At 35.2% G+C, this 98,544-nt stretch carries 77 protein-coding genes, 1 pseudogene and 1 riboswitch; of the genes and pseudogenes, 17 read left to right on the forward strand and 61 right to left on the reverse strand.

The window, feature by feature from the left end; translation table 11 throughout:
• Window positions 1-138 precede the first annotated feature (138 nt).
• The 8 genes from argF to xylB all read right to left on the reverse strand — a co-directional run bounded on the left by argF (window position 139) and on the right by xylB (window position 8,810).
• Window positions 139-1,140 carry an ornithine carbamoyltransferase gene (gene argF / locus JVU85_RS05835; RefSeq protein WP_204171526.1) on the reverse strand — a complete coding sequence of 334 codons (1,002 nt, stop codon included), beginning with the start codon at window positions 1,138-1,140 and terminating at the stop codon, window positions 139-141.
• Window positions 1,141-1,531: 391 nt separating this feature from the next.
• Entirely contained in the window at window positions 1,532-2,791 is a 1,260-nt protein-coding gene (locus JVU85_RS05840) for an MFS transporter (protein WP_037579531.1), read from the reverse strand.
• A gap of 577 nt (window positions 2,792-3,368) precedes the next feature.
• The gene (locus JVU85_RS05845) at window positions 3,369-4,367 is read right to left on the reverse strand and encodes a ThiF family adenylyltransferase (protein WP_031266776.1); all 999 of its coding nucleotides are present in this window, start codon (window positions 4,365-4,367) and stop codon (window positions 3,369-3,371) included.
• Window positions 4,367-5,134 (reverse strand): thiazole synthase, encoded by a 768-nt coding sequence (locus JVU85_RS05850; RefSeq protein ID WP_002508861.1) that lies wholly within the window; start codon window positions 5,132-5,134, stop codon window positions 4,367-4,369. The genes JVU85_RS05845 and JVU85_RS05850 overlap by 1 nt, the downstream gene beginning before the upstream one ends.
• Window positions 5,135-5,136: 2 nt before the next feature.
• Window positions 5,137-5,337: a sulfur carrier protein ThiS gene (thiS, locus tag JVU85_RS05855; RefSeq protein ID WP_002508862.1), complete on the reverse strand. Its 201-nt coding sequence runs from the start codon at window positions 5,335-5,337 to the stop codon at window positions 5,137-5,139.
• Window positions 5,321-6,436 (reverse strand): glycine oxidase ThiO, encoded by a 1,116-nt coding sequence (gene thiO / locus JVU85_RS05860; RefSeq protein ID WP_002508863.1) that lies wholly within the window; start codon window positions 6,434-6,436, stop codon window positions 5,321-5,323. The genes thiS and thiO overlap by 17 nt, the downstream gene beginning before the upstream one ends.
• Entirely contained in the window at window positions 6,429-7,013 is a 585-nt protein-coding gene (locus JVU85_RS05865; protein WP_204171527.1) for a thiamine phosphate synthase, read from the reverse strand. Before JVU85_RS05865 ends, thiO begins: the two co-directional genes overlap by 8 nt.
• Before the next feature lie 72 nt (window positions 7,014-7,085).
• Window positions 7,086-7,195, reverse strand: a riboswitch (TPP riboswitch).
• A 103-nt stretch (window positions 7,196-7,298) separates the two neighbouring features.
• Window positions 7,299-8,810, reverse strand: coding sequence for a xylulokinase (xylB, locus tag JVU85_RS05870; RefSeq protein ID WP_103388213.1), 1,512 nt, complete (start codon window positions 8,808-8,810; stop codon window positions 7,299-7,301).
• A 375-nt stretch (window positions 8,811-9,185) separates the two neighbouring features.
• Here xylB and JVU85_RS05875 point away from each other — a divergent pair, with 375 nt between their 5' ends.
• On the forward strand, window positions 9,186-10,415 hold the full coding sequence (locus tag JVU85_RS05875) for an ArgE/DapE family deacylase (RefSeq protein WP_103388214.1): 1,230 nt from the start codon (window positions 9,186-9,188) through the stop codon (window positions 10,413-10,415).
• 236 nt (window positions 10,416-10,651) lie between these two features.
• On the opposite strand, the gene argB is transcribed toward JVU85_RS05875, so the two are convergent.
• The 6 genes and pseudogenes from argB to JVU85_RS05905 form a co-directional block, all read right to left on the reverse strand.
• The gene (argB, locus tag JVU85_RS05880) at window positions 10,652-11,410 is read right to left on the reverse strand and encodes an acetylglutamate kinase (RefSeq protein ID WP_031266779.1); all 759 of its coding nucleotides are present in this window, start codon (window positions 11,408-11,410) and stop codon (window positions 10,652-10,654) included.
• A 10-nt stretch (window positions 11,411-11,420) separates the two neighbouring features.
• Window positions 11,421-12,659, reverse strand: a complete 1,239-nt coding sequence (gene argJ, locus JVU85_RS05885) for a bifunctional glutamate N-acetyltransferase/amino-acid acetyltransferase ArgJ (protein WP_151508337.1) — start codon at window positions 12,657-12,659, stop codon at window positions 11,421-11,423.
• Between the two features lie 14 nt (window positions 12,660-12,673).
• Window positions 12,674-13,705 (reverse strand): N-acetyl-gamma-glutamyl-phosphate reductase, encoded by a 1,032-nt coding sequence (gene argC / locus JVU85_RS05890; protein WP_021459657.1) that lies wholly within the window; start codon window positions 13,703-13,705, stop codon window positions 12,674-12,676.
• Between the two features lie 41 nt (window positions 13,706-13,746).
• On the reverse strand, window positions 13,747-14,943 hold the full coding sequence (gene rocD, locus JVU85_RS05895; RefSeq protein ID WP_204171528.1) for an ornithine--oxo-acid transaminase: 1,197 nt from the start codon (window positions 14,941-14,943) through the stop codon (window positions 13,747-13,749).
• 466 nt (window positions 14,944-15,409) lie between these two features.
• Window positions 15,410-17,053, reverse strand: a pseudogene (locus JVU85_RS05900) (APC family permease).
• 579 nt (window positions 17,054-17,632) lie between these two features.
• Window positions 17,633-19,030 (reverse strand): MFS transporter, encoded by a 1,398-nt coding sequence (locus JVU85_RS05905; RefSeq protein ID WP_204171529.1) that lies wholly within the window; start codon window positions 19,028-19,030, stop codon window positions 17,633-17,635.
• Window positions 19,031-19,284: 254 nt separating this feature from the next.
• On the opposite strand from JVU85_RS05905, the gene JVU85_RS05910 reads away from it, so the two are divergent.
• Window positions 19,285-20,226 (forward strand): nucleoside hydrolase, encoded by a 942-nt coding sequence (locus tag JVU85_RS05910; RefSeq protein WP_021459661.1) that lies wholly within the window; start codon window positions 19,285-19,287, stop codon window positions 20,224-20,226.
• Window positions 20,227-20,691: 465 nt separating this feature from the next.
• Here the strand turns inward: JVU85_RS05910 and JVU85_RS05915 are convergent, their stop codons facing one another.
• The 4 genes from JVU85_RS05915 to panB all read right to left on the reverse strand — a co-directional run bounded on the left by JVU85_RS05915 (window position 20,692) and on the right by panB (window position 23,981).
• Window positions 20,692-21,831, reverse strand: coding sequence for a CapA family protein (locus tag JVU85_RS05915; RefSeq protein ID WP_103388218.1), 1,140 nt, complete (start codon window positions 21,829-21,831; stop codon window positions 20,692-20,694).
• Between the two features lie 95 nt (window positions 21,832-21,926).
• On the reverse strand, window positions 21,927-22,313 hold the full coding sequence (panD, locus tag JVU85_RS05920) for an aspartate 1-decarboxylase (protein ID WP_204171530.1): 387 nt from the start codon (window positions 22,311-22,313) through the stop codon (window positions 21,927-21,929).
• Window positions 22,313-23,167: a pantoate--beta-alanine ligase gene (gene panC / locus JVU85_RS05925; protein WP_204172139.1), complete on the reverse strand. Its 855-nt coding sequence runs from the start codon at window positions 23,165-23,167 to the stop codon at window positions 22,313-22,315. The genes panD and panC overlap by 1 nt, the downstream gene beginning before the upstream one ends.
• 4 nt (window positions 23,168-23,171) lie before the next feature.
• A complete protein-coding gene (gene panB, locus JVU85_RS05930) occupies window positions 23,172-23,981 on the reverse strand; it encodes a 3-methyl-2-oxobutanoate hydroxymethyltransferase (protein WP_002508877.1) in 810 nt (269 codons plus the stop codon).
• A 71-nt stretch (window positions 23,982-24,052) separates the two neighbouring features.
• Between panB and JVU85_RS05935 the strand changes: the two genes are divergently transcribed.
• Window positions 24,053-24,919, forward strand: coding sequence for an oxidoreductase (locus JVU85_RS05935; RefSeq protein WP_002508878.1), 867 nt, complete (start codon window positions 24,053-24,055; stop codon window positions 24,917-24,919).
• Window positions 24,920-25,043: 124 nt separating this feature from the next.
• On the opposite strand, the gene betA is transcribed toward JVU85_RS05935, so the two are convergent.
• Together betA and betB are read right to left on the reverse strand one after the other, a co-directional pair.
• Window positions 25,044-26,729, reverse strand: a complete 1,686-nt coding sequence (gene betA, locus JVU85_RS05940; protein ID WP_021459665.1) for a choline dehydrogenase — start codon at window positions 26,727-26,729, stop codon at window positions 25,044-25,046.
• Window positions 26,730-26,767: 38 nt separating this feature from the next.
• Complete coding sequence (gene betB, locus JVU85_RS05945; RefSeq protein WP_193325426.1) at window positions 26,768-28,258, reverse strand: betaine-aldehyde dehydrogenase; 1,491 nt, start codon at window positions 28,256-28,258, stop codon at window positions 26,768-26,770.
• Between the two features lie 205 nt (window positions 28,259-28,463).
• Between betB and cudC the strand changes: the two genes are divergently transcribed.
• On the forward strand, window positions 28,464-29,021 hold the full coding sequence (gene cudC / locus JVU85_RS05950; RefSeq protein ID WP_002508881.1) for a choline uptake/conversion transcriptional regulator CudC: 558 nt from the start codon (window positions 28,464-28,466) through the stop codon (window positions 29,019-29,021).
• A 264-nt stretch (window positions 29,022-29,285) separates the two neighbouring features.
• On the opposite strand, the gene JVU85_RS05955 is transcribed toward cudC, so the two are convergent.
• Window positions 29,286-30,890, reverse strand: a complete 1,605-nt coding sequence (locus tag JVU85_RS05955; protein WP_037579873.1) for a BCCT family transporter — start codon at window positions 30,888-30,890, stop codon at window positions 29,286-29,288.
• A 636-nt stretch (window positions 30,891-31,526) separates the two neighbouring features.
• Between JVU85_RS05955 and JVU85_RS05960 the strand changes: the two genes are divergently transcribed.
• On the forward strand, window positions 31,527-31,988 hold the full coding sequence (locus JVU85_RS05960; protein ID WP_002509875.1) for a DUF805 domain-containing protein: 462 nt from the start codon (window positions 31,527-31,529) through the stop codon (window positions 31,986-31,988).
• A 115-nt stretch (window positions 31,989-32,103) separates the two neighbouring features.
• Here the strand turns inward: JVU85_RS05960 and JVU85_RS05965 are convergent, their stop codons facing one another.
• Window positions 32,104-33,087, reverse strand: coding sequence for a Gfo/Idh/MocA family protein (locus JVU85_RS05965; protein WP_002509874.1), 984 nt, complete (start codon window positions 33,085-33,087; stop codon window positions 32,104-32,106).
• Between the two features lie 210 nt (window positions 33,088-33,297).
• Between JVU85_RS05965 and JVU85_RS05970 the strand changes: the two genes are divergently transcribed.
• Complete coding sequence (locus JVU85_RS05970; protein ID WP_151508332.1) at window positions 33,298-34,023, forward strand: class I SAM-dependent methyltransferase; 726 nt, start codon at window positions 33,298-33,300, stop codon at window positions 34,021-34,023.
• Between the two features lie 150 nt (window positions 34,024-34,173).
• Window positions 34,174-35,067: a fructose bisphosphate aldolase gene (locus JVU85_RS05975; protein ID WP_193325424.1), complete on the forward strand. Its 894-nt coding sequence runs from the start codon at window positions 34,174-34,176 to the stop codon at window positions 35,065-35,067.
• Window positions 35,068-35,956: 889 nt separating this feature from the next.
• Here JVU85_RS05975 and JVU85_RS05980 read toward each other — a convergent pair.
• From JVU85_RS05980 to coaA, 13 genes are all read right to left on the reverse strand, one after another.
• Window positions 35,957-37,336 (reverse strand): APC family permease, encoded by a 1,380-nt coding sequence (locus JVU85_RS05980; RefSeq protein WP_204172140.1) that lies wholly within the window; start codon window positions 37,334-37,336, stop codon window positions 35,957-35,959.
• A 91-nt stretch (window positions 37,337-37,427) separates the two neighbouring features.
• The gene (locus JVU85_RS05985) at window positions 37,428-38,807 is read right to left on the reverse strand and encodes an NAD-dependent succinate-semialdehyde dehydrogenase (protein ID WP_204172141.1); all 1,380 of its coding nucleotides are present in this window, start codon (window positions 38,805-38,807) and stop codon (window positions 37,428-37,430) included.
• 93 nt (window positions 38,808-38,900) lie between these two features.
• The gene (gabT, locus tag JVU85_RS05990) at window positions 38,901-40,214 is read right to left on the reverse strand and encodes a 4-aminobutyrate--2-oxoglutarate transaminase (protein ID WP_204172142.1); all 1,314 of its coding nucleotides are present in this window, start codon (window positions 40,212-40,214) and stop codon (window positions 38,901-38,903) included.
• 203 nt (window positions 40,215-40,417) lie between these two features.
• On the reverse strand, window positions 40,418-41,803 hold the full coding sequence (gabR, locus tag JVU85_RS05995; RefSeq protein WP_204172143.1) for a MocR-like transcriptional regulator GabR: 1,386 nt from the start codon (window positions 41,801-41,803) through the stop codon (window positions 40,418-40,420).
• A gap of 192 nt (window positions 41,804-41,995) precedes the next feature.
• Window positions 41,996-43,483 carry a cardiolipin synthase gene (gene cls / locus JVU85_RS06000; protein WP_204172144.1) on the reverse strand — a complete coding sequence of 496 codons (1,488 nt, stop codon included), beginning with the start codon at window positions 43,481-43,483 and terminating at the stop codon, window positions 41,996-41,998.
• A 128-nt stretch (window positions 43,484-43,611) separates the two neighbouring features.
• The gene (locus tag JVU85_RS06005) at window positions 43,612-44,430 is read right to left on the reverse strand and encodes a pyruvate, water dikinase regulatory protein (protein ID WP_002509866.1); all 819 of its coding nucleotides are present in this window, start codon (window positions 44,428-44,430) and stop codon (window positions 43,612-43,614) included.
• Window positions 44,420-47,056 (reverse strand): pyruvate, phosphate dikinase, encoded by a 2,637-nt coding sequence (gene ppdK / locus JVU85_RS06010; protein ID WP_204172145.1) that lies wholly within the window; start codon window positions 47,054-47,056, stop codon window positions 44,420-44,422. Before ppdK ends, JVU85_RS06005 begins: the two co-directional genes overlap by 11 nt.
• A 328-nt stretch (window positions 47,057-47,384) precedes the next feature.
• A complete protein-coding gene (locus tag JVU85_RS06015; protein ID WP_002509024.1) occupies window positions 47,385-48,788 on the reverse strand; it encodes a sugar porter family MFS transporter in 1,404 nt (467 codons plus the stop codon).
• 51 nt (window positions 48,789-48,839) lie between these two features.
• Window positions 48,840-50,261 carry an L-arabinose isomerase gene (araA, locus tag JVU85_RS06020; RefSeq protein WP_204172146.1) on the reverse strand — a complete coding sequence of 474 codons (1,422 nt, stop codon included), beginning with the start codon at window positions 50,259-50,261 and terminating at the stop codon, window positions 48,840-48,842.
• A 12-nt stretch (window positions 50,262-50,273) separates the two neighbouring features.
• On the reverse strand, window positions 50,274-50,969 hold the full coding sequence (locus tag JVU85_RS06025) for an L-ribulose-5-phosphate 4-epimerase (protein ID WP_204172147.1): 696 nt from the start codon (window positions 50,967-50,969) through the stop codon (window positions 50,274-50,276).
• Window positions 50,947-52,569, reverse strand: coding sequence for a xylulokinase (locus JVU85_RS06030; RefSeq protein ID WP_021459682.1), 1,623 nt, complete (start codon window positions 52,567-52,569; stop codon window positions 50,947-50,949). Before JVU85_RS06030 ends, JVU85_RS06025 begins: the two co-directional genes overlap by 23 nt.
• A 138-nt stretch (window positions 52,570-52,707) precedes the next feature.
• Window positions 52,708-53,790 (reverse strand): GntR family transcriptional regulator, encoded by a 1,083-nt coding sequence (locus tag JVU85_RS06035; RefSeq protein WP_204172148.1) that lies wholly within the window; start codon window positions 53,788-53,790, stop codon window positions 52,708-52,710.
• Between the two features lie 268 nt (window positions 53,791-54,058).
• Window positions 54,059-54,958: a type I pantothenate kinase gene (gene coaA, locus JVU85_RS06040; RefSeq protein ID WP_204172149.1), complete on the reverse strand. Its 900-nt coding sequence runs from the start codon at window positions 54,956-54,958 to the stop codon at window positions 54,059-54,061.
• Between the two features lie 413 nt (window positions 54,959-55,371).
• On the opposite strand from coaA, the gene larA reads away from it, so the two are divergent.
• The 5 genes from larA (at window position 55,372) to JVU85_RS06065 (ending at window position 60,888) form a co-directional block, all read left to right on the forward strand.
• Entirely contained in the window at window positions 55,372-56,634 is a 1,263-nt protein-coding gene (larA, locus tag JVU85_RS06045; protein ID WP_107373747.1) for a nickel-dependent lactate racemase, read from the forward strand.
• A gap of 16 nt (window positions 56,635-56,650) precedes the next feature.
• The gene (gene larE / locus JVU85_RS06050) at window positions 56,651-57,472 is read left to right on the forward strand and encodes an ATP-dependent sacrificial sulfur transferase LarE (protein WP_204172150.1); all 822 of its coding nucleotides are present in this window, start codon (window positions 56,651-56,653) and stop codon (window positions 57,470-57,472) included.
• A gap of 23 nt (window positions 57,473-57,495) precedes the next feature.
• Complete coding sequence (larB, locus tag JVU85_RS06055; protein ID WP_107373746.1) at window positions 57,496-58,254, forward strand: nickel pincer cofactor biosynthesis protein LarB; 759 nt, start codon at window positions 57,496-57,498, stop codon at window positions 58,252-58,254.
• 15 nt (window positions 58,255-58,269) lie between these two features.
• Window positions 58,270-59,448 (forward strand): nickel pincer cofactor biosynthesis protein LarC, encoded by a 1,179-nt coding sequence (gene larC / locus JVU85_RS06060; RefSeq protein WP_204172151.1) that lies wholly within the window; start codon window positions 58,270-58,272, stop codon window positions 59,446-59,448.
• Between the two features lie 246 nt (window positions 59,449-59,694).
• Window positions 59,695-60,888 carry a M20 metallopeptidase family protein gene (locus JVU85_RS06065; RefSeq protein ID WP_204172152.1) on the forward strand — a complete coding sequence of 398 codons (1,194 nt, stop codon included), beginning with the start codon at window positions 59,695-59,697 and terminating at the stop codon, window positions 60,886-60,888.
• 205 nt (window positions 60,889-61,093) lie between these two features.
• Here the strand turns inward: JVU85_RS06065 and JVU85_RS06070 are convergent, their stop codons facing one another.
• The 6 genes from JVU85_RS06070 to JVU85_RS06095 all read right to left on the reverse strand — a co-directional run bounded on the left by JVU85_RS06070 (window position 61,094) and on the right by JVU85_RS06095 (window position 66,378).
• Window positions 61,094-61,942, reverse strand: coding sequence for a YitT family protein (locus JVU85_RS06070; protein WP_225975826.1), 849 nt, complete (start codon window positions 61,940-61,942; stop codon window positions 61,094-61,096).
• A 171-nt stretch (window positions 61,943-62,113) separates the two neighbouring features.
• Window positions 62,114-62,734: a nitroreductase family protein gene (locus JVU85_RS06075; protein WP_107373772.1), complete on the reverse strand. Its 621-nt coding sequence runs from the start codon at window positions 62,732-62,734 to the stop codon at window positions 62,114-62,116.
• A gap of 169 nt (window positions 62,735-62,903) precedes the next feature.
• On the reverse strand, window positions 62,904-63,689 hold the full coding sequence (locus JVU85_RS06080; protein ID WP_002509036.1) for a sulfite exporter TauE/SafE family protein: 786 nt from the start codon (window positions 63,687-63,689) through the stop codon (window positions 62,904-62,906).
• 32 nt (window positions 63,690-63,721) lie between these two features.
• Entirely contained in the window at window positions 63,722-64,633 is a 912-nt protein-coding gene (locus JVU85_RS06085) for an LCP family protein (RefSeq protein ID WP_002509037.1), read from the reverse strand.
• Window positions 64,611-65,120 (reverse strand): phosphatase PAP2 family protein, encoded by a 510-nt coding sequence (locus tag JVU85_RS06090; protein WP_204172153.1) that lies wholly within the window; start codon window positions 65,118-65,120, stop codon window positions 64,611-64,613. The genes JVU85_RS06085 and JVU85_RS06090 overlap by 23 nt, the downstream gene beginning before the upstream one ends.
• An 82-nt stretch (window positions 65,121-65,202) precedes the next feature.
• Complete coding sequence (locus JVU85_RS06095) at window positions 65,203-66,378, reverse strand: FtsW/RodA/SpoVE family cell cycle protein (RefSeq protein ID WP_002509039.1); 1,176 nt, start codon at window positions 66,376-66,378, stop codon at window positions 65,203-65,205.
• 344 nt (window positions 66,379-66,722) lie between these two features.
• Between JVU85_RS06095 and JVU85_RS06100 the strand changes: the two genes are divergently transcribed.
• Together JVU85_RS06100 and mmuM are read left to right on the forward strand one after the other, a co-directional pair.
• A complete protein-coding gene (locus JVU85_RS06100) occupies window positions 66,723-68,069 on the forward strand; it encodes an amino acid permease (protein WP_204172154.1) in 1,347 nt (448 codons plus the stop codon).
• On the forward strand, window positions 68,066-68,971 hold the full coding sequence (gene mmuM, locus JVU85_RS06105; protein ID WP_204172155.1) for a homocysteine S-methyltransferase: 906 nt from the start codon (window positions 68,066-68,068) through the stop codon (window positions 68,969-68,971). Before JVU85_RS06100 ends, mmuM begins: the two co-directional genes overlap by 4 nt.
• A 55-nt stretch (window positions 68,972-69,026) precedes the next feature.
• Here mmuM and rbsK read toward each other — a convergent pair whose 3' ends face one another.
• From rbsK to rbsR, 4 genes are all read right to left on the reverse strand, one after another.
• The gene (rbsK, locus tag JVU85_RS06110; protein WP_204172156.1) at window positions 69,027-69,941 is read right to left on the reverse strand and encodes a ribokinase; all 915 of its coding nucleotides are present in this window, start codon (window positions 69,939-69,941) and stop codon (window positions 69,027-69,029) included.
• 36 nt (window positions 69,942-69,977) lie between these two features.
• Window positions 69,978-70,382 (reverse strand): D-ribose pyranase, encoded by a 405-nt coding sequence (rbsD, locus tag JVU85_RS06115; RefSeq protein ID WP_204172157.1) that lies wholly within the window; start codon window positions 70,380-70,382, stop codon window positions 69,978-69,980.
• 23 nt (window positions 70,383-70,405) lie between these two features.
• Window positions 70,406-71,287 (reverse strand): ribose/proton symporter RbsU, encoded by an 882-nt coding sequence (rbsU, locus tag JVU85_RS06120; RefSeq protein WP_204172158.1) that lies wholly within the window; start codon window positions 71,285-71,287, stop codon window positions 70,406-70,408.
• A gap of 370 nt (window positions 71,288-71,657) precedes the next feature.
• Window positions 71,658-72,668 (reverse strand): ribose utilization transcriptional repressor RbsR, encoded by a 1,011-nt coding sequence (gene rbsR / locus JVU85_RS06125; RefSeq protein ID WP_002509047.1) that lies wholly within the window; start codon window positions 72,666-72,668, stop codon window positions 71,658-71,660.
• An 88-nt stretch (window positions 72,669-72,756) separates the two neighbouring features.
• Here rbsR and JVU85_RS06130 point away from each other — a divergent pair, with 88 nt between their 5' ends.
• The gene (locus JVU85_RS06130) at window positions 72,757-72,939 is read left to right on the forward strand and encodes a hypothetical protein (RefSeq protein WP_002509048.1); all 183 of its coding nucleotides are present in this window, start codon (window positions 72,757-72,759) and stop codon (window positions 72,937-72,939) included.
• Between the two features lie 125 nt (window positions 72,940-73,064).
• Here JVU85_RS06130 and JVU85_RS06135 read toward each other — a convergent pair whose 3' ends face one another.
• The 11 genes from JVU85_RS06135 to JVU85_RS06185 all read right to left on the reverse strand — a co-directional run bounded on the left by JVU85_RS06135 (window position 73,065) and on the right by JVU85_RS06185 (window position 86,157).
• The gene (locus tag JVU85_RS06135; RefSeq protein WP_002509049.1) at window positions 73,065-74,888 is read right to left on the reverse strand and encodes an assimilatory sulfite reductase (NADPH) flavoprotein subunit; all 1,824 of its coding nucleotides are present in this window, start codon (window positions 74,886-74,888) and stop codon (window positions 73,065-73,067) included.
• A 481-nt stretch (window positions 74,889-75,369) separates the two neighbouring features.
• Entirely contained in the window at window positions 75,370-75,969 is a 600-nt protein-coding gene (cysC, locus tag JVU85_RS06140; RefSeq protein ID WP_002509050.1) for an adenylyl-sulfate kinase, read from the reverse strand.
• A 15-nt stretch (window positions 75,970-75,984) separates the two neighbouring features.
• Complete coding sequence (sat, locus tag JVU85_RS06145; RefSeq protein ID WP_204172159.1) at window positions 75,985-77,169, reverse strand: sulfate adenylyltransferase; 1,185 nt, start codon at window positions 77,167-77,169, stop codon at window positions 75,985-75,987.
• Window positions 77,170-77,202: 33 nt separating this feature from the next.
• A complete protein-coding gene (locus tag JVU85_RS06150; RefSeq protein ID WP_204172160.1) occupies window positions 77,203-78,096 on the reverse strand; it encodes a sulfite exporter TauE/SafE family protein in 894 nt (297 codons plus the stop codon).
• 21 nt (window positions 78,097-78,117) lie between these two features.
• The gene (locus JVU85_RS06155; RefSeq protein WP_204172161.1) at window positions 78,118-78,729 is read right to left on the reverse strand and encodes an NAD(P)-binding protein; all 612 of its coding nucleotides are present in this window, start codon (window positions 78,727-78,729) and stop codon (window positions 78,118-78,120) included.
• A gap of 15 nt (window positions 78,730-78,744) precedes the next feature.
• Entirely contained in the window at window positions 78,745-79,479 is a 735-nt protein-coding gene (locus tag JVU85_RS06160) for a sirohydrochlorin chelatase (protein ID WP_107373736.1), read from the reverse strand.
• 19 nt (window positions 79,480-79,498) lie between these two features.
• Window positions 79,499-80,272 (reverse strand): uroporphyrinogen-III C-methyltransferase, encoded by a 774-nt coding sequence (gene cobA, locus JVU85_RS06165; RefSeq protein ID WP_002509055.1) that lies wholly within the window; start codon window positions 80,270-80,272, stop codon window positions 79,499-79,501.
• A gap of 25 nt (window positions 80,273-80,297) precedes the next feature.
• Complete coding sequence (locus tag JVU85_RS06170) at window positions 80,298-82,007, reverse strand: NADPH-dependent assimilatory sulfite reductase hemoprotein subunit (RefSeq protein ID WP_002509056.1); 1,710 nt, start codon at window positions 82,005-82,007, stop codon at window positions 80,298-80,300.
• A gap of 19 nt (window positions 82,008-82,026) precedes the next feature.
• A complete protein-coding gene (locus tag JVU85_RS06175; protein WP_204172162.1) occupies window positions 82,027-83,874 on the reverse strand; it encodes an assimilatory sulfite reductase (NADPH) flavoprotein subunit in 1,848 nt (615 codons plus the stop codon).
• A 208-nt stretch (window positions 83,875-84,082) separates the two neighbouring features.
• Entirely contained in the window at window positions 84,083-84,814 is a 732-nt protein-coding gene (locus JVU85_RS06180; RefSeq protein WP_002509058.1) for a phosphoadenylyl-sulfate reductase, read from the reverse strand.
• A 452-nt stretch (window positions 84,815-85,266) separates the two neighbouring features.
• Window positions 85,267-86,157 carry a LysR family transcriptional regulator gene (locus JVU85_RS06185; protein WP_021459441.1) on the reverse strand — a complete coding sequence of 297 codons (891 nt, stop codon included), beginning with the start codon at window positions 86,155-86,157 and terminating at the stop codon, window positions 85,267-85,269.
• Window positions 86,158-86,270: 113 nt separating this feature from the next.
• Here JVU85_RS06185 and JVU85_RS06190 point away from each other — a divergent pair, with 113 nt between their 5' ends.
• Complete coding sequence (locus JVU85_RS06190; protein ID WP_002509060.1) at window positions 86,271-87,461, forward strand: MFS transporter; 1,191 nt, start codon at window positions 86,271-86,273, stop codon at window positions 87,459-87,461.
• A 105-nt stretch (window positions 87,462-87,566) separates the two neighbouring features.
• Here JVU85_RS06190 and JVU85_RS06195 read toward each other — a convergent pair whose 3' ends face one another.
• Complete coding sequence (locus JVU85_RS06195; protein WP_204172163.1) at window positions 87,567-90,155, reverse strand: lectin-like domain-containing protein; 2,589 nt, start codon at window positions 90,153-90,155, stop codon at window positions 87,567-87,569.
• Window positions 90,156-90,482: 327 nt separating this feature from the next.
• Complete coding sequence (locus tag JVU85_RS06200) at window positions 90,483-91,649, reverse strand: YbfB/YjiJ family MFS transporter (protein ID WP_204172164.1); 1,167 nt, start codon at window positions 91,647-91,649, stop codon at window positions 90,483-90,485.
• Window positions 91,650-91,918: 269 nt separating this feature from the next.
• On the opposite strand from JVU85_RS06200, the gene JVU85_RS06205 reads away from it, so the two are divergent.
• The gene (locus JVU85_RS06205) at window positions 91,919-93,346 is read left to right on the forward strand and encodes an aldehyde dehydrogenase family protein (protein WP_204172165.1); all 1,428 of its coding nucleotides are present in this window, start codon (window positions 91,919-91,921) and stop codon (window positions 93,344-93,346) included.
• A 138-nt stretch (window positions 93,347-93,484) separates the two neighbouring features.
• On the opposite strand, the gene JVU85_RS06210 is transcribed toward JVU85_RS06205, so the two are convergent.
• The 3 genes from JVU85_RS06210 to JVU85_RS06220 all read right to left on the reverse strand — a co-directional run bounded on the left by JVU85_RS06210 (window position 93,485) and on the right by JVU85_RS06220 (window position 98,099).
• Complete coding sequence (locus JVU85_RS06210) at window positions 93,485-93,856, reverse strand: Na-translocating system protein MpsC family protein (RefSeq protein WP_021459445.1); 372 nt, start codon at window positions 93,854-93,856, stop codon at window positions 93,485-93,487.
• Between the two features lie 108 nt (window positions 93,857-93,964).
• Window positions 93,965-96,568: a DUF2309 domain-containing protein gene (locus JVU85_RS06215; RefSeq protein ID WP_204172166.1), complete on the reverse strand. Its 2,604-nt coding sequence runs from the start codon at window positions 96,566-96,568 to the stop codon at window positions 93,965-93,967.
• A 13-nt stretch (window positions 96,569-96,581) separates the two neighbouring features.
• Window positions 96,582-98,099, reverse strand: a complete 1,518-nt coding sequence (locus JVU85_RS06220) for an NADH dehydrogenase subunit 5 (RefSeq protein ID WP_204172167.1) — start codon at window positions 98,097-98,099, stop codon at window positions 96,582-96,584.
• Window positions 98,100-98,544 lie beyond the last annotated feature (445 nt).

Consider the following 98,544-nt stretch of genomic DNA (forward strand, 5'->3'; position numbering starts at 1 on the left):
AAAAAAGCTCGGTTTGAAGCGAATTTTCAATGCAGTCAGCTACTGCCAATATGAAAAGAGACTAGGACGAATCAATGTTGTCCCAGCCTCTTTCGCTATATTTTATACATTTAACTGAATATTAGATTGAGTTACTACTTAAAAAATGTCACCTAAAGTCACAGACAAAATTGACTTAATAGAATGCAACCTGTTTTCGGCTTGGTCAAAAACAACTGAATGATCGCCTCTAAATACTTGGTCAGTAATTTCCATTTCGGAAATGCCAAATTGCTCATATATTTTTTGACCTACTTCTGTTTTTAGATCGTGAAAGGCAGGTAAACAATGCAATACGATAACATCTGGATTCATTGTAGTTGTTAGCATTTTTTCGTTTACTTGATATGGCAATAATTGTTCTATACGTGACTGATATACAGATTGGTCATCGCCCATAGAAAACCACACATCTGTATAAATCGCATCCGTTTGAAAAACAGCTTGTTGCACATCCTCAGTAATTAATATTTTGCTACCTGACTTATTAGCATGGTACTGCGCTAATTCTTGTATTTTAATATCTGGTTGCAACGTTTTAGGTGCTGCAATGTGAACATTTATTCCTAAAATTGCACCTGTCACTAATAAATCTTGAGCTACATTATTCTGTGCATCGCCAATGTAAGTTAAAGTTTTGTCTTCGAATGTGCCCCACGTTTCTTTTAATGTAAAGAAATCCGCTATCATTTGCGTTGGATGCCATTCGTTTGTAAGACCGTTCCACACTGGTACTCCTGCATGGTTAGCCAATGTTTCAACATCTTGTTGATAATAACCTCTAAATTCAATGCCATCATACATTCTACCTAATACTTTAGCAGTGTCTTCAGTAGATTCTTTAACACCTAAATGAATATCACCTTGACCAAAATATTCAGCAGTTGCTCCTAAATCACATGCAGCAACACTAAAAGCAGCACGTGTTCGCGTCGAAGGTTTTTCAAATAATAACGCCAAATTTTTTCCTTTTAAATAAGGGTGTGGGATACCTCTGTTTTTCTTTTCTTTCAATTCACCTGTAAAGTCAATCAAAGTTAACAATTCATCCGCAGTAAAATCTGACGTTTTTAAAAAACTTTGTCCTTTAAAACTTTGCAATTTGTTTAATTCTGTTGTGTACGCCCCAACTAGATCACTCTCCAATATCCTAAGATTATATTTAATACTAAACGGGATAGCGTGAAAAATCAAGTATAAATATACTGAAATTTGCATATATTTAATATAACAATTAATCCATTACTAGTTTAAAATATTGTAAATAACATCAAAATACTGTAATAAAAGCTTTTATAAATAACGACATCAACCATAATAGAGTTAATTTACACGTTTTTATATACATCTTTAATCAGACTTTTTCTAATTCATTACATTTCAATTATCTTGCTAAAAAATAGTACACATAAAAAAGTGACGTGATTCCTAAATAGTTATTGTGGAATCACGTCACTGTTATTGTTTTATTTACTATGTCTCAAACTTGTCATTAAGATATTTCTTCTTTTAGTTGTTTGCCTCCGGATCTTTCTTCTGGTGTTTTGAGGAAGCGAGTCATAATAGCACTTGCAGCATATAATCCAAATAATAAATACATCATACCTTGTACACCTATAGCATCGTAAAATAATGCTACTAAACCAGGTCCAACAAATACACATAGTCCTGCGCCTAAGTTTAAAATAGCCATCGCAGGTCCTTTATCACCATCTCCAACTAAAGATGGTACAAGTGCTGAAATAGGTACAAAGCCGGCTAAACACATTCCCCATAAAAATCCAACTAGTCCAACTATAAAGACATTACCTGTGAACATTTCCGGTATAAAATATAAACCTAATGTGAAAATGGCACAACCAATTCCTCCGATATAGGAAATGGTATTTTTCCAACCAATCTTATCACTTAATGCCCCAAAAATAAGATTAAAAATAATATTTGCGACAAATATAGTTCCCCAAATATTTAACCATGTCGTCGTTTCAATACCTTTAGTCGATAAATATATAGGTAAAAATAGTGGAAATGCATACTGTGCAGCTTGATTAATAATACGCACGATACATGCTACTGCAACTCGCGGTTCTCTTATTAGAATAGTAATTCCTGCAAGCATTTCTGATATATGTGCTTTTGCTCCGCCTTCTCTTTCTTCTAAATTAAATTCATCTTTATTCACGAAAACAGCTAAGAATGTACCAATTAAAACCCAAATAATCGCTGTCCATAATGTAGCAAAGTGACCAAATACGTTAATTGCAAATGATGAATAGTATGCACCTAGTACACTTAACCCACCTGTAAATACAAACCAAAACCAACCTACAGCAGCACCTAAGCGTTTTTGTGGTGAACGATATGCTACCCAAACTAAAAATGAATATGCAAATAATGGATAACCAAACCCTCTAATTGCATAAGATGGTATCATAAGTTCATAATTTAATGCAGGTATTGCAAACCCTACAAATATCGCATGACCAATAATATAAAGTCCTGTTCCTAACAGCATTACTTTCCGTGGACCAAAACTTTCTACTAACACTCCAGATAGCCAAGAACCAATAGCAATTGTAACACCATATGATGTCGTTAATATCGCGGTTTGATGAACTGATAATCCTTGATCTACTAAATATGGACTAATCCATGCAAGCTCTAATCCATCACCCATCATAAAAATTAATACACCGATATACCCCCATAATAGTGTCGGTGGCATTCCCACCTTCGCCAATTTGTTATTCATACTAACACATCCCTTTATTGTATATTATTCATTTACGTAGTGTTGGAACGCACTATGCAATTCCACACCAGTAACGTCATTCGTTACTCTCACTATAAATTAAACAACCTAAAAGAAAACGTTTTCATTTGTTAGTGTAATTCTATTGCATTTTTTCTTATAATGCAAATTTATTTTCATTTATTTTCGTTTATTTTCACTTTCTCTTTGTTTTACTATTCACTTAGCATAAAACTATACCATTTAGACATTATAAAGAGAGTGGGACAGAAATCTGATTTTGAAAAAATGATTTTGTCGTCCCACCCCGGCAAGGATGACTAGCGTTAAAAAAAAGCTCGGTTTGAAGCGCATTTTCAATGCAGTCAGCTACTGCCCATATGAAAAAGAGACTAAGACAATCAATATCCTCCCAGTATCATCACAACATAAAAACCATTGTTGTTAATTTATATAGTCGGTCTTTGTGCCCGACTCTGGAAGAAAGTACGCACAAAAATACTGCCAACAAAGTTAAAAACTTTGTCGGCAGTCTGAGAACACTATATTTATACAGATAGTACTTCCATCAAATTAATTACTTTATTGATTTTTCAAATTGACTGTACAATTGTTGTGCCTCATTATCATCAGACAACCCATAGACATTCATTCTACCATCTTGAAATAAAGTACATTGCACGTGGTCATAAGAGAAAATTTTGGCAAATGGATTTGCTTTAATAAACTGACCTGGTAAATACTGAGCATTTTTAAAAGCAGATGCTTCAAACCTAAACAAGTAAGTATTACCACACAACGCTTCAATACGCTGTTGCATTGGTTTATTCAATAGTTCATATTGTTGGTTTTTACAAACAGGACAATTGTGGTCTCTCAATGTTGTAACATTAATACCTTGATGATTAAGTTTAAATGTATCTACCGTCAGTAATTTACCAGAAAACCCAACACCAGCAGCATAGCGCACTAATTCACTCACTTCCAAACTCGCCACCTGTGTCACTACAGTTGGTAAAACACCATTAACGGCACAACTTTCTGCTGTGTCAGGGATAGTATTTAATAAACATTTTAAGCACGGGCCTTGAAAATCAATACCATAAACCGTCCCTTTACTTCCTACGGCGGCACCATAAATCCATGGTATTTGATGCTTATGACATGCCTCATTAATCAGATACCTAATACGAAAGTGGTCCATACCATCAATTACAACATGTGGATTAGTATCTTGTAATATCCCTTCTATATTCGTAGTAGTCAGTTCACAGTCATAGGACTCAACAGTAACTGAGCTATTGATACGCTGTAAGTGGCGTTCAAGTGCCACAACCTTTGGCAACACTTGTTCAGCATCTTGTTCATTATACAAAGTTTGACGGTGTAAATTAGACAACTCTACAATATCCATATCAATAATAGTTAACTTGCCAATCCCCATACGTGCCAACATTTCCGCAACATGACTACCTAAGGCACCCACACCAACTATCATCACATGCAGCGCCATTAATTGTCGTTGCCCTGTTTCACCAAATTGTGGAAAGCGCAGTTGTCTTTCATAACGTTGAATCATAAAAAGCCAATACCTTCTGTAGGACTAGAAGCTTGCGCTGTATAACGTATTGGAATACGTCCCGCTTCATAACTTAAACGACCAGCTGCTATCCCATAACGCATCGCTTCAGCCATTTTCACCGGATCTGTAGCACTTGAAATAGCTGTATTAAGCAAAATAGCATCTGCACCAAGTTCCATAGCATGGCATGCATCTTTTGCCGAACCAATACCAGCATCAACAATTACTGGCACTGTTACTTTTTCAATAATATAACGTAAATTTAAAGGATTATTAATACCTCTCCCCGTACCAATAGGTGAAGCAAGAGGCATAACTGCATGAACCCCTAACTCAACTAATCGTTTGGCTAACACTACATCATTAGAGATATAAGGACATACAATATAACCTTTATCCAATAAAATTTTACAAGCTTCATATGTTTCAAGTGGATCCGGTAATAATGTGTCATCATCCCCTATCACTTCTACTTTAATCATATCACAAACACCTGCATGCTGGGCAATTTCAGCAATACGTACTGCTTCGGCTGCAGTATGTGCACCAGCAGTGTTAGGAAATGTAATATATTTTGATAAATTTACGTTAGCTAATGGATTAGGTAATTCCTTATCATATAAATTCATTCTTCTTACTGCAAACGTTAATACTTCAGTTTCAGAAGCTGTAATCGCTGCTGACTGTATTTGTTCATTATCAAATTTCCCAGTACCTAATAATAAGCGTGACTTCAATTTAAATGGACCTATTTCTAACATATTTAACCGCCTCCTACGAATTCTAATAGTTCTAATCGGTCTGATGATTTCACCATCTGATTGTGAAACTGTGCTTGTTGTATTAATTGTTGATTGTGTTCAACGACAACTCTATTCTCATCTATTTCTAATTCCTTGAGTATTGCAACAATGGATAATTCTTGTTCAAAATGAAATGTATCGCCATTAATAATAACTTCCACTCGTACAACCTCCTAATTTAAAATCATTTAAAATTTCAGGTTTCACACCACTTTTCAACCACAACGCAATGAGTTCACCTACTACCGGAGACAACAAAATACCATTGCGATAATGTCCAGTAATGACAAATAAGCCCTGTTGTATCTCATCCATGACCGGCTTTTCTTGATTGGTATACGGTCTGACACCAGACCAATGCTTTATAATAGTAGCATTCCCCAATGCTGGCACGTATGTTAGTGCTTGGTGTAACAAGCACTGCATTCCTCCGGCAGTAACATTTACGGAATAATCATTAAAATAACTAGTCGCACCAATTAAATAACGCTGTTTCATTTTAGGTACTATATAACAGCCATCAGTAAAAAATAATGTAGTAGCTAATTGTATATCCCGTGATTCGAATAACATCACTTCACCTTTGACACCAGTAGGTTCATGGGCTTTCAGCTGACCATTCAACAAATAATGACTCCATGCTCCACCAGCTACGATTACTTTTTGAGCTGCAAATTTACCTTTATTAGTACAAACACTATAACCTTCATGGCCTGCTTGGATGTCGGTGACTTCTGTAGAAAATATACGTTCTATATGACGTTTGTGTAATGAAGCTAATAATGCTTTTGTATAACGATTAGCATTGATTTGATGATCATCTGGAATATGAAATGCTGTATTTGTTGGAAAAGAAATATCATAGTTTCTATATTGTTGTATGTCTTTATTTGTCAGTAATCGCACTTGCGGATTATGTTGCTGTAAAAATTCATATTGCTCTAGCACTTGATGACTATGTTGTGCTTCAGCCGCTATTTTCAACAATCCACTTTGTCTATATTCAATATCGATACCAACCTCTTCAGCTATACTATGTGCTAATGGTTCAAAATATTGCTGAGACTTTAACGCTAAACGATATAAAGCACTATCACTATTAAATTCATTTTGTGCACCGAGCATACCACCTGCTTTATAAGAGGCATGTTTTCCCGGTATATCACGATCTATAACTGCTATACGATAAGCTTCGCTATTCAAAGCACGTGCAATGGACATCCCCATTACACCTGAGCCAATAATTAGTACATCATACATGATTACGCCACACCTCACTCAAAGTTTTTAATGTTAACTGTGAAGCTTCGAGAAATAAGTTAATACCACTTATACCATAGAACTCAGTTGATAATTGTTGAGCCGTATTTTCATTAATACCTCCGAGCGCTACTACTGGTATCGGTAATGCTAAAACTGCTTGAATCTCTTTGTTCTTTCTAGGGATTTGACCTGGTTTAGAGCTTGTAGGAAATATATGGCCAAACAATATATAATCAACATGATGTTGCAAGGCAAATTGTGCACTATCGACATTGTGTGTCGACATACTTACCACTACATTAGGAAACTTTTTCTTAATCGTCTGTATTTCTCTTGCTCGTTCTGAGAAATGAATCGCGCTTAATCCACATTGTTCTAATACATAAATATCGCTATGTATAGCTATTTTAGAGCGAGAAATTCCATACGTTATAGCTAATTGTATCCATGCAATTAACTTAGTAGATGTCATAGGCGTACGCACTATCAAATAGTCTATATATGGCATCACTCGTTGATAATGTACGATATCAGCATGTGTTAAATGTTTATACTGTGTAATAGCAACTAACAAAAAAAGACACCTCAATAAAAAAACGTTATTTTTCTGGGTAGAAAAATAACGTCTATATCACAAAAGTTAGTCATGTTATCAACGCCACTTTCCTACGCCAGTATCAACTGGATCAGGTTCCAGGAATCCCAAAGTTCACTACTTTAGTCTCAGCCTTTTCAAAGGCACTTCCAGTGGTCTCTAATCTATATAATTTTAATCTTACTATTTCAACAATGCATTGTTATTGTTAATTTAACCTAATCATTAATAAAATGCAAATCCATTTATCGTTGCTTATTGCTCCTAATGCGTTATTTCATTGTCTCGTGCTTCACTTATCATTAGTAATTGTTCCGTTAGTGGTTGGCTTTGTGTATAAACTTGACGATAAATATCAAAATATCGCTTATACTGCTGATGATTGACACTATCAGGATGAAATTCTTTGTCATAAGTTACAAAAACACGACTACATGCTTCCATACTATCAAACCAGTTAACACCTGTTGCTGCAATAATAGCTGCTCCCATACTCGGACCTTCTTCATGACTTAATTTGCGCATAGACGCATTAAAAATATCTGCTTGTAACTGCAACCAAAAATCACTTTTAGCTCCACCTCCAGTAGCAGTAATATGTGTTAAAGACTTGCCATTTTCTCGTAAATATAATATTGACTCATACAAGGAATAGCTAATCCCCTCAATCACTGCACGTGCCATGTCACTACGTGTATGCAAACTACTAAGTCCAATCCAACTCCCCCTAATATACGCATCACCATGAGGTGTACGTTCGCCTGAAAGATATGGTGTAAATAATAAACCGTTAGCACCTATAGATGATTGTTGAGCTAGTAACAAAATATCATCAAAGCTAAGCTCTGGTGCTAGTGTTTTTTGGAACCATGCCAAACTATCTCCTGCAGCTAAAGTTACCCCCATAATGTAGGATACATGCGGTAAAGCATGTTGAAATAAGTGCATATTTTGACCATAGCTTGCAGCATTCGCTTCACAAGTCAAAATTACACCAGAGGTTCCAATACTACATAACGTATCATGAGGCTTAACTACACCTGAACCTAATGCAGCACAGGCGTTATCACCACCCCCTGCAAATACTTGAATATTAGTATTCAAACCGAGAGACTTTGCTACATCCGGCTTTACATTACCTACATATGATTCTGCTGAAGTTAGATCCGGAAAGATCTGAGCATCTATGCCAAACAAGGCTCCAGTATCATATGACCATTGTTGCGTTTTCGGGTCTAATAATAAAGTGCTTGAAGCATCAGACACTTCCATAGACAATACTCCAGTTAATTTAAAACGAACATAGTCTTTAGGTAATAAAAACTTATAAGTTCGTTCCCAATTGCTAGGTTCATATTGTTTTACCCACATCATTTTAGTTAAAGTAAAGCCTTCTAGCACAGGATTACCTAGCACATATTGTCCTAAGCGTTTTTTGATAATTTCACACTGCTCAGTCGTTCGTGTATCATTCCATAAAATGGCTGGTCTAATTGCTTCACCATATTGATCGACAAGGACTAAACCATGCATTTGTCCTGAAAACGACATTCCTTCTACTTGTACTACTCTCATACTTTCCATCTCACTAATGGTCTGCAATGTATCTTTAGTGGCTTGCACCCATTCATCTGGGTGTTGTTCACTAAATCCTGCTTGTGGGTGTAGCGTTGTAATTGGCTTATTGGCACTGGCTAACACTTGTCCTTGTTGGTTAACCACAATTGTTTTAACTGCACTCGTACCGATATCTACACCGAGTACTACTTTTTCCATGTAACCTCTAACCTTTCTTTTGTAAATTGACATTGTCGTCACCTAAATTAATACAGTAATCTCCACTATTTGGCAACTGCTTAAATTTCACTACTTGTTACTTCTTTTTTACTATTATAGTTGCGCTAAAAATGAATTTAAGACCTCCCGGAGTCTAATTCAATTTAGACTATCAGTGCTAACAAGGACTTCACCCTTACAACTAAAATTTTCAAATCATCATTTATCGAGGTTCATAATAAACTGTTGTAAAAACTTTTAATCCGTTTTCATTTTGTATAATTATATTAATAAATCTTTCATTAAGTCTTTTTGCTTATCAAACAATTGTTATAGCTGTATAATTTATATAGTTTGTCAAAGGAGTGATATATCATGAGTACATTTTCAACTGATGAAAAAGTACAAATATTATCTGATATTGTAGCTATGAATACAGTTAATGATAATGAAATTGAAGTATGTGAATACTTCCAAAAATTATTTCAACAACACGGCATTACATCAACGATTGAAAAAGTGGATGAACGTCGTGCCAATTTAATTGCTGAAATCGGTGAAACAGGACCTGTTATTGGTATTTCAGGTCATATGGATGTAGTTTCCGAAGGTGATCGTAGTCAATGGAGCTATGAACCATTCCAATTGACGGAAAATGATGGTTTCCTTTATGGTCGTGGTGCTGCAGATATGAAATCAGGTTTAGCTGCACTTGCCATTGCCCTAATAGAAATCAACAATAGCAATACTTTAAACTACGGGAAAATTAGATTTCTAGCGACTTCGGGTGAAGAAATGGAACAACTCGGTTCTCAAAGTTTATATGAACAAGGTTATATGGATGATGTAGAAGCTTTAATCATCGCTGAACCATGTCAAAACATGTTAGTTTATGCACATAAAGGCTCTATGGATTATCGTATTACATCACATGGTGTGTCTGCACATAGTTCCTTACCTATCTTAGGTAAAAATGCTATTAAACCATTAATTGAATTTATTCAAGATATCGATACTACATCAACACAAATAGCTAAAGAAGTTAAAGGCACAGCATTTGATTTTTCTAATATGATTTCTAAATTTAGTCAACAGTTACCACAAGCCATACAAGCAGCTCAAGTAGAAGAAGTATTAAGTGGACTTGTTGTAAGTAATACATTGATTAAAGGTGGCGTACAAGTAAACTCTATCCCAGAATCTGCTGAAGCTGAGTTTAACATTCGAACTATACCAGAATATGACAATAATCAAGTTAAACAATTATTCAACAATACTTTAGCAAAACATAATGAATCAGGCGCTAACTTGGTCAGTGATTTATACCTCGATTTAGACCCAGTATTAACTACTGGTAAAAATAGTTTGATTGATACAGCTAAAAATATCGGAGATCGTATATTTGCTACAGATTTACAAGCTGAACCAACTGTAGCTGTTACAGATGCTTCTAATTTATTAAGAAGTAAAGATGAATCATTCCCATTGTTAGTTTTCGGTCCTGGTGAAAATCCACATCAATTAGATGAATGTGTAAGTAAAGAAAAATATTTAACATTTATTGATTTTTATATCGAATTATTAACAACTTATAATCAACAATAAATAATATCAAAACAAACTCTCACTAAATCGTAGTGATTGTTTCAGACTGTCGACAAAGTTTTCAGGTTTGTTGGCAGTTTTTTTGTGCGCGCTTTCCACGGGCACTGCCTTATTCTGTAGTCTTCGGCGAGTGCTTTCCCACTGGAGTCGCCCATAATAACTCTAAAACTTCATAATATAAAAAAGGTTGGGACAATATTGATTTGTCCCAACCTCTTTTATCTATTAATAATACATCAATGTATAGTGGTTCCAACGGTATCACCTTTGTGCACTTTTTCCACAATGTGTGTTTCCGAACCTGCTGCAATAACTACTTTTTGACAGCCGTGTTGAATTGCTAATACAGCATCTTGAACCTTTGGAATCATCCCACCATAGATTTCTTTTTGTTCAATATATTTTTGAATATCTTTAGCATTGAGTGACGCCTGTACTTTTTCGTCAATAAGCACCCCTGGAATGTCGCTTAAAATATAAATTGGCGCTTCTAAAACTTCGGCTATTTTATATGCTAAAGTATCTGCATTAATGTTGTACTGTTGTTTTGTACCTTGTTTCAATCCTATTGAAGCAATAACTGGAATAAATTCTGATGCTAGCACATTCAATGCAGCAGTATTAATATTGATCGGTTCACCAACAAAGCCATATTGTTGATGTAAAGGTTCAATATCAAACAATTGGGCATCTATACCATTAAGTCCAAGTGCACCTTGTCCTTGTACATTAAATTTACTTACTAATTCAGGATTCACTTTCCCAATTAGTGTCTGACTCGTTATGCTTAATACTTGTTCAGAAGTTACGCGTAACCCATCTTTAAATTCAGGTGCTACATCATTATGAGCTAAAGCTGTATTAATAAAAGGTCCTCCACCGTGTACTATTATTGGCTGATAACCTTGTTGTTTTAACCTATAAATATCTTGGATAATTGAATCATCTAAATTCGTTAATGTACTACCGCCTATTTTAATTACAATATAACTCATTTCATCATCCTCACGTTCTATATGACGCATTTATGCGCACATAATCATAAGTCAAATCACAACCGTAAGCAACAGCGTTACCATGACCATCTCCTACTTTAGCTTCAATGACAATATCATCTTGCTCAAGCTTTGCTTTCATCGTAACTTCATCAAAGGCTACTGACATTCCTTGATGAACAACGTCTGTATCACACAATGAAACATAAGTGTCATCTGGTTCAAATTGATCAGAAGCATAACCCATAGCTGCAACAATACGTCCAAAGTTGGCATCTTCACCATGTATTGCTGTTTTTACTAAATTAGATGACACGATACTTTTAGCTATTTTACGTGCATCGATATCGTCAACGGCTCCAGTTACTTTGGCTGTAACTAACTTCGTTGCACCTTCACCATCTTTAGCAATTTCTTTTGCAAGATATTGGCAAACATAATGCATTGCTTCTTGGAATTCTTGCCAATCTGGGTGTTCAGTAGTTAATGGAGCGTGATTCGCTTGGCCATTAGCCATACAAAGCACCATATCATTTGTACTTGTATCGCCATCAACGGTAATCATATTAAAAGAATCATCAATCGTCATTTTTAAACTTTGGCTTAATGTTTCACCATCAATATTAGCATCAGTAGTTACAAAACCTAACATAGTGGCCATGTTAGGATGAATCATACCTGAGCCTTTGGCTGTTCCGCCAATAGTAACGGTTGTGCCATCAATTTCTACTTGAACAGCTAAATTTTTAGTACATTTATCTGTAGTTAAAATAGCTTCATTAAAATACTCACTATTATTATATTGTTCTTTTAATACATTCTGTGTTCCATGATAAATTTTATCCATAGGTAAAAATTCACCTATCACGCCTGTGGAAGCAACTCCAACATTGGTCGGTAAAATTTTCAATTGTTCTGCCACCCATTGTTGCGTATCTTTAGCATCTTTCAGCCCTTGTTCACCTGTACAGGCATTGGCATTAGCAGAATTAACTACGATGGCTTGTAATGTTTGATTTTGAGCTATGCTTTCTTGTGTCACGATTAAAGGGGCAGCTTTAAATCGATTTAAAGTATAAACACCAGCAGCTTGTGCTTCTGTAGTAGAAAAAATCCATCCAAAATCATTGTTATGTTTTCTTAATCCTGTGTGCATGCCACCAGCAATAAATCCTAGAGGTGAGCTGACATCACCTTCAAAATCTACATTTAATTTACTTTTTACTTGTACATTACTATAGTCTTCCATCCCATCTCTCCCATCTATGGATATACTGGCAATTGATTCAATCCTGTAGCTGAATCAAGGCCAAAAAGTTTGTTTAAATTTTGAATTGCTTGACCACTAGCACCTTTTACTAAATTATCAATGACTGACACAATAATAGCTTGGTTATTCTCTTCATTTACGTACACACCAATATCACAAAAATTACTACCTGCTACCTCTTTCGTTTTCGGAAATTCTCCTATGTCTCTAATTCGTACAAAGGGCGCATCTGCGTAATAACGCTGAAATTGTGCATGCAAGGATTCAGTGGTTGTATGTTCTTTTAATTGAACATAAATCGTTGATAAAATACCGCGTGTCATCGGTACTAAATGTGGGGTAAACGTTACCGCTATTTTTTCATCGGCAAGCTGTGTTAAATATTGTTCAATTTCTGGCTTATGTTTATGTTTACCTATAGCATAAGCACTGAAATTTTCATTCATCTCTGAATAGTGCACATGTTGGGCAAGTGACCTTCCAGCACCGGAAACACCTGTTTTAGCATCTATAATAATAGAATTATTATGAATTATTTGGCTATCTACTAATGGGTGTAATGCTAATAAAGTAGCTGTAGGGAAACAACCAGGATTGGCAATCAATTGTGTATTAGAAGCGTCAATAGTCGACCATTCTGCAATACTGTATTGAGCTGAATCCAAAGCTGATTGCGGTGCTGCTGTTTCTCCATAAAATTGTTCATACACCGCTCTATCTTTTAATCTAAAATCACCTGATAAATCAATGACTTTAATGTTTTGTGCTAAAAATTTCGGTGCTAAATGTTTACTTATATTTGATGGCGTAGCAAAAAACACAACATCACATGTAATATTATTATTTTCTAAAGACTCAAAACGATAGGGTAAATGGTTTAAGTGAGGAAAAGTTCCAGATACGAGTTCTCCTGCTTTAGAATGTGAAAAAATATATTTAATTTTTACACTAGGATGATGTGCGAGCAATCTAATAAGTTCTACCGCACCGTATCCACTTCCGCCTACTATACCAACTTCAATCATTTAGTTCAGTCCTTTCAGAATATTCCGTCTTTTAAGTTAATTTATTTTTGTAATACTTCAGTAATTACATCGATAACTTTAGTGATTTCTGTCTCATCAATAACTAATGGGGGCGAAATTCGAATAATATTACCTTGTGTTTCTTTGCATAACACACCTTTTTTAATCATCTCTAAACAATAAGGTTGTGCATTTTCTGTCAATTCGATCCCGATAAACAATCCTCTACCTCTCACATCGACGATTACATCACTATCAATCAACTGTAAATTGTTCAGTAACTGTTGACCTAATGTCGCTGAATTTTCGATAAGTTTTTCTTCTATTAATACATCTAAAGCTGCAGTAGACACTGCACATGCCAGTGGATTACCACCAAAAGTCGAACCGTGTGTACCTGGTGTAAGTACATTCATGACTGACTCGTCTGCTAATACTGCCGAGATGGGGTATAATCCTCCACCCAATGACTTACCGAGCAAGTATATATCAGCTGTTACACCTTCCCACTCCGTTGCAAACATTTTACCTGTACGACCTAGACCAACTTGAATTTCATCTGCAATAAATAAAATATTATGTTCATCACAAAGTTCACGTACTTGAGCAATAAAGTTATCAGATGGAATATTCACACCACCTTCTCCTTGAATAGGCTCTAAAATAATTGCAGATGTATGTTCATTAATTTCTGATTTTAGCTGTGTTACATCACCGAAATCAATGTAATGCATGTTATCTAATAAAGGTCCAAAACCTTGCTTATAACTTTCTTGCGATGATAAAGACAATGCCCCTAATGTTCTGCCATGGAAATTACCGTTCATTGCAATAATCTCACTGCGTCCTTCTGGCACACCTTTAACATCTTCGCCCCACTTACGTGCAATTTTTATCGCAGTTTCTACTGCTTCAGCACCTGTATTCATGGGTAATACTTTATCTTTATTAGCTAATGTACAAATTTTTTCTTCCCAAACACCTAAATTGTCGCTATATAAAGCACGAGAGACCATCGTTATCTGTTCGCTTTGTTCTTGAAATGCTTTTATGATTTTGGGATGGCAGTGCCCATGGTTAACAACTGAAAATCCTGAAATACAATCAATGTACTCATTGTTTTCAATATCCCAAACTTTCGCACCTTTACCTTTGGATAGAACTAGATTCATTGGACTATAATTGATCGAACTATACTTATCTGTATGTGTAATTACATCGTTCTTTAAATCGTTCATCAAAACCCTCTCTCTTTATATTTATTCTTAAAAATGAATTAATATTCGTTATCATACACCTCGACTGTTAATAAGTCAAATTAAATTTCAGCTTATTTCCTGTTATAAAACACGCTTTGAATTATTAATAAACGTTGCATCTATTATTAAATTCTAGTTACGTGTTAACTATTGCTCATGCTTTATTCATTCATTAAAAACAAAGTCATAGCAATTCTTTTAAATTAATATTTCAAAATCCAAATGTATAATAAGTTGTGCCACACACGAAATTCTAAAAATTGTTAATATTCTGAAAAAATAAGTATAACATACTCTCAAACTATTACAACTGTTGTTAACGTAAAATTACATTCAAATTTACATACACAATTTATGCAAGTTTCAAGATAATAATAAATCCGACAAATGAACATATGCTATTTGCCGGATTTATGCATGAGTTATTTCATACTTCTATTAATATTTACTTTGAGGTTGTTGAGTCTAGTTGTTGTTCTGCTTTTAATTGTGCAGTCATATTTTTATTAATTTTTTTTGCACGTTTAAAATAGATGCTTTCAAAGTAACTCGTCGTACCTAATTTATAGAAGATTAAAGCTACGATGATAATAACTACAAAATCATATGGATAATGTATTAAGTTTAATCCTTTAAATTCCTTACTACCTATAAACGATAAGAAGGCTAAAGTAATTAAATACACAATAATCCATAAACTACCACCGATTTGTTTTTTCGTGTTTTTCCAATTCATTTTGTATTCATAAAAGAAATAAATTGGCAAGCCTAATATAATAATGAAAATCACTTGAGCTGTAGTTGGCCACATCGCCCAATAAATTGCTAAAGAAGCTAAAACGAACGAAAATGGTGCCATAAATTTCAACATACTTGCTCTAAATGGTCTATGCATTTGCGGCGCCATTTTACGTAATGAAATAACCGTCGTAGGTCCAGTTAAATACGCAACTAGTGTAGCCGTTGAAATAACACTCGCTAACACTGCCCAATCACGGAATAAAGAAACCATTATCATACTTATGATAGCATTGAAAATAATTGCTACTCGTGGAATTTTGTACCTTTCATTCATCTGTCCTAAGAATTTCGGTATATGTCCATTTTTTTCCATTGCACGTAACACACGACCTGTAACGGCCACAAATGATACACCAGTACCAAATGGTGAAACCACTGCTTCAATATAAAGTAAAATAGCTAGCCAATTCAATCCAAGTAAAATAGCCATATCAGCAAATGGTGAGTTGAAATTAATACCTGCCCAACCATTGCCGTGGAGCATATCGCTTGGCATTGATGTAATAAAGGTACTTTGCAACACTATGTAAAGCACTGCACTTAATGTTAATGAAATGGCAATTCCTCTAGCAATATTCTTTTCTGGTTTCTCTATCTCAGAACCCATATTAATGATAGTTTGAAATGCATTAAATGAGAAAATAATTCCAGAAGCTGTTGTAGCTGCAAATATTGGCGCACTGCCATAAGGCATAAATGTACCAACTGAGTGCCCATAATTGCCAGTATCGAAGCCAGAAATCATTAACATGATAATTGTTAATAATGGAACACCTAATTTAAACACCGAAATCAGACTAGTGAATGAGGTTAATAATTTAACAGACCAATAATTTAATAATGAAAATATGATGATAATAACGAAGACAGCCAATAAGCCAATATTACTTATTGAGCCTCCTTCCATTAAATTGCCCATAAACTTAGCCCAATCCCAAGGCCATGAACTCATATACTGTACTGCAGAGACTGCTTCAATCGGGATAATTGTTACAAGGGATACCCAATTGGCCCAAGCTGCAATAAAACCAAGCAAAGAACCATGTGTATATTATGCATAGTTACTCATACCACCGGATTGAGGGAACATTGTTCCAATTTCAATATAGTTATACGCGATTGATCCAATAACCGCAAAACCGATAATCCATGAAATAATTGCTGCTGGTCCAGCAATAGAAGATGCTTCCCACGCACCAAATAACCAACCAGAACCAATAAGTGATCCTAAGCCTAGTAGTACGAGTTGCGCTAAATTAATCTTATTACTCTTATTCTGTTTTTCCATACAAACTCCTATAACATTTTTTGTCTTTTATACTCATCTTTATTCTTGTTATACACAATATACATTTTATTGTATAGTCGATTATTATACACTTATTTAAAAACCAGTCAAACAGCTAACAATATATAACATTAATTGTATAAAAATACGTTATATAGCTAATTGATGCATAATCGTTTTTTTGAATTAACTTCGTTTATGCTATACGTACAGTCAATAAATCGGCACTTGCTTATGTAACTTATTTATTCATAAATTTTATAATTTCTATGCTTTCCACTGAACAATACTTTGACTCATACAGCCCTTTATAAAAACATTTAACCGTTTACATAATCATATAAATTATAAATTTGGTACATTTTTCTCTATAATAATATTTTTTACACTTTGCGAGTGATATATGCATTTTTTCTCATGAAATTAGCCTTTATTTTGTACGATTTAATGTAACACAAATACGCTGCCGTAAAATTCTACACGCTACGAATAAGCATAAAAAAGAAGAGCAGAGCAATCTTATTTTCAAAAGATTACTCTGCTACCCCATATTTATCTACTTTTTAATATGCTAAGCCATTACTGAGGCTTATCTTCTTCTGTCCACCACAATGCATCTTTAGGATTTTTAATCACTTCTTCATACTCTGACTGACTTTCTACATTCGGATATGCACCACGTAATGATTTATTTGACGTTGACTTGAACATAAAGCCAAAGATTAATAAACCAATAACATTAATAGCTACTAAGTAATAAGATGGTGCAATTTGTTGGCCAGTTGTTTCCACTAAAGTTGATAAAATGAATGGCGTTAGGCCACCAAAAATAGCAGCACCAATATTATATACCAATGATAATGTTCGCAATCTTACTTTAGTATGGAACATACTTGGTAACAGTGAAGGCATAACACCTTCAAACGTTGACATAAACAGTGCAATAATAAAGAGACCTATAATTACAACTGGAATGGATGGTATAGTCATTAGCCAAAATGCCAAAATTGAAAATAAGCTAAATCCTGCAAGTCCAAACATCGTTGTACGTTTATTGCCCACTTTATCACTATACCAACCAAAGAAAAAGACTGCCGGTATCATAAGTGCCATGGTTATCGTACTTAATATAGATCCCATCGTACCACCTAGATTAATTGTGGTATTTAAAAATGATGGCATGTATGACAGCACCATGTAGTTAGCAACATTTAAAAATGCTACACCAGTAAAGCACACAATAACGTCTTTCCAATAATATTTGAAGATATCTAAATAAGAATATTCTAATTCTTCTTGTTCTTCTAACGTAGATTCATATGCCGGACTCTCATCCAAACTACTACGCAGAATAATACCGACAATACCTAGTGGAGCTGCAATAATAAACGGTATTCTCCAACCCCAATCAGCCATTTGTTGGTCTGATAATAAAGCATACATTGTACCAGCCAATATTGCTGCCAAAATATTACCTGCCAATGTACCGATTTCTAAGCCACTTCCTAATTTACCGCGAGTACTATCAGGTGAAGACTCAGCAATAAAAGTCATGGCGCCTGCATACTCTCCTCCTGTTGAAAAGGATTGTATCATTCTAACTACAAGTAACATAATAGGTGCCCAAATGCCTATTTGATCTTGTGTTGGTAACAGACCTAACATCAACGTAGATGCGGCCATTAATAAAATTGTAGTAGATAATACAATTTTTCTACCATATTTATCTCCAAGGTGGCTGAAGAAAATACCACCTATTGGTCTTACTATAAAAGCAAATGCAAATACTGCAAAAGTTGAAATGATTTGCATTTCTTGAGGTAAATTACCAAAAAAGTTTGCACTAAGTATGACTGCCAACTGGGCATACAAACCAAAGTCAAACCACTCTATTGCATTACCAATCCCCGTGGCAACGACTGTTTTTTTGGCTTTACTTGAATCAACGTGATTCACGTTTTCCTTTTTGAATTTCACACAAAAACACCCCTTATTTGTATCTACCTTTACAAATAACCTATTCAGATAAATATAAACACCAAATTAGAAATTTTAATTTTACACACTTTTGCTAAATTAAAATATCTTTCGTTATTTATGCACTTAAAGTTAATACTAAGTTGCTAAAACACTAATCATAAATAAGTTCATTAAAGGGTTAAGCAACTTAATTCACTTTTTTTTAGCGTGGTATAATAAAGTAGTTATATTTAACTTGGAGGTGCAAACATATGAAACAACTTTATTTTAATCATGACGGTGGCGTGGATGATTTAATTTCATTATTCTTATTATTACAAATGGAAAACATTAATCTTATTGGTGTAAGTGCAATTGGCGCAGATAGTTATGTAGAACCTGCAACGAGTGCATCCCAAAAAATTATCAATCGCTTTTCAACTACACAGATAGATGTTGCCGCTTCTAAAGAACGTGGCAAAAACCCATTCCCTAAAGATTGGCGTATGCATGCCTTTTTTATGGATGCTTTACCTATTTTAAATGAACCTACCGCTTCACAGTCTACAATACTTGATACCGACGCCTATCAAGATATTATTGACAAAGTAAGTCAATCTTCTGAGCCTGTAACCTTATTATTTACTGGACCATTAACTGATTTAGCTAAAGCTTTAGCAGTAAATCCAACTATAGAACACAATATTGCACGTTTAGTATGGATGGGAGGCACATTCTTATCAAAAGGTAATGTTGAAGAGCCGGAACATGATGGCAGTGCCGAATGGAATGCTTTTTGGGACCCTGAGGCTGTAGCTGCAGTATTTAATACTACTATTTCAATTGATATGGTTGCGCTTGAAAGTACCAATCAAGTACCGTTAACACCTGCTATTCGACAACAATGGGCCGACGAACGTCATCATATCGGGGTTGATTTCTTAGGAGTTAGTTACGCAGCAGTTCCACCACTAACACATTTCCAAACAAACTCTACTTACTTTTTATGGGATGTATTAACAACTGCTTATATTGGTAAACCTGAATTAGTACATCAATACACTGTGAAAGCCGCTGTTATCACTGATGGTCCTAGCCAAGGTAAAATTTACCAAGATGAAACTAACGGTCGAGAAGTAGACGTTGTTACTCATGTTGATCATGATGACTTTTTCTTATATATTACTGATTTAGCTAAAAAAGTTACACACTAACTTACAACACACATAGGAAGCGCTACAAAGACCTAGTGTTATTAAAAATTTTGTCGTCTCAATCTCTTGCTTTAAACATAAACGAACCTTAGGCTACTTTCACCTAAGGTTCGTTTAATATTGAAAGTTTTTTGGCCAATTACAGAAGAAAGCCCACTAGCCAAAGACACTAGCCTAAGGCAACGCCTACGGAAGTCTGTACAAAAAATCTGCCAATAAAACCGAAAACTTTGTCTGTATCCTCTTGTTTTATTGTCAGTAAACAGACCTTAAACATTAGTACTCCAAAAGATTTTTCTATATATTAGCAGTAATTTGAGCCGACTCCTGCGGGAATAGCACTAGCTGAAGACTACAGGTTGAAGCAGTGCCCGCGGAAAGCGTGCACAAAAACTGCTAACAAAATCGGTTTTCACTACATCCACTGAAATGATTCCTAGACACCTCTCGCTCACCTTTATACTGTCAATAACTTGTTGGAGTTAAAAACTGTTCATCTATAATCGAACGTGTATGTTGTTGTAAATGCGCTACAGACATATCACTATCTTCTTTAAACTGTACAGAATGTTTATCTGCTAACTTAGTTGGATATCGATGTAACGGATATACAGCAAAATTATATCTGCTATCGCTATTGCCAGGGTCTACAATTTCATTATGAATGACTAATGATTTCCACCGTACATCCTCAATCGACACCCCGTTAGGACTTTTGTTAATATCAAAATTCACACTTCCACCAAGGATATTTTTCTCGTCACCTGTTTCTTGGCCATTAAGAAAATTTCCCAGTGAATAGGCTACCAAAGTACGCTGACCATGCTTTCCTTCAACCCATTCCATTGGTTGTATAACGTGAGGATGCATACCTAAAACAACATCAACACCTTCATCTGCAAACAATTGTGCATAATACCGTTGCTTGTTACTAGGCTTACTTTTGCCTTCTTTGCCCCAATGCGCGGATACAATAATTACATCACTTAATTTACGCGCTTTAGCAATATCACGTTTAATCACCGCTTCATCGAAATAATTAATATGATAAGGCGCTTTACGCTTTAGACCATTCGTACCATATGTATAACTCAGCATAGCAACTTTAATACCTTTAACTTTTTTAATTGGAATATTATTACGATCTTCGGACGACTTAAATGTACCAGTGTACATTGTACGATGACGCTTCCATAAATCAATTTGATGTTCCAATCCAGCTACTCCTTGATCTAAAGCATGATTATTAGCCCCATTAATAAGATTAAAACCACTTGCTACTACATTTTGTGCTAACTGGCTTGGTGTATTAAAACGTTTAAAACCTGAAAATGCTTTATCATCTCCACCCATAGGAGATTCTTGATTAATATACGCTATATCTGCTGATTGAATATACTGTTCTACTGGTTTATACATTTCACTAAAATCAAACGTACCATCTTGTTGACTCGCATCATTATAAACTACAGGATGGATTAAGTTGTCACCTACTGCCACAACAGAGGTATGTTTGTCCAAATATTTCAGTTCATTTAACGTTGTATAACCAACACACAAAAATAAAATAATCACTAAACTGAACGTTAGTCTATATTTCTTCATTTTATTATCCCCTTATATATGTGTGATTATAATAATGAATTAAAAAAAGTAATCATAAAAACATAAGTTTGTTTAATATGATTACTTTTATTATATTATTCTAGAATCGTTTGACTCTCTTTTTCATGCAACATTTGAGTTATTTGATTATATTCATTCATCACAGCTACTTTAGGAACATGTGACTGGAGTTCTTCTTCATTCAGAGCAACATAGGTCATAATAATTACAATATCATCCACTTCAACCAAACGTGACGCAGCACCATTCAAACAAATCTTGCCACTACCTCGTTCACCTTCAATAACATACGTTTCAAAACGCGCACCGTTATTATTATTTACAATCGCTACTTTTTCATTAGGTAAAATATCCACAGTTTCTAGTATATCTTTATCAATCGTAATGCTGCCTACATAATTCAAATTAGATTCTGTCACTCTGGCTCTGTGAATTTTAGCATTCATCATTGTTCTAATCATTAAGATACCTCTCCTATTATAATATTATCGATCAAGCGTGCTGTAGAAAATTTCACTGCTAAAGAAATAAAAATACGTCCTGATATGTACTTTTGTTCCTTTAATTCTGGATAACTGTATACAGCAACTTCTTCTACATTACCACTCGTATGAGAGGTCAAACATTGTGTCACACCTTTTATGAGCACGTCACTGCGACGTTCACCTTCATCATATAATTGCTTAGCATAGCACAAACTTTTGTATAAATGTACTGCTTCTTCACGTTCTTGAGTAGTAAGATAAATATTGCGTGAACTTTTAGCTAAACCATCTGCTTCCCTAATAATACCAACACCTACAATACGAATATTATGATTAAAGTCTGCTACCATTTTTTCAACAATAGCTAATTGTTGGGCATCTTTTTTGCCGAAGTAAGCAACATCTGGTTGAATAATATTAAATAATTTATTTACCACTGTAACGACACCATCAAAATGACCTGGTCGTTGTGCACCTTCTAACACTGTAGCAAGTCTACCTACTTTTAACGCTACACCTAATTCAGCTGGATACATATCATCAACTGATGGATAAAACACATAATCCACACCTACAGTCTCTACTAAACTGACATCTTGTTCAATTTGCCTTGGATATGCATCAAAATCTTCATCAGGCCCAAACTGTAAAGGATTTACAAATACACTCGCAACAGTGATATCTTGCTCTCTCACAGATTGTTGCATCATGGTTAAATGACCATCATGTAGTGCACCCATTGTAGGTACAAAACCTATAGATTTATTTGATTTTCTTAATTGTAGCATTAACGATTGCATCTCTTGAATATTTGAAATAACTTGTGTCATTGTTCTACTCCTCGTCCCAAACTTTCTTTTTGTACGTATGTTCAACTGATGGAAATTCATGCTTTTTCACTTCTGTATGGTATTGTTGCAATGCTTCAACACCTATAGCAAAATCACCATATTGTTTGACGAATTTAGCATGTCGGTCTACACCATAATTTAAAACATCGTGATAGACCAATACTTGCCCATCTGTACCAACACCTGCACCAATACCGATCACCGGAATAGTCAAAGTCTTACTAATTTTACGTGCTAAGTCACTAGGCACAGCTTCTAACACAAGCATAATTGCGCCAGCTTGTTCCATGCGTTGTGCATCAGCTACTAACTGTTGTGCTGCTTCAGTCGAAGCACCTTGCATTTTATAACCCATAATACCGACACTTTGTGGTGTTAACCCAAGATGGGGTACGACTGGGATGCCTAATGCTTTACAACGTATAATAAATGATTCAATATGTGCACCTTCAGCTTTAATCGCATGTGCCCCACTTTGTTGATATAAACGAACTGCATTAGCTATATCTTGGTCTGGATTACTGCCCACCGTCCCAAAAGGCATATCAACAACGATAAACGTATTCGGTGCGCCTCGCTTCACAGCTTTACTATGATGTATCATATCGTCTAAAGTAACTTGAACTGTACTGTCATAACCAAGCACTGTCATACCTAAAGAATCACCGACTAATATCGTATCAATATGCGCTGCTTCTACTTGTTTGGCACTTGGATAGTCATAGGCAGTGAGCATAGATATCTTTTCCTTATTTTGTTTCATTGTTAATAAATCACTTATAGTTTTAACCATCATTTAACCCCATTTGTTATAATATTAGCAATAGTATATAAAAATCATACCCAAAAAGGAAGTAGTAAGATATGACAAAATTTGCTGTAATTGGACCAGGTGCTGTAGGTTGTACTATCGCTTATGAACTCAAAAAATCTTTTTCTACTGTAAGTTTATTAGGACGTCAACATAAGACGATCAATTATTACCCGGGAGATAATAATGTAGCACAACCGCTAAATGTCACACCATTAACCGAAGCTAAAGGTAAGGTTGATGTTGTATTTGTTGCTGTCAAAACGTATCAATTAGATTCTGTAATGCCTCATATACAACGGATTTGCTCCTCTAATACACTTGTAATTTTAGCGCAAAATGGTTACGTCAATACAGATAGTTTACAGCTACCGCATATCTATCAAGCAGTAGTCTATATTAGTGGCCAAAAGCAGCACGATAACGTGTTGCACTATCGAGATGAAATACTTCATATTCAAAAAGATTCACATACACAAGCACTTGCACGACAACTTCAACATACACAACTCACTTTAGTTTTAGAAGACGATATCACTACTAAAATTTGGTATAAATTGCTTGTTAATTTGGGTATTAATACAGTTACTGCGTTAACACAAACACCTGCCAAAGTATTACAAACTGAAGAGGCTAAACAATTATGTCGTGACTTATTACTTGAAGGTGTACAAGTTGCTAAAGCTGAAGGCATTCAGTTACCTCAAACTATTGTTGATGACATCTTTTCTATTTATAATGGTTATCCTGATGAAATGGGTACAAGTATGTATTATGACTATTTACACTCACGTCCTATAGAAGTAGAAGCCATACAAGGTTTTATCTTTCATAAGGGAATTAAACACAATTTAGCAATACCTACAATTCGTACAACTTATAAATTACTTCATGCCTATCAACAACATGTAAAGTTATAAAGCATAAAACTATTTAAATTAACATTTTACATCGTCACTTACTATAGATATACAAAAAGAACTTGGAACATTAAACACGTTCCAAGTTCTTTTACTCTACAATTATTTTACAGCTTTGACGCTATTATTTAATTGTTCCAGCATCTTTGTCACTAACACCGTGTTGATAGTAGTCAACATACTCAGGTGCTAATAATTCTTTACCACGAATTATGTCTGCTGCTTTTTCTGCCATCATTAATACTGGTGCATGGATATTACCATTTGTTGTACGTGGCATTGCTGAAGCATCCACAACACGTAAGTTTTCCATACCATGTACTTTCATTGTCTCTGGATCAACTACTGACATTGGATCTGATGCCGGACCCATCTTCGCACTACATGAAGGGTGTAATGCTGTTTCGCCATCACGTTTAACCCAGTCAATAATTTCTTCAGGTGTTTGCACTTCTGGTCCTGGTGAAATTTCACCACCATTATATTTATCCATAGCTGACTGTTTTAAAATATTACGCGCAACTTGAATAGCTTCTACCCATTCACGTTTATCTTCTTCTGTAGATAAATAGTTAAAGACAAAGTTTGGTTTTTCAAATGGGTCTTTTGATTTAATTTTTAAATGACCACGTGAGTTAGAGTACATTGGTCCTACGTGTACTTGATAGCCATGTGCAACTGGTGCTTTTTGACCATCGTATCTTACAGCTATTGGTAAGAAGTGGAACATTAAGTTTGGATAATCTACTTCGTCATTCGAACGTACAAAGCCGCCACCTTCAAAGTGGTTAGATGCTGCTGCACCTTTACGTGCAAATAACCATTGCATACCAATCCAAGGCATTTTTAGTTTATTTAAACTTGGTTGTAATGAAATTGGTTCCTTACTCTTATGTTGTACGTAAACTTCTAAATGGTCTTCAAAGTTTTCGCCTACACCTGGTAAATCAATACGAGGTTCAATATCCATAGATTTTAAGAACTCTGCATCACCAATTCCAGATAATTGTAATAATTGTGGGGTATTGATGGCACCACCTGATAAAATAACTTCTTTTGCATTTATCGTTTGTTCTTTGCCATTACGTTTAAAGGTAACGCCAGAAACTTTATTATTACTTTCAAAGTTAATTTTCGTAACAAATGCACGTGTTAACACATCTAAGTTTTTACGACGCATTGCAGGGTGTAAGTATGCTCTTGAAGCTGACACACGACGGCCATTACTTACGTTACTATCGAAAGGTCCAAAACCTTCTTGACGGTAACCATTCACATCTGGTGTCTTATTATAGCCCGCTTCTACACCAGCTTCGAAAAATGATTGGAATAATGGGTTATCTGCTGGTCCACGTCTTAATTTTATCGGACCATGATGACCACGATATTGATCGTCTTTTGTTGCACCAAATGTATTTTCTAATCGTTTGAAATATGGTAAGACGTGTGCAAAGTCCCAGCCTTCCATACCTTCTGGTTCTGCCCACTTTTCATAATCAAGTGGATTACCGCGTTGATAAATCATACCGTTAATAGAACTTGAACCGCCTAACACTTTACCTCGGGCATGTCCTACTTTACGACCATCCATAAATGGTTCTGCATTTGTTTCATAAATCCAGTCATATAGTTTATTACCTGCTGGATACATTAACGCTGCTGGCATTTGAATTAATAAATCCCAAAAATAGTCACTACGTCCTGCTTCTAACACTAATACATTTTTCGATTTATCTTCACTTAAACGTGCGCCTAGTACTGATCCAGCACTACCGCCACCAATAATTATATAATCATAAGATTGTTTCATGTGTGTAAAAACCTCCTAAGTTTGTCTTAATTGTGTTCTTATTTACCAAACCAATTCACTGGTTCTGGATTTGTATTACGTAATATATGTTTTTCTTCTTGATATTCTGCTAGTCCTGCTTTACCTAACTCTCTACCAATACCTGATTGTTTGTAGCCACCCCAAGGTGCTTGTGCAAAATATGGATGGAAATCATTAATCCATACCGTACCCATTTTCAACTTACTCGCAACGCGTTCTGCTTTACCTACATCATTCGTAAAGACGCCACCAGCTAAGCCATAAATAGAATCGTTAGCTAATTGAATCGCTTCTGATTCTGTATCAAAGCCTTCAATTGTTACTACTGGACCAAAGACTTCTTCCTGCACGATGCGCATTGAAGTATCACAATTTGTAATTACAGTTGGTTCAAAGAAGAAACCGTCTTGTAAATCTTCACGCTCTGGACGTTTACCACCAATCGCAATCGTTGCGTTCTCGTCTTTTGCAATTTCCATGTAGTTTTCAATTTTCGTTCTATGTTCTGCAGAAATGACTGGTCCCATTTCTGTTGTTTCATCAAAGCCATTACCTAATTTGATATTTTTTACACGTTCGATTAGTGCTGCTTCAAATTTATCTTTGATATCGTTATGCACAATAATTCTAGAACCTGCGGAACATACTTGTCCTGCGTGGAAATAACCACCATTTAAAGCTTGATCCACTGCTAAATCAAAATCAGCATCGTCAAAGATGACGTTAGGGTTTTTACCACCTAATTCTAGGGCGATATTTGTCACATGGTCCGCTGCTTGCTTCATAATGTGTTTACCAGTTTGAATTCCACCTGTGAAAGAAACTAAGTCTACTTCTGGATGAGAAGATAACGGTTCTCCTACTTCAGATCCTTTACCTAAGACTAAGTTGATAACCCCTTTAGGGAAACCTATTTCTTCCATTAATTCGAATACTCGAATCGTTGTTAAAGGCGTAATTTCACTTGGCTTCATAACTAAGGAACAACCAGCTACTAATGCTGGTGCAATTTTCCATGAAGCTTGTAATAAAGGATAATTCCATGGTGTAATTTGTGTCACCACTCCTACAGGCTCTTTTACAACTTTACTTGTTGAGTTTGGAATTGGTGAATCGATTAATTCACCTCCGTCTTTATCGCCTAAACCTGCAAAATACATAAAGACATTATGGATATCGTCCATATCAGCATATGATTCTTCCAAAGTCTTACCAGTATCTAATGTTTCTAGTCTTGCTAATTCTTCTTTATTCGCTTTGATTGCATCTGCAATTGCTCTTACTTTCTGTGCTCTGACTTCACTTGTTTCTTGAGTCCATTCACCTAATTCAACCGATTCTCTCGCTGCCAAAATTGCGCGTTCAGCATCTTCGGCTGTGCCTTCTGCAACTTCTATAATTGTTTCTTGATTATATGGATTGATAATTTTACGTGTTTCATTATTTGCACTATCTACCCACTCACCATCAATATATTGACGACGAGATAAATTGTTTACAAGTTCCATCAAAATACCTCCGTTAACTTTGTTAAATTTTTATTTAACGAATTTTACAAACTTATGTTAGCATAGTAATTGAAAGTGTGTCAAACGCATTTAATTATTAAAATCGACGCTATACATCAAAATATCATGTAGTATTATGGTAATATTGGTATCAACGCGTCTTATTTTATTAATAATATTATGAATGGATTTGGAGGTGCACCTTATGGTGAATAAAGAACAACCTGAAGTGTTAGTAGACCAAGCTAAAGATATTGTTATCAATGCAATCGGTGCAACTATGGACTTGTATGGTATTAATCGGAGCGTCGGAAATTTGTATGGCACGATGTTATTTGAAGAAAGCATGACTTTAGACGAAATGCGTCAACAACTTCAAATGAGTAAACCTAGTATGAGTGCCGGTGTCAAACGTTTACAAGAATACGATATCGTGAAACAAAAATTCACGCGTGGTAGTAGAAAGCAACACTTTATTGCAGAAAAAAACTTTTTCAATTTCTTCAGTAACTTCTTCCCTCATAAATGGAATCGAGAGATTGAAATTAATAGAGACGGTGTTTATGAGGCGGTTGAACTTTTAGATAAGCTCATCAATGATGAACAGGTTGACGCTGATACTAAAACAGAAGCTGAAACAATTAAACAGCAACTTATCGACACGTTACCTTACTATGAATGGCTGGCAAATTTAAGTGACGCTATTGAATCAGGTGAAATTTTTGAATATTTCCCAATTCCAGAACAAAAAGAAATTAAATAACGTAGACAAGAGACTAGGACAATATTGATTGTCCTAGTCTTTTGTTATATTGGCAGTAGCTGACTGCATTGCAAATGCGCTTCAAACCAAGCTTTTTTCAATACTAGTCATCATTGCCGGGGGCCGACTTCTGTGGGAACAGCACACGCCGAAGACTACAGGCTGAGGCAGTGACCGCAGAAAGTGCACAAAAAAACTGCCGACAAGGTCAGTGACATTGTCGACAGCTTAGCGCTATAACTAATACTTTTGCGCTTCTGTTATTTATAAGTTATCATCTTGCTTTTTCTCACCAATTTGTGTAATGCGCAATGAACGACGTTCTATCTCTTTATATTTATCAGCACGACGTTGTAATTTCAATCGATCTTTATTTAACGTTTGAATAAACGAGTACATCATCATCACAAATATGACTAGCAGTGGCACACTGGAAACTACGGTGGCCGTTTTAAGTACGGTCATCGCTTCCTCACCACCTACTAACATTAATGAAAATGGTAGTAAACATAATGCAAAAGCCCAAAATAGACGATTGGCTTTGATTGGCTCTCCAATAACCATATTTTGTGATGCAGCAGCTAAGATATATGCGCCTGAATCAAATGTCGTTGCTAAGAATAAAATAGCTGAGATACAGAATAATACAATGACAACCTTACCTAACGGCAAATGATCTAAAATTGAAATTATGGTTGCTTCTGGTCCCATCGAATTGATATGACTTACAACATCAAAAGTACCTGAAACTTGTAAATATACTGCATAGTTTCCAAAGATACCAAAGAACAACATACAACCGAATGTGCCATATATTATCGTTCCTAAAACAACTTCTTTCAGTGTACGGCCACGTGAGATACGAGCAATAAATAAGCCGATAAATGGCGCATAAACGAACCACCAACCCCAATAGAATACTGTCCATGACTCAGGGAATTTCGTATCTTTATGACCAGGTATACTCGCTTCTGGTTCTAACCAAGTCGCCATTTGGAAAAAGTTTTTAAACATATTACCGGCACTTGTCACTGTATTTTCTAAAATATACAATGTTGGCCCGACAATGAGTACAAATGCTAGTAAAACAAATGCTAATATCACATTGGCATCGCTGAGAACTTTAATACCTTTTTTCAAACCCGAGTATGAACTATAAGCAAAAATAGCAGTAACACCTAATAAAACTATACTTTTGGTAATCATACTATTACCGTCAACGCCAAAAAGATTTTCCAAACCGGCTGAAACCATTGGCACACCTAATGCTAATGACGTCGCCGTTCCACCAACTAAACCAAGTATAAATAATACGTCAATAATTTTAGCAATAAATCCATCCGTGTGACCTTTTAAAATTGGTCTCATCGTTTGACTAATTTTATAAACTGGCTTGTTTTTCACAAAAATCAAATAACCAATAGCTAATGCTGGCAATACAAATGATGCCCATGCAATTGGTCCCCAATGGAACATGCCATACATTGTGGCATATTCTAAAGCTTCCGCTGACTTACCTTTTGCCCCATGCGGTGGAACTTGGAAATAATAAACCCATTCTATTAATCCCCAATATAAAATATCAGAAGCGATTCCAGCACAAAACAACATTGCTGCCCAACTAAATGTATTAAACTCAGGTCGGTCATTCGCACGACCCAAAGTGACATTTCCATACTTACCAAATGCAATGTACAGTACAAAAATTAATACTGCCAAACCGATAACTATGTATGCGACACCTAAATTGGTAGTCACTATATCATTTAATTGAGTAATAAAAACTTCGCTTGCTTTTGGAAAAACCATCATAGGAATAACACAAATTAATAAAATAGCAAAAGCACCTATGAAGGTTGTCCAATCCATAACCTTACTTCTACGTTCTTTTTCTTTATCCAAAAATGGGTCCCCCAATCAAATTGATTTTCATATTCCAAACATTTCATTACGCTAGCGCGAAAACAAATGCATAAGATTTAATTCACAAACATGAGGTTAACTAAAAATATATAATAATGCAAATTGCATACAGTTTTCAGAATCTTTCACGATGAATAAATATATATATTACATATTTTTCTTTCTCATAAAAATCGCCACAATCATAGTGTTAAATTTGAATTTAACGAAATGAACAAATCTTACGATAGTATAATTGTGAATTTTTATTCGTTTTTATAGTATAAATATCCATTTTAAAAAATTAAAATACACGCTATTTTTTGCATGCACTGCATAAACTCAATTTGACATATCAACCTCATTTTCTAGCTGATTTTATTTCTTCTGCAAAATATCATATGTCCTTATTTATCGCTGTATTTTATTATTTTTGAAAAGTAAATATTGCGTATTTTGCTTGGTAACATTATTTATTACTCGTAAAAATTGCTAAATTCAATAATTTTTATTTCAATAAGTGAATAGTTATTGTCAAGGGCACACGTTTTAAGTAGTATTGATATTATAAAAATTGTTTTATCTATGAAACGAGGGAATGTTATGTGGACTTATTATGCTGAATATTGGCGCAATGCTTTAAACTTTAAGGGGCGTTCTAGACGTAAAGCACTGTGGTATCCAATATTATTAAATCATGTTATTTTTACAGCTGTGATTAATATTTTTTGTGCTACTGTTTTAAGCTTTTCTGAACAAAGTATTTCAATAGTAAACACACTACTCGCTTTAATCTTTTTTGTTCCAGATTATGCTGTGTCAACACGTAGGTTACATGATTCTGGAAGAACAATGTTATTACCAACATTGTTTGGTATTACATTACTGTATACGCAGTTACTGAGCTATATTGCACCAACAGGGACGTTTGCAATCATCATCACTTTCCCTATTAGTATTTTCTCCTTAGTCGTATCCATTTTGATATTGATTTTTTCTTTACTACCGGGAGATAAGCAGGTAAATGATTACGGTTCAAACCCACGCGTAAATCATATTTTTTAAGTATTTTTAAACTCTAACTTTATTATGTCACATTGTTGACCATTCAGTTTATGATTACCGACAATACAAAAAAGCTGGAACAAGGCCTATGTTCCAGCTTTTTTGTACTAATATACTATTGTTGGTCAGACGCAAAAGCAATACCAGCAGTCTGTCTCGCTTGCTCAAATGTTCTCATCACTGCTAGTGAATGTGTTAACAAGTCATAGCACTGTTTATAATCGCCTTGATCATAAATCTCTTTAAAATTTACAGTCTCATAATATAGCAAATTGTCTGTGAGTTGATTATTTAACTCATACTGACCATCTTTAAGATGCAATGTCACTTTATCAAAAGCGTTTGCACCATTCTCTATATGCATAAATCCTTCTTCACCTTGAATCTGTATGAAATCTATACCATTCGTATCTTTAGAACCAACACACGTGGCAAGAAAATCATCATATTGCAGGGTTAATATACCAGAAGTATCAATACCATTGGCATGTTTATTTGCCATATATTGCACGTCTCGAGGTTCTCCGAAGAGGCTGAGCACAAAGTGTAAGTTATAAATATTAATATCCGCTAGCGCCCCTCCAGAAAATTTAGGATTAAAAACATTCGGTGACTCTCCACGTAACAAGGCATCATATCTACTTGAATATTTTCCGTAATTACATTGAATCATTTTAATATGTCCTAATTTATGTAACTGCGCTTTTGCTAGTTGATAGTTGGGTAAATGTATCGTCGTTATGGCTTCAAACAGCATTAGTTTTTGGTCACGTGCTAATTGGATAAGTGCTTCTGCTTCTTTTACTGTTGATGTTAATGGTTTTTCACAAATAACATGTTTACCATGTTTGAGTGCTTCACTTGCATACTTATAATGCAAACTATTAGGTGAAGCAATATATATTACATCTATAGTATTATCATTAAAAAAAGCATCTATATTTGTATGTATCGTATCAATACCGTAAGTGTCCGCTAACACCTTAGCATTATCGTAATTACGTGTGTACATAGCAACGCAACTAACGTCTTCAATTTCACCAATCGCTGACAAAAAGCGATCGACTATAAAACCAGTACCAATTGTCCCTATTTTCATGACAGCATCTCCTACCCTTGTTTTATTTTATCGTTACAGTAATACAATTTGTAACGCGCTTACTTTCTATAGTTCATGATTCATTACTAAAATGCAACTAAATATGCTTATGCATGTTAGCAATCAACATTGGAACACTTCAATTTGTTATAATAGAATCGTCTTTTACACATTACATAGCTTAAAATTTTATATTAATGAGGTTGTTATATGACACAAACGAACAAAACACAAATTATTGATTATTGGAATAAACGTGCCACCACTTTTAGTGAAGATAAACAAGCTGAATTGGAAAGTGACCATGCAACATCATGGTTAACTGAAATTTCACGTTATATTACGATTCATCCAAATATGCGTATTTTAGATATTGGTACAGGCGCTGGCTTTTTAGCTATTTTATGCGCACAACAAGGTGCAACTGTTAACGGTATTGACTTATCTCCTGAGATGGTTCACTCTGCGCAACAGAACGCAGCTCGTTTTCAACAAACTATAGATTTTCAAATTATGGATGCAGAATCTTTAAACTTTGATAATCAAACATTTGATGTAGTCATTGCACGCAATGTGACGTGGTTACTACCACATCCAAAAGCAGCATATCAAGAATGGCTGCGTGTCTTAAAACAGGATGGTATTTTAATCAATATCGATGCTAATTATGGCCAAGATAGCTTCACATCTTATCAAGATTTCACGAATGACCATGCCCATGCAAAACTCGGAGATGATATGTTAACAGAAAGTGAGACCATCAAACAAAATTTAACAATTAATAAACAACCTAGACCTACTTATGACTTTCAATTATTACTTGAGTTAGGTTACGAAGACATTACTGCAGATACTTCCGTACATGGACGTGTTTATCAGCATCAAGATGCCTTTTACAATCCAGCACCTGTCTTTATGCTAAGCGTGCGTAAATAAATAGCGAAACTATGCTTGTCGAACACTACATCGTAAATAACTATAATTTTTTAAACGTGGGCTTTCTTTTACAACTGTATAGTATAACAATTGCGTTATTCGAAATTTTTTATCATACTAGAAGAGAATAAAATATAAGGAGTGAAAGTAATGAATACAGAACAACTTGAAAAAATCAAAACTGGAAAAGGTTTTATTGCGGCGTTAGACCAAAGTGGCGGTAGTACACCAAAAGCACTTAAAGACTATGGCGTAACTGAAGATCAATACAATAGTGAAGATGAAATGTTCAATTTAGTTCATGATATGCGTACGCGCATTGTAGCTTCACCTGCATTTACTTCAGACAAAATTGTCGGAGCAATTTTATTCGAACAAACAATGGATCGTACCGTTGATGGCAAATATACAGGTAATTACCTAGCTGATAAAGGCATTGTACCATTCTTAAAAGTCGATAAAGGGTTAGACGAACAAAAAGATGGTGTTCAATTAATGAAACCAATGCCAGAACTAGATAGCTTATTAAGTCGCGCAAACGAACGCAACATTTTTGGAACTAAGATGCGTTCTAACATTCTCGAATTAAATAAAGACGGCATTGATTTAGTCGTTAAACAACAATTTGACGTCGCTAAACAAATTATCGCTGCTGGTTTAGTACCAATTATCGAACCAGAAGTAAACATAAACGCAGAAAATAAAGCTGATATCGAAGCATATTTAGCTGACTCTATTTTAACTGAATTAAACAAGTTAAATGATGACCAGTTAGTCATGCTGAAATTAACGATTCCTACTAATCCAAATCAATATCAAACATTAATTAATCATCAAAATGTAGTACGTGTCGTTGCATTATCTGGTGGTTATAGTAGAGATGAAGCTAACAATTTACTTAAAGCCAATGACGGATTAATTGCCAGCTTCTCACGTGCTTTAATTAGTGACTTAAATGTAAATCAAAGTGACGAAGAATTCGACCGTATTTTAGGCGAAACGATTGAATCGATTTACGATGCTTCAGTAAATAAAAATGCCTAAATCCGTCGCTATATTTCCTAGGTAATATTATTATCAGGTCATTTCTATAAAGACTCAAAAAAGACTAATCTTGAAAAAGGATTAGTCTTTTTTTAGATTAATAGTAGCACAAATCAGCTGGTATATTTGAAAACATTTTTAATCCCTCTGCATCTTAAAAAGCACGTATAGTTTTTACTTAAAATTCTAAAATGAAGTACTTTATCTAAAAGCTATAGCCAAGTACAAACGATAACTACATTTATTTCTATTTCTTGAATTCTTTGGCTCGTTAATTTGATGCTACATAGCCTTTGTATAAGTAATATTTTTATTATCATATTAGCAGTGCTTTGGGCCGACTCCTTCGGGAATAGCACTCGCCAAAGACTACAGGCTGAGGCAGTGCCTGCGGAAAGCGTGCACAAAAAAACTGCCAACAAAGCCAGAAATTTGGTCTGTACCCTTTTGTTTTATTGACGGTAAACAGACTTTAAATATTAGTTCTCCTAAAGACTTTTCTATATTATTGACAGTGCTTTGGGCCGACTCCTGCGGGAATAGCACTCTCCAAAGACTACAGGCTGAGGCAGTGCCTGCGGAAAGCGTGCACAAAAAAACTGCCAACAAAGCCAGAAATTTGACCTGTACCCTTTTGTTTTATTGACGGTAAACAGACTTTAAATATTAGTTCTCCTAAAGACTTTTCTATAGTATTGGCAGTGCTTTGGGCCGACTCCTGCGGGAATAGCACTCGCCGAAGACTACAGGCTAAGGCAGTGCCCGCGGAAAGCGCGCACAAAAAAACTGCCAACAAAGCCAGTAACTTTGTTGACAGTACGAGACTAACCTTGAAAAAGGATTAGTCTTTTTTATTAGCGAGTTTCACTTTAACTCGTATGTTGATATATTAATTTGTTTTTTCAGCTTGATAAGTAATAACTGAATTTTTTCTTTTCTGCGTGAAATATAACACCGCAGCAATGACATACCACGCTAACACAATCAACCATTCTGATGGCCATGATAACGAGGATGGCATACCTGGCATATATATTAAGATAAAACCAATACTTAATACAATCGCAGTCACACCTATCGCTATACCATTTTTAATACGATACGGTCTTACTAAATCTGGTTGAGACTTTCTTAGTTTCACAAAAGAAATTGCTACAAGTAAGTAACCTAACACGACCCCAATTCCACCAGCATTGACGATCCATTGTAATGCTGGACGACCTAATAAGGGAGCTACAAATGCTAAGACACCTAGAAATAGGATGCCGTGCGTAGGTGTTTTATATTTAGGGTGAATATAAGCAAACCACTCAGAAATCATACCATTTTTAGCCATAGCATATAAAATACGGCTACCACCAATAATAAATGCGTTCCAACTCGTGATGATACCAGCAACACCACCTAATACAAGTAACACACCAAATCCACCGCTTCCAAATAGATTTACCATAGCATCTGCAGTAGCTAAACTACTCGTTGCCAATTCTTTCGGTGTTAATCCTGTCGCTACACCAAAAACAATTAACAAATAAAAAATAACTGAAGCAATGATTGAAACTACTAAAATGCTTCCTATCTTTTTGGCTGGTGCTTTTACTTCTTCAGCAATTTGCGGAATAACATCAAAACCTACGAATAAAAATGGAATCATCATTAATACTGACAACGTACCACCAGCACCATTTTCAAATGGTTTTAATTGACTAAAATCGCCATTAAAGCCTGCACCACCTACTAATAACAAGCCTACCGCTACAATAAATATAGTAAAAACAGTCTGCAATACCGCTGCAGGTTTCACTCCAAAATAATTAAGTGAAGTTAAAATAATACTACCGAGCGAACCGATGAGTACCCATGTTAAGTACACATCCCAGCCTGCAACATTCCACAGTAATCCTTGATGTTGAAATGGAATAACATAGTCTATAACTGTAGGTAAAGCGACCGCTTCAAACGTAATAACTGATACATAGCCAAATAGCACAGACCACCCTGAAATAAAAGCAATACCAGGAGCAAAAGCCTTTTTAACAAAGACAAATCCTCCACCTGTTTCAGGTATCGCTGAGGCTAATTCAGCATATGTCAAACCTATTACAATAACCAGAATGCCACCGATGACAAATGCTATAATACTACCGACAAAACCAGCCGTAGAAACCCATTCGCCTGACAGTACAACCCATCCCCAACCAAGCATTGCACCTATAGCTAGAAACAGTACATCTACGACATTCATTGTTTTATTAAACTGAGATTTCATATATCGTACCCCTTATTTTAAATTCTGTATCATCATATATTACAACAAGCGTGTCGACGTGATAGTTTGACACGCTTGTTAATGTGCAAAACTATTGTTTGATAGATAAATATTTAGTTTCTAAATATGGTTCTATACCTTCAGATGCGCCTTCTCGACCATAACCACTTTCTTTGACACCACCAAATGGTGCATGGGCTGCAGATGGCGCGCCGTCATTCCAACCAATAACGCCATATTCTAATTCATTATAGAATTTTAATCCTGTGCGATAATCATTCGTAAAGAAGTATGCAGCTAGGCCAAATGGCGTATCATTTGCGATGCGAATGACTTCATCAATATCATCGTAAGCCATAACTGGTGCTAATGGGCCAAATGTTTCCTCGTTCATTACTTTCATTTCTTGAGTCGCATGAGCTATCACAACTGGTCGTAAGAAATTACCACCTAAAGCTGTCATGTCATCAAGAGAACGTGAAATCGATGCACCTTTTGTTGAGGCGTCTGTCACTTGATCTAAAACTTTAGCAACTGCATCGTTATTAATTAACGGTCCAACTTGCACACCTTCATCCATGCCATTACCTACTTTAAGTTCATGCACTTTAGCAGTTAATTTTTCAGTAAATTCATCTACAATTGATTGATGAACGTAAATACGGTTAGCACAAATACAAGTTTGTCCTGCATTTCTAAATTTAGAAGCAATCGTACCTTCAACTGCTGCATCTACATCTGCATCACTATGAATAATAAATGGTGCCAGACCACCTAATTCCATAGTTGCATTTTTCACCGATTCTGACGCTTGTTGAATTAATTTTTTGCCGACTGGTGTAGAGCCGGTAAATGTTATTTTACGAATGGCTTCATGACTCGTGAATAACTCACCTGCATCTCTACCTGATGCAATGACATAAGAAATGACATCTTCTGGAAAACCAGCTTCATGTGCTAATTCAATTAACTTAATTGTCGTTAGGGGTGTTTGAACAGCTGGTTTACATACAATTGTACAACCCGCCGCTACTGCAGGCGCAATTTTACGTGTAATCATAGCAGCAGGGAAATTCCATGGTGTAATAGCTCCTACTACACCAATAGGAAATTTATCTACGAGTATCTTTTTATCTGGCGTATTGGCAGGTATTGTGCGGCCATATACACGCTTTGCTTCTTCGGCATACCATTTCACATACGAATTGGCGTAAGTTACTTCACCTTTAGCTTCTGCATACGGCTTGCCACCTTCTAATGTGATAAGCTCTGCTAATTCATCAATGTTATTATCAATGAGTTCCGCCCATTTATATAATGTTGCTGCACGTTCATGTGCATCTATGACTTTCCACGATTGAAATGCCTCTTGAGCACGATCTATTTGAGCATTGATTTCAACTTCAGGCGTATAATCTAAAGTAGATATTACTTCTTCTGTTGCTGGATTAATTACTTCTAATTTTGTCATCACAATGACCCCCTTTATTATTTCAACAGTAAAGCTCGATATTGAAACAGATAATTGTCAATACGTTTAAGCCACAATACTGTCTTACTTATATTATACTTGTTGTGTTGAAGTTACTTCGTTTAATGCTGCCGTTAAAATATCAAAGCCTCGTGTAAGTTCTTCATCTGTAATCACTAACGGCGTTAGGAAGCGTATGACGTTACCTTTAATACCAGCAGACAACAATAACAAGCCTTGTTCATTAGCAACTTTTACAATGTTAGCAGTCAATGCTTTATCTGGTTTACCAGTTTGAGGATCGATAACTTCGAAAGCAACCATTGCTCCTAACCTACGTGTATGTTGTATAAAATTATGTGTCGCACTTAAAGCGTTCAATTTATCTTCGATAGCTTGTCCTATTGTTTCTGCTTTTTCGTTTAACTGTTCTTGTTCAATGATTTCAATAACTTTTAACGCCGCTTCACATGCCAATGGATTCCCTGCATAGGTACCACCAATTTCTCCAGGGTTTGCACTATCGACAATTTCAGCCTTACCAACGACACCGCTTAAAGGAAAACCTGCTGCTAAAGATTTAGATACAGTCATTAAGTCTGGCTCAACATCAAAATGTTCAATGGCAAATAATTTACCCGTACGTGCAAAACCAGTTTGGATTTCATCAGCTACAAAAATAATACCATGCGCTTCACAAATTTTTTTCACTGCTTGTACAAATGATTTTGGCGGAATAATAAAACCACCTTCACCTTGTACTGGTTCCATAACGACGCAAGCTACTTCTTCAGGATCTACAGTTTCAATAAAGAAGTCTTCTAATCGTGCAATAGCTTGTGCTTCAAAATCTTCTTGCGATACATTATCAGCTTTTTCTGCTACGTTAGGATAAGGTGCTTGGTAAACTTCAGGTGCAAAAGGTCCGAAGCCAAGTTTATATGGACGTACCTTACTAGTCATTGACATTGTTAAGTTTGTACGACCGTGAAATCCTCTTACAAATGAAACCACTGCTTGTCTACCTGTATATTTTCTAGCAATTTTCACAGCATTTTCTACCGCTTCCGCACCAGAGTTCAATAGTACTGATTTTTTAGCAAAATTACCCGGTGTAATGTGTGGCAGTTTTTCCGCCAATTTTAAATAACTTTCATACATAATGACATTAAAACCTGGATGAATAAATTTATCTAATTGATTTTTTAAATGTGCTGTAATTTCTGGATGTGAATGTCCTACATTTAATGTACCGATAGCACCCGCAAAATCAATAAACTCATTACCTTCAATATCAGTAATAGTTGCACCTTTAGCATAATCTGCTACGTGTAGGTTACCATTGCCTACTCCTCTTGCCACATATGTTTCTCTTAGCGCTTGATAATCTGTTAAATTTTTAGTCATACATAGACCCCCGTTTTCAGTTTGTAATATGAACCATAAAAAAGCGGTTACATTTTTGCTGAAGTATCTTTTCGATACTTATCGTTAAAGCTATACTGCTCAAACAGATGGATATCCCCTTTGGAAATTTATCTATTTTCTAAAAATTTAAAATATTCTTGGTATGATGTAAAGGACCAGATAACTAAATTGAATGGTACCAGTTAAGCAATAAGAATGTCTTTTAATGTTGATACCGCCTTACTCAATGTAGCTAATTCTATATTGGCAAAACCGATAATCAGCGTTTTGCTTGCTGTTGTTTCTGTCACAGGTTCCACCGCAAACCTATTAATTGTATATAATTCAACTTGATATGCTCGTGCACGGCTTTCTATTTCCGTGTAACTATAATTCGTCTTCACTTCAACAATGAAATGTAAGCCTGCTTTCGTATCCTTAATAGTAATTTTATCTTTAAATTCTTTTTTTAATGCCTTAATTAACTTTATTCTTTTTTCTTCATAAATATGGTGCATTTTTTTAATATAGCGTTCATAATGTCCATCTTTAATCAACATGTATAATGTTAATGCGTTCAGCATTGAAAAATCTGGAATTACATTATGATTCGTAGTTTCAAAGCGTTTGACTAACGATGTTGGTAAAATCATATAACTTAAGCGTAAGCCGGGCATCAACGTTTTTGAAAATGTCCCTAAATAGATAACCCGTCCACTTTTATCAAAACTATACAAAGAAGGGATATTGTCAGTATTATACTTAAATTCACTATCATAATCATCTTCTACTATATAACCATTCGTTTGTGTCATCCAGTTCAATAAATCGATACGTCTTGAAATCGGCATAATTGTCCCCATGGGAAATTGGTGTGACGGCGTGACAATGACTAAATTGGGATTTAATGCTTTTAAAGCTTTTATTGAGATACCTTTATTATCTAACGATACAGGAATGGTTACTTTTTGTGATTGATTGAGTAAATCTCTAAATCTGGAATAACCAGGATTTTCTACAGCAATTTTACTATCTTCTTCCATTACATCTAACAACTGTTTGAGTAGTACATTCGTCCCAGACCCAATAATAATTTGTTCTGGATGACAATGAATGCCACGTTTATAAGATACCAATTTAGCAATAGTTTGTCTTAGTTCCATAGGCCCTTTAAACTCAGGTATCGAAGACAGTCGTGACGTAAATTGTCTAAACACTTGTTTTTGTAACTTTAACCATGTCTCCATCGGAAAGTTTTCGATATTAGTACTCATATGTGAAAAAGAATATTGATATTGTGGTGCTGCTTCTCTATAGTAATCTTCCAATTGAATTTGAGTTTGTGGTTTCACAATTAATTGTTCTAAAGGTTCGATGTAATAACCTTTGCGCTCTTGGGTATAAATATAGCCTTCTTCCAATAATTGCTCATATGCTGCTTTCACACTATTTACACTAATATTAGCGTGTTGTGCCATTGCTCTTTTAGATGGTAATTTTTCATGGCTTTCATATTTATATGCCAAAATATCATCCTTCAAGTCATTATACAGTTGGCGATAAATGTAATTCACTGAACTTTCTTGCATATGTATCCTCCTTATCCGACTTACTTATCATTGTAGCGATTTTTACGCTTACGACAATTGTTATCGTACAATAAAAAGACCCACGAGACAGTAACCAATTGACTAAACGTTGATTCTATCATCTGGATCTCTTCTGTACTATTAACTTTAACTATTATTAATTGCAGCTTTCAGGTTTAATACTTAGCATTTTTATAATATTGGCGAAGCTAATTTAGCAATTGATTGTTTGAACTTAACCCAACCTGAACGTTGTTCATAGCGTTCTTGCGTTAATTTTTGTGATACTTTTAAATCTTCGTTAAAAGCTGCTCTTAATTGTTGTGTAATGGTTTCATCATATATAAATGCATTCACTTCGAAATTTAATTCGAAACTACGTACATCCATATTTGCAGAACCTACACTCGCTACTTCTTCATCTATCAAGAGCATTTTCGAATGAATAAAACCATTCTCATACGTATAGACATTGACACCATCTTCTATTAATAATGCAACACTTGCTAAAGTTGCCCAATGAACTAATGGTTGATCCGGTTTATTCGGTATAATCATATGGACTTCTACACCTGATTTAGCAGCTATCCGTAAAGCGTTAATGTAACCTCGATCTGGAACAAAATACGGGGTGTGGATATAAATTGATTTTTTCGCACTCATAATCATTCTTAAATAACCAAACTCTATTTGATGCCAATTATCATTCGGACCACTTAGCGCGAGTTGCATCACCACATTGCCTTCAGTCTGTGCATTGTCAGGAAAATATTTATCACTATAATCCAATTGCTCATGTCGTGATTGTGAATTCCAATCTTCTATAAAACTTAGTTGCAACGCATCAACACCATCACCTTGGATTCTTATATGCGTATCTCTCCAATAACCAATTTTTTCGTCTTTGCCTAAGTACTCATCGCCGATATTAAAACCACCAACATAACCTTTGTGACCATCTATGACTAATATTTTCCGGTGATTTCGATTATTTATTCTAAAGTTCACAGGTATAATTACCGCTTTAAAGAAAGCCTCTACTTGTCCACCGTTTTGCTGAAATTGCTTAAATCGCGATTTATGTAATGACTTTGAACCAACTGCATCGTACAATAATTTAACTTCTAATCCTTCACTCGCTTTTTGTTCCAATATTTCAAGGATTTCATTACCAATACCATCTAACTTTAAAATATAATATTCCATATGAATGTATGTTTGTGCATTTCTTAAATCTTCTTTCATTTGTTCAAATAACTTACGTCCATCAGTAAATATATCAACTTTATTATTATTACTAAGAAATGATTGTTCTCGTGTTAATAATGTATGCACAATATCAGAATGTTTTTTAGTAATTTGATGCTCCGTATCAACCACATAATCTGTTGCATCTTCAAGTTGTTGATTCACTCGTTGTTTATCATCTTCAATTAATTTACCTTCACTAATACTTAGTGCTCGTTTTTGCTTCACCATTCTGCCTAAGAATATATACATTATAAAACCAAAAATTGGCATTACAAATAATAATAACAGCCATGCCCACGTAGCAGTAGCGTCACGCCGGTCACGATCTAAAAATATAATAATAAAAGCTAATCCTAAATTAATCACAAAGAAAAATAGTAATATTCCTTTATAAATAGGACTAATACCTGGATCTAATATGATTTGCATTGCTAACACCTCGCCATCTCTAAGCTATATCATTGTTATTACCCTTTATTATCTAAACACAACATTATAGATCACGCAAAAAAAAAACAGTTGTAGCAATTTTTGTGACTACAACTGTTTTTCGCCTTTTATGTTAAATATTGCTCAATATGAAATGCTGATTCTTCAATTGAACGATATTCCGTATTAATGACTTCAGCATTTAACTTATGAAATATTTCTTCAGCATATGCCAATTCTTCTTTAATGCGTTCAACGCTATTATAATTCGTAGGACCACTCAAACCAAGCACTCTTACTCGTTCATTACGAATATTCATAATATAATTGGGACTAGCAGTTAAGCCAAATACTTTTAATTTTTTATTTTTAAATACTTCATCTGGAATAGCGACCTCTGGCACTAGCGGAATGTTAGCTATTTTATATCCTTTATTCGCTAAATACATACTAAGTGGTGTTTTAGACGTCCGTGACACACCTAAAATCAATGCATCCGCTTCACCTATATCTGTAAAGTGTTTTCCATCATCATATTTCACTGAATATTCAATAGCTTCAATTCGTTTAAAATATTGTTCATCCAGTTTGCGAAGTGCGCCACTTTCCAAAATCGGTTGACTCTCAGTCCGTTGTTGAATCATATCAATTAAGTCTGTCATGTAATCAATATATTGTAATTGATGTGCTTGTGTATATTGTTTACCGAGTGCATTAAATTCAGGATTGACCAGCGTCGTAATGACGATTGCATGTTCTGCAACTGCCAACTCTAAAATATTCATAAGCTCTTCTTTACTTTGAATAAATGGAAACTTTTTAATCGCGACTTGGTTCAATTCAGGAAATTGTGATAATGTAGCATGAACCATACGTTGCGCTGTCTCACCAATAGAATCAGAAATGACAAAAATACTTAGTTGTGCTGTTTGAACATTATTTGACACTCAATCGCCCGCTTTCTACTTCGCTTTGTGCTGTTGCTAAAATAGCTCCCGGTACTCTATATGGTGAACAAGAAACATAATCAATTTCTAAATCATTGAAATAGTGAATAGATTTCTCATCTCCCCCAAGTTCTCCGCACACACCAATTTTTATATTAGGATTCGCTTGTTTTGCTTGCACTGAAGCCAATTTAATTAATTCTCCTACACCAGATTTATCTATAGTTTGGAAAGGATCTTGTTCTAATATACCTTGATTGCTATAAGCATTTATAAACTTACCTGAATCGTCACGTGAAAAACCAAAAGTCAATTGTGTTAAATCATTCGTCCCAAAACTAAAGAAGTCAGATACTGTTGCCAACTCAGCTGCAATTAGACATGCTCTTGGTGTTTCTATCATTGTGCCAATCAAGTAATGTAAATCCTGTCCTGTTTCTTGTGCTAATGCTTCAATACGTTCTGTAATCAATGTTTTCAATGTAGTAAATTCTTCAACAGTTGACACTAACGGAATCATAATTTCTGGATTTGTATCGATACCTTCCTCTTTTAGGCGTATTACACTTTTCATTATTGCCTCAGCTTGCATCACATATAATTCTGGGTAAGTGATAGCTAAACGACTCCCTCTATGTCCTAACATCGGGTTTACTTCATTTAAGCTTTCAATATGTTTATCAAGTGTTGTCACAGTGACACCAAGCTGTTCAGCCACTTGCGCTTTTTCCGACTCAGAACGTGGTAAAAATTCATGTAATGGTGGGTCTAGTAGTCGAATAATCGTAGGTTTTTCACCAGATTGTCTTAATATTTGTTCAAAATCTTCCGTTTGATAACCACCAATTGTATTTAAAGCTGTAATACGTTGTTCTTGTGTATGCGCTAAAATAAAACGACGCATTTCAATTAATCGTTCTGGTGCAAAGAACATATGCTCCGTCCGCACTAAACCAATACCTGTAGCGCCAAATTGATAGCCCGCAATAATATCAGGTACCGTTTCCGCATTCATACGTACTGATAAACGTGCAATATCTTGTGCCCAAGTCATGTATTGTTCAAATGCTTCACTGTGTTCAGCAGTAATCGTTGCTATTTTTCCTACATAAATATCACCTTTGGCACCATCAACTGAAATAATATCCCCTTCAGCTAGTGTACCACCAGGGTATGTAACAACTTTTTCCGTTGTATTAATTTCTAAATCTGCACAGCCTGTAACACAACATTTGCCCATACCTCTAGCAACTACTGCTGCGTGTGAAGTCATACCGCCATGCGTTGTCACAATTGCTTCACTGGCAACCATACCTTCAATATCTTCTGGTGATGTTTCTGGTCGCATTAAAATAACCTTTTCACCTTGTTCATGTTGTTCTTTTGCTTCTTCAGCCGAGAAGACAACCTTCCCACTCGCAGCCCCAGGACTGGCTGGCAATCCTACTGTTGAAATAACAGTTGCCTTTGTTAAAGCTTCATCATCAAAATTTGGATGAAGTAGTTGCTCAATTGATTTCACTTCAACTTTAGTCAGCGCTTCTTGTTTTGTTATCACTTGTTCATTGACCAAGTCGACGGCAATATTTACCGCAGCATTTGCCGTTCGTTTACCATTGCGTGTTTGTAAAATATAAAGTTGCTCATTTTCGATTGTAAATTCTATATCTTGCATATCTCGATAATGTTGTTCTAACTGTTGTGACACGCTGACAAATTGTTGGTGTACATGAGGCATTTGTTCTTCTAATGAAGCAATATCTTTAGGAGTACGTATGCCTGCCACCACATCTTCGCCTTGTGCATTTAATAAATACTCTCCAAACAATTTCGCTTCACCCGTTACTGGATTACGTGTGAATGCCACCCCAGTACCACTACGTTCCCCACTATTACCAAAGACCATTTCTTGAATATTGACTGCTGTCCCTATTTCGTACGGTATGTCATTTAACTGTCTGTAAACACGTGCACGATCATTGTCCCACGATTTAAAAACAGCTTCGATAGCCTCTGTTAATTGCACTGTTGGTTCTTGAGGAAATGGTTTATAAACTTTTTCAACATATAATGATTTGTAGTGTTCGCAAATTTCTTTCAAACCTTCAGCTGGTATATCTGCATCATTGTCATAGCCATGGTCCGTTTTATATTTATCAAAGTATGCATCAAATGCTGTCATTGGCACATTATAGACCACTTCACCGAACATTTGTAACAGTCGACGGTAACAATCATAAGCAAAACGTTCATCATTGGTTTTGCGCGCTAATTTTTTTACATTGTCATCATTTAATCCTAAGTTCAAAATAGTATCCATCATACCAGGCATTGATATTTTGGCGCCACTTCTCACAGATACAAGTAACAATTGTTCATCTGATGAAAATGATTTACTCGTACGTTGTGAAAATAAGTCAAGTTGTGTTTGTAGTTGTGCTACCACTTCCTCAGATAACTTACTTCCGTGCTCAAGATATTCAATGCAAGCTTGAGTCGTAATCGTAAATCCATCAGGTACAGGTAAACCTAAGCGTTTCATCTCTGCTAAATTGGCCCCTTTACCACCTAACAAATCTTTCATTGATTTTTGTCCTTCATCAAAAGCATATACTAATTTTGTCATACTATATCACCTCTAATTGTTTAATATGTCATACTAATGAATAAGAGTATGTCATATTAATGGTAAAAAGACAACTAAAATGTATAATATTTACAGAAAATTCTATTTTTTGATAATAGATTTAACCAGTAATAAGTTATAACAAAGCGCTCGAGTTATTAATATATCTTATTTATCACTTAGTAAAATTATTAACCTTACTGCACAAAAATATTGCTTTCTGTAATGCTACAAAATTTTATAAATACACAAAAAACGTCAATTTCTATATCATCTCAATAGAAATTGACGCTACTTCTTTAGTTAAATTATTCCAATATAATGTTAATTATATTTTTTCTACATGTGCAGTTGTTTGTTTTACACTTTGTTGTTCTCCAATTGCTTCAATTTCTTCTAAAGTACGACCACGTGACTCAGGCACACATTTTTTCACAAATAGTACACCTAAGATACAAATTACTCCGAAAATAGCAAAGACAATTTGTTGTGAGAAATAAGCTGTCATTATTGGGAATAACAAACCTACTAAGAATGATCCGATCCAGTTTAATGATGAAGCTGCACCAGATGCAAATCCTCTAATAGTTAGTGGGAAAATTTCACCGACAATAACCCAAGTTAATGGAGCCCATGTAAATGAATAAAATGCTACATAAATACTTAAAAAGACCACAATTAAAATTGGATTAGTATTAGGTGCAATCATATGAATCACAGCTGGTAAAATAAATGATAACCCCATAACTGTACCGCCCAACATGAGTAAAGTACGACGGTTAAATTTATCCGCAATTGCGATAAATAATAATGAGCCTAAAACTAAAATGACACCTTGAATGATTGGCCACATTAAAGCATTACTCGCTGAATTACCAGTTGCCTGTTCCACAATCAACGGAATGTAATAAAATATAGCATTGGCACCTTGGAATTGTTGGAAGGCAGCGACACCTAACCCTGCTACTACTAAATATTTATATTTCCCAGTAAATAAAGTTGCTAATGTATTATTAACTTGTGTTTTTTGCTCTTTAGCAATTGTATCTTGAATTTCTCGTAGTTCTACATCGATATTTTGATTATGACGTAAATTACTCAATACAGTTTTAGCTTCTTCAAATTTATTATTTTTAATTAAAAAGCGTGGAGATTCTGGTAATCGTAACACACCTATAAATAATATAACAGCTGGTAATGCCGCAATACCTAACATTAGTCTCCATCCTAATTCAATTGGTAATCCACGTAAAAAATAATCAACAATATAAGATAATAACATACCTGAAACGATCATCGTTTGGTTCATACCGGACAAGCGACCACGATATTTGGCAGGTGCCATTTCAGACATATAAGCTGGCACCAATGCAGATGCTGCCCCTACAGCTAAACCTAATATGACACGTGAAATCGTCAAGAAATAGTTGCCATTATGAGGTGCAATACCTGATAAAATTGACCCTATAATAAACACGATTGCTGACAGTAAAATCATTTTCCGTCTGCCTAATTTATCTGATAAACGTCCTGCTAAAATACCACCAAATATTGCTCCTAACATGACTGAAGATGTTATAAGGCCAATAATAAACCCACTATTAATGCCCCAATCTTCACGTAAAAATGGCAATGCTCCGGTCATAACACCAATATCATAACCAAACAGAATACCCCCAAATGCACCGAAAAAATAAATAAATTGATTTGATACTTTACTTTGTACTTTCATCCCATTCACCTTCTTTTTTAATAAGCCAAGTGCTATGCGTAATAAGTGAAATTAATCTATTATCGTATATTCAGCATTAAACATTTTTAATAGCATTAAAATTTGTGTTTTAGTTAACGCTAAAGATAAAACCGTATGATGCCCGCCACCTTCTTCAAGCCATCTTTTCACACCAGTTGTTAACGACGGTTTCACTTCCCACAACACTCGTGCAACTGGTAAATGTGGGGCAGGTTCATCTAACTGTTTGGCGGTAATATCATTCACAATAAACTTATAATGTGTTCCTAAATCAACCATCGTGACTACTACACCATCACCTGCTTTACCATCAAAAACTAATCGCGCTGGATCGTTTTTGTCACCAATTCCTAAAGGGTTAACTACAATTTTAGGTTTAGTAGCTGCCAGTGTAGGATCTACTTCTAACATATGTGACCCTAAAATATGTGCTTGATCTTTTCTTAAATCATATGTGTAGTCTTCCATAAACCCTGTCGCTTCATTTTGTGCAGCGATTTTCAATAATCTATCTAGTGCAGCCGTTTTCCAATCACCTTCACCTGCAAATCCATAACCTTGTTCGTTCAAACGCTGTACCGCTAAGCCAGGCAACTGTTTCATGCCATGTAAATCTTCAAAATTTGACGTAAACGCGCTATAACCGCCATCATCTAAAAATCGTTTTATCGCAATCTCATATTTGATTTGTTCAATAACAGATGCATTAAAATCGTCTTCACTATAATTACGATAGTCAAAATCATATTGTTGTTGATATACTTCAAATAATTGAGTTATTTCTTCTTCTTTAACTTCGTTAACATAGCTAACTAAATCACCAATTCCATAATAATCTACAGTCCAGCCATATTGAATTTGTGCTTCTATCTTATCGCCTTCTGTAACAGCAACATTACGCATATTATCACCAAATCGTGCTACTTTCAGACCAAAGCTTTCATTATAAGCATATGCCACATGCATCCATGCCTTTAATTGGCTTTGAATTTCGGTGTTCTGCCAATCACCAAAAATAATTTCATTTTGCTTATTTAAACGACGATTGATAAAGCCATATTCTCTATCGCCATGTGCTGATTGATGTAAATTCATATAATCCATATCGATATGTTGCCAATCTATATCATTACGATATTGCGTCGCTAAATGCAGTAAAGGTTTTTGTAATAATTGTGTACCTCTAATCCACATTTTTGCTGGTGAAAATGTGTGCATCCATGTAATAACACCTAAAATATCATTTCGGTAATTAGCTTCTTTCATAATTTGAGTAATTACATCTGCAGAAGTTGCTAACTGTGGTTGTAATTCAATTTCAAACGGCAAGTCTGCTTTATTATTCAATTCATTTGCTATATCTTGTGCGTTGCTCTTAACTTGGTCTAATGCCTCTTCACCGTATAAAGCTTGTGATCCTACCACAAACCAAAATTTTTTATTCTCTGCCATTATTATTCCTCCTTAATTTTGCCCATAATAAGCATTCGCCCCATGTTTGCGCTCAAAATGTTTGTCTAATATTTCTTGAGGAAGCGCTTCCGCAAATGGGTTTAATTGTCGTGTAAAGATATTCATTTTACATACTTCTTCTAACACAACTGCATTCATTACTGCATGCTCACAATCTTCTCCCCAGACAAATGGTGCATGTCCATGTAATAATACTGCAGGTACATCATGTGGATTAATACCTTGATTCTTAAACGTTTCAACGATGACATTTCCAGTTTCCAATTCATAATCATTGTTGATTTCATCGGAGTTTAAAAATCGTGCACATGGGATGGAACCATAAAATGTATCAGCGTGCGTCGTTCCCATAGCAGGTACATCTAATCCAGATTGTGACCATGTAGTAGCCCACGGTGAATGTGTGTGTACCACACTGCCGATATCTCCAAATTGTTGATATAACACTGCATGTGTAGGCATATCTGATGAAGGTCTCAAGCTGCCTTCTACAACTTCACCCTGTAAATTACAAACCACCATATCAGCTGGTTGCATCGTTGCGTAATCTACACCACTTGGTTTAATAACAAATAATTGTGTTTCAGCATCGAATGCACTGACGTTTCCCCATGTATATTTAATTAATCCACGCTTAGGTAATTCTAGATTTGCTTGATAAACTTCAGCTTTTAATTGTTCGAGCATCTGCTTCGCCTCCTAAGTATTTATCAATACCTTGTTCAATCGGTAATGCTTGTTTTACTTTTGCTACATAGTTATTAAAATTAACAACCCCTTGTGGTGAAGGCGTCATTGTCACTTCACTTGCATCTTCAAATACATAGTCATTTAAAAATGCTTCCAATGATATTGGCTCTTGTACTGCACTATAATAAGCTAAAATACTAATGCCCCATGCACCACCTTCACTCGCCGTATCCATAACTGTAATATCATTGTTTACAGCCGATGCTAATACTTGTTGAGCTATCTTTTTCGTTTTAAAAATACCACCATGTGCAATTAACTTATTTACAGTGACTGATTCTTGCGTTTGCAACAAATCCATTCCTATTTTCAATGTGCTAAAAGCACTATATAAATGCATTTTCATAAAATTAGCTAAATTAAAATTATTTGTTGGTTCCCGTAAGAATAAAGGATATCCAGTTGCAACATCAGTAATATTCTCACCAGAAATATAGTTGTAAGATAATAGACCACCAACATCATCATCACTAGCTAATGATGCTTCAAAAAGTTGTCCGTACAACTGTTCATGTGAAATATCGATACCTAAAGTCTGTAAGACTTCGTTAAACAGTCGCATCCAATCATTGATATCTGATGTGCAATTATTTGTATGAATCATAGCAACTTCATCACCTGCTGGCGTCGTTACAATATCAATTTCTGGATACATTGCTTGCAAACTTTGTTCTAACACTATCATCGCAAAAGAACTTGTACCTGCTGAGATGTTGCCAGTATTAACTGTTACTGCATTTGTAGCAACCATACCTGTGCCAGCATCTCCTTCAGGTGGACATAAGATACAACCACCTTCAAGTTCACCTGTTGGATCTAGTAATTTGGCACCTATGTCAGTTAATGTTCCACCTTGTTCGCCGGCTAATCGTATTTCTGGCAACAGTTGTTCTAATTGTTGTGTGTAGCCATGACTTGCAAATAGCTTATTCGCAATTTCTAATAAATCTTGTCTATAAGCTTTTTCTTGTGGATCTACTGGAAACATTCCTGATGCATCACCAATACCTATGACCTTTTCTCCTGTTAAATACCAATGAACATATCCTGCTAAAGTTGTCACATAATCTAGTTGATGTGTATGTGGTTCTGCTGACAACATCGCTTGATAAATATGAGCAATACTCCAACGTTCAGGAATATTAAAGTTAAATGCATTACTTAATTCCTTTGCTGCTGCAGTAGTATTACCATTACGCCAAGTTCTAAATGGTACAAGGATATCTTCTTGTTCGTTAAAAGCTAAATAACCATGCATCATTGCACTGATGCCTATAGATTTAACTCGCTTCAACGTAATATCATATGTGCTTTTTAACTCTTTTGCCATCATTTGATAGCTTTGTTGTAACCCAACCCATACATCGTTAAGCGAATAAGTCCAGTAACCATCTTTCAATTGATTTTCCCAATCAAAATTACCTGATGCTACTACTTGCAAGTGACTATCTATTGCTACAGTTTTAATTCTAGTCGATCCTAATTCAATACCAATCGATATATCTTCTTGCTTTAATTCTTGCGTACTTACTCTCATTTCAACACCCCATTACTGTAACCGTTTTCAAGATAAATATAAAACATTTGTCCGTACATGTCAATATAATTATATTTTTGTCCGTACAAATATCAGCTAATTAAAACCCCAAACCAACGCGGCTGTTGATTTGGGGGCTTAATTTATTTTTTTAACTGAATTACGTTCTATAATATATGTGTCGATACGTTCTTCTGGCTGTATTTTATCTGTGTCAATAGTCTCTATCATCCAGTTAGCTGCCTTTTCTCCTAACAACTCTTGCGGATGTGATGTGGTTGTTAAATTCATATCGCTTAAACTACTCAATACAGAATTGTCTTCCCCAACAACCGAAATATCATTCGGTATACTAAATCCAAGTTGTCTTAAACGTTGAATGATTTGATACGCGATTTCATCGTTATAACAGACAACTGCAGAAACTGATATTTTTTGTTGTTGAATGTGTTGGACTATCTGTTCTACTACTTGGCGTTTATTTTCAGTATCATAAGTGTAAATATGCTCACCCTTGAAAATAATATTATTATGTTCGAAGGCATTAAAATAACCTTTCATTCGTAATTTTCCTTGATTATCATCAATCTTAGTAATTAATGCGATATCTTCATGACCATGATCAATTAAATATTGTGTTGCTAAATAGCCTGACTTAATATCATCAATTGCAATATACGGTAAGTTTAGCTCATCATACGTAGCATTAATCATAAGTATTGGTATATCCCGTTGTTTGAACATAGAATAATAAGATAGATTAGGGTTATAAACATTACTTTTCGTCGGTTCGATAATTAATCCTGTCACGCCTTGATTTAACATCATTTCTAAGCATTTGCGCTCTTCATCATGGTTATTATTTGTACTCGCTAATATTAAAGAATAACCATTATAACGTAACACGTGTTCAATACCTCTTATAATACTGGGAAAAATATAGTCGGATAAGTACGTCACAATAACACCAATTTTTTTAGTTCCTGTTGTTTGCTGCGCATTTAAAAAACTATAGCTCACATATGAGCCAGCACCTTTTCTTTTTTTTATATAGCCTTCTGCCACAAGGATATCCATTGCTTGTCGAATTGTATAACGGCTAACTTGATAATTATCTTGAAATTGTTTTTCCGTCGGTAACAACATACCCACGTGATAACTCTTATCGAGAATTTTGCCTTTAATTTCATCGGCTATTACTTGATATTTGGGCTTATTCATATCTGACGATCTCCTAGTATTACCTAATTTTCTCATACACATTTAGTATAGCATAACTATTTAACGCACTTTTATATTTATCTAGCACGTTATATAAAATATGACAGATAGTTAATATTGTGTCATAAATGCACGAAAAGAAAAAGTAAGCAGAATTGACTACCTTTTTAAAAAGGCGTTCAAGTCTGCTTACTTGTATGAACCAATAGCAATTTAAATTTAATATGTTCACGTAATGCGTGCACTTTGCTATAAGTCAAAATAGTAACTAAAATTTATTGTAAGTTAAGCGCGTAATCGTATGATTTTCAGCTTTGTGTAACACTAAATCAGCTCTATTTTTAGTAGGATAGATATTACGCAAAATATTAGGTTCATTTACATTTGTCCACAATTGTTTAGCAATTGCTATTGCTTCTGTTTCCGTTAAATCTTTATATTGATAAAAATGTGATTCTGGTTTTTGGAAAGCACTTTGCTGTAGTTTTAAGAACCGTTCGATATACCACTTTTTCATTACTTCTAAAGCGACATCAAGATAAATTTTATAATCTATATAATCAGTTACAAGCTCTGATGCTTGGCTATGAACTTGAAATATATTCACTCCTTCAATAATTAAAATATCCGGTTGATGAATATAATGAAATTGCTCGACTAACCGATCATACGTTAAATGGGAATACGTATAAGTTGCAACTTTTTCCCCAGCTTTAATAGCTTTTAAGTGTTGGATGAGTGTTTTAGTTTCATAGCTTTCTGGAAAACCTTTTTTTGACATTATATTTTGCTCTAACAGTTGTTGCTTAGGTAAAATATAACCATCTGTCGTAATCAGATCTACCTTCCACGTTGGATTTTCTTTTTTTAATAATTCCAATAATAATCGCGCTATCGTACTCTTCCCAGCAGCCACTCCACCAGAAACCCCAATAATAAATGGTGTTTTGTGGTGTTTATTAAGTAATTTATTATGTACATAACTAATATAATCCATATGGCGCTGTGCTTTTTCTGACAATAAATCTATTAGAGGAAAATACAAGGATTTAATTTCCTGTTTTGTTGCATAATCGTTGAAACTAAGTATTTCTTCTAAGTTAATATCATCTAACTCTATATTTGTTGAACTTTGCACTTTTTGCCATTCTTCTTTAGAAAATTCCACAAGCCTAGCTCCCTTTATACAAACTGTTATACCAATTCATTCACTTTGACATAACTCACTTCAATATAATCAATCTCAACAAGTATAATGTAACATTCTCATGGTTTCAATGATAATTTCGAAATTTAATGTATCCGCTTTAATCTAGTATAGAGAGAACAGAAACTCATATTTTCACTAATGGTTAATACTATTTTGAACGTGCATGCTTGCCTAGGGCATAGTTTGAGCCTGTAGTTTCTCACTCATACTACTTCCCCGGGCGTCAGCACGTTTCAAAATCGCTGCTATTTATATTTTGTTTTTCTTGCAATATCAAATTATGAGAAATACTAAAGTTTTAAAATTAGTGCAATTAGTACTATAATGTAAACACTTACATTTTTAACAACTACATTACTGGAGTGATGAATGTGAAGACAAAAGTTCTATATGGTAAATCTGACGTAGAGATCGATGTACCAGATCACAGTACTCTTATTGAACCTAGCACTATACCACCACTAGATAATGATGTTGAGTCAATTATGGACGCTTTAACGCAACCCATTGCCTCACCACCACTACATACTATGGTTAAAGCAACAGATACAGTAGCTATTGTGATTAGTGACATTACACGACCTACGCCTAATCACATTTTAGTACCATGTTTGTTGCGCGCATTAAGTCATGTTCCTAAAGAAAATTTCGTCATTATTAATGGAACAGGTACACATAGAGACCAAACAAGAGAAGAGCTGGTCCAAATGTTAGGTGAAGATATTGTAGCAAACATACGTATAGTACATAACCATTGCCATGACTATGACAGTCTGACCAAAGTTGGTCATAGTAAATACGGCTGTGATGTTTATTTAAACAAAGATTATGTAGCAGCTGATTTTAAAATTGTCACTGGTTTTATCGAACCGCATTTTTTCGCCGGATTTTCAGGTGGTCCAAAAGGTATGATGCCTGGCATTGCTGGCATCGAAACGATAATGACCTTTCACAATGCTCAAATGATAGGTGATATTCGTTCTACGTGGGGCAATATGGATGACAACCCTGTTCAAGATATGACACGTGAAATCAATGCAATGTGTAAGCCAGACTTTATGCTGAATGTAGCGCTCAACAAAGATAAAGCTATTACTAAAGTCTTTGCAGGTGAATTATATGAAGCACATGATCGTGGCTGTGACTACGTCAAAAAGCACGCCATGTTTAAATGTGATGAACGTTTTGATGTTGTCATAGCTTCTAACTCAGGTTATCCACTTGACCAAAACTTGTATCAAACCGTAAAAGGTATGAGTGCTGCTCATAAAGTAGTTAAAGAAGGCGGCAGCATTATTATGGTATCCGAATGTGCTGATGGCTTTCCAGATCATGGTAAATTTGCTGAAATTTTCAAATTAGCTGAAACACCTCAAGGTATTTTAGATTTAATACATGATCCTCAATTTCAAGAAATGGATCAATGGCAAGTCCAAAAACAAGCTAGCATTCAAACATTCGCTAACGTTTATGTTTATTCAAAATTGACAGACCAACAGTTACTAGATTCCATGTTGAAACCTACTGATAATATTGAGAAAACCTTGGAGTCATTAGCAAGAGAAAAAGGCAAACCTTTAACTATCGGTGTCATGCCACAAGGTCCACTTACGATACCTTACGTTGAATCATAAAAGAGGAGGATTAAAAATGCTAACATTAGAAGAAAAAAACAAACAACTAACAACAGTCTTACAATCAATGAAACGTGTTATAGTCGCTTTTTCAGGTGGGGTCGATAGCACATTAGTATTGCATAAAGCGATTGAAGTTTTAGGATCAGATAATGTTATTGGTGTAATCGTGAAGTCAGAACTTTTCCGCCATGAAGAATTCACACAAGCTACAGAGCTAGCACAACAATTAGGTGCGCACGTAATTGAAACAGAAATTGAAGAATTACAAGACGCAAATATTGTCAACAATACTCCACAAAGTTGGTATTACAGCAAACGTTTATTGTATGCACAATTAGACGACCTTAAACATAAATATCATTGTTCTTATGTGTTAGACGGTATGATTATGGATGACCTAGATGATTATCGTCCTGGACTACAAGCACGTGATGATTTCTCCGTTCGCAGTGTCTTACAAGAAGTTGAACTCTACAAGTATGAAGTCAGAACATTAAGCAAACAAGCTGACCTCCCAGTGTGGAATAAACCAGCATTATGTAGTTTAGCATCACGCATACCTTATGGAGAAACTTTAACTATGGACAAAATAACTAAAGTGAATGAAGCAGAAAAAATCATTTTAAATTTAAATATCAATCATGTACGTGTACGTTACCATAACAATATCGCACGTATTGAAGTTGCTGACGCAGATATTGCGACTTTAGTACAACACCGTCAAGCTATTAGTTTACAGTTAAAAGAATTAGGTTTTGACTATGTAACAATCGACATGGACGGTTATCGTGTAGGTAGTATGAATGAAGTTTTAAATTCCTCTGCATCACATTAAGTTATGAAAGGCTGCGTTAGAACATGACCGATAAGACAAACGATCTAGATGCAATTTTACAACAAGTACAATCGAAGCAATTATCGATTAACGATGCTAAAAGTCAGCTTAAACAATTTGATAATTTGGGCTTCGCTAAAATAGACCTACATCGTTCACAACGTCAAGGTTTTCCCGAAGTTATTTACGGCGATGGAAAAAGTGCTGAACAAATTGATGATATTATACACAGTTTAAAGTCCAACGACCAAACGATATTAGCTACACGTGTATCTGAAAGCAAAGCACAGTATGTATTAGCACGTCATCCAGAATTATCATATCACGCACAGGCTAATATTATATGTACACCCATTGAAACTATCACTCCTTCTACGCATTATGCTGCTATTATCTGTGCTGGCACTTCTGACTTGCCAGTCGCAGAAGAAGCTGCACTCACTGCAGAAGTCATGGGCATTGCAGTTAAGCGTTTTTATGATGTTGGTGTTTCAGGTATACATCGTCTATTTGAAAGTATCGAAGACATTCGTAATAGTTCAGTATCCGTTGTCGTAGCAGGTATGGAAGGCGCCTTAAGTAGCGTCGTATCAGGTTTAGTAGACCATCCAGTCTATGCAATCCCGACCAGTGTTGGTTACGGTGCAAACCTATCAGGGGTAACTACACTTTTAGCTATGCTCAATGGCTGTGCACCAGGCACAAGTGTTTTAAATATCGATAATGGTTTTGGTGGTGGCTATAATGCTGCCCAACTTATAAAGATGCTCGAAAAAGATTAAAAGAGGAGTTTTAGTATGACACAAGCAATTTATATTGATTGCCATGCTGGTATTGCCGGTGATATGTTTTTAGCTGCTTTAGTAGATTTAGGTGCAGATCCTGAATATATTACTGCTGAATTGCAGAAGTTACCTATTGATACATTTGATTTAAGCTTTACCAAACAAGTCAAACAAGGTATCAATGCCCAAACTTTAACTATCGACTTTACCGAAGTACACCACCATCGTAAAGCTGCTGATATTTATAAACTTATAACAGAAAGTACATTACCTGAACGTGTCAAAACACGTAGTACACAAATCTTTACTGAAATTGCACAAGCAGAAGCTAAAATCCATGGCATGTCAGTTGAAGAAGTACATTTTCATGAAGTCGGTGCAATGGATTCTATCATCGATATTATTGGTTGTTGCTTGGCATTAGAAAACTTAAATATAGACTCTATTTATTGCTCAGCCATTCCAACAGGTCATGGTAGAATACACATTGCTCATGGTATCTATCCTGTCCCAGCACCAGCGACACTCGAAATTTTAACAGGTATACCACTGGCAAATTTTGACGTTGAAAGTGAATTAACTACACCTACTGGAGCAGCTATAGTTAAAAGTTTAGCTAGTCATTTCGGTCCTATGCCAGCTATCACACCAACAAATATAGCCTATGGCGCAGGTACAAAAGATTTTGACTTTCCAAATGTGTTAAGGCTTGTTCAATTCACAGCATCAGCTGCACAACAAGATACAGTGCAAGTGTTAGAATGCCAAATTGATGATATGACAGGCGAAACATTAGGAGATTTTTTAGATAGTGTATTAGCAAAAGGTGCATTAGACGTATATTACACGCCAATTTCTATGAAGAAAAATCGCCCTGCTATCGCCTTAACCGTAATATGCGAACTAGCAAACAAGCCTTTTTTCGAAGACTACCTTTTGCTACATACTACAACACTGGGCGTACGAAGCAGTACTGTCCAAAGACGTGTACTCGAACGTGATTTCGACACGCTGTCAACACAATACGGGGATATAACTATTAAAATTGCTAAGCTTGGGTCCAAAACAATAAAAATAAAGCCTGAATTTAGTGACATGCGCCGTATTGCGCATGAAACTGGACAGCCGTTACACCAATTATATTCAGAAATTAGTGCTGAAATTCATCAACACTATGGTCACCTTAACTAAATATCTTCATATCAATAATATATTAGAACACAGACGTACCCAATAATTGAATGAGAGGTACGTCTGTTTTTTACATTTAACTGAGATAAATCCCCCATTAAATTCAAACTATTAAAAAATACATTTGTTTTCATAATTGAAATAATAAAAGATTTAATTTAATATTTATATCATGCATAATTAAATAACAAACTATTAAATTATTGATTGTGCAGTTATTCAAAAGTGAAAGAAGCGTGTATGTTTATGAATTTGAAAGACAAGTTATTCCATTTAGTGGAAGATCAAGAACAAGAAATGATTCAGATACGTCGACATTTACATCAACATCCTGAATTATCATTTCAAGAGAGTAATACCGCAGAGTATATCAAAAACTTTTATCACAATAAGGATGTATCACTCACACAGCCTATATCAGATGCACATGCGATTGTGGTTGAAATCAAAGGAGACAAACCTGGTAAAACAATTGCTTTACGTGCAGATTTTGATGCATTACCGATTAGCGAAGAAACAGAAGTGCCTTTTAAATCACAGAATGAAGGCGTAATGCATGCATGTGGTCATGATGCACATACTGCTTATTTATTAGGCGTAGCTAATGCACTCATTGAGGTCAAAGAAGACCTTTCAGGCACTGTAAAAATTATCCATCAACATGCCGAAGAACTACCACCTGGTGGTGCTCAGCAAATTTTGGCTTCTGGCGCTTTAGCTGATGTTGATGAAATATACGGCATTCATATTGTTCCAGCCGTAGAGCCTGATACCATTGCATATAATAAAAACAATGCATTCGCTGGTAGTTCTACATTCACTTTAACAATTAAAGGTTTAGGTGGTCATGCAGCAAGCCCTCATAAAACACATGATGCTTTAATTGCAGGAACACAGTTTGTCAATGCTATTCAAACAATCGTTTCTCGTAGAATAGACCCATTAGAGACTGGTGTAGTAACTATTGGCGCGTTTGACGCACCTGGTACTGCCAATGTTATTCAAGATACAGTGACAATCAAAGGGACAGCCCGTTATTTAAATGACGACTTAGAGCAGTTTATCTATCAAGAAATTGACAAGATCGCTCAAAGTGTTGCACTAGGCTTTGATATTACGTATGACCTTGATTATCAATTTGGTTATCCAGTATTATATAATCATTCAACTCAAACTGACAACGCTGCTAATGTCTTAGCACAAAGCAAAGGCGATTACTTCCAACACCTCATAGAAATACCACAAGTTACAGGTTCAGAAGATTTTGCTTATTATTTACAACAAATACCAGGTACCTTTTATTTCATAGGTAGTAAACCATATAATGTAGACACACCTTATATGAATCACCACCCTAAATTTGAAGTCAATGAAGATTGTTTACTCGTAGCAGCAAAATCACTCATTGATATCACATTAGATCGTTTACAAAACGCATAACAAACGCAGACAAACCTTAGGAGAGAGCCCCTAAGGTTTGTTTTTATATCTATTAGTTAATTTTATTAAATACCAATGGTCTTTTAGGCCAAATATTGACAGGGCTTTATGTCGACTCCTGCGGAAATAGCACAAGCGAAGACTACAGGCTGAGCTGTGCCCGCGGAAAGCGTGCACAAAAACTGCCAACAAAACCAGTTACTTTTTAGTTATTAAATCTTAAGAAGCCATTACCAAATACATCTCGAACATCATGTACAACAACAAAGGCATCTTGATCAATATCATTAATAATTTGTTTTAATGGTGTTAATTGATTTTGAGAAATCACCACATAGATGACCTCCATATCTTTTTGCGAATATTGCCCTTTACCATTTAATAGCGTCGCGCCTCTTCCAGTAGCTTGATAAATACTTTCACTAATCGCTTTATGCTGATGCGAAATGATAGTTACAGCCTTTTGTGGATTGAAACCTTCTAAGACGAAAGACATTGCTTTTTCTACCATGAAAAGCATCACAATTGTAAACAACACATTTTGAAAACTAATTGCTACCAATGCAGACACTACAACAATGATATCTAATATTAATAATCCTTTGGCAGGTTTCACATTAAAATACTTATAAATAATCATTGCGATAACCGATGTACCACCTAATGTACCTCCTGTATTTAAAATCAGACCTGTGCCAATCCCAATAAGAACACCACCAAAAATCACTGCAATAAATGTGGAATCAATACCTAAATTTATCCGTTCAGTCAACGTTAAAAATAAAGAAATAAAAGTAATCGTAAAAATAGTATAAATCGCACTTACTCTACTTAAATATTTCCAACCGATGATAATTAAAAAGATATTAATTATTAGAGTAGATAATGCCGGAGAAATAGACAACGTATATTTCAAAATCAATGAAATACCAATTGAACCACCTTCACCTAAATTTGTTGGAATGACAAATGCATTGATACCTACTGCTGCTAAAAAAGCGCCTAAAGCAATAAAGATAATATTTTTTAAATGCTCATTCATACTATTTTTCAGCCTCCTTTAATTCATTTTTAACACACAGCTTTAAATTATAACTGATTTAGAGATACTGTAAAACCTTATTTTCCCAAGAAAATAAAGTCGCAATATTAAAATAATATTTACATAATAAAAAGCACTCCCCACTATAGTGGAAGTGCTTTTTGTAAGATCAAATTAAGTCCTTTAAACATATTGCATAACTTTGTCTACAGGCATTCTATATGAAGCATGAGCTTCTTTAACACCTTTACCAACGGCAATAATTACAACTGGCACATAGCGAGTTGCATCTAAGCCTAACGCTTCTGCGATTTGATCCGCTTCAAAACCGCCTATTGGGTTTGTATCATAACCATGTGCTTTAGCGACCAACATAAATTGCATCGCAGCAAGACTACTATCAATTTTAACGATGTCATTCATTTGTTGTGTTGAAATGCTATTATAAAACTCAGTTATAGTAGGTAACAATTGGTTTTTAACTTCCAACGGCATATAGTTATTTTCTACGGCTTGACTATAAATAAATTCGCCATTTTCATGACATGCCATATCTCCAAAAATAACTACCATCGCAGAAGATGTATCATTTTGGTTTGTATTAAATTTAATTAAAGGACGTAACTTAGCTTTTCCTTCGTCACTTTCAACAACCATAAAACGCCAAGGTTGCATATTTACTGAAGATGGTGCCAGCGTTGCTTGGCGAATCATATCTTCCATTTCTTCATGGGGAATTTTATATTGTTCATCAAAGAGTTTCACAGATTTACGAGCTGCCAAAATATCTTTAAAATCATTCATTTTTGTCACTATACTTTCCTTCTTTCTAATTATGCGTAGCTCAACTACTTATTTTTCACATAATCAGTATAATAAATATATTCGGTTCAGAAAGCAACTATCAAGATTCATTATACGTTGTCTATACAACACATATAGCAAAGTGTTAATTAACTTAATATTTCAGTTATTATAAAGCATTCACACCTTTAAAAATAAGATAAATACTCATAAGAATTAACACTATTTTTAATAAATTGGATAATTTAGCAGCATCTATACTTTGATTGATTTTAACTCCAATTCGCGTACCTACGAAACTCGCAAGAATTAAAATGATACCATACCCCCACAACACATGCCCTTGGACAATATGACCTACGGAACTAGATAAACTGGAAGTGAATATAATAATCATACTCGTAGCCACAGCAACATGTGGTGTGAAATTAAAGACGATAATCATTAACGGTGTCATTAAAACTCCACCACCTATGCCAAACAAACCAGCTGTTATACCAACAAAGAAAGAAAAACCAATCGCTAATGGTATATGTACATTTTTCTCTTTATCTTCAGTTTTTGCTGCTAAACGATCCTTAATAATTAAAATGATAGAAATAATTAGTAAAAATGCGCCAAATATGATGTTAAAGTAAACATCATTTAAAAAGCGACTTAAATATGCGCCAAATAATGAGCCCGGAATAATGCCGATTGAAAACATTATTCCGTGTTTAAAATCAATTGAGTTTTTACCACTCGCACGATATCTTAAAATGGAAAATAACCCTGTAAATACTAAAGTTAATGAAGATATACCGATTGCGGTTTGTGTTGTAATACCTGATAATATATCAGAATTAGCCCCGATAAATACTAATGTAGGCACAATAATAATGCCACCACCTACACCAATCAGTGATCCAATAATTGAGGATACGACTCCAATTAAAAGCAATATGATAATCGCCATAGTTACACCCTTTCAATATGTATAGCATTAATTTATTTTAAATTATTTTTATAATTATTAATTTTAACACTTTTATCATCTTCATTTGCTTCAAAATACCAAATTCCATCATCTTCAATTAAGTTTTCACCATCTATTGTTGCTTTATGCATATTTTTAAGTGCAGGTTTATAGTTACTATACAATGATTTTAAATCTCCTAAGCTTAAATTTGTTTGTACATTATTTTCTGTCACTTTCAGTATACGGTTCAACGTTATCAAACTGTTGGACTGGTTTAATTTTTTACCTAATGCTTCAATAACTTGTCTCTGTCTTGCAGTACGTCCTTCATCTCCGCCAGCACCTGTTTCCTTACGACTACGTACGTAATCTAATGCTTTATCACCGGATAATGTAACTTTCTTACCTTCCTTAAAATTAGAACCATTGTAATTAAAAGTTGCATTACTAGTAACTGTTACACCATCACAAAGATCAATGAGTTGTTGGAAACCATCCATATCGACTGTCATATATCCATCTATTGGCACATTTAAATTTTGACGCAAACTTTCCATTGCTAATTTAGGCCCACCATATGCATAAGCGTGTGCCATTTTTTCATGACCTTCTATACCTGGTATTTCACTATATGTATCTCTTGGCACGGAGATTAGTTCAGTCTTCTCATTCTGTGGATTTATAGATGCTATTACTATAGTATCTGTACGTTGACCCGTATGTGTTTTTGCGCGAGTAGCATCAGAATCCACACCAAAAATGGCTATTGAAATTGGTTTTTGTGCTTTAATTTTGTGCTGTGTCGCTACAGTTTGTTTACTATGTTGTGAATCTTGAATCGCATTATTAAAATGAATTATTTTATATATTATAAAACTACTTATGACGATTAATAATATCAATAATATCATTATTATTTTACTTCTCTTGGTTATATTCATGACGGTATTCCTCCGTTTCTGTCATAGCTAATGATATTAACATAATAGCTATGACTAACAAGCTTCCTACAGTATCAGTAAGATAATGCGCATTAACATAAACACGTGACAGTATCATTGCACAAACTAACACAATACCAATAACTTTAACCCCTTTATGATGCGTAATTAATATGATTAAACTTACTAAAATACTTACGCTTAATACGTGCATACTCGGAAAGCTATACCCATCAAAAGCAACTGATGGTCGAGGTCGAGCAATAGCATATTTCATAACGGTACCAATAAGAAACACACTAAAACACCAAAAACCATATAACCAAAATGTTTTGCATCGATAAAAGTACAGACCTGTTAAAATTAATAATACTAAAATCAAACAATGCACTGGCGCTAAGATATCGGACAAAATACTAAGCCCTTGTTTGAAAAATGGATTCGGTAGTAAGTGCAGTGCAAGTTGATGTGCGTAACGATCAATCATGTCACTTACTCCAGTAATAATGCACATCAGTAATAAAATTAGTAATGCACACAACGAAAGCATGGAATAAAAGTTTTTCAATTTAAGCGCCTCCTGCATTTATTTTTCTGGCAACTGCCATTAATGTGCCAATTGCTAAACTGATACTTAACATGGATGAACCACCATAACTTAGCATTGGCAGTGTTACACCAGTTAATGGAATCATCCCTGAGACACCTGCTAAATTGATAAACACTTGAACAAAGATGTAACTCACAATACCTATACAGACTAATTTATAAAAATGATCTGTTGTTTTATTGGCATAAATAAGTCCTTTCACCAAAATAACAGCATAAATAATTAATACACAGACCACTCCTAACAATCCCATTTCCTCGGAAATAACTGTAAAAATAAAATCTGTATGTGGCTCAGGTAAATAACCTAGTTTAGAAATGCCATTACCCAAACCACGTCCCGTCAGCCCTCCATTGGCAATAGAAGTTAAAGCAGTGGTAAGTTGATAACCATCACTATTTTCATATTTGAAGGGATCAATAACGACTTGTAAACGCCTTAAACGGTAAACATTTTTAACATCAAAGATTAATGTGTAAATTATGTATAACAACATAGGAACTAACGTTACGCCCAATATTTGTAGCTTTATTTTATTTTTGATATCAGAATACAACAATATACAAGCAATAATTGCTACGGTTAAAAGCGTTCCACCTAAATCGCCTTGTAATAATACTAAAAATAGTCCAATTCCTAACAGTGCTAATGGAGGAATTAATTGCTTTACGCTATAATCTATTTTTAATGATAAGCGTCGATCAATAATGTAAGAAAGATAAAAAATAGAAGTTAGTTTTAAAAACTCTGAGGATTGTAAACTAAAAAATCCTAAATTAATCCAATTGCGAGAACCATTTATTTCTTTACCAACCAACACTGTAATTAATAATAGTGCTAACGTTGCTAATACGATGAATTGTTGAGTCCCACTCCGTTTGAACGCATTTAAATTTAAAAACAAACTAAAAAATAGCACAATGCCTAAACCTAATACGAAAAAGATTAATTGTCTGGTCATAAAATGATTGGCTTTAATTGGTAATCCATTAGTTAATGTTCCTTTAGATGCTGCAACCATACTCGCACTATAAACCATTACAACACCTACTAAGCCCAATAAGATATAACACAGGATTAAACTAAAATCTAAATACTTCACCTTCTCCCAAATTTTCAAAATGACTTGCTTCATATGCTCACCTCAGTACATTTGCTATACTTTAGTAAAACAAAATGCAAGTTTTAGCACAATCATACTTTAGTACTACCTAACTTTTTTATAAACATAGGCTAAAATTAGTTTTGCACCATATATCTATTCTATTCACTACAACTCCTATTTCTATTGTCCGTCTAAACAGTAGCAACCCATACTGTATTATTCAAAAAACTTAATTGTTTTATATACTTAATAAATTTATTTTCTTAAAAAATATTTTCAAAAAGCGATTGACTAAATTTTCAGAAAACAATACAATTGATGATTATATTTAAAATTACGTTTTTTAATTAAGTTACGATGTGAGGAGCACTGTTATGCAACAACACGATAGTTTTAAACGCACCATGAAACAACGACATTTAATGTTACTTAGTTTTGGTGGCGTAATTGGTACAGGATTATTTTTAAGTTCAGGTTATACTTTGCAACAAGCAGGACCATTAGGTACAGTTCTCTCCTATATAATTGGTGCTGTACTCGTATATCTAGTTATGTTGTGCTTGGGACAACTAGCAATTAAACACCCCGTTACCGGAGGTTTTCATGTTTATGCGAGTCGTTATATCCACCCAGCTGTAGGTTACATTGTAGCTTGGTTTTATTGGCTAACTTGGACAGTAGCTTTAGGTTCAGAATTTACTGCTGTCGGTCTATTAATGCAAAAATGGTTACCCGATATTCCCGTTTATATTTTTTCTACGATTGCCATTATTCTAGTATTAGTGTTTAATATCATTTCTACACGCTTTTATGCCGAAGTGGAATTTTACTTTTCTTTAGTTAAGGTTATAGCTATCATTGCGTTTATTATTTTAGGTATTGCTGTAATTATTGGTTTGATTAACTATGACGGTTACGAAGGTAACACTACTATAATAGAGCGTTATACACATCCAACCTTCCCTAATGGTTTAGGTGCTGTATTTTTAACTATGTTAGCTGTTAATTATGCTTTCAGTGGTACAGAATTAATAGGTATTGCTGCTGGAGAAACTGAAGCTCCAGCACAAGTTATTCCTAAAGCCATTCGTGCAACACTATGGCGTCTTATTATTTTCTTCATAGGCACAATGGTAGTCATCTCAATTTTGATTCCTAGTTACCAAGGAAAATCATTAGAAAGTCCTTTTGTTGTGATTTTTCAACGTATTGGTATTCCATTTGCTGGTGATATTATGAATATCGTTATTATTACAGCATTATTGTCTGCTGCTAATTCAGGGTTATATGCAGCTAGTAGAATGATTTGGAGCTTAGCGAATGAGGGCATGTTCCCGCAATGGTTTGGAGTCTTAAACCGAGCTAAATTACCTATTCGCGCTATACTTTTTAGTATGCTCGGTGGCTTACTGTCATTATTATCTAGTGTTTATGTCGCTGATACACTGTATGTCGTTTTAGTCTCAATAGCCGGGTTGGCAGTCGTTATTGTCTGGATGAGTATTTGTATTTCTTACTTTAATGCTAAACGCCTTGAACCTTCACTTAAAATACATCAAAGTGTCCCTATCATTGCCTTTATTCTTTGTTTCATTTCATGTATTGGAATGATTTTTGATAGTAATCAAGCGCCAGCATTGTATTTCGGTATACCATTTGCTGTACTAGCACTACTTTACTATTACTTTAAATACAACCGTAAGGAGTCGACAAATCTATGAGACTAAAAGATAAATTATTACTAAAACGCCCATTAATCTTAGATGGTGGTCTAGCAACTACGTTAGAATCATATGGTTGTAACTTAAACACCTCACTGTGGTCGAGTGAAATATTAAAAAATGATCCAGCAAAAATCCAACAAGCCCATGCTGATTTTACACAAGCAGGTGCGGATATATTGCTGACAAGTACTTATCAAGCTAGTTATGCTACATTTTCATCTATAGGTTTGAGTGATGCCGCTATCGATGCATTAATCGCTGATGCTGTTTATCAAGTTAAACAAGCAACTACAGCAGAACAAGTTATTGTAGGTAGCTTAGGTCCTTATGGTGCTTATTTGAGCGATGGCTCTGAGTATACTGGCACTTATAATATCTCTAGGTCAGATTATGTCGACTTTCATCGTCAGCGCATCGACAGCCTAATTGCACAAGGCGTGCATGATTTTGTTTTCGAAACTATACCAAGCTTTGCAGAAATCCAAGCCATTGTGACAGCAATCATCCCTCTTTATAATCAAAAACAGACATTTTGGTTATCTGTAACAGTGGATGATGCCGGTAATTTATCAGACGGAACAGCTTTCGAAACGTTGCGAGATTACTTACAAGATTACGACCCTATATTACCTATATTTGGCATTAATTGTTCTACTGTTACTGGAATTAATAACACTATAGCTAGAGGATTATTGTCATTACCGCAAACTATCGCCTTATATCCTAATGGTGGCGCACATTATGATGCTGAGTCGAAAACTTGGTCTTCTGACAGTAATGAACAAGCAATTTTGGATTGTGTTACGAGCTGGGCACAACAAAATGTAGCTATTATTGGAGGGTGTTGTCAGACAACACCTCAAACCATCGAACGTATTGTTACAAAATTAAATCGTTAAATTTCATAATAAAAAAGTCCGAGGCATATTACCTCGGACTTTATTTATTTAATTATTATTGCTCTAACACAGTAACTTCCTCAGGAATAGATTTTTGAGCTCCTTCTGTCTGTACTGCAATAGAGGCCGCTTTATTAGCATAAGTAATAGCTTCTTCAATATTAAAGTTTTCCATATTCAATCGGCTTGCAAATGCACCAATAAAAGTATCCCCTGCTGCAGTAGTATCTACAGCATGTACTTTAACTGCTGGAATTAAATTAGCATCCTCTTTTGTAGCATAATAAGTACCTTGCTCACCTAATGTAATTAATACTACTTGCATACCTAATGATAAGAAATAATCAGCATTTTTATGCATTGAATCACGATCAGTCACTGGAATACCACTTAATAATTCTGCTTCTGATTCATTAGGAATAATAATATCTGTTAATTGCAAGAGTGCTTTAGATAATTCACTTGCAGGCGCTGGATTTAAGATTGTTGTTACGTCATGTTGACGTGCAATCGTAAATGCTTTAATAATAGCTGGCACCGGTACTTCTAATTGCGCAATAATATAGTCAGCGTTAGCAATAGCCGCTTCAGCTTGCTCTACATCTTGTTCATTCAAAGTCATGTTGGCGCCACCATAAACAAGAATTGTATTTTGACCAGATTCATCTATAGTAATAAATGCTTGTCCTGTTTCTGCTTCATCCGTTGTAATAATATAATCTGTATTCATTTGTGCAGCTTGGAAATCTTCTAACATGAAATTAGCATCTCCATCACTGCCAATTTTTGAGATGAATGTAGTTTGTGCATTAGAACGTGCTGTCGCTAATGCTTGGTTCGCACCTTTGCCCCCACCATATATTTTTTGCGCATTATCTACATGTAATGTTTCACCAGGTTTAGCAAATCGTGCTACATTGATAATTTTATCTACATTTGTAGAACCGATAATTACTACTTTATTCGTCATAGTGTTTTCTCCTTTACTGTTCAAACTTAATCCCTATTAAAATGTTACATTACATTCCAAAGCAATATTAGAAAATGGTGTTATTTCTCCTGTACGAATATTGGCTTTTGTTAAAGTATGTGTTAAATTTTGTTTCATTTCATCATGTGGAATAAATTCAATTGTTACATCTTCGTCTAACAACTCTTTTATTGCTACTAATTGATCTGGATTCGCTGTTTTAATTTCTTCGGCCAAATAAACCTTTTGTACTTTAACTTCACTTAACATATTACTCAACATAGCAATAAATGTCGGTAATTCTTTTTCTATCGCTAAATCGATACGACGATCATCATTCGGAATCGGCATGCCCGCATCATTTATTGTAATTAAATCAAAATGACCTAATGTTGCTATTGCATGTGACACATGACTATTTAATACTCGATTTTTTTTCATTATATTCTCTCCCTATGATTATACTATTTTATGAATACTGTGACAGTTGCTGCAGCTAGAATTAATATTAAGCCTATAATAGTAATTACTAATTCTTTTGGTGTTTTCTTCTGTTTTAAGAAATATATACCTGTCAAAGTTGCTAAAACAACAGAGGTTTGTGACAAGACAAATCCTGTAGCCAATCCATTCATATCTGGTTGGGCAGAAATGAGATATGTTAATGCCGCAAAAGCGAAGAAGAACCCTGAAATAATTTGTTTCCAACTGACACTTTCTGTAAATGCATTTTGTTGTTTTAAATTCATCAATGCATAAATTACTGCAACAACGACCATTCCCATAGCTTGTGGCAAGAAGGCTTGCATGCCTCCAATATCTGTTGCTTGTGGCGCAGCAGAATATGCCCAATATCCAACTTCACCAATTAACAGTAAAATCACTGCGCGTTTTAAATTCTTACTATATTGTGATTCTTGTTGTTCTTTCCATACTGTCATTCGCGCACCTATCAAAATAACAATTAATGCACCAAAACCAATAATTTTATTCGTTACACCGGGCCAGTCACCTAATGCAAACACGCCCCATAATGATGCTCCCAATAATTGGAAAGCTGTAGTAATTGGCATTGCTTTTGATGATCCTATTAACGCAAAGGCTTTAAAAGTAATAATTTGTCCGAAAGCCCAACCAGCACCTGAAATTAAAGAAAATACTAAATCCATTCCTGTAGGCAATGCCCTGCCTTGAATTAATGCAAATACTGCTGCAAAAATTAATGTACCAACAGTTGCCCCAAAAATTTGATTTACCGGTTTACCTCCATATAATGATGCAATGGTTGGAAACAATCCCCAACCTAGTAACGGACCTAACCCGACTAATAACGCTACAATATCCATATAACACCTCTATATTTTAATTATGTGTATTTATTAGTAGGTAAAACGATTTAGTAAAACGTTTTACTAGATTTATAATACCACTATTTTTATTTTTTGTATACGCTTTCATTAATATTTTTCAATTTTACCATGTTGACTTTACGTTACATCGTGCTTATTTTTGTTGTCACACAGGGTCTTAAACTAAATGTTTGCGCACTGTTTTTTGCTCACAAAAACATTTAATTTGTAGTAATAAAAATAACCTAGTCGTTATAGACGACTAGGTTATTGCACAATTACATTATTCAATTTACGACCACATTTTATGTAATTTCCTTTAACCTCATTTGTAATAGCGTTAATTATGTATAAATACGTGTTTATCTTAACTGTTATCCAAGTTGGCACGTGCCGTAGTCGCTCTTACTATAAGTTCACTCGGCAAGACTATAGATTGTTGGTCACGGTGAGTTAATGTGCTGTCTAACTTGTCCATAATTAATTGCAAAGCCACTTCTCCGATTGTTTCTATCGGTTGTGCAACCGTAGTCAGTGCAGGTGTCATGTATTGAGCAATATCGATATCATCAAAGCCTACAATCGATACATCTTGAGGCACTTGCCATCCTTTATCAGCCAAGCCTCTAATAATACCAATAGCCATTTCATCATTCGTTGCAAACACTGCCGTAGAATGTGATGCAATAATATCGTCGACGGCTGCATATCCTCCTGCTTTCGATAAAGTGCTTTCAATCACTTTAGGTGTTGCCACATTATGTGATTGGCAATAGTGTTTAAAGCCTTCCATACGCAAGTTCATATTACTCGTTAGATGAGCAGGTTGGACGATTGTAAGCTGCTTATGACCTAACTCAATCAAATGACGTGCTGCTAACTCTCCACCACCTGTTTCATGCGTACGTACAATGTCTGTAAAGCCATGGTCATCACTTTGGTCTAATACTACATATGGTATTCTATGCGTAGTTAAATAATTATTTAAACGTTCAGGGTTTTTAATCATTTGCGCAATAATCAAACCATCCATCCCACGTTCTACTAAATGCATGATACCTGCTTCAATATCTTCTTCAGGCGCTGTCAAAAAGAACAAATCTACATCAGCTTCTTTGTTTGCATCCATCGATTGCATCATCGTAGAGAAAAATGGGTTAGCCAAATTCGGTAATAACACACCTATTAATTTAGTTTTACTGCCTCTTAATTGTTGCGCATTTTTATTTGGCAAGTAACCTAGCTTTTGTTTAGCAGCAAGTACTTTTTCGATAGTATCAGTAGTAAAGCGATCACGCTTGTCGTTTAATACTTGCGATACTGTTGTTAAAGATACACCTGCTTCTTTAGCTACATCTTTGATAGAGACCTTTTTCATGTAGTAACACCCTCCTTATCTTCCAATTGTCCATTTAATGATAACTTTAAAACTTATACACTTGCAACAGAGACTCCAGATTTATCTAATGGTATCTTTTTTATCTTCTGTTAATTTAGGTACTACTGTTGGCACTTTTATTGCTGGTTTATTCATAGCTACATTAGGTTCTAACTATGTCATATTGATTGGCATACTTGCCTGTTTTATTAATGTCGCTATGATCGTCGTTAGAAATAACATGATGAAATATAATGAACAATGCAGTTAACGCTCAAATTTCTGTATAAAATACACTTGTAAATAATTATATAGTTTACTAACTATATGACTACTATTTACTTAAAAAACTTATACAATAAGCCTCGAAATCGACTATTTCGAGGCTTAAGTACTTTAGTACACATCACGTTGATATCGTCTGTCTACTTTTAATTGTGTTAAATACGCTTCTGCTTCTTCTTCATTGCACTTACTTTCAGTTGCTATCACTTCTCTTATTGCTTCATGAACTGCTTTGGCCATATAAGTTTCATCACCACAAATATAAATAGCTGCACCTGATTCTAACCATTGATAAAATAATTCACTATTTTCTTTAATTTTATCTTGCACATATAATTTTGAAGCAGTGTCTCTAGAAAAAGCTAAATCTAATTTCGCTAACGTACCATTTGCTAACCATGCTTGCCAATCAGCTTCATATAAAAAGTCTGTAGCACGTTTTTGATCTCCAAAGAATAACCATGTATTTCCTTTTAAATTCAAATCTTCTCGTTCTTCTAAGAAACTGCGGAATGGGGCTACTCCAGTACCAGGACCAATCATAATAACTTTTGTATCTTCATCAAATGGGAATTTAAAACTTGGATTTTTCTTCAAGCACATTCTCACGCTTTCACCGGGTTTCACACGATCTGCTAATTGCGTAGAACATACACCATTTCGTGCACGACCGTAAGATTCATATCTTACAGCTTTTACGGTAATATGCACTTCATTAGGATTTGCTTTATAACTGCTTGCTATAGAATAAGTACGTGGTGGCAATTTCCGTAAATTTTCTATTACAATATCGGGGCTAACAGCTGGTGGATAATATTCACTAAATAAGTCGATAAGATCTCTACCATAAATATAATCTTTAACCCATATATCATTTAAAACTAAGTTATTCAACTCATCATCATTTATTAAAACTGCCATGTTTTTCAGTAATGTTGGCGTTAATTTAGTGATTTCAAAATGGTGTGTCAACGCATCTACTACAGATACTGCATCCCCATTATCTAAAATGATATCTTCATATGGATCCCAACCCAACATAGCAATGAGTTGCATGACAAGTTGGTCATCATTTGCTGGAAAGATATCTAAACTATCGCCAGGTTCAAATCCTTCTCCATAATTATCTAACAATAATTCGATGTGTCTAACTTCTTTATTCGAACCTTCACCATTTAAGTTGATGTTCTCTAACACTTCTGCATAGTATGGATTGGATTTTGAATATTTACGCTCTTTCATAGACAGTACAGATTCTGTACTGTCTGTAGCAGCAACGCGATTGTCGTCTTGGTCACCTACTGCAGACAATACTTGTTGCATCCATGATTCGGCAGATTCTTCATAGTCAAAGTCGCAATCCACACGTTCAACAAGGCGAGTCGCACCTAATTCAGCAACACGCTCATCGAAATCTTTACCTGCTTGGCAAAAGAATTCAAATGACTCATCGCCAAGTGCTAAAACTGAATAACGTACGTCTGCCAAATTTGGAGCTTGTTCACTATATAAAAATTCATAAAATGAAATCGCACTTATGGGTGGTTCCCCTTCACCATGAGTTGACGAAATCAAGAACAAGTCTTCGGATTGTGCTAACGTATCAAACTTGTAATCGTCCATTTCCGATATAGTCACTGTAAAACCATTTTCCACTAATCTTTCATTTAATGTCTCGGCCACAGTTTGTGCATTACCCGTTTCAGTACCATATAATATAGTAATACTACGCGGTTTATCTGCTTCATCTGGACTATTCGTTATATGTGAAGATTCTGTAGCTTCGTTACTACTTGGAATCGTTGTATTATTACTATTTTCTACTAAATATTGTCCAACCCATGCGCGCTGTTCAGGAGTTAATTTTGCTATTATTTCAGTAAGTTGTTGCGCTTCGGTTTCTGTTAATGGACTGTTTTGATCATTGATATGCAAAGGAACATCACCTCTCGTATGATTAATCTATCTGTTACAATTTAACTACTATTAGTCCCTTGAATATCGCCCGCTTATTATATTGTTACTATTACCATACTTTTTATTAGCATATGTGTTATTTTCACTCTACACATATGTTTTTCATCTATCCCACTTATATAATTTTATTATTTAACTCATTATTAAGCAAACATTCAAAATAACCACCATATAAATTTACTATAAAATAAATTTTACAAGTATCTATACTTCATGGTGCGAACATCAATGCCCTATAGCTACCAAAATACATAAAAATAGGAGTGGGGCAGAAATCTAATTTTATTACAAAGATTTCGTCGACCACTCCGACAAAGATGACTAAAATTGAAAAAGCTTAATTTGCAGCGTATTTTCAGTTCAGTCATCTACTGAGAATATGAAAAGAGACTAGGATGAATCAACGCTGTCCCATTCTCCTATTTGTCTTGCTACTATTTTAAATGTATTGATGTTTTGTTAAATAAGCTACTATTTTAGCAACCGCTTCATCTACAGATAAGGCTTCTGTATCAATTTCAATTTCTGGATTTGTTGGTGCTTCATATGGTGCATTGATACCAGTAAAGCCTTGGATTTCTCCTGCACGTGCTTTTTTATATAAACCTTTAGGGTCTCGAGATTCACAACCTTCTAAACTACATTTTGTATAGACTTCTATGAACTCACCTTGCGCTAAAGTGTCACGTACTACATTACGATCCGCTGCATAAGGAGAAATAAATGCTGTTGTCGTTAATACGCCAGCGTCGACCATAAGTTTACCTACTTCACCGATACGACGAATATTTTCAGTACGATCCTCTGGACTGAACCCTAAGTTGTTATTTAAACCATGTCGAATATTGTCACCATCAAGTCGATAAGTTTGTACTTGTTGTTCGAAAAGTGCTTTTTCTAATGCTACTGATACTGTAGACTTACCAGAACCTGATAATCCAGTAAACCAAATCACTGCACTTTTATGGCGATTGCGTTGCTGGCGCTGTGCTTTAGTAACTTCTGAATCGTGCCATGTAATATTTGTTGATGTCGTCATGTTCCTGTCTCCTTTTTAAGCTTCTGTAACTTGTAAACCTTTGATTAATACCTCTGCTACTTCTGGACGTGAGAATTCTTTTGGTAACTGTTCGCCATTACGTAATTTTTCACGTACTTTCGTACCACTTAAATGTACATGTGCTGTCTTGTCATGTGGGCAAGTTTTTGCTGTCGCCATGTTGTCACACTTTGTGCAATAAAAAGCATGTTCAAATTTGAATATTTGAATACCTAACTCAGTTTCGTATTCACTAATTAATTCTTGCGCTTCATACGTACCATAATAATCACCGACACCTGCATGGTCACGTCCGACAATAAAGTGTGTACATCCATAGTTTTTACGCACTGTTGCATGTAGTATTGCTTCTCTTGGTCCTGCATATCTCATAGCAGCCGGATAAATAACTAATCTGTTGCGTTCTCCAGGGTAATAATGTTTCAAAATTACTTGGTAACTTTCCATGCGAACGTCTGCTGGAATATCATCAGATTTAGTTTCACCAACTAATGGATTAAGTAACAACCCATCTACAGATTCTAATGCAATTTTTTGAATATATTCATGTGCGCGATGCACTGGGTTACGTGTTTGGAAACCTACTACAGTCTTCCAACCTAAATCATAAAATAATTGACGTGTTTCGCTTGGGTCTAGATGGAATTCATCAAATTCATCATGTTTCGGTCGGTTTACTAACTCTATCGGGCCAGCTAAGTATACGTTCCCTTTTTCATAAACTTTTTGGACACCTGGATGAGCTGTTTCTGTTGTGCCATAAACTTTTTGTGCTTCATTTTCTTTGTCATAGGTGAATTTTTCTTCTAATGTGAGCACACCATACAATTGCTTATCTTCTCCGTATAATGCTACTTTATCTCCGATAGATAGCTCATCTGCTTGTGCTTCAGTAACAGGTAAAGTAATAGGGATACTCCATACTAAACCATTACTTAAATGTAAATTTTCTACAACACTATGGTAATCTTTTTCCCCCATAAATCCAGTCAATGGGCTAAAACCACCAATCGCAATTAATTCTAAATCTGATAAACTCCAAGGGTTTAATGTTAATGACGCTAATTGTGGTGCCACTTCAATAAGTTGTTCACGCTGTGCACCTACTGCTTGTCTATTAACCAATTCGCCACCGTGTGGTTTAATAGTATTTTCCAAAAGTTCTGTTGATAAAGTCATTTTATTCAGCTCCTTATATTTATTTCATTTATGTTAGTTGTTCGTTTGTTTTTTCGTAATGACAGATGGTAATTGTTTATTTTGATATAATGTATAAATTAATAAAATAAACCACAGGATGACTACTGCTATTTTGACACTGATAACAACTGTCGCATTATCTACAAATGAACCTAAGAAAGTACTAATATTAGTAAAAATAATAATACCTCCGACACATACTGCTAATATATACACTGGCATTACCTTCACGATCCATGCTGCAAATGGGGCTGCAATGGCACCACCAACTGCTAAGGCAATAACTAAGCCAAGACTGATTTGTTCCCAGCCTAGAAATATAATAAAACCCAGCGAAGCGGATAAGGTGATAAAAAATTCGCTCGCAGATACTGTACCAATAACATATCGAGGCTCGACCTTATTTCGTGACAATAATAAAGGCGTATTAACTGGTCCCCAACCGCCACCACCAATTGTGTCTAAAAATCCTGCCACTATACCTTGAGGTATGATTTGCCATTTAGAAAACTTTCCTTCTTTGAGTTGTTGTTTATGTTGCTTTTTAAAGACAAACTGATAAATAATAAATAACCCCATCGTCAATAAAAAAAGTGAAATAAAGGGTTTGATTAATTCACTGTGGATATTACTTAACACTGCTGAGCCAATAAATGCCGCAATGGCACCTGGTATTGCTAATTTAATAGCCATGCGTTTATCAACATTTTTAAATTTATAATGTGATACACCTGAAGCTGCCGTAGTTGCAATTTCAGAAAAGTGAATTGTTGCTGAAACAATTGCTGGTGCAGCACCTGCTGCTAGTAAAATGGAGGAAGATGTTGCCCCAAACCCCATACCTAATGACCCATCAATCATTTGTGCAAAGAACCCTGCAAGTGCAAATATTAATAGTTTTTTCAATAGCAATACCTTCCTTTCGTGTTATATGTTTTGTGCTAGCCAGGACAGCATTTGTTGTTGTAATTTTTGGTCTTGATACTTGTCATCTAGTACTGCGGCTAATAATTTTTGCTGTTCTGCATGTGACATATTGGATTGTTTTATTTGTTGCCGACAGTGATATAAAAAGTCTACATATTGTTCATAATCTGGCGGGAATTGTTGTTGTAATTCTGCTAAAATAGCAGCAGTTAATTTAGGACTCGCGCCTAAAGTCGATACACTCATCGACAATTTTCCTCGTTTTAATATCCCAGGAAATACTACATCACCTTGTTCACCATCACTAGCCATGTTTAATAACGTTTGTGGCGGGAGTTCTTGTTTAACCAATTGATTTACTTTTTTATTATTCGTTGCTACGACAACTAATGCAGCAGGTGGTAAGTGATGTTTATTATATTCTTGTGCTAGCCATTGAATCTGCTGTTGTTCATACAATTCTTGTAATTTCGCAGTTAGTGTTGGACTCATTACCGTGATATATGCATCAAACTGCATCAACTTGTTAACTCTGCGTTCGGCAATGGCACCTCCACCAATTATGACTATTGATTTATTTATTAAATCTAATAATATCGGCATATATGCCATAGCCTCACTCCTGACTTACGCTTGCGATACTGCTTCTAGTACTCTATCTTTCAATGCTTCTTTGATTGCCGGATGATGCCCTAAGTGATCACATAAAATAATGTCACTGGAACGTTTTGTAGTTTCAACCGTTTGCGCTATGTGACGTTCTAAAATACCAGTAAACCAAATATACGGCACGATAAAAATTTGCGAATATTCTGACACTAATGCCTCTGTTAATGCATCTTCAAACGAAGGCTGACAAGCTGCTAAGTAGCATACTTCAATATTGTTAACGGGCAACATTGTTTGTAATTCTTGTGCAATGGCAGTAATATCAACTTGCGTTTGAGGATTGTAACTTCCCCTACCCACTACTAGAATTTGCGCATCTTCGTTGATAGGTATTGCTGTTTCATTAATACGCGTCTGTAATATTTGTGTTAATCTACTTTGAACACCTAAAGGTTGACCGTATGTAAATGAAACATGCGGATATTGTTGTTGTATTGTAGTTATTGCTTGAGGTATATCTTTAAAATAATGCCCTGCACTTAGTAACAATACTGGTATTACTGCAATTGTTGTGGCACCTTGTTTGACAAGTGTTTCCACGCCTTCCGCAATCGTAGGTTCTGCTAACTCTAAAAAGCATATTGTCTGTAGTGATATATCAACTTGTTGTTGAACATCTGTAATAAATTCTATGGCTTCTTGAGTAGCTTCAGGCACTCTACTACCATGGCTTACATATAACACACCTTGCATGGGTCTCTACCTCCAATGCTTATTGGTTTGTTGCAGCTAATAATTGTGCAGGTGTTTGCTCTTGCTCAAACCAACTAATTTTGTCTCGTAAGTTAACAACTTCACCTACAATAATCATCGCCGGATTTTTAATTGCTTTCGCACGTTCCACGATATCGTCTAGTGTTCCAGTCACAGTTTGTTGTTGTTCTGTCGTACCATAATGTACTAACGCAACTGGTGTTTCTTTCGATCTACCGTGATTAATTAAACGCTGACTAATTTCTGGTAATTTTTTCACTCCCATATAAATGCACAACGTTTCTGGTCCACGTGCTAAACTATGCCAATATTCATCATTGTCTACATCATCTTTTGTAACTGCAGTGACAAAAGCCACAGAAGAACTATAATCACGATGTGTTACAGGAATACCAGCATAAGCAGGTGCAGCCACACCTGAAGTAATACCTGGTACTACTTCAAATGCTAATCCTTCTGCTGCAAGTGCTTCTGCTTCTTCACCACCTCGACCAAAGATGAAAGGATCTCCACCTTTTAATCTAGTGACTGTATTACCTTTTTGCGCTAAAGCAACAAGTAAGGCATTAATATCTTCTTGAGGCATCGAATGATGATTAGGATGCTTTCCACAATATACAAACCTCGCACCATCAGCTGCATAATCTAGTAACGCCTTATTGACGAGTCGATCATATAAAATCACATCTGCTTGTTCTATTGCTTTTGCCCCTTTGACCGTTATTAAATCTGGGTCTCCAGGTCCTGCTCCAACTAAATATACCTTGCCCATTCTGCCACCTCATTTTTGATATATATTAACTATGGAATTTTTGTCCATCTGTTACAGCTTCTACATAACCTGCACGGATAACAAAATCTCCAAAACGTTCGCCTTCTTCGCGTTCTTTACCATAATGTATAAATATTGGTTTCAATGTTTCTAATATCTCGTCTTCACCAATATTTTCTTTAAATAATTTGTTTAAACGATCGCCCGTAAAGCCACCTCCAAGATATAAATTGTATTTACCTGGCGCTTTACCGATAAAGGCGATTTCTGCTAATGCTGGTCTTGCACAACCGTTTGGACAACCTGTCATACGAATTGTAATTTCTTCTTCTTTCACGCCCGCTTCATCCAATAATTCCTCTATTTTATTCAATAATGAAGGTAAATAACGTTCAGATTCAGCCATCGCCAATCCACATGTTGGGAAAGCGACACATGCCATGGAATTACGACGCAAACCTGTATAATTTTCACCGTCTGTAATACCGTACTCATCAATAATTTGTTGAATATTTTCTTTTTCTTCAGCACTGACATTCGCAATAATTAAGTTTTGGTTCGGTGATAAGCGGAAATCACCTGTATGAATTTCTGCAATTTTACGCAATGCAGTTTTTAATTTGTAATCTGTAGTATCTTTGACGCGGCCATTTTGCACAAACAATGTGAAATGCCATTTGCCACTACCTTCTGTCCAACCGTAACGATCGCCATTATGATCAAAATGAAACTCTCGTGGTGATTCCAAATCCCAACCTAAACGTTTATTTAATTCTTTAAGAATCCAATCGACGCCTAAGCGATCTACTGTATATTTAAATCTAGCATTGGCACGATTAGATCTATTACCATAGTCACGTTGAATTGTAAGTATTGTTTCCGCGACCTCTACTGCTTGTGCTTTATCAAAATAGCCTATTAACTTTCCTAGTTGTGGATAGGTACTAGGTTCGCCATGTTTCATACCCATACCTCCACCAACTGTTACATTAAAACCAGTTAAGTTATCATCATTATCTGTAATAGCAATTAATCCAATATCTTGTGAGTACACATCAACGTCATTGGAAGGTGGCACTGAAATACCAATCTTGAATTTACGTGGTAAATACGTTTTACCATACATCGGTTCAACCTCTTCGCTCGTGCTTAACACTTTTTCGCCATCTAGCCAAATTTCATGATATGCACCAGTTTGTGGCGACAACTGATTACTAATGTCATTGGCAATATCATTGACTTCGCTATGCACCCCAGATTGATAAGGATTCGGATTACACATAACGTTACGATTCACGTCACCGCAGGCAGCCAAAGAATCCATTAACGCTGAATTTATGCTTTGCATAGAAAATTTTAAGTCGCGCTTTAATATACCGTGAAATTGAAACGCTTGGCGTGTTGTTAGTTTGATTGTGCCATTGGCATAAGCATCTGCAATGTCATCCATTGCGATCCACTGATCTGCTGAAGCAGTGCCTCCCGGTACACGTACTCGAATCATAAAACTAAATGCCGGCTCTAATTTTTGTTTACGTCGCTCATCTCTTAAATCTCTATCATCTTGCATGTAACTACCATGGAACTTAAGTAGTTTAGTGTCTTCTTCTGCAATTGCACCTGTTACAGGGTCTACTAATCCTTCTGCAATTGTTCCACGTAAATAATTACTTTCTACTTTTATGCGTTCCATTTCATCTAGTTTCTCTGATAACTCTGAATTGAAATTAGTCACGCTATCATTCCTTCCCTATTTAATATACATCTCGTTGATATCGTTTTTCTGTTTTTAATTGCGTTAAATACGTTTCCGCATCTGCTTCACTTAAATGGCCTTCTTTTTCTACGACACGGCGTATTGCTTCATGCACGTCTTTAGCCATATACTTTTCATCACCACAAACGTAAATAGCTGCGCCTTCTTCCAACCATTGATAAAATGTTGCACTATTTTCCTCGATACGATGTTGCACATATACTTTTTCATCAGTATCTCTTGAAAATGCGAGGTCAATTTTGCTTAAATAACCTTCATCTAACCAACGTTGCCAATCTGTTTGATATAAGAAATCTGTAGTAAAGTGCTGTTCACCAAAGAACAACCAAGTATTACCTTTTAGATCTAATTCTTCACGTTCTTCTAAGTAGCTTCTAAATGGTGCAACACCTGTACCAGGTCCAATCATGATGACTTTTTTATCTTCATCAAACGGGAATTTAAAGTTTGGATTTTTTTTCAAATACATTTTCACTGTATCGCCAGGTTGTACACGTTCAGCAAATTGGATGGAACATACACCTTTGCGTTCTCTGTTATGTGCTTCATATCTCACCGCACAGACTGTTAAATGTACTTCATCAGGATTTGCTTTATAACTACTAGCAATAGAATATTCACGTGCTGGTAATTTTCGAAGCACATCTACTAATGCTTGCGGTTGTAATTGTGTGACTGCAAAGTCCGTAAAGAAATCGACTAAATCGCGTCCTTCAATATAGTTTTGGACCCACCCATCTTCAGCTAATTTCGTTGATAACGTACTATCATCTACTAATTCGGCTAATTTTTGAATTAAGGGTTTAGTTAATTTTGTTATTTCAACATGTGATGTCAAAGCGTCTTCTAAGGTTACTTCTGTACCGTTAGTATCAACAGTTACTACTGCTTGAGCGTCAAAATTCAATACTTCTATTAATTGCGTCACGATTTCTGGATCATTTTCCGGTAAGATTGCTAGACAATCTCCTGGTTCGAAACCTTCACCGTAATTATCTAATAACAACTCCACGTGTCTAACTTCTTTATTAGAACCTCGTCCATTTAAATTAATATTTTCTAAGACTTCTGCTTCATAAGGATTAGACTTAGAATATTTTTTCTCTTTCGCTGACTGTACTGATGTATGACTTTCTGAAACAACGTCACGGTTATCTTGAGGGCCACTCAATGCATGTAAAATATCATTCATCCATTTATCTGCAGGTTCATCATAATCTAAATCACAATCTACACGCTCCACAAGGCTTTCTCCGCCTAGTTCTTTGAGTCTGGCATCAAAATCTTTTCCTGTTTGACAGAAAAATTCATATGATTCATCACCTAAAGATAGTACTGAATAGCGTACGCCTGACAGTTTTGGTGCTTTTCTACTATGTATAAATTCATGGAAAGTAATAGCATTGTCTGGTGGATCACCTTCACCATGTGTTGCAGATACAATAAATAAATCCTCTACCTTTTTCAGATCTTTTGTTTTAAAAGCATCCATCGACGACAACGTTACGGTATAACCATTTTCAGTTAAACGAGCATCTAAAACTTCTGCTAAGCTTTGTGCATTACCAGTTTCCGAGCCATACAAAACAGTGATTGCTCGTGGTTTTGTTATTTCGTGAGTATCATTTGTTCCAATTGATGTTGAAGCAGTTGTTGCATTTGCTGTAGCTGCTTCAGGTGCGACTACTGCCGTACCTAGTTGTTGATTAGCAGTTAAATAGCCACTTAACCATACTTGTTGTTCTGGTGTTAATGTACTCAATAATTGATTTATTTGTGTTGCCTGTTCTTCACTAAATGGACTGTTCGTTACACTTAATTGCAAGGGATGTCACCTCATATTTTTATTTTTATTAAACTAATCAGAATAGTCAGGTATATAGTTATAACAAACCACTAAACTACATTCACAACGAGGTGTAATACTCGTGCGTCACTTTGTGGCAAGCAACTATATTGCACCTAACCTATAATTCCAATTAGAATACTATGAATTAGTTGTAAAAAAATAGGCTATCTTTAATAGCGTATAGTTAATTTTTAGGATCTACCGTGTGTAGTCCACATTCTGTCTTACCAAATCCTGACCAACGACCTGCTCTAGAATCTCCATCTGCTGCTACTCTTGAAGTACAAGGTATACAGCCGATACTCGGATATTGAAAATCGTGCAATTCATTGTAAGTTAAATCATGTGTTTCAATATATTCCCACACATCATCCCACGTCCAATGTATTAATGGGCAAACCTTAACCGATTTGAAGCGCTCATCTTTATTAATAAAATTAGTGTGTTGACGACTTGGTGATTGTTCTCGTCTCAAACCAGAAACCCACGCCGTAGCACCTGCAAGCACCTCTTCTAAAGGTTTGATCTTTCTAATATAACAACATTGGTTTGGGTCTTTTTTCCATAATGCTGTGCCATACTGTTCAGATTGTTCATCCAATGTTAAGTCTGGCTTCTTCAGTTCAATTTGCAACTTAGGATAGCGTTCTTTGACACGGTCTATTAAATCGTACGTTTCTTGAAAATGTAAGTCTGTGTCTAAAAAGACAATCTTGGCATCGGCTTTCACTTGTGATATCAAATCTATCAAAATCATTCCTTCTGCACCAAAACTGCATGAATAGACAATTTCATCACCATAGCTGTCATAAGCCCACTTCAAAATATCATAGGCTCCTTTAGTACTATTTGTGATATCTAAATCTTGAAACAGATTGTTCGTAAACGTATCGTAGGTAACCTTTGCTTCTGTCATATATTATATAGGCCCCCTTTTCTTTTTTCTATTTCCTAACAAATTAAAATATTTCTTAATTTAGAATTTTTAGAAAATAATAATTATGCTAATTACCATACCCGATGTTTATTTACATGTCAATGCAATATTTAAACCGAAAAACATGTAGAAAACGTTTACTCCTTGTAGAAACGTCATTTTTTAGCATTAATTTTTTTAAAAAATTTATTTTTATTACATGGGAGTGGAACAGAAATATAATGTTACTCAAATTTTTTTCACACTTTGGCAAGGATGACTAGAGTTAAAAAAAGAAAGTTTTGAAGCGCATTTTCAATTCAGTCAGTTATTGTCAATTTTAAACAAAACAAGAACACATCAATGATGTCACACCCTCCGTAATGCAGAAAAATCTTACCTCTTGTCAATTATATTAAGAAATTAATAACCCAAATTACTAATTGTTTTTCTTAGTCATCATTATATGACTGAAAATACTTAACTAAACTATTTTTTGTAGTCTTGATTATAGGTAAGATATCATTTTTCCCTTTATAACTAACACCTATTGTTCTTCGCGCATGGTAATTTCTTATTGGCAATTGTGTTAAATTTGGCAGCTGAATATTTTTCATATGCGGTAAAATAGATACCCCTAGACCAGAACTAACAAAACTAGCTACAGTTAATGTTTCTTCACCTTCAAAGTTAATTTCTACATCTAAATTAAAATTGTTTAAAATCTCATCCACTTGTTCACGAAGTACAAATCCTTTTTTTAATAATATAAATTTTTCATTACTTATACTAGTAATATCGACCGTCGATTGTTGCGCAAGGGCATGGTTACTATTAACTGTTAAATATAATTCCTCTTCTAATAATGGCACGAAGTTGGTACTTGTTGTTTTATTGGAAATCGTCGTAATAGCAATATCAATATCACCGTTATCTAACATCTTAAATAAATTATATGCATGATTTTGTACGAGTTTCACTTGAATTTCTGGATATTGCTGTCTAAACTGCTTTAAAAACTCAGATAAATACGTCGGACCGACTGAATGTAAAAAGCCAATTATAATTTCACCTGATAATGCATCAGTCGCTTGCTTGACTTTACTCTTAAAAATCTCCATTTCCTGTGTAATATTTTGTGTCGTTTCCAAAAAAGCATTACCGTATTTATTCAATTTGATGCTACGACCAATGCGATTAAATAACGGCACCGTCAACTGCTTTTCTAATTGTTGGATTGCTCTACTCAATGCTGATTGGCTAATATTCATCGCTTTAGCCGTTGCTGTAATATTTTCCGACTTTGCTAAGTGTTTAAAATATTCTAAATGATGCCATTCCATTAGTAACATCCTCTCTTATGTAAATAACGCATAGTTTACATGAAAATAATGCAATATTTAAATTATATAATTCATGCTACCATAAAATTATTAATAAGAAGAGGTGTTTACACATGCAGCCAGTAACGAATAACTACGTGGGAAAAGGATCAAAAGCATATACAAAAATTATAATAGCCTTATTCATTGCAGGTTTTACGATATTTTCTATTTTATATAGCGTGCAGCCACTCATCCCACATTTTACAAACATCTTTCATGTAAACAAGACTGCTGCCAGTCTGCCTTTATCTACAACTACGTTGACTTTAGCACTTGCAATGCTATTTTTCGGCGCGATTTCCGAAGTGATTGGTCGTCGTTCTGTTATGTACTTTTCCGTCATTTCAGTAACACTATTAGCTTTAGTACAGCCCTTCATTACTGATTTTAATATGTTTTTAATTATACGATTAATACAAGGTATCTGTTTAGCAGGCTTACCTTCTATTGCTATGGCATATATAGGGGAAGAAATCTCTGCCAAAAGTCTCCCTGAAGCTATGGGGATTTATATTAGCGGTAATGCTTTCGGTGGCGCATTTGGTCGTATATTCACGGGGTATATTACTAGTCTATATGGTTATCAAACGGGGTTACTTGCTATTGCCTTATTAAGTGTCGTTGCAGCGATATTATTTATTTGGTTATTACCGCCATCTAAACATTTCACGCAGCAAACTTTCTCTATTAAATCCTTACTCAAGAGCTATATTCAACATTTAAAAAATATTCGATTGCTCAAACCCTTTATATTAGGATTTTTATTGCTTGGTAGTAACATTGCTGCCTTTAATTATATTAGCTTTGAATTAAGTGATCCTAAATATCATTTGCCTCATAGCTTTATTAGTTTTATTTATGTACTTTTCTTACTCGGAATGGTGTCCTCAATGTTAAATGCGAAATTACGTGCCAAATTAGGGACACTTCCTGCATTAAAACTGAGTCTTTTAACCTTAGCACTTGGGATAACGATTACCCTACTCCCTGCATTAGCTTTTAAAATTATTGGCTTAGCGTTAAGTGTAGTCGCATTTTTTAGTGGGCATGCCATTGCCAGTGCTGTCGTAGCAAGTAGAGCGCAACACCATCAAGCACAAGCTTCTAGCTTATATTTACTTTTCTATTATATGGGGTCTTCTATTGCAGGCACACTTGCTGGTTATTTTTACAGTGTTATGCAATGGTCAGGAGTAGTATTAATGATTGTCTGCTTTATGGTTGTCGCCTTGTTCATTACGTTAACAATTAAAACGAAATAAAGAAACGGAAAGTAAAATCTGTCATTTGATATGATTTCACTTTCCGTTTTGCGCTATTATTCCGTTTAAAGTTAGCTATTAATTGTAGTATGAATACTTAAAATATTACTTTTCCCGTTGTACTAGGCCTTTACGCCCAACTAATAATAATACGCTTCCTAGTATCGCAAGGAATGACGCAAAAATTGTTACTGTTGTTCCTTCATTAATTCCAGTTTTGGGCAAAGTGTGTTGCACGCTGTTCTCATTCCACATTTTCTTTTTCATTGTAGGCTTATGCTGTGCTGGTTCACTCGTTGTAGAAGAAGGTTTGTCCATCTTCCACATTACTGTATCCTTTTCAGGCATATCTGCCATCCATTTTGTTGTTGTTGCACTGTTGGATTGTGTTGTTGACTGACTCTGCTTTGCCATGACTTCTTTATATTGGGGTGACATTGATTGTTGTCCAGCTTTCATATTACTTTGTTTAGATTGTTTATTTCCTCCACCCATTGCTTGCGGCATCGGTTGACTTGGCTTCATCATATTATCTGGACTCATTGGCTTCATTGGTACTGGGGCAGTTTGCTTTTCTTTTACATTGGACTGCTTATTTCCTTCATCCATTACTTGAGGCATCGGTTGACTTGGTTCCATCATATCCCCTGGATTCATTGGCTTCATTGGTACTGGGTCATCTTTCATATTACTTTGATTGGACTGTTGATTGCCTCCATCCATCATTTGCGGCATCGGCTGACTTGGCTTCGGCATAACCTTTGTATCCATTTGTTGCGATGTCAGTGAATTTGGCTTCATCTCAGGTGATTGTTGAGGTGGCGCTTGTGTTGATGGTTTTACTTGTGGTTTTGCTACAGTTGGGTCAATAACTGTTACTTGCGCTGTATTGGAGATTTTGCCAGTTTTATTTTTAGCTAAAAATTGTATGGTGTCTCCTGCCGTTAATCGTTTGCCGAAAGGTACAATGACAGTAAAGCGTCCAGTCCCATCCTCTTGAACATGTACAGTATAGCCATCTGAGAAAACTACCTTAACTTCTGTATTTTTATCTGTTGTCCCTGTAATTTCTCTCGATTTAGTCGTAATCGTATCGACTTTTGGTTGCTGCGGCTCAATGTTAACATTCATATCGATAGGTTGAACGGCTTTTTTCATTTTATATTTTAAAATAACATTTTGGTTCTCTCTCGTATAAGTGATTATATTATTTTTTACCGGTCCCTCAGCCATTACAAATTCATAATTATCGTCTGACACGTCTTTTTGCAAATGATTGATCGAAATGATATCACCAGCTTTACCGGCTAGATAATTAGGTCTTGCTATGTTTTCTCCAGTGTCCACATCTTTATACTGCACATAAACAGTCGATGTTGGTACGTATGTGAATGAGCCAAATTTAAATTGTTGTTTATTTGATCCATTGGGACCTGTAGATGCAAATATAGTTAAATTAAACTTAGTTGTCTTACTTAACCGTAGCCAATCAGCAATATTACGTTCCCAAGTTTGCCCCTCATACAGTACTTTTAACATTTCAGTCTTAGGATTAAATTCGAACGAAAACGGATAAAAAAGATTATTATCAGGCTTTCCTCTAAGTAATTTAGGTCCTTCTATACCATTCTTAGAATTATACGTTATCGCTTTGTGCTGATAATCCTGTGTCGTATGAATAAAAGCACCAAAGGCACCTAACTGATTCAAATAACTAGGATCTGCTTTAGCAAAAGTACTCTCTTGTCCATCAAATTTGGTATCCAATTTAAAACCAAAGGCGTTTTTCAAGCCCCCTATACCGACTGCTGGTCCTGCTTTACCTATTTCACCCGGACTGTTCGGTGACAAGATAAAGCTCACACCATTACCGCTATTTTGAGCCATACTTCTGTGACCTAAATTCACCTTGCCAGTCAAATGAAAACCTTGTGAAATATCTAATTTCGAAGTTAAATATGCAGCACTAACTAAGTTATTTGTATCATCAGTTAAACTAATAATTCCTGTATTCGGATTATACCAACTAGTATTACCAATCACTCTAAAATGATCAGCAAAGTTTGCTTTCGTCACCTGCTCTTGACCCTTGACAGCTGTATCTATGTTTTCATTTATAGTTGTTGCAGGAGAATGCACTACATCTCTAGCAGTCGAAGTCATTTGAGCTGTTGTGTAGTTTTCTTGTTGTGGTGACTCACGATACATTTTTTTAGGGGCTAACCACTTATCTGCTGATGCTTGAGATTGTTCAACAGATTTTACTGGCTGTTTTGGAAATGTTGTTTGTGTAGTGTTTGAAGGTGTTGATATTACATTGTTAGCAGGGTTATCTAAAGTATTATCTGGTCGAGACACTTCAGGTTTATTATCGTTATACGTTGGGGTGTTATGGTGCTCATGCGCTACTGATAAATGTTTATCTGTGTTTACAACGTCATTATTCATTATTTTTTTGTCTATAGACTGTGCATCTCGTTGTACATCAGTATCCCATTTGTGTAGCGAAACTTGGGATTGATCTACATACTGTTCTAATGTTTGCGCTTGTTTGTTATGTTCAGCTGCTTGCGCTTGTTGGTGCTGTCCAAATATTAAAAATGTACCAAGCAATATCGATGCAGTCCCGACAGAATATTTGCGAATGGCGTAATAATTACTACGATGTTCATTATGATAAGTTATGTTGTTCATAGATGTTCTTTGCTCCTTAAATAGTAAATTACTTTGTAAAAATATTTTATCTAAGGATATTATAAATAAGTTTAATGGCTTCTTTGTATTGATTCTAAACTTTGTAAAAAATACATGATAATTAGTAAAAGTCTAGTTATCATGTGTTTCTTATACTTTATTCTCAATTGCGCTATCAAACCAAATAAACGTCTTGTTACTATTTTTCAATATATGTTAAAACATTAAACCTTGAAGGGACGGAAATGCTTGTTTTTTATTCTTATAATATTTTTCTATTCGTTGAACTTTGGCTGTCACATTAGATTGTACATTATTTATCCCTTCTTAATTTAGTACTTTATAGCTTTTCATAGTGCTGAACAAACCAATAATAAGTACTAATGTCGCAAAAGCTAATGCAATATTATAATTATTCGAAGCTCCAATTAATACACCAGAAATCGCAGGGGCAACCATCTGTCCAACACTGTAGATCACCGTTAAGGAGGCAACTAAATTTGACTTTCCTCCCGATTGATACATTAACTTTTGGCCTGTAGACATAAAAAGTGTCGTTAAACCTAAAAATGTACTACCAAACAAAATAGAACTTATCATCAAAATCAATGTGTGATTAGATAATATTGGTAAACTCACACCGATGATTTGAAGCACAAACGCACAATAAGTCGCTTTATCATAACCGATTTTCTCTGCAATGACTGACCACATTACAGTTGAAGGTATAGCTCCTAAACCTACAAACATCCAACTTAATGCCGCATAATCTGCCAATTCAGGAATAGATTTAACTATAGCTACTAAAAATGTACCCGTAATAATATAACCTGCACCTTCACAAAAATAAGCAATTGAAAAATAGCGTATAAATTTAGCATTTAATGGTTGCCTGTCCTCTATCTTAGCGTGTTGTGTTTGGTCTATCTTTATAGTTGGATTATCACGCATACCAAAGATGACGAACATCCCACCTAATAATGAAACAACCCCCAACACAATCCATGTCAATTGCCAACTATCATTATGAGTTTGAAAAAATATATAAATACTGCTAGTAAAAATACCTAGTCCTACGCCACTATATAACAAACCAGAAATATTCGATTTTTGTGCTTGTCGTAATGCTTCTAACACAATATTAGATGCTAACACAAATACGGTACCACTCGTTATTCCAGATACTAAACGCAGCATGGACCATAAACTGTATGACTCTGTCACTCCCATCAAAATGGTTGCCATAATATTGATGATCAAATATATTTTCAAATCTATAGCTTTGCTTTTAAAAATAAAGTACATCGGAATAATTGCACCAATTAAGTAACCCAGATAATTAATTGTGGCTAAAAAACCTGCTTGAGCACTATCCATATGTTCAGATACTTGCATAAAGGGCAAAATAGGTGTATAAGCAAAACGTCCTATCGCCATTACTATAAATAAAGCTAGCATACCTAGCCATAATTGTCGTATTGCATGTCGCATCATCAAGTTGCACCTCTTTCTATATTTATCTTTCATTATACTTAACTATAATGCGTAATAGAAATAAAGATTTTTCTTCAAATTATCCTTGCTGTTGATTATTGCTCCAGGACTCACTGAAAACCTTTGCACAAAAATCATATATAAATTGATTTATTTTTTAAATTCAATCAGTTGAATTTAAATTAATATGAGTGTAATATTCGATTGGTCTTAATTTATATTAGTATTTACTAAATATGAATATAAAAGATTAATTAAGGAGTGTTTATATGTTCAATCAACCAAAACAATATATTAATGGTGCATGGGTAGATAGCCATAGCCAAGAAACAATTGCTGTTATTAATCCAGCAACTGAAGCTGCTTTTGGCACAATTGCTAAAGGTAATGCACAAGATGTAGAAGACGCTGTTCAAGCTGCTAACAATGTTTATTTAGAATTTCGCCATTCATCTATCGACTATCGTAAGCAATTATTAGATGCGATTGTAACAGAATATGAAAATCGTAAAGCTGATTTAATTGAAGCAATGACTTTAGAGTTAGGTACTCCGGTCACTGCAGCTGAAAATGTTCATTATGAAATGGGCTTGGCACATTTCAAAGCTGCGCGTGATGCGTTAGATGATTTCCAATTCCAAGAACGTCGTGGTAATAATGTCGTAATGAAAGAAGCGATTGGTGTCGCTGGTTTGATCACACCATGGAATTTCCCAACAAACCAAACAGCTATTAAATTAGCAGGTGCGTTAGCAGCAGGTAGTACAGTCGTACTTAAACCTTCTGAAGAAACACCATTTGCTGCAATCATTTTAGCCGAAATCTTTGATAAAGTTGGCGTTCCTCAAGGTGTATTCAACTTAGTTAATGGTGACGGTATGGGTGTTGGTAATCCATTATCAGAACATCCATTAGTTAGAATGGTTTCTTTCACTGGTTCAGGTAATACTGGCAGTAAAATCATGGAAAAAGCGAGTGTAGATTTCAAAAAAGTATCGCTTGAATTAGGTGGTAAATCACCATTCGTTATACTTGATGATGCTGATTTAGAAGCTGCAGCAGACGCAGCAGTGCATAAAGTAGTCGATAATTCCGGTCAAGTATGTATCGCAGGTTCACGTACATTAGTACCAGAATCTCAAAAAGATGCCTTTATTGAACAAGTTAAAGCTAAAATCCAAACAATTCATGTTGGTGATCCACAAGATCGTTCAGTAAATATGGGTCCTGTGATTAATGAAAAACAATTCAACCAAGTACAAGAATTTATAAAAATTGGTCAAGCAGAAGGTGCAACGCTTGAATTTGGTGGCGAAGGTAAACCAGAAGGCTTAGAAACAGGATATTATATCAAACCTACTGTATTTTCTAATGTAGACAACACTATGACAATTGCACAAGAAGAAATTTTTGGACCTGTTATGTCAATTTTGACTTATTCTGATTTAGATGAAGCCATTAAAATTGCCAATGATACAAAATATGGCTTAGCTGGTTATGTATACGGTAAAGATATGGAAACATTACAATATGTTGCAACATCATTAGAAGCTGGTGTTATTGAAATCAATGAAGCACCAAGAAGTTGGGACCTACCATTTGGTGGTTACAAACAATCCGGAATCGGCCGCGAATGGGGCGACTTCGGTATCGAAGAATTTTTAGAAGTAAAATCAATTTCAGGTTTCTTCAACTAAAAACTGGAAATGGCCTAGAAATATAATTATATTAAAAATATTTCCTAGTTCTACTCCAGCAATGTCACATATAAAAGCACATTACAAGCAATCACCTATTTAAGGCAGTAGCTTGTAATATGCTTTTATTTTTTATAATTAACTTGGATCAAATTGCGCTTCTAAATTAGTTTCTAATTTAAATACTATGATTCGTTCTCCTGTGCGAGAGCTCAAGTCTGTATGTAAACTTACGACGTTCGCTCCAGTAATATTATAAATAATTTCTTTTAAGTGTTCTGCACCAGATTCAAGCAATTTAGATCGTGTTCGTTTAATTGATAGCAAGCCTTCTTGTGTTTCACACACAGTATATTCTGCTGGCGTCAAAATACCTTGCAAGTCAATAATAATCATATTTCTTAAAATATCTGTTTTTACAGATAATGAGCCTCTACCGAGATATTCTTTTTCCCATTGTGTCACTGCTTTACTAATTTCAGATTCACAAGAGCCTTTCGTTAAAGTCATTAAACGATATACCTCCTATTATTTCTAGCTAGCATTTGTTATTGCTTGTGATGATAGCGATAGTACCTTGCTATATTATATCAAAAATAATAACACTGTCACTTGTCATTACCAGATATGCCACTGTCCATCCGGAGTAATATTCGCTAAATGTAACCAATGATTGTCTACTTTTTGTTTAAAGTTTGGACTTTCTTGTAACAAGCGATCAATATGATCATCAGGGGCTTGAATTACAATTAGCAATCTTAGAGGTGCATGATATGCTTCATAATCAGATTTCATAACTGATTGCCATGGTAAACCAGTCAATAAATCACTCGCATTTCCTTGCATAACACCCAGTCCACCAGTCACTGTATGGGTAGTCTTACTACCACTACCGTAATAATGTGGTGCTACGGTAGAAGCGTAATATTGTAAGTTAATCCATTGAGCCACAGTAGCAGGCCCCGCGATAATATTTGCTAGAATAGAACCTGTTGGATCTTGGCGCCAATCATAATTTTGTAAGAAAGCTCTACCTTCTAAATTCGTCTGTTGTGTTAATGTTCTTTGGCCGATAATAAATGACGCATTTCTTGCTAATCCCCACTCTGGTCTAATTTCGCTCCAGTCATGTGCTAAACGTTGCGCTTCATGTTTTGCATTTTTAACTGATTGTGACAATCGAGGTAAAGTTAACATGCGCTCTGCATTAGCATTAAGACTTACTTGTGGCATTGCTGCTTTAATTTGTGTTAGTGCAGTTTGTGCAGCTGTAGATAAGTTAGGCACATAAATCCAATCCAACTCATCAAGAGCACTATTATGTTGCGCTGCTACAAATACTGTTTCTTGTGGAATTGTGATTCCTACATTTATCAATGCTTCACGGACTTCTTCTAAATTACACAACATAGCTAACACCTTTGCATTAAATCCACTGGCAGCACCACCACATGCCCCACAATCTAAAGAAGAAGCATATGGATTATTCGCACTTTGACTACCGTGACCACATAAAACAACTAATGGTGAAAAATCATGTGTTAATCCCATTAACTCCAATCCTTGTTTTACATATGTCACTTTTTCTTCTTTTGTGAAGCCTACTGGTAAACCGTCTTCTTCTCCATACATTTCATGCGTTAAAGTCAGCGAGCTCTTTGGTTTATTGAACCAGTTTTTATAAAATTTTTGGATTAAGTTTCCAACAGGTCTAGGTACAAAACTACGCGAAAACATTTGGACACTGAGCCATGAGCCACTTAATTCAGGTAATAATAAACTTGGCAGCACATTTTGTTTCATTTTCTTAAACGTATAAATTAATGAACTCACTGAATATTTGCGTTGTAAATGCATCTGTAAATCTTGCGGACGCGCCACTTCTTTTACTTTATGTAGTGGCTCATTCATAACTGGTAAAGATGCATGACTGTGATGACTACCCAATTGACAACTTTCTATAGGTATGCCGAAAAACCCTGCTATACCAATTGTCTCAAAAGGTCCTGCTGCTTCTAGCTGGCGTCTAAATTGTTCTGATCGTACATCTATACAAAAGGCTAGTTGTGCTTGCGTACTGTCATTCTTTTTTTCTGCTTTTGAAACGTTCGTGAGTTGATGGCGCAATTGCTGGGCATAACTATCTTCCCACGCTTCTAACCACAATGTTCTACACGTTTTGTCATCCAATCGTTGCGCTAATTTCAAGTAGTCATGCTGTTTAGGCATCGACAATTGGTTCCAATGGCTTGTTGTTAACCCTCCCCAATGTATCCAATTATTTATCAACGTCACTACAGATGGACGTGCCACAGGGTTTGATGCATTAAAAGGGGCAAATGGTTGAATAAATACCCACTCTAATGCTAGACGAATCGCTAAGTATTCAGTTATCAACGGCGCTTTATGACCCACTTTTTCATTTTGCCATAATAACATACCTGCCCAACCCGGTAGTGCTAATAAATGATTTTCTAAGTAACCTTGAATTTCATCATGTGGAATTGCTAAATGTTCTAACATTTGTGCTATAGCTTCCAGTGGTTCAGAAGGTACTTGTTTTAATGCTTGTCGTTGTACTTTTGATAATGCTGGATCATGTGTTACTAATCGTTGCCAAGCATAAAAGAATCCTTCTTCACGTCCTGGCATTGTCCAACTTGATTGGTTTTCATCCAAGTACAACTTACACCATTTAATGACATGGTAATCAAGCAACTGTAAATATGATTCTTTCGGCTTATGTTTAATAAACTTACTTCTGGGTGGCATAGAGCGTTGTAACCAGCGTTGAAAGACATCATCATCAGGTAGTTCAGTTGTCGCCGCTAAGTCATAACTTTCAGATTCTATTGTTAACGGTTGATCAACTAATTTCAGGGCATTGCTCCCATATTGTTTTGCAACTTCAAAAGGTACATTTAACTGTTGTTGTTCTATCCATTGTTCCAAACGCTCAACTAAATAGCTATCCTCAATTTCACCTTTTTGATAAGCATCTTTAATAATTTTTTTGCCTGGAAATATATCTACATCTCTTGAATTATCTAACCATCTGCCGATAGTTTCGAATTGTTTATCTTCAAGGTTGACCCAAGGATGTCGTGCTGCAAATATAGAAATTGGTGATAATGGAACAATTACTTTTGTCGCACGTGTAATAACCGCTTCTATACTATCATTGTGCAATTGTTTGTGTGCTGTAGACTGCGCTGTAACCATGGTCATTCCTCCTTTAAGATAAAAATTTCTTGAGATAGTTAGGGTGCCGTTCTATTGCTTTTGTTTTCGCATCGCCTAAACGCACTAACCATAAATATATAATAGCGAAAACTTTTGATGATTGATGTTTCGCAACCCACGTACTTATAATGCTACCGAGCACTAAAATAACAGCTACCAATATTATAATAAATAGTGATGGGTGACTATTGCTAATAGCAATATTTTGTAACCACGCATTGAAATAATGATGGATAACAAAATAAACCACGCCCACTATAACGAGTGCGATGAGACCAATAATCCGCCCCATTTTCCCTTCACCAAAGGCTACTAGTTGAGTCCATGACATCGATAACGACCATGCTAGAATAAGTGCACTGATTATTCGGTATCCCTCGCTCGGTTCTGCTAACCAGAAGATTATAGCTAATACAGCTGCTAAAATACGACCACTAACAATCCAAAAATACGACATTCTTTCATTCGCTCTTACCGGCACTTCAAACCGTTGAAGCGCAGAACCTGATCTTAAAAACAATGTTGCTTTAAATAAACCATGTAAAATAAGATGAATGATTGCAGCAACATAGGCGCCTAATGCACACTGTATTAACATAAAGCCCATTTGCCCCATAGTAGACCCAACCAGTTGTCGTTTATAATCTACATGAACCAAGCTAATGCCAGAACCTATTAATACAGAAATACATGCAATAATGATTAAAATCAATGATGCAAAATCACTATGAAACAACGGTGAAAAACGTGTCAACATAATACCACCTGCATTCACAATACCGGCATGCATAATTGCAGATACTGGCGTAGGTGCAGCAACAGATTCTATCAACCATCGTTGGAATGGCCATTGAGCTGCCGGAACAATCACAGCAATAATAAGCAGCAATGATAAACCAAAGTATTGCCATCCAGTAACCATACTAAGATGCGCTTCTGTTAAAGCTGCCGAAAACGTCCATTCTCCTGTAATAACAAATAACCATAAGACTGAACATGCTAAAGCTATCCAACTTAGTAAAAAATAACGACTTGTAACTTTTGCTGCCGCTTTAGTTACTTTCCATTTTCGATTCAGGCGCATCAGCAATGATAAACAAATTAAAGTCAGACCCCAAAATGCCGTCATTAAGCGTAAATCATCACTTAACCATGCAATCGCTGCAAAACTTGTCACTAATTGAAATAACACAAAATATTTACGATAATTAAAATCGCCTTTTAAATACTGCATCGAAAAGCGTTGGATAATTAATCCAATGACTAACACAAAGAATGCCATTAACCATGCGAGAATATCAAAATGAAAAGGTCCTAATTTCTCACTATTATCTATGTTAATTAAGGCAATTAATGCGATTAAAGGTGGTAATGCACTTACCCCTATATGTATTTTTATATAAGACAGTGGTACACGTTTATTAATAAAAATAACACCACTTATCCCAGCAATGATTAACGTGCTGAAAAACACAATCATGAATGTTAAAAGTCCTGATGTAGCATCCATATACTAGGCCCCTTTCCATTTAAAATAGTAAATGCTCAAAACTATATTTTACAAAATAAAAAAGCCAACAATTTGAAAGATACACTAAGTGTGTTTCATTACAAATGTTGACTTCATTACAACCTACTCCCGTAAAGGAATATTTTGCGCTGCTGTCGCTATGTTATCAATAATTTTTCGTTATACCGTTAACTATAGAAAGCAACTGCACCTAAGATACTTTTTCATTCAACCAATATTATTATATTAATCGTCTGCTAAAGTGGGAATTCACCTTTCAATAAGTAACGGTATATTAATTCAGAATAGTAACAATTTATAACTTTTTCAGCTATCTGTCAAGTTCTAAGCTATTGCTACACCAATATTACAACCATTAAAAATGGGAGTGGGACAGAAATCTGATTTAAAAAAATGATTTCGCCGTCCCACCCCGGCAAGGATG

It is taken from the genome of Staphylococcus sp. GDY8P72P (assembly GCF_016890655.1).
Lineage (GTDB): Bacteria > Bacillota > Bacilli > Staphylococcales > Staphylococcaceae > Staphylococcus > Staphylococcus arlettae.

Excerpts from the sequence above, each read along its gene's own strand:
- JVU85_RS06075 (WP_107373772.1), bottom strand. The coding sequence starts at position 62,734 with ATGAATGATTTTAAAGATATTTTGGCAGCTCGTAAATCTGTGAAACTC.
- JVU85_RS06030 (WP_021459682.1), bottom strand. The coding sequence starts at position 52,569 with ATGAGAGTAAGTACGCAAGAATTAAAGCAAGAAGATATATCGATTGGT.
- gabR (WP_204172143.1), bottom strand. The coding sequence starts at position 41,803 with ATGCAAGAAAGTTCAGTGAATTACATTTATCGCCAACTGTATAATGAC.
- rbsK (WP_204172156.1), bottom strand. The coding sequence starts at position 69,941 with ATGACGAATAAAGTAGTAATTATCGGTTCTACAAATGTAGATAAAATT.
- JVU85_RS06190 (WP_002509060.1), top strand. The coding sequence starts at position 86,271 with ATGCAGCCAGTAACGAATAACTACGTGGGAAAAGGATCAAAAGCATAT.
- panB (WP_002508877.1), bottom strand. The coding sequence starts at position 23,981 with ATGGTTAAAACTATAAGTGATTTATTAACAATGAAACAAAATAAGGAA.
- JVU85_RS06155 (WP_204172161.1), bottom strand. The coding sequence starts at position 78,729 with ATGGCATATATGCCGATATTATTAGATTTAATAAATAAATCAATAGTC.
- JVU85_RS06180 (WP_002509058.1), bottom strand. The coding sequence starts at position 84,814 with ATGACAGAAGCAAAGGTTACCTACGATACGTTTACGAACAATCTGTTT.
- argB (WP_031266779.1), bottom strand. The coding sequence starts at position 11,410 with ATGAGTTATATTGTAATTAAAATAGGCGGTAGTACATTAACGAATTTA.
- JVU85_RS06080 (WP_002509036.1), bottom strand. The coding sequence starts at position 63,689 with ATGGCGATTATCATATTGCTTTTAATTGGAGTCGTATCCTCAATTATT.
- JVU85_RS05985 (WP_204172141.1), bottom strand. The coding sequence starts at position 38,807 with ATGACAAAATTAGAAGTAATTAATCCAGCAACAGAAGAAGTAATATCT.
- mmuM (WP_204172155.1), top strand. The coding sequence starts at position 68,066 with ATGAGACTAAAAGATAAATTATTACTAAAACGCCCATTAATCTTAGAT.
- JVU85_RS05975 (WP_193325424.1), top strand. The coding sequence starts at position 34,174 with ATGAATACAGAACAACTTGAAAAAATCAAAACTGGAAAAGGTTTTATT.
- JVU85_RS06065 (WP_204172152.1), top strand. The coding sequence starts at position 59,695 with ATGAATTTGAAAGACAAGTTATTCCATTTAGTGGAAGATCAAGAACAA.
- JVU85_RS05970 (WP_151508332.1), top strand. The coding sequence starts at position 33,298 with ATGACACAAACGAACAAAACACAAATTATTGATTATTGGAATAAACGT.
- rocD (WP_204171528.1), bottom strand. The coding sequence starts at position 14,943 with ATGAACGATTTAAAGAACGATGTAATTACACATACAGATAAGTATAGT.
- betA (WP_021459665.1), bottom strand. The coding sequence starts at position 26,729 with ATGAAACAATCTTATGATTATATAATTATTGGTGGCGGTAGTGCTGGA.
- JVU85_RS05910 (WP_021459661.1), top strand. The coding sequence starts at position 19,285 with ATGAAACAACTTTATTTTAATCATGACGGTGGCGTGGATGATTTAATT.
- JVU85_RS06100 (WP_204172154.1), top strand. The coding sequence starts at position 66,723 with ATGCAACAACACGATAGTTTTAAACGCACCATGAAACAACGACATTTA.
- larC (WP_204172151.1), top strand. The coding sequence starts at position 58,270 with ATGACACAAGCAATTTATATTGATTGCCATGCTGGTATTGCCGGTGAT.
- larE (WP_204172150.1), top strand. The coding sequence starts at position 56,651 with ATGCTAACATTAGAAGAAAAAAACAAACAACTAACAACAGTCTTACAA.
- argC (WP_021459657.1), bottom strand. The coding sequence starts at position 13,705 with ATGATTGAAGTTGGTATAGTAGGCGGAAGTGGATACGGTGCGGTAGAA.
- JVU85_RS06210 (WP_021459445.1), bottom strand. The coding sequence starts at position 93,856 with ATGACTTTAACGAAAGGCTCTTGTGAATCTGAAATTAGTAAAGCAGTG.
- JVU85_RS05850 (WP_002508861.1), bottom strand. The coding sequence starts at position 5,134 with ATGTTAGAAATAGGTCCATTTAAATTGAAGTCACGCTTATTATTAGGT.
- JVU85_RS06215 (WP_204172166.1), bottom strand. The coding sequence starts at position 96,568 with ATGGTTACAGCGCAGTCTACAGCACACAAACAATTGCACAATGATAGT.
- cobA (WP_002509055.1), bottom strand. The coding sequence starts at position 80,272 with ATGGGCAAGGTATATTTAGTTGGAGCAGGACCTGGAGACCCAGATTTA.
- JVU85_RS06200 (WP_204172164.1), bottom strand. The coding sequence starts at position 91,649 with ATGATGCGACATGCAATACGACAATTATGGCTAGGTATGCTAGCTTTA.
- rbsR (WP_002509047.1), bottom strand. The coding sequence starts at position 72,668 with ATGAAAAAGGTCTCTATCAAAGATGTAGCTAAAGAAGCAGGTGTATCT.
- JVU85_RS05980 (WP_204172140.1), bottom strand. The coding sequence starts at position 37,336 with ATGAAATCTCAGTTTAATAAAACAATGAATGTCGTAGATGTACTGTTT.
- argJ (WP_151508337.1), bottom strand. The coding sequence starts at position 12,659 with ATGGAAGACTATAGTAATGTACAAGTAAAAAGTAAATTAAATGTAGAT.
- panC (WP_204172139.1), bottom strand. The coding sequence starts at position 23,167 with ATGACACAAGTTATTTCAAATATTCAAGAGATGCAATCGTTAATGCTA.
- JVU85_RS06160 (WP_107373736.1), bottom strand. The coding sequence starts at position 79,479 with ATGCAAGGTGTGTTATATGTAAGCCATGGTAGTAGAGTGCCTGAAGCT.
- JVU85_RS06035 (WP_204172148.1), bottom strand. The coding sequence starts at position 53,790 with ATGAATAAGCCCAAATATCAAGTAATAGCCGATGAAATTAAAGGCAAA.
- JVU85_RS05840 (WP_037579531.1), bottom strand. The coding sequence starts at position 2,791 with ATGAATAACAAATTGGCGAAGGTGGGAATGCCACCGACACTATTATGG.
- JVU85_RS05965 (WP_002509874.1), bottom strand. The coding sequence starts at position 33,087 with ATGAAAATAGGGACAATTGGTACTGGTTTTATAGTCGATCGCTTTTTG.
- JVU85_RS06220 (WP_204172167.1), bottom strand. The coding sequence starts at position 98,099 with ATGGATGCTACATCAGGACTTTTAACATTCATGATTGTGTTTTTCAGC.
- cls (WP_204172144.1), bottom strand. The coding sequence starts at position 43,483 with ATGCAAATCATATTAGATCCAGGTATTAGTCCTATTTATAAAGGAATA.
- JVU85_RS06195 (WP_204172163.1), bottom strand. The coding sequence starts at position 90,155 with ATGAACAACATAACTTATCATAATGAACATCGTAGTAATTATTACGCC.
- gabT (WP_204172142.1), bottom strand. The coding sequence starts at position 40,214 with ATGACTAAAAATTTAACAGATTATCAAGCGCTAAGAGAAACATATGTG.
- panD (WP_204171530.1), bottom strand. The coding sequence starts at position 22,313 with ATGATTAGAACAATGATGAATGCTAAAATTCACAGAGCCAGAGTGACA.
- larB (WP_107373746.1), top strand. The coding sequence starts at position 57,496 with ATGACCGATAAGACAAACGATCTAGATGCAATTTTACAACAAGTACAA.
- JVU85_RS06025 (WP_204172147.1), bottom strand. The coding sequence starts at position 50,969 with ATGCTCGAACAATTAAAAGCTGAAGTTTATCAAGCAAATCTAGAATTA.
- JVU85_RS06095 (WP_002509039.1), bottom strand. The coding sequence starts at position 66,378 with ATGAAGCAAGTCATTTTGAAAATTTGGGAGAAGGTGAAGTATTTAGAT.
- betB (WP_193325426.1), bottom strand. The coding sequence starts at position 28,258 with ATGGAACTTGTAAACAATTTATCTCGTCGTCAATATATTGATGGTGAG.
- cysC (WP_002509050.1), bottom strand. The coding sequence starts at position 75,969 with ATGACGACATCAACAAATATTACATGGCACGATTCAGAAGTTACTAAA.
- JVU85_RS05955 (WP_037579873.1), bottom strand. The coding sequence starts at position 30,890 with ATGGATTGGACAACCTTCATAGGTGCTTTTGCTATTTTATTAATTTGT.
- JVU85_RS05875 (WP_103388214.1), top strand. The coding sequence starts at position 9,186 with ATGAGTACATTTTCAACTGATGAAAAAGTACAAATATTATCTGATATT.
- rbsU (WP_204172158.1), bottom strand. The coding sequence starts at position 71,287 with ATGGATATTGTAGCGTTATTAGTCGGGTTAGGTCCGTTACTAGGTTGG.
- thiO (WP_002508863.1), bottom strand. The coding sequence starts at position 6,436 with ATGTATGATGTACTAATTATTGGCTCAGGTGTAATGGGGATGTCCATT.
- JVU85_RS06085 (WP_002509037.1), bottom strand. The coding sequence starts at position 64,633 with ATGAATATAACCAAGAGAAGTAAAATAATAATGATATTATTGATATTA.
- JVU85_RS06185 (WP_021459441.1), bottom strand. The coding sequence starts at position 86,157 with ATGGAATGGCATCATTTAGAATATTTTAAACACTTAGCAAAGTCGGAA.
- JVU85_RS06015 (WP_002509024.1), bottom strand. The coding sequence starts at position 48,788 with ATGAAAGTACAAAGTAAAGTATCAAATCAATTTATTTATTTTTTCGGT.
- JVU85_RS06090 (WP_204172153.1), bottom strand. The coding sequence starts at position 65,120 with ATGATTGATCGTTACGCACATCAACTTGCACTGCACTTACTACCGAAT.
- sat (WP_204172159.1), bottom strand. The coding sequence starts at position 77,169 with ATGACTTTATCAACAGAACTTTTGGAAAATACTATTAAACCACACGGT.
- JVU85_RS05915 (WP_103388218.1), bottom strand. The coding sequence starts at position 21,831 with ATGAAGAAATATAGACTAACGTTCAGTTTAGTGATTATTTTATTTTTG.
- xylB (WP_103388213.1), bottom strand. The coding sequence starts at position 8,810 with ATGGAAAAAGTAGTACTCGGTGTAGATATCGGTACGAGTGCAGTTAAA.
- ppdK (WP_204172145.1), bottom strand. The coding sequence starts at position 47,056 with ATGACAAAATTAGTATATGCTTTTGATGAAGGACAAAAATCAATGAAA.
- JVU85_RS06205 (WP_204172165.1), top strand. The coding sequence starts at position 91,919 with ATGTTCAATCAACCAAAACAATATATTAATGGTGCATGGGTAGATAGC.
- JVU85_RS06130 (WP_002509048.1), top strand. The coding sequence starts at position 72,757 with ATGGTATCTTTTTTATCTTCTGTTAATTTAGGTACTACTGTTGGCACT.
- araA (WP_204172146.1), bottom strand. The coding sequence starts at position 50,261 with ATGGCAGAGAATAAAAAATTTTGGTTTGTGGTAGGATCACAAGCTTTA.
- rbsD (WP_204172157.1), bottom strand. The coding sequence starts at position 70,382 with ATGAAAAAAAATCGAGTATTAAATAGTCATGTGTCACATGCAATAGCA.
- JVU85_RS05935 (WP_002508878.1), top strand. The coding sequence starts at position 24,053 with ATGACAAAATTTGCTGTAATTGGACCAGGTGCTGTAGGTTGTACTATC.
- JVU85_RS05960 (WP_002509875.1), top strand. The coding sequence starts at position 31,527 with ATGTGGACTTATTATGCTGAATATTGGCGCAATGCTTTAAACTTTAAG.
- cudC (WP_002508881.1), top strand. The coding sequence starts at position 28,464 with ATGGTGAATAAAGAACAACCTGAAGTGTTAGTAGACCAAGCTAAAGAT.